Here is a 115,343-nt window from a genome sequence, read left to right on the forward strand (position 1 = left end):
CGCTAACGGTTGGTCACAAAAAACCTTGGCGAGCTTAAAAGCAGCTTAATGGCAGCATTAATGGCGCAGACTGTTTTAATTAAACGCGCTACTCATTAATTAAAGCTTGAAAGGTAATAAAAAAACCTTATATTAAGCACAAGAGATTTTTGATGTCTTGTTGATTACCGTTAAATCTTCAAAGGAGAATAACAATGAAGCGTATAGGTTTATTTTTACTGACGAACATCGCGGTGATAGCCGTTGCCATGTTAGTCATGAATTTGTTAGGCGTAGGCAATTACATGGAAGGTACCAGTTTAAATCTGGGTAACTTGTTTATGTTTGCCTTAATTTTTGGTTTTGCTGGGTCGTTTGTGTCGTTAGCCATGTCAAAGTGGATGGCCAAAATGAGCACTGGCGCCAAAGTGATTGAACAACCACGCAATGCCGATGAAACCTGGTTGCTTGAAACGGTAGCGCGTCAAGCCGCTAAAGCCGGCATTAAAACCCCAGAAGTGGCTATTTATGACTCACCAGAGCCCAATGCGTTTGCAACCGGCATGACTAAAAACAAATCGCTGGTGGCGGTGTCTACCGGTTTATTACGCAGCATGCGTCAAAACGAAGTAGAAGCGGTATTGGGTCACGAAGTAGCCCATATTGCCAATGGCGACATGGTAACCATGGCGTTGTTGCAAGGCGTTGTGAACACCTTTGTAATCTTCTTTGCCAAAATAGTGGCGTACGTGGTGGATCGCGTGATTTTGAAAAACCAAGAAGAAGGCCACAGTTGGACGTTTATTATTGTTGATATGGTTGCGCAAATTTTCTTTGGTATTTTGGCCAGCATGATTACCATGTGGTTCTCACGCAAACGTGAGTTTCATGCCGACAACGGCGGGGCGTATTTAGCCGGCAAAGAAAACATGATTGCCGCGTTAAAGCGTTTGCAAACCATGCAACCAGGTGTGTTGCCTGATCAAATGGCGGCATTTGGTATTTCGGCTGGTGGCAGTAAATTTGGTGCGTTGTTTATGTCGCATCCGCCATTAGAAGAACGTATTGCGGCGTTAGAAGCCACACCACAAAGTGCGTTAAAAGTAGCTTAATTTTTAAAAACGCATACGTTACTTAGTAACAAAAAAAGCCTCGTTAGAATAGTCTAGCGGGGCTTTTTTGTTTCTAGCGTAAAGCGGGCAATCATAGGCGGCAATACAATTAAACAGCTGTTTAAAAAGCACTAAACGCGTTTTGAATCCACAGCGGTTGGGTTTGTTGGTCTAAAAAGGTGAGTACATCAAATTGCATTTGGTGTTGAGTGTATTGAGGGTGTTTGAGTAGAAACAGTTGTGCGCATTTGATAATGCGTTGTTGTTTTGTGCGGGTAACAAACTCGGCCGGATGGCCATGTAAGGCATTTTTACGGTATTTGACCTCAAAAAACGTGAGTCGTGCATGGCCATGTGCTGTGTGATGTTCGCCAATTAAATCAATTTCACCGCCTTTACAGCGGTAGTTTTGGGCGATGATATGAATACCTTGCTGGTTTAACCATTGTTTGGCTTGCTGTTCTTTAGCAAGCCCTAGGGCTAAAAAGTTAAACACGGTTGGATAAACTTTATGCGCTCTGTGTTTATTATGTGCGTCACTGTGTTACCAGTGCTTCAATTTGCCCGGCGCTGTTGTAGGTCGCCCAAATTAAGCGCTGGCTAACCTCATTGTTTTTTAGGCGCAACCAGCCTGTTTGACCTTGGTTAAGCTGCTCTCCTAGCTGCATTTTGGACAGGTGGTTGGCCACCATATAGGCATCCCAGCCGTAGGCTTCAAATGCGCTGGTTAAGTTTTGACGGTTGATGGCCGCAGGTGCTGTTAAAAAATGTACGCCTTTTAAATCGGGGTGCGCTTCTGGGTTAGCAAAGTTTTGCGGTGCTAAGTTAATGCCGCCGTACACCGGAACTTTAAGTTCGTAGTATGCAAACATTGGCAATATGCTGGCGGCACGGGATGCGTCGTCCAATAATATAATGGCTTCTAAGTCTTGACGCGTGCGCGGAAAAAATTCAACTGAACGGCCAATGGTATTGCGTAATGTGTCGGCACGATTTTTACTGTCGGCTTGCTGAATAAACTCACCTAAAACATCGTTAAGCTTGGGTTGGTTGTCTGTGTAAACTTGCAACGTGACATGATGTTGCGCATCGCTTAACCAGGCCTGTTTAATTTCATTGGCCAATTTGGTTTGTGCCGCGCGGTCACTGGTTAATATGGCAATGCGTTTTACACCCTTTTGGTTGAGTTGTTCAATAATCTGCTGGGCTTCATTAGCGGCTTTAAAGTTAAATTGAGTAAACGGTGCTTGCCCAATGTGGTTAAGGGCAATGATGCTGGGGTCGTTAAACGTTAACATTTTAGTGACCGCTTCCTTGGTTAACGGTCCAATAATGCGTTGTGCTCCAGCCTGTTTGGCTTGACGGTATAAAGAGTCTATTTGATTGATGTTTGAGGAGTCATAAAACTCAATACGCGTATTGTCACCTGAAGCTTGTTGAGCTTTGGTAATCCCGTTGCGAATTTGCTCACTAATCGGTTGAAACTTTCCTTCAAGGGGTAAAAAAACAGCGATGTGGTCTAAGTCTTTTTGTGGGGTTAACAGCGCCATTAAATGGCCGTACAAATTATGCACATAAATGGCGTTTAAAAACTGTTGGCGCACTTTAGGCAAGTTGTTTTTGGGATTGTCGCCTTGCATGGCTTTAATTAAAACGCCCCATGCCATAACGTGCTCTTTGCTGTTTTGAGCGAGTTTATCGACACTTTGGGGTGGTATTGAGCTAAGCACACGCCACATTTGCTGTTCTATGTCGGCTTGTTGTTGGGGTGTGGCTAAGTGCCAAGTTTGGGTGTTTAGCTCAATATATTTGGGCCAATCTTTTTGTTTTTGCGCCTGTTTCATTTGGCCGGTTAGCTGGCTAATGCTTACGGGCTTGCTTTGGGGCAGGGGAAGAGCGCTAATGGTTTCGGGTGCCCGACTGTCTTGTTGGTCACGTGGAACCGGCGGCGATGCACAGCCGCTTAGATGCAGGATGACCACGCCTAAAAGCAGGTGGATAAGGTGTTTTAAACGAATAAGTGGGGTGATGAAATTCATTTTCTTATAGAATGTCGTAGTTAATCGTAGCCTAATTATATCGTAGAGACCTCTGAACGAGTGGATTGTCGGTAAAAAATGGTTAAATTAAGCGTCTTTTTATTTTACAGTGGTTTTTTAAGAGTGTTGTATGACTGAATTTTTACCCCAACCCCAACCCCAACCCGAAGCTGAGCAGTCTTTGCGCTTTGTTCAAGATAGTTTTATCGATGCGAGCGTGACAGGCACCTTGTTTATAGTGGCCACGCCCATTGGAAATTTAAACGACATTAGTACACGTGCGATTGAGACTTTGCAAAAAGTGCATTGGATTGCGGCTGAAGACACACGGCACAGTAAATCTCTGTTAAACGCATTGGGGGTTTCTACGCCCATGTTGAGTTTGCACGACCACAATGAGCAATTTCGTGCCGAACAGTTGCTAACACGTTTATTGGCCGGTGAAAATGGCGCGTTAATTTCAGACGCCGGCACCCCTCTTATTAACGACCCTGGGTTTCATTTGGTTAAGTTGCTGCGCCAACAGAAAATTAAAGTGGTGCCTATTCCCGGTGCCAGTGCGGTGATTACTGCCTTGTGCGCCGCAGGCTTGCCCACCAATCGCTTTAGTTATGAAGGGTTTTTACCCGCCAAATCGGCCAAGCGGTTGGATGTTTTAAGCGCTTTGCAAAACGACACGCGCACCTTGGTGTTTTACGAGTCGCCGCATAGAGTGTTGGATAGCTTAGCGGCCATGCGTGAGGCTTTTGGTGCGGCGCGTCAAATGGTGTCAGCGCGTGAAATGACCAAACAGTTTGAGCAGTTTGTTTCGGGCACGGTGGATGAAGTGTTGAATTACTATAATGAACACCCCGACAAAGTGCGTGGCGAATTTGTGCTGATGGTCATGGGGGCGGTGGCACAAGACGCACCAGAAGTAACCGAACAAGATGGTTTAATTAACCTAATGTTACAGCAAGCGTTGCCAGTTAAACAAATTACCGACATTGTGTCGCAATACAGTGGGCTCAAGAAAAAAGCGGTGTATAACCGGGTTTTGCAGTTAAAAGAGTTGATTTAGGCTTTTATAACGCTGCGCCTAGCGTAGATGAATTGCGTGGGTAAAAAGGTACAAGCCCGATTCTGGAAGGGCTTGTACGCATTCCTCACAATAATTGACAGATAAAAGAGGAAAAAATCAGTGCATGCGGTATTTAAATAAGCATTTTTAAATAACCAGGTACGCTGTAAAATTTTCGGTAAAAACGTTATATCCAAAAGAACATAACGAATATTAGACCAAAAAAAACACCAAATCAAGCTTTTTATAAGCTTAATGTTGGCGTTTTTTAAGTTGACCAGGCCTGGTCAAGACTAATTCAAGGCTAATTCAAGGCTAATTAAGGCGTTTTTAAAACCGATTTGCGCGGTAATCTTCAAAGGCCTGCTTAATTTCTTCAGCTGTGTTCATCACAAACGGTCCGCCTTTTACCACGGGTTGGTTCAGCGGCTCACCGCTTATCAATAAAAACCGCGCGTTGGCGCTCTGGCTGCTGATGGTGACAAGGTTGCCCGCACTGAGCACCGCCAATTGCTGTGCGTTAATGGTGTTGAGTGCGCCGGGTTTACGCACCTCACTCACCTCACCCACTTCGATACGGCCTTGATGCACATAAATAAAAGCATTGGCCGTTGCACTCAGCGACTGAGTAAGCGGTGTGCCTGCGTTAAGGTTAACGTCCAAATACGTGGGGTGAATAATGGGGTTGTCAATAACCCCTTGCGTGCCTTGTTGGGTTTGTCCGGCCACGACTTTAAGGGTTGTGCCATTGTCCCAGGTTTCTAACGGCACAGCATCCGGTGCAAACTCTTGGTAGCGCGGCGCTTGCATTTTAAGGTGGCTGGGCAAGTTTACCCACAATTGAAATCCCATTAATAAGCCATCTTGTTGTTCGGGCATTTCGGAGTGAATAATGCCGCGACCGGCGGTCATCCACTGAATACCACCGGGTTCGATCACGCCTTGATTGCCCGCGTTGTCGTGATGGCGCATGCGGCCGGCCAGTAAATAGGTTACGGTTTCAAACCCACGGTGTGGGTGGGGCGGAAAGCCACCAATGTAATCTTGCGGGCGATCGGTTCCAAACGCATCAAACATTAAAAAAGGGTCTAAATCGGGTAGGTCTGGCTGGCCAATTAACCGTGATAATTTTACGCCATCGCCGTCCGAGGTAGCCAGGCCTGAGTAAATGGCTTGAATATGCCGTGGCTGAGTTGGCTGCGTTGGCTTTGTATTGGAGGTTGTATTTTGTTGTGCATTTTGTTGTGCATTTTGTTGTGCATTTTGTTGTGCATTTTGTTGTGCATTTTGTTGTGCATCCGGTTTTAGGGCGAGGGTCATAATGCGCTCCTTATGAGTGAAACGTCGTTTTGATTGAATAAGTTAACGTTGTCATCAGTTTATACGGCTTAAATTGGTTGGTAAATGGTCATATTTTCAATTGATTGTTGCCAGCACAGCAATAAAATAGCCAAATTAATCCATCTATCATTGTTAAAAGGCGACTTAAAATGGGGCTATTTGAAGAGTTTGAGGTGTTTATTCGTGTGGTCGAAGCCGGCGGTGTGGGTAAAGCCGCCGAGCAGATGAACTTGGCTAAATCGGTGGTGAGCCGCAGGTTGGCCGATTTGGAGGTGCGTGCCCAAACAAAGTTGATTCAACGCACCACCCGAAAATCGAGTTTAACCGAGGCAGGGCGTGATTATTATGAGCGTGCTTTGCAAGTAGTGGAGCTGGTGGCGCAAATGCAACATCAAACCCAAGAAGCCCAAGCGCAATTGCAAGGGCATTTAAAATTGTCGTTACCCCTATCGTTTGGTTTGCAATATTTAACGCCATTAATGGATGAGTTTGCCAAACGTCATCCTCAGTTAAGCGTGCAGATGGATTTTTCGGATCGTCAGGTTGATTTGGTGGAAGAGGGTTTTGACTTGGCATTGCGCATAGGCGAACTTAAGGATTCAACCATTCAAGCTCGCAAAATTGTTCCCATTCATTTTGTAATGTGCGCCAGTCCCGGGTATTTAGAGCGTATGGGCAATCCAAAAAATCATGAGGCGCTTAAAGAGCATGTCGCTTTAAAGTACGCTCAAGCCGGTGGCGGAGCTTCTGGTCTAGGAGCATGGCACTTAACAGCGCCGAGCGGTGAGGCGGTGGTGTTAAATTTAGCCTCTAAAATGCAGGCCAATAACGGCAGTTTTTTAAGTGATATGGCCGTGGCCGGTCATGGAATTTTACTTTCGCCTACGTTTATAGTGGCCGATGCTTTAAGAGCGGGTCTGCTTAAGCCGGTGCTCACGGATTATAAAGTGGCGTCTGTTGAAGCGTATGCAGTGTACCCTCAAAATCGGTTTTTGGCCGCCAAAACTCGGGTGTTTATCGAGTTCTTGGTTGAGCAATTGGGCGGTAATCCTTATTGGGATAAGGACTTGTTTTAGGGCGTATGCTTAATGAGATCTTTGCACGAGTGGATGTACGGTCAAAAATGGTTAAAATTCACCTGCTTTTCGTTGGAAAACTTGCGAATAGCCAGCTATTCACTGCGTTTCCTGCCTCAATCAGGCAAATTTTCTCTCATTTTTTTCTCGCACCCCACTCGTGCAAAGGCCTCTTAATTTGTGAGCAATGATTTATTTATGGCCACTTTAAGGTCATTTAAGGCCAAGATTTTTGGCTCGCTTATCGCTTAGGTGGGGATGTTGTAAAAGTGAATAGATTAATGCGATTGCGGTGCGTTTTGTTCAAGTATTTTATGCACAACGTCCAGCAGGCTTTTGGGGGTGAAGGGCTTTTTAATCCACGCTTGAACGCCTAAATTTTTGGCGTCAATTTTTACTTGCACACCATTTTCGGCACTGAGCATAATCACCGGGGTGTTGGCGTGGTGCGTTAAGTTTTTAGTGTGTTTAATAAAGTCTAAACCCGTTTGGGCATCATGGCCTGCAGCGAGCATGTAGTCGGCAATAATTAAATTGTAAATACCTTGTTGAGCAAATTGCGAAGCTTGCGCTAAATCTTCGGCAGCATCGACGCTTAACCCCTGGCTTTCTAGTGTCATTTTAAGCAGAGAACGAATGACTTGGGAGTCATCTAAAATCAGAATTTTAGGGGGGTTGGGCATATTGACTCTTTTAATACTCTTTAATAAAGGTAAAAAGACAGTGGGCACAAAAGCTAATGCACATAAAAGCTAATGCACACAAAAACTAACGCGCACAACTTGGTCAATGCGCCTAAGCAGTATAGTGCTAAATGGGTTACAACGCGAATTTTCAAAACTGGCTTAAGTGTTCTTATGCTGTAAGTACATTAGACAGGTGGTTTACGTTGCTCAAGAATGGTTTAGTTTTAAGGCTTTTATAGAGTAAATATCGTAGCGTGTGTTGGGGCTGCTGATATGGGCGGTTGGGAGTATGTTGGTTGTTTTTAGGGGGCTTATTGGCCAATCACACTTGAGTGCAGGGGCATTTTTGGGTCGTTTAACGACTACGCGATATTGGGCAATCCGCAGAGCTGCACTGAGTAATTGTTCGCTGTCTAAGTCCGGGCCAACAAGGGTTTGCAGGGCTTTCATATCTTTTTTAGTGGCGGCGACTTTTTTCTTTTCGGGATACATAGGGTCAAGGTACACCACGTCAACGCGATTTTGTGTGGTGTGTGAATCGTTTATCAAATCGTTTTTTAAGCTGTTTAAATAGTCGGTGGCATCTATGTTGGTTAGGCTTAGGCGGTTTAAAATAGCGCATAACCCGTCCAAATCGCTCGTTGGGATGTGATGTGTGGTTTGCCCTGCATTGGTAAGCTGTTGTTTGGCGCGGGTTAACGCGTCGTTAAGCAAGGCCGCGACGATGGGCGAGCGCTCAATCATGTGGACGTTAAATCCAAGCGATGCCAAAACAAAACTGTCGCCGCCCATGCCCGCGGTTGCATCGATAATATTGGGCAGACCCGTGGCTAAGTTTCCCATGGCGCGGGCTAACGGTTGGCCTTTGCCGCCGCCAAACTGGCGGCGATGGGCTTTTTTACCGGCTAAAAAGTCAACCGAAACCGCACCGCTGTCGGGTGGTAAAAGGGCTAAATGCAATGTGGCATTGTCTTTATCAGGGTTAAGCCAATCCAGCACCATGTCGGCAGGCTGTGCTAGGTGTGAGCACAATGGAAGGTTTAAGGTTGCTTGTAAGGCGTGCGCCCATTTTGGGTGGTGCTGGTCGTTGATGGCAATAATCATAAAAATTCAGGTTTGGGCAATGTCATTAAGAGTGATAGTTTAAACTATCACGCCGATTAATGGCGGTTAAGGTTGGGTTTAAACATGCCGACTGTAAGCAGAGAAAAAGGAAGCCGTGTGTTAAAAAGAGTGGTTAAAAACATAAGAGTTACAGCGTGGTTTGTGGCGTGTCTAAGTTCGCTGTCTTTGAGTGGCTATGCGCAGGGTGTGTGGGCGGAGCAGCCGCATTGGCAGACGTTTAAGCAGTTGCAACACGCCGGCTTGCTGTTTACCGATGAAAAAGGCCGCGTCTTGCAGGCTCAGGCGGCGAATCGAGCCTTTATTCCGGCGTCCACCACCAAGTTGGTCACGGCTTATTTGGCGCTACAACATTGGGGTGCCCAACATCGTTTTAAAACCGAATTTTATCTGCAGGGTAATACGCTGTGGATAAAAGGCTATGGAGATCCTTATTTAGTGTCCGAAGAGCTGGCACACATGGCCAATCAACTTGCCGTGAAGTTGCGTGCTTTGGGTGTGGTAAAACTCAATGGGCTGCATTTAGACACCGATTATTATTCACCAGGCCTGGTCATGCCGGGTATTAGTAATACCGACAATCCTTACGATGCCATTCCATCGGTTTTAGCCGCTAATTTTAATACCATAAACATTCAAAAAAAGGCGGGTCAATTGAGCTCGGCCGAGCCACAAACCCCGTTAACGCAAAGCGGTTTGCAGGTGGCCAAAACCATTGCACGCTTTAAAGAGGGGGGAGGAACGCGCCAGCGCGTTAACTTAGGCAAAGACCCACGGTTGGCCGAGCGTTATTTTGCCGAGCAGTTAGCGTTTTTTTAACGCAAAAAGGGGTAGAGGTTGCCCCAGTGGTGCAGTGGAAAACATTGCCTTATTTAGACTCTATAGACCGTAAAGACATTAAGCCTGTGTATGCGCATTACAACAGTTTAACGTTGGCGCAAATAGTCCAGCCGATGATGCACTATTCCACTAATTTTATCGCCAATCAACTGGCGTTAAATTTAAGCGTTGAGCTCGCCGGTGCACCCGCTAGCCCGCAAAAAATAGCGCAGGTTTATCAGCAAGCGTTGCGTAAACAATTTGGTTGGCAAGACTTTACCATTGAAGAAGGGGCGGGATTGTCGCGTCAAAATCAACTGTCGCCCCAGCAGTTGATACAACTGCTTAACGCATTTAGCCCGTGGCGAGAACTGTTGCCCGAAGTGGTGCCTAATGTGTACGCTAAGTCGGGTACATTAATGGGCGTGAACGCATTGGCGGGTTATGTTAAGCAGGCCAATAATCAATGGTGGCCGTTTGTGTTTATGATTAATCAACCCGTAACCTACGCCTATCGTAATCAATTGGCACAAGAGTTAAGTCAGGTTAAATAGAAAAGACCTTCGTTATGGAGATTATGGATTGACCAGGCCTGGTCAGAACGTTTTTAGCCGACAATCGACTCGTGCAAAGGACTTGTTTTAGATTAATTTGACTTATCGTTCGCGTTTTAAGGGGCTTTAAGATACTATACGCGCCGTTAAAGTGGGTTGGACAATCGCGGGAGTTTTTAAAACTCCGGAGGAAAGTCCGGGCACCATAGAGCGCAATGCCAGCTAACGGCTGGGCGGTGAGAGCCGACGGACAGTGCAGCAGAAAATACACCGCCGATGACACGCTTGCGTGAACAGGTAAGGTTGAAATGGTGCGGTAAGAGCGCACCGCGTAACTGGCAACAGGTGCGGCAGTGAAAACCCCATTGGGTGCAAGACCAAATAGGGAAACACCGTAATAAGCTTGCTTATTACACCTTGTGGCTCGCAGGGGTTTCCGGGTAGGTTGCTTGAGGTCGGCAGTGATGTCGTATCCAGATGAATGATTGTCACTCTTTTAGAGTACAGAACCCGGCTTATAAACCCGCTTTAACTTTTTTCTTACTCTTTTATTTCTAATTTCTTACTGGTTTATCCATCCAGCGGTCTGTCCGCACATCACGTTGTTAACTTCCTAATTTTTAAGTTTTTTTTAAAATAGTAAAATTTTTTTATTTTGATTTTAATCCCTTCTTTGCATAACGTAATACACCTTATCTGTGGTTTTTAATTTAGTTAAGCACTATATATTGTGCATTGGGTTAACCAGGCCTGGTTAAAGACTCGCAAAAGTGCACACAGAATCTTGATGTTAAGTCTTAAACCTTATTTTTCTTATGGGTTGCAACCTGTTGAAAATTAACAAAAATATTTTTTAATGCTTGTGCTGTTTTTTGCATTTAAAAAGGCTGTAAGTTGTTGTCTTGTAATGAGTTTTTAGTTTTATTGAGTTGACAGTGGTGCTTAAGAGCAATATAGTGGCATCAAGTGGGGAGAAGTGGCGGAATGTGGGAGAAAAATGCTGTTTTTTAGAGGAATCAATTCAGTCAGTATCGATATTAAGGGACGCATGGCGATTCCTAAAAAGTATCGTGACGTGATAGCTCTAAGCAGCCACAACCAGTTGGTTGCCACTATTGATTTACACAGTCCTTGTTTATTAATTTACACATTAGACGAGTGGGAAATTATTGAACGCAAATTAATGGCGCTCCCCAATGTTGATCCACAAGCTCGTTTGTACCAACGATTGTTGTTAGGGCATGCGTCCGAGATGGAGATTGATTCACAAGGCCGAATCTTGTTGCCCAGCTTGCTAAGAGAACACGCCAAAATTGACAAAGAATCTATTCTGCTCGGACAAGGTAATAAGTTTGAGTTGTGGTCGCAAGAAGCTTGGGATGTTAGTCGTCCTGAAATGATTGAAAATGCAATGACCAATCAAATTTCGGATTCGCTGGCCAGCTTGAGTTTGTAAATGTTTAAAAATTGTAAAAACGATACAACACGATAGAAAACGATAAAACTGCAAAGGATTGAGTTGGGTGAATACATTGGATAATGAATCCTTAGCGAGTAACCCGGAGCACTCGGAAAATACGGCGTTTAGTCACTCTTCGGTACTCTTAACCGAATCGGTTGACGGTTTAGCGATTAAGCCCAATGGCATTTATATTGACGGTACGTTTGGACGCGGTGGTCATTCACGTCATATTCTTAATTCATTAGGTGAGAGTGGTCAGCTGTTGGCCATTGATCAAGATCCGGAAGCGATTGAGTTTGCTAAGAAAAATTTTACGGATGCCCGTTTTTCGATTCAGTACGGTAGTTTTGAAGACTTAATTGAATATTGTAGCGCGCGTAATTGGGTCGGAAAAGTGGACGGTTTACTGCTTGATTTAGGCGTATCTTCCCCTCAATTAGACGACGCTGAACGTGGGTTTAGTTTTATGCGTGAAGGGCCACTGGACATGCGAATGAACCCTCAGGCCGGATTAAGTGCCAGAGAGTGGTTGATCGAAGTGGATGAAGCAACGCTCAAGTTGGTGTTACAAAATTACGGTGAAGAACGTTTTTCTGGGCGCATTGCCCGAGAAATAAAAGAGGCCAGTGTGCTGGGAACGTTAAACACCACCACCGATTTAGCCAATTTGGTGAAACGCGTTTCACCTAAAACCGAAAAAAATAAACACCCGGCAACACGAACTTTTCAGGCAATTCGCATCGCGGTTAACCATGAATTGGATGTGTTAAAAAAGTATTAGAAGCCGCTGTAACCATTTTGGCACCCGGTGGCCGATTGTCAGTGATTAGTTTTCACTCGTTAGAAGATCGAATTGTTAAGGTTTTTATGCGTGACCAATCGATGATAAAAGATTTATTTCCCGATTCACCTATTTTAATAGAAGTAGTTGAACCGGTATTAAAACGAGTTGGGAAGCCTATTTTTCCTAGCCAAGAAGAGAGCCGGCACAATCCAAGATCGCGCAGTGCGGTGTTGAGAGTAGCCGAAAAAATTTAGTTGTGGCCTTTTAAAGGTCTCAAGTTATATCTTTAAACCCGGAGTTTAATGACCATCGCCTATTGGAAAAAAGGCCTAGTTGTGACAACGCCATATTAAAACAGCCATTTATAGAGGACCCAGCCATGAAATTTGTCGGAAAAGAAACCACGCCAGTGCGTACACCAGGCATGCCAGTGATTAAAGTAATCGGATTGGGCGGCGGTGGCGGCAATGCAGTTGAATACATGGTGCGCTCAGATGTTAAGGGCGTTGAATTTATTTGCGCCAACACCGATGCACAAGCACTGTCAAACTCTAGCGTTAAAACGTGCATTCAATTGGGTGTGAATGGTTTAGGTGCGGGTGCTGATCCAGAGCGTGGTCGCCAAGCTGCAAAAGACGACATTGATTTGGTTAAAGAACAATTAAAAGGCACTGATATGGTGTTTATTACTGCTGGAATGGGCGGTGGTACGGGAACGGGTTCGGCACCGGTTGTGGCGCAAGCGGCTCGTGAAATGGGGATTTTAACGGTAGGTGTGGTCAGCAAGCCGTTTAGTTTTGAGCGTCGCAATAAAGTTGCTGATGCAGGCATTGCCGAGCTAGCCCAGCACGTTGACTCTTTAATTACCGTACCAAACGATAAACTGTTAAAAGTATTGGGTCGTGATTTTGTTTTGGCCAAAGCCTTTGATTACGCTAACGAAGTGTTGTATGGCGCAGTGCAAGGTATCTCTGAATTGGTTACTCGTCCAGGGATGATTAACGTTGACTTTGAAGATTTACGCACAGTAATGGGCGAGCGTGGCATGGCCATGATGGGTGTAGGTCATGCAACGGGCGAAGATCGCGCTATTAAAGCGGCGCAAAAGGCCATTGCTAATCCTTTGCTTGAAGATATTTCGGTGTCAGGTGCACGTGGTTTGCTGGTGAATATTACCAGTGGTTTAGACTTTACCTTAGGTGAGTTTAACGAAGTGGGCGATGTAATTGACCAAGTAGCAGCACCGGATGCCCGCGTTATTATTGGAACATCGGTGGATGAGTCAATGACCGATTCAATTCGTGTCACCATTGTCGCCACCGGTTTGGCACCTATTGATGCAGATGCAAAAAAACCTGAACTGGTAAAGCCTGCTCTACAAGCGGTTCACACGCCTCAGCCTGAAGTATATGAAGCGGCCAGACCAGTTCAAACGCATTTTAATACAGCTCAGCATACAACACAGCACACCACGCAATTTGCAACACCGTCTTATGCTGAAGCGCCTTTAATGCAAGAACCTGAAGTGGTACGCCCTAAGATGGTGGTTAACGGCAGTGCGCATGTTGGGACTCAAAGTGCCAACTATTTGGATATTCCAGCGTTTTTACGCCGTCAAGCAGATTGATGCCTGCCTGATTTGGGGTGGTTTGTGCTTTTGTTGTAAAGACTGTCGTAAAGATACTAAGCTCTTAAAGCACCCTGAGTCAGTAAGTAAAATGAGTTTAAAATGCTAAAAAGATTTCTAAGCCCACCCACTTAAGTGATGTTAAGTGGCGTGGGCTTTTTCTGTTATTTCTGACGGGTATGGTGTTGGCCAGCATGGTGTCGATTGTGAAGGTTCAGCATGAAATTCGCACGTTAGAAAGTCAATATTATCAATCATTGCGTGCGTCTTTACAGGCCAAGGATGAATGGGGGCGTTTAATGTTAGAAAAAACGCACTTAACCTCGCCCGCTCGTGTGGAAAAAATTGCCCGAAATTCGTTGGGCATGACCACCAGTAAAACGCACTATCAAACACTTTATTTAATGCCAGACACTCAACAAATGCCTAAAGAAAAATCGAATGTTAAAAAATAATTATTGCAGTTTACTATGTTTAAGCTAAGACGCGATAACGTTGTTTTTTGGCTGATTGTTGTGGGAATGCTGCTCATTGTGGGCAGAGCATTTCATGTGCAGGTTATTAAAACTCAGTTTTTGCAAGATGAGGGCGATAAGCGCCATATTAGAACCATTGAAATTCCGGCTCCACGCGGTGAAATTTACGACCGCAACGGCTCATTATTGGCATTGAGTACACCTATGGCTTCGGTTTGGGTGGATCCTAAAGTAATGGTCGAGCATGAGTCGCAATACTTAAGATTTTTAAGGCTCATCAATAAAACCGATGCGGAACTAACCGAACTGGCAAAGCGTAATAAACATAAGCGGTTAAGTTTTGTAGATTACGCAAAAGATCGTGATACGGTGGCGGCCATTATGGCGCTTGAGTTACCGGGTATTTACACTAAACTTGAAGACATTCGCTACACCAATGGTGAGCATTCGATAGAAGTCGATAAGTCTTACCCTTCCGTGTGGGTCGATTTAAACATGATTAATCGCTATCGCTATTCGTACTCACACTTGGCAGAACTTTTGTCACAATCCAGTCAAGTTTTAGCGCAAAAAATTCGTGACAATAATCAGCGTCGTTTTATGTATTTGCAACGCTCCATCACCCCTGAGGTTGCCGCGAAAGTCGAGGATCTTAATTTGGTGGGTGTATACACTCAGGATGAGTTTAAGCGCTACTATCCTGCGGGTGAAAGCACGGCTCATTTGGTGGGGTTTACCAATATTGATGACAAAGGTATTGAAGGGATTGAGCTGGCATATGATGATTGGCTAAAGGGTTCGGCCGGTAAAAAACAGGTGGTTAAAGATCGTGCTGGCCACGTTGTCGATTTTGTGCGCGATGTAGTGCCTGCTAAACCCGGTAAATCGATGACATTGAGCATTGACCAAAATATTCAATTTTTTGCCTATCGTGCCTTAAAAGCCGCGATGATTCAGCACCAAGCGTTATCGGCCAGCTCGATTATTTTAGACGCAAAAACCGGCGAGATTTTATCGTTGGTCAACCTCCCCGGCTATAATCCTAACGATCCAAGTCAACGAACAAGCCAGTTAATGCGTAACCGTGCAGTCACCGATTTAATGGAACCTGGCTCGACCGTGAAGCCTTTTATTATTGCCAAAGCACTGGATAAAGGCGTGATTACGCCAGAGAGCCAAATTGACACATCTCCGGGATATTTTCGCGTGCAAGGACGACGTTTTAGTGATACACACAACAACGGAGTGTTAAGTCCCGAGAGCATTATTCAAAAATCAAGCAACGTGGGGGCGGCTAAAATTGCTTTAATGTTAACGCCACAAGAGCAACGTGATTTGATGGACAGCATTGGTTTTGGTCGTGACAGCGGTCTGTTTTTACCCGGTGAAAGCACCAAGGCCTTAAAGCCTATTTCGGTGTGGACACCGCTTGACCAAGCCTCGGCTTCATTTGGATATGGTTTTAACATTAACTTACTTAATTTGGCACACGCTTATTTGTTGTTGGCCAATCAGGGCAATATGATGCCGCTAAGCGCCATTAAATTAAACCAGCCACCGGTGCTTACTCCGGTAATTAAAGCCAAAGCGGCTAACGATACGTTGTTAATGATGGAAAAAGTAGTCGCTCCTGGCGGAACAGCGGTCAAAGGGCAAATTCCGGGTTACCGTGTGGCAGGAAAAACCGGTACATCGCATAAAACCAAGCGGTTGGGTGGGTATGAAGAAAACACGTATTTGTCGCAGTTTGCAGGCATAGTGCCGGTGTCTAATCCCGATATGGTAATGGTGGTGCTCATGAATGAGCCCAGTCGCGGAGTCTATTATGGCGGGGCGGTAGCCGCTCCTGTGTTTAGTCAAGTGATGCAAGAAGCGTTACGTTTGCGCAACATAGCACCGGATGCCTTGTCAGGCGAACACCGAAAGAGTAAATGACATGCCAACGTTCTCCACGCCTAGACAAAATAAATCGCTGACCCAAAGCAAAACGGTGCAGGATGTTGCGCAGTTTTGGTTGTATCGCATGGAGGGCGGGGCAGAACAAGTACATTCTGTTTTGGGTCATCTAACCGTTGATTCTCGTCAAGTAACGTGCGGCGATGTCTTTATTGCATTGCAGGGACATACGGCTCATGGATTGGATTATTTAACAGCGGTTTTAAACAAGCAACCAGGCCTGGTCATAAGTGACAGAGCTTTGTCGGATGAAGAAAATCAACGGTTAAAAACCATTGCACCGTCCACTGAGGTTTGGGTAATAGAGGGTTTGTCCCAACGTTTAGGTGACTTTGCCGATTGGTTTTATCACCACCCGAGTCAACGCATTAAGGTAGTGGGTATTACCGGTACCAATGGCAAAACATCCACGGCTTTTTACACGGCACAACTGTTGCAAAAAATGGGGCAAACGGTCGCGTTAATGGGTACGCTGGGCAATGGGTTAATGAACCAATTGCAGCCCAGTGCCAATACAACGCCCGACGCCATTAGCGTGCAGCGTTTGCTTGCACAGTTTGCAGAGCAAGGCGCGCAGTGGGTGGTGATGGAGGTGTCTTCGCACGCCTTGGTGTTGCAACGCATTCAAGCCGTGCACTTTAATACGGTGGCTTTAACGCAAGTAACCCGTGATCATTTAGATTTTCACCAAACCGAGCAAGCCTATCACGCGGCCAAAAAAATGCTGTTTACTGATTACTTGAGCCAACACAAAGTGATTAACGCAGATGATTCATTGGGCTTGCTATTAAAAGGTCAGTTTTTAGAGGCTGGACAAGAGAGTGTGTGGGCGTACGGTATTTCGAGTGCCGATGTGTCATTAGACATGCGTTGCAGTCAATTTGAGTTACAACCCCAAGGTTTACTCGTTTATTTAGGCTTGCCAGGCCAGGAACAATATGCGGTCAATATTGCGTTGATGGGCGGGTTTAACGTGCAAAACGTGCTGTGTGCATTGTCAATTTTATTGGTTAATAAATTTTCATGGACGCCATTGCGTCAAGCCTTAGCAGATTTAAGTCCGGTGTCAGGACGAATGCAGCGGGTGGCACTTCAACCAAGGGTGGTGGTCGATTTTGCCCACACTCCAGACGCATTAGAACAGTTGTTAGCGGCCGTACAAGGACACCTTGTACCTGGTCCTGTGTCAGCCAAGCCGGAAGAAGCCCCACAGTTGTGGTTGGTGTTTGGTTGTGGTGGTAATCGTGATGCGGGCAAACGGCCATTAATGGCTAAAGTAGCGCAAAAAATGGCTGATAAAATAATCATAACCAATGATAATCCACGTTTTGAATCACCTCAGGCTATTGTGGACGATATTTTACAGGGGTTTTCGGCATCGGCCGGCAACGTCCGTATTGAGTTAGATCGCCAAAAAGCCATCGAAAGTGCGTTGCAATTGGCTAACCCTAACGACGTTGTGGTTATAGCGGGCAAGGGTCATGAAACTTACCAGGACATTGAAGGCGTTAAAACGCCGTTTAGCGATGAACAAATAGTCGTCAATTTTTAGCCGCGTTGCATGCGGCGCAACCAAAAAATGCGTTGTCATGACCCACGCGAATGAATGGGTTGCAATGATGCAACGGCAACTGTTAGGCGAAAGCCATGAACAATTTTCAAACCACGGCAGGCAAGGTAACCGCATGAATAACACACCGTCAAACAATCGCATCACTAAGCAGTCTGGTGAGTTTTCTTGGTTATTAAGCGATTTAATTGAGAGTACTCAAGGCGTGCTTATGACCGGTGCGGGCTTAGATTTAGGGCAGGATTGCCCACAGTTTAATAGTGTAAGCACAGACAGTCGAACATTAGAGCCTGGTGCGTTATACATTGCGTTAGTGGGTGAGCACTTTGATGGGCATGATTTTATTCACAGTGCCGTGGCGCAGGGTGCGGCCGCGGTATTGGTTTCAACTTGGCATGCCAACTTACACATTGGTGTCCCTGCGGTACTTGTGGACGATACACGTTTGGCATTAGGGCAGTTTGCGCGTTGGCACAGATTGCAAATGCCATTAAAAAAATGCATTGCCATTACCGGAAGTAATGGTAAAACAACCACCAAAACTTGGTTAGACACTATTTTTAGCCAAGTGGGGGCTACTTTGGCCACCGAGGGCAATTTAAATAACGACTATGGCGTACCGCGCACCTTGTTAAATTTACGTCCAGAACATGAGTTTGCGATTATTGAAATGGGCGCTAACCACCGTGGCGAAATTGGTTATTTAACCCAGTTGGCTCTTCCAGACATTGCATTAATTACCAACGCATCGGCGGCTCATTTAGAGGGCTTTGGCAGTGTACAAAACGTGATTGAAACCAAAGGCCAGATTTTTTTAGGGTTAAATCAACGTCATGCCCCACATCATCTTCAAGCCAGTTTAGAGTCAAAGCACCCGCATGAAGAAGGCGTGGCGGTGATTAACACCGATTCGATGGGCTATGCTGAATGGCGAAATCTGCTTAAAACTCAGCACATTAGCCAGTGTTATAAGTTTGGTACCGATGAGCAAGCGGATGTTCAAGTATTGGACTCTGCGGTCAACGCATCTGGCATCACAGTAACCTTACAGTTTAATCACTTGTTGAGCACTGAGTTTACCCATGCATTACCGCCTAATATTCAACTTGATTTACCGGTATTGGGCGCCCACAACGCTTTAAATGCCGCAGCCTGTGTGGCTGTAGCGTTAAGTGCGGGACTAACCTGGGCGCAAATTCAACCAGGCCTGGTGAGTTTTACTGGCGTAAAAGGGCGGTTGCAAAAGACTCGTTTAACGGCTATTAAGCATTTAGACGTTGATGTGATTGATGACAGTTACAACGCCAATCCCGCATCGGTTAAGGCGGGTATTGATGCTTTGGTAAGTTTACCAGGCCTGGCTATATTGTGTTTAGGCGCAATGGGTGAGTTGGGTGAGCAAGTGCATGCGGCTCATCAAGATGTGTCTCAATATGCGAAACAACAAGGTGTTGATTACCTTTTTGTACTGGGAGCCGCCGCTAAAGAAATGCCCATGGCGTTTGGCAAGCAAAGCCAATGGTTTGAGAGCCACGAAAATATGATTGCGGCCGTTAATACTATTCTTAAAGGGGTGTCGGCATCGTCTGCTGCCGCAAACGATCTGCGACACGTTACCATTTTAGTAAAAGGATCGCGTTTGGCAAAAATGGAAAAAATTGTCCAAGGCTTAATGGCCATCGCTTAAGGGAGTAAAATCCTATTTCATCCCTTTACACCGCATTAAATTGACAGGAATTTAAGTATGCTCATTTATGTAACCGAATATTTACAACAGTATGTTTCTGGCTTTGGGGTGTTTAGTTACATTACCATGCGCGCCATTATGAGCGTGCTCACGGCATTGTTGCTGTCTTTTTTAATAGGTCCAGCCATGATTCGATGGCTTACTCGTCTAAAAGTAGGGCAAGCAATTCGTTCAGATGGTCCGCAAACTCATTTAATAAAAGCGGGCACGCCTACCATGGGCGGCACTATGATATTGTTTTCAATTGGCGTATCAGTGTTTTGTGGGGTAATTTAACCAACCATTATTTGCTGATTGTTACCTTATCAATGATGAGTTTTGGGGTGATAGGCTTTGTAGACGATTATAAAAAAGTGGTTTACAAAGACCCTAAAGGCATGCGCGCACGTACTAAATATTTATGGCAATCCATTATTGGATTGGCCACCGCATTTGCGCTGTACGCCATGGCCACGGTGCCCGCCGAAACCAATTTGCTAATCCCTTATATGAAAGATACGGTCATTCACTTGGGTGCGTGGACCATTGTTTTAAGTTACTTTGTGATTGTAGGAACTTCTAACGCTGTAAATTTAACCGACGGTTTAGACGGTTTAGCCATTATGCCCACCGTCATGATATCGGGTGCCTTAGCGGTGTTTGCGTATGTGTCTGGACACGTCTATTTTGCCAGTTATTTAAATATTCCTTATATTCCAGGCGTGGGTGAACTCACCATTTTAGCCGCCGCATTGGTCGGCGCAGGCTTGGGCTTTTTATGGTTTAATGCGCACCCCGCACAAGTGTTTATGGGCGATGTTGGTTCATTAGCCATTGGCGCCGCGTTAGGCGGTATCGCCGTAGCAGTTAAGCAAGAGTTGGTGTTGTTTATAATGGGCGGGATATTTGTAGCCGAAACGGTATCGGTTATTTTGCAAGTAGGCTCTTATAAATTACGAGGCAAACGCATTTTTTTAATGGCACCTTTGCACCATCATTACGAACAAAAAGGGTGGCCAGAATCACAAGTCATTGTGCGCTTTTGGATTATTACCATTATTTTAGTGCTTGTCGGCTTGGCCAGTTTAAAACTTCGTTAACTCACTGTGAGACCTTTGCACCAGGCAGGTACAAAGGTCTCAGAAATTAAAAAAATAAAATTAAATAAAGGTGTAAATCAAGCATGTATTTAGTGGCAGGTTTAGGAATGACCGGGCAATCGGTATTGCGTTATTTTGAAGCGCAAGGAGAAACTTGTCTGGCCTTTGATACTCGGGCTGATTTAGACATCGGCACACTCAAAAATTGTTTTCCCAGTATAGAATTTGCTGCAGGCAAATTGCCCAGCGAATGGATAGATCAATTTGAAACCATCGTATTAAGCCCCGGTATTGCACAAGCCGAGCCGTGGGTAGCCAGTTTGCGTGCCGCTGGCAAGCAGGTAATTGGCGATATTGAGCTGTTTGCTCGCGCCGTGGGCGTGCCGGTGATTGCCATAACGGGCTCTAACGGCAAAAGTACCGTGACCACCTTAACCGGTTTAGCACTTAAAGCCGCCGGTTATTCGGTGGCGGTGGGTGGCAATATTGGCGCTCCAGTGCTTGATTTATTGTTGGACGAAGTTGAATACGATATATATGTTTTAGAGTTGTCGAGTTTTCAGCTCGAAACCACCTATTCGTTGCAGACTATTGCAGCGACAGTGCTGAATATTTCTGAAGACCATATGGATCGCTACAATGAACTAGAAGATTACATTCAAGCCAAAACCAAAGTGTTTGAAAACAGTGAGCTGGCTGTATTGCCGGAAGGCTTTAGTACACAAGGCTTAATTCATCAGGCACAGATTGTTTATTTTGGCCTAGGCGAGGAGTTTGTCACCTCTTCTCAGCAGTATGGCATAACACACATAAATAACCAGGCCTGGTTTGTTTGTGGTCAAACGCCTATTGTTGCCGTAGCCTGCATGGCGCTGCAAGGCAAGCACCATCAACTTAACGCCTTGGCCATGATGGCGTTGTGCCAACCCCTTAACATCGACTTTAAATGCTTTGAAAATGTATTGTCAAACTTTAAAGGATTGGCACATCGCACACAGCTTACGGCGCGTTTTCAAGACGTCGACTGGATCAATGATTCTAAAGGCACCAACGTAGGCGCGACATTAACCGCCATTGAAAGTTTGGGCGGGCAAGCCACTGGTAAACTTATTTTACTGGCGGGTGGCGTGGGCAAAGAAGCCGATTTTTCACCCTTAAAACCGGCAATGGCACAATTTGGTAGGCATACGATTTTATTTGGACAAGACCAACAGTTATTGGCAGATGCCCTAGAAGACTTGCCCATGACCCGAGTGACTACATTAGAGCAAGCGGTCGAATTAGCAGGACAATTAGCGCAAGCCGGCGATTGTGTGTTGTTTTCGCCAGCGTGTGCAAGTTTTGATCAGTTTAAACACTACGCTCATCGCGGTGAAGTGTTTGGGCAATACGTGCAGCAGTTTATTGCCCGTTGTGAGCAAACCCTCTAATGTGGGCGCGCGCGGCAAGCACGGCTCGTCAATGGCCCATCGATTATGGGCTTTTGGCCATGTTGCTGGTGTTGATTACGCTGGGGTTGGCCATGGTATCGTCCAGCTCGGTCGCCATAGGCGAATCGCGTTTTGGGAGTGTAAACCACTACTTTAACCGTCAACTTATGTCATTGGGCTTGGCCACTATTGTGGTGTATTTAGTGTTTCAAGTGCCTTTGGCATTTTGGGAGGCGCACCGTGGAAAGCTATTTTTATTTGCTATTTTTTGCTGATATTAGTGCTGGTTTTTGGTCGAGAAATTAACGGCAGTAAGCGTTGGTTGCCTTTAGTTGTGATGAATTTTCAGCCTTCCGAGTTTATGAAACTCATTATTGTTATTTTTATGGCGGGCTATTTAGATCGCCATGCTTCAGCGGTAAAAGAAAGTTTTGAAGCGGTGTTTCGTTTGGCGTTGCCGTTTGGTCTTATGGCCATTTTATTGCTGTTAGAACCCGACTACGGCAGTACCTTGGTGATTGCAGTCATGATTACCGGCATGTTGTTGATTGCTGGCGCACCCTGGCGTTACTTTGTCTTTACGGTGTTGCCCATGGTGCTTATTTTGCTGGTGTTAGTGGCTACGTCTGAATACCGAATGGCGCGAGTTAGCAGTTTTTTGGATCCATGGCAAGACCCGTTTGGGGCGGGGTATCAATTAACTCAAGCCCTAATTGCCTCTGGGCGCGGAGAGTGGTTTGGGACTGGTTTAGGCGGCAGTATTCAAAAATTGTTGTATTTACCCGATGCGCACACCGACTTTTTGTTGTCTATTTACGGCGAAGAATTTGGCTTTATCGGCATTGTTTTTTTAGCTTTTTTATACATCGCTATTTTATGGCGTTTGTTTAGAATAGGGCGCAAAGCCATTGAGCGCGGCGTGTTTTTTGGCGGCATGATTGCCTACGGCATTGGCATTTGGATTATTTTGCAAGCAGGCATAAACATGGGCGTTAATATGGGTGCGTTTCCTACCAAAGGTTTAACGCTGCCTTTTATGAGTTATGGCGGCAGTAGTTTATTGCTGTTGTGTACCGCGTTGACCATTGTGTTTAGAGTAGATTACGAAACCCGTCGTATTCCACACGATGCAAACACCCGACCCGAACCGTTTAAAGAGAGTGTGTGATGAACCCTCCCCCTAAATATAAAATCATGATTATGGCCGGCGGCACCGGTGGGCATGTTTTTCCAGGCATTGCACTGGCGCATGCGCTGCAAAAGCAAGGCGTAGAGGTGGTTTGGTTGGGCACACAAGGTGGCATGGAAGCCGCTTGGGTTAATCAGGCTAATATTCAATTACACACTATTGCTATTAAAGGCTTAAGAGGCAACGGTGCATTAGGATGGTTAAAAGCCCCTATTCAGGTGACGCGAGCGGTGTGGGCGGCTAAGCGTATATTACGCCAACAAACCCCCGATTTGGTGTTGGGAATGGGCGGCTTTGTGTGTGGGCCTGGCGGTTTGGCGGCTAAACTCCTGGGTATTAAGCTGGTGATACATGAACAAAATGCTATTCCTGGGTTAACCAATAAATTGTTGGCGCGTCTGGCCACTCTGGTAATCACCGCATTTCAACAAAACGTCCTTAAAGGAACGAATGTTGAGTTATTGGGCAATCCCGTGCGAGCTGGATTGGAAGCGGTATCAACGGTCGAAAACACTCAGCCATGTCATTTGTTGGTGTTGGGTGGCAGTCGTGGTGCTCAGGCGTTAAATCAGATTTTACCTCAAGCATTGGCCTTAATGGCTCCCGAGCAACGTCCACACGTCACTCATCAAACCGGCGAAAAAACCTGGCAACAAACCCAACAAAACTATCAAGTGGCAGGGGTCAACGCCAGCATTGTTCCGTTTATAAGTGATATGCAAAAAGCTTACGCGCAAGCCGACATGGTGCTGTGTCGTTCGGGTGCGTTAACGGTGAGTGAATTGATGGCTTGCGCACGTCCTGCCATCATGGTGCCATACCCACATGCGGTGGACGATCATCAAACCGCCAATGCAAACGCGTTGGTGGCCATTGGCGGTGGTGAGATTATTGCTCAAGGCGACTTAACCCCTGCATTGTTGGCGCAGCGCTTATTAGAGTGGTGCGAAAACCCAAGCCAGCGCGTCGCTTCATCAATTGCCATTCGCGCCGGAGCACCCACTCAAGCCACCGAACGCATTGTTGCACGTCTTTTAACCCTGTTACAAAGCGCGTTGCCCGTACAAAAGCCATAAGTTAAAGCGTAAAGCGTTTATGGCAATATTGCCTTAAACGATAGTTGCTTAATCAATAAACGCGTAAATACCTTAAATATCACAAACATCCCACATGGCACTGAATTTGCTGTAACTCTTGCACTGTCAAAATTCCTGCAACGAGGCTGTGATGAATCACTTTCTAAAAAAACTCACCATAAAACAAAAAATGCGTTTTGGTTTTGGCGTTATCTGGTTTGTTTTAGCCATTATTACCATTCAAGCGGCCATTAATCTGTATGTAGTGCGGCTTAACGTGTCCGAAGTGGTCGAGCAAAAACAACCCTTGGCCATTGAGTCCAAAGAGTTGGCGTTTTTACTTGAAAAAAGCATGAATGCATTAAGCATGTATCTCTCTACCAACGACGAAAAACTCTTGCAACGCTATCAAGACGGTATTGAGGTAGTGCAAACGCGCATTGAAGTCATGCAACAATCGCTGGTGCAAAGTCAGTCGGGTGACGCGGCTTTGTCGCAATACGCCCAGATGTCTCAAAATTTACAGCAACTCAGTCCTTTAGTAGCGCAATTAGTTGACTTGCAAACCAGTCAGAGTAAAAAGTTTCCGGCGTTTGCTTACGTGGACACTCATATGCAAAGTATTGCACAAGCCATGCAACAAGAAATTAATCAAATGGTGCAGTCCGAGCTTAATGATTTGTCGGCCAACAGAAAAGCACTGGTGGCCGACGTGTTAGAGCTGCAAAAAAGCTGGTTTAATGTCACCAGCAGCTTACGCGGCTACATGGCGTTTAAAAGCCCTGAGATGATGGATGCCACTGAAAATTACCTGGATTTAATTGAACACATCAGTGAGCGCATTGCACAACATAAAACTGTTGAACTTACGCTTGAAGAGGCCGAAGGCATTGAGCAAGTCCAAGCACTTTACCAAACTTATCGTGAACATTATATGGTGCTTAAAAGCATTCATGAGGGCGCGCAATGGCGCCAAGACATTTGGCTAATGAAAGAGGAGATTGAACCGGTATTTAATCAGCTCGACAGCGGGTTACTGGCCATTTCAGATCAAGCTGTGCAAGAGATGACCCAGGTAAGTCAAGCCGTGGTTAATAGCAGTTTTAATAACATTGTCTTGTTGTTGGTGTTGTCGGTGCTTGGGCAAGTGGTGGGAATGATTATTTCACGTAAAGTGACTCAAGCGGTGGTAGAACCCATTACGCAAGCGGCCAACGCCATGAAAGATATTTCGGAGGGTCAGGGTGATTTGACTCGACGTTTGCCAATTAACAACCACGATGAAATGGGCGATTTAGCCCGTTACTTTAACGAGTTTATTCAAAAAATTCAGGGCATGCTAAAAGAGGTTACCAAAACTGTTGGGCAGCTTGAAAAATCGTCCAGTAAATTAATGGACATCACGCGTTCGGCCAAACAAGGAACTCAGCGGCAGTTGGACACCACGCGCCATTTATCAAACTCTATGATAGAGATGAGTTCTAAAGCCAAAAGCGTCGAAGATCATTCACATAATACATCACGCGCCACTCAGCAAGCGGCCGATCGGGTTAAAGAGGGCGGCGAAAAAGTCAATCTTACCGCCAATGAAATCCAAAAACTCTCGCAAGGCATGGAAGACATGACCGATGCAGTCACCTTATTGCGCACTGACAGCGAGATGATTGGAACGGTAGTAAGCGTGATTCGTGCTATTGCCGAGCAAACTAATTTATTGTCGTTAAACGCGGCCATAGAAGCGGCACGTGCCGGCGAACATGGCCGAGGCTTTGCAGTGGTGGCCGACGAAGTGCGCGGATTGGCGCAAAGAACTCAAGAATCTACGGTGCAAATTGAGCGCATTATAGATAAAATTCGTTCGGCTACATTGTCAACGGTAAAAGTGGTTGAATCGGGACAGGCGGCGACGCAGGCCAGTTGCCATGCCATTAGCAACACCAAGAAAACACTGCAACCGGTGGGGATTTTAATGGACGACATTAACCAAATGAGTGAGCAAATGTTTAATGCGGCGCACGCACAAAATGTTTTGGCACAGTCTATCAATCAACACATTGGTCAAATTCACGAGGTCACTGAGCAAAGTGTAGAGGGCGCGCACAAAACCGAGTTGGCCGGCCACGACCTTCAGCGTTTGGCCGATGAGTTGGAAACATTAGTACATCAATTTAAAATTTAACACTCCCTTTCTAAGCCTTGGCCAAGGTATGAATGCGGCTAAAGAACCTTATGCGGGTTTTTAGCCGATACTTCACATGCGCCGGTATTCTTTTTTTAATGCTTTAGACTATTTAATCGCATCGCTCTTGAATGAACGAGAGCTTGTTATTATTTATGCATTAAGGCTTTATCCCAAATATTATTTATTAAGATGCGCTGTTTATAAACAAGATTAACCAGGCCTGGTTATATTTTATGCGTAACTTCAATAAAACCTTCACGTAATTTTCGTTTGTTTTTCGTATTTATTATTTAATATAATCAATGTATTAATTGTTTTAGGTGGTTAACGTTTACGGTAAAACGTCACCGGTCATAAATAAAACAAATTAATCATAAAAATATTTTATCTATAAGTTTTTTAGGGTATAATCATTTCAAATTAATTAACTTTATAAAGGTATAAATAAAATGAATTTCAGAAACAAGCAAAAAGACAAAAATCGTATGGGTGGTTTTTTGAGCGTTAACCTATTATCAACCGGTGTGCCGATGGGTGTTTTAGCCATGATTTATTCGGCATTAAGTTTTACCTTCGGCAGCGCTGTGTAAGTCACTCTCCTAAAGTTACTTAATGTTTTACATTGTATTAAAAGCCTCGCAAGAGGCTTTTTTATGTCTAAACTTTAGCGAATTATTAGCGAATTATTTAGTCGCATTTCTCTATCCCTGCGAGCGCAGCGGTTTTTTGTTATGATGCTTTTATTTTTTTGCGCGGCTTTGGTAAGTCATCTACCGTGCAAAGGCCTCTCCTAATTAATAAAGTGTAGAAAACTATGTGGCACTATCCTCAAATTGACCCAGTGGCGTTGGCGTTGGGTTCGTTTCAAATTCATTGGTACGGAATTATGTACCTGTTGGCGTTTGGCCTAGGTTGGTTTTACGGTGTGCGCCGGGCGCGTAAGTTAGAACCTTGGAACAGCGAAATGGTCGGCGATTTGCTGTTTTACGTCGCCTTGGGGGTTATTTTAGGCGGTCGAATTGGCTATATTTTGTTTTACGATTTTGCTCATTACTCGCAAAACCCGTTGGACGTGCTTAAAGTCTGGCAAGGCGGCATGTCGTTTCACGGTGGATTGTTAGGGGTTACGGTGGCGATGGCGCTGTTTGCGCGTAAAATTGGCCAAAACCTGTTTCAGGTCGCCGATTTTGTCGCTCCATTGATACCCATTGGTTTGCTCACTGGGCGCATTGGTAATTTTATTAATGGCGAGCTTTGGGGCAAAGTGACCGATTCGCCCTGGGGCATGGCGGTGTACGACCCGCAAGTGCAGGCCGTGGTGATTAAATACCCCACGCAATTATTGCAGGCCTTGTTAGAGGGGTTGGTGCTGTTTATTATTTTGGCCATTTACGCTCGTAAACCCCGCCCAGCGGGCGCGATTGCCGGACTGTTTTTAGTGGGCTACGGCAGTTTTAGATTTGTGGCCGAATTTTACAGAATGCCCGATGCTCAGCTAGGCTATTTGGCATGGAATTGGTTGACCATGGGGCAAGTGTTGTCATTGCCGATGGTCTTAGTGGGTGCGGGATTAATGGTGTGGGTGTATCGCCGCCAATCAAGGCGTGCTCAAACTCAAAAGGTGGGCTAAACCATGCAAGCGTACTTAGATTTATTACAACATATTATGAACAACGGCACGCTTAAGGGCGATCGCACGGGCACGGGCACGCGCTCGGTGTTTGGCTACCAAATGCGCTTTGATTTGCAACAAGGGTTTCCGCTGGTCACCACAAAAAAACTCCACATACGTTCTATTGTGCACGAGTTGTTGTGGTTTTTAACCGGCGACACCAATATTCAATATTTAAAAGACAACGGTGTGCGCATTTGGGACGAATGGGCTACTGAGCAAGGGGATTTAGGGCCGTTGTACGGCAAGCAGTGGGTTGCCTGGCAAGCGCCCAACGGGCAAACCATCAACCAAATTGCCGAGGTGATTGAAATCCTTAAAACCAATCCCAACAGTCGACGCATGATTGTCACCGCCTGGAACCCCGCCGACTTGCCGGACGAACAACTCAGTCCGCAACAAAATGTCCACAACGGCAAAATGGCGTTGGCAACTTGTCATGCATTTTTTCAATTTTACGTGGCCAACAATAAGCTCTCTTGCCAGTTATATCAGCGCAGCGCCGACACCTTTTTGGGTGTGCCGTTTAACATTGCCAGTTACGCCTTGTTGGTGCATATGATTGCCCAGCAAACCGGTTACCAAGTGGGTGAGTTTGTCTGGACTGGCGGCGATGTGCATTTGTACAATAACACGTTAGAACAAGCGAAAACTCAATTGCAACGCACGCCATACCCATTGCCAACCCTGGTGATTAAACGTCATCCGCCCACTATTTTTGATTATTGTTTTGACGATTTTGAGATCGTGGGTTACGAGTCGCATCCTCACATTAAAGCCCAGGTGTCGGTATGAAAATTGCCCTAATTGCCGCCATGACGCATGATCGAGTCATTGGTTTAGACAACGACATGCCGTGGCATCTGCCCGACGATTTAAAATTTTTTAAAGCCACTACGCTGGGTAAGCCGGTGATTATGGGGCGAAAAACGTTTGAGTCGATTGGTTCTAAACCTTTGCCCAATCGCCTTAATATCGTGATCAGTCGTAATCCCGATTTTAAAGTGCAAGGCGTACACCTCTTTACGTCGGTAGCGTTAGCATTGCAGGACTTACCAGGCCTGGTAGATATAAGTACAAACAATTTTGAAGTCATTATTATGGGCGGTGGCCAGTTGTACGCTCAAATGCTGCCGCAAGCTGACCGCTTATATTTAACCTTAATTGACGCCAATATTAACGGCGATACTTACTTTCCCGATTGGCAGGAGAACGCTTGGCACGAAGTAGAGCGTATTCATCACCCAAAAGATGAGCGCCATGCTTTTGCGTTTGATTTTGTGACATTGCAAAAAAGGTTTTGAAGCCTTTGCCGTCAGGGGTTGAACAAGCCGAGTGCGCGTCATTTTTTAAAACCCTTAAGTGGGTTTTTTATGTAATTAAATATTAGCATTTCCTTAAATAAAGTAAGTTTATTTGGCTATATTTATATTTAATCACCAAGGTGGGCAAACTCCCCTAGAATGATTGCTCTATTAGCGGTTAGAGGCAGTTTTAAACCGGTTTTAGCGGGATTGCGCCTAGTAATTGTCGCAGTTAAAGACGATAAAAACGTAAAAAACGCGTTAAAAGGTGTAGTGATATGAGCATAAAATTCAAAATGGTACTGGGAATAGTTGGGGCTTTAGTTTTATTGTTGATCAGTAATTTGGCAACGCAGTATTTTATTAACCAAACCCATCAAACCCTTTCGGTGGTGATTGATGTTAATGGCGAAAAATTGTCGCTGTTAAATCAGCTTAAAAATGTATCGGACGCCCGCGAAATTGAATTGCTCAATATTGTCCTGCTCGAAGAAGAATCGCCAGAGTACAACGCGCAATTAGAGGCCGCTAAATTAAAGCTCACCAAAACAGCCAGCCAAGTGTTTACTATTTTTGAACAGCTTAACAAAATGCCGCTGGAAAAAGCCGAGCAAGATATCTACGACGAGCTTAGAACCAATGTATCAAGCGCTAATGCCAGTTTTGGTGGTTTTATGACCGCGGTGAATGAAGGCTTTAAAGACGAGGCTGTCGTGATTATGCGCGAAGAGTTTCGTCCCAAGTACAAAGCGTTTGCCGAGATAGTTGAACATTTTAGAGAGTATCAAATTAACCTCAATAAAGCGTCTATTGAAAACTTGTATTCTGAGCAAGAGCAAGGCGTTTTTTATTTGTGGTTTGGCTTGTTTATAACCTTATTGGTTTTTAGTACGGGGGGCGTTTTATTTGCAAGGCGTTTTTTACGTCCTATCAATGCAATGCTCGACACCATGACGCGAATTACACAAACCGGTGAGTTGAGTCACCGAGTCAGCGTGGTGGGCAACGATGAGTTGTCAATTACGGCACGAGCAATAAACTCGTTGCTAGACGACATTAGCCAGGCCACTCATGGGGTTAACGTAGTGTTAACCGACATTGCTTTAGGCAAATTTGACAGTCGAGTAGAGGGCGATTTAAAAGGCGATTTTTTACGCATGAAATCAGACGTAAACAGCTCTGTAGACCAAGTACAGTTGGTCATGGGTATTTTAGAACTTACCGCTCAAAACTTTAGAGCTGGAATTTTAGACGTGCCCAAAGACGATTCAGTCCCTTTAACGGGAAAGTTTTCGGATGTGATGTTTAGTCTAGATCGTTCGGCCATTCGTATGAAAGACACCGTTAATTCGATTGCAGATACTTTAAACAGTCTGGCCAACGGTAATTTTACGGTTCGTGCCAAAGCAGGTGCCCGCGGTGATTTTGTACCCTTAACCGATTCCCTTAACCTAACCCTAAGCGACCTTGAGCGCTTTGTAAACGAAGTGGCCGGTGTTCAAGCCGCCATCAGCAGTGGCGATTTAACTCAGTCAGTTAAGGGCATGTATTTGGGTAAAATGGCGGTGCTCAAAGACTCCTTAAACAGTTCGATTAAAAATACCGCGGTGATGGTGGCCAAGGTAGAGGCTATTACTCAGTCGGTGGTAAGCGGCGTTGAGAGTATGGCGCAAGGCAACAGTGATATTTCAGCGCGAGTACAGCAACAAGCGGCCGCGTTAGAACAGACGGCTTCGTCCATAGAAGAGGTGACCGGCAGTGTGCGTCAAAACGCTGATAATTCAGCTCAAGCCAATCAAAAAACGGTTGGCGCACAGCGTCGTTTAACCGAGGGCTTAGAAACCATGAAAATGGCCATGAGCTCAATGGAAGAAATGGCGCGTGCGAGCCAAAAAATTAATGATATTACCGCCATTATTGATGGCATCGCATTTCAGACCAACTTGTTGGCTTTAAACGCGGCGGTTGAAGCGGCGCGCGCAGGTGAGCACGGTCGAGGATTTGCAGTGGTTGCTTCTGAAGTACGTAATTTGGCGGGTAAATCAGCGCAAGCCGCCAATGAAATTAAAGGTTTAATTCAAAACAGCGTTAAAATTTCGCAAGTCAGCGGCGCGTATGTCGGGCAGACCAGTGATGCATTAAGCACCATCAATTTGGCCATGCAAGAAGTCAGCGACATGATTTCAGAAATTTCGGCTGCAAGTTCTGAGCAAACCCATGGCATTGAACAGATTAATACCGCCATTGCGACTATGGACAGCATGACGCAACACAACGCCGCCGTGGTCGAAACAGCGGCCGAAGGCAGTCGTGCGCTTTTAGGCGACGCCGATTTACTGCGCGCGCAAGTCAGTTTATTTACCATTGATGCCAATACAAAAGAGCGCATGAATAGGCTGATTCATTCAAATACGGGCATGCAATTTGAAAAAATGATTGAAGCGCACATGGCTTGGAAAGGCCGAATTAGAGCCTATGTAGAAGGCATGGACATTGGTATTAATTACGATACCGCCACCGATCATACAGCGTGTATTTTAGGCAAGTGGTTTTACAGCGATGGACAGCAGTTTATTTATTTACCGGCCATGCAGCAACTGGGCGACGAGCATATGCAAATGCATCAAGCTATTAAAGGGGTAATGGACGCAAAATTGGTAGAAGATTTGCAGTTGGTCGAAAGCGGTTTAGCCGTGGTGGATGCCCAAAGCGAAAAAGTGGTTGGGTTGTTGTATGAATTGATTGAGCAAATTGTGTAGTTTTTTACAGCACTTTTAATGCTTAGACCGATTTTGGTGTTTAAAGTGTTTAGAGTGTTTATAACAAAAAAGCCCTTTGATCAGGCCTGGTCAAAGGGCTTTTTTATGAGTTTTAATGTCTATTGAAACCTTTGCACCGTTCTGGTGTAAAGGTCTTGTTAAGGTTATTGAGGTGATTTTTTAGTCAGCAATGCTAAAAATATTAACGTGGCCATCAATACAATCGCAGGCCCTGTGGGCACGTCCCAGTAATACGATGCCAATAAACCTAATAGCACCGACACACTGCCCAATAGCATGCTCATAAATAACATTTTTTCGGGAGTCGCTGACAGCTTGCGAGCCGCGGCGGCAGGAATAATAAGCAATGAAGTGACTAATAACACGCCGACAATTTTCATTGAAAGGGCAATCATTAACGCCAGGAGCAATACAAATTGTAATTGCACCCATTTAACGGGCACGCCTTCAACCTGTGCCAAATCGGGGTTTAGGGTAAGGTTAAGCAGGTCTTGCCAGTGGCGCATGTAAAACAACGCTATAAACCCTCCCACTAGGGCAATTAAGGCTAAATCAAACGCGTTAATGCTTAAAATGTCGCCAAATAAATAGCCCATTAAATCGACCTGCACGTTGTCTTGTAAGCTAATCAGCACTAAACCTAATGCTAGGCTGCTGTGGGCTAAAATGCCTAATAACGTGTCGGCAGAAAGTTGGCGGGTTTGCCCTAAATAAAAGACACCCCAGGCAATTAACAGCGATACCACAATCACACTAAGGGTTAAATTAGTCTGAAAAAACAGCCCAATACTCACGCCCAATAACGCCGAGTGAGCCAGCGTGGCACCAAAGTACGACTGACGTTGCCACACCACAAACACGCCCAGCGGCGCCGAAATGAGTGCTACACCCAAACCGCCCAGTAACGCAAATAACATAAAATCAGCCAACATCATTGTGATTTCTCCTGGCGAGTAAGGCTAATAATAGGCAAAGGTTTAAGCGCACTACCAGGTTGAGTTGCTTTAAGCGAATGTCCGTGGGTATGGTCGCATTTTGACGGGTCGTGATGGTGTTCGTAAAACGCGATAATGTCAGTTTGCCCACCAAACAGCGCTCTAAACTCGGGCGACTGGCTAACGTCTTGCGGGTGACCCGAACAGCAAATATGTTGATTAAGGCACAATACCTGATCGGTGTTTTTCATCACGATGTGCAAGTCGTGACTGACCATTAAAATCCCGCAGCCGCGCTGGTGTCTAATTTGATTAATATACTGATACAGCTCGGTTTGCCCTTGAATATCCACCCCTTGAACCGGCTCGTCTAGCACCAATAAATCAGGCTCACGTACTAAAGCGCGTGCCAGTAAAATACGTTGCATTTCGCCCCCCGAAACCCTTTGAATCGGTTGAGTTAGTAGGTGAGCAATATTGAGTTCGCTAATGACTTGCAAAAGGGTTGTGGTATTATTGTCGGCCAAATTTTGTATGCTTTTTTTAGGGTTGTGCTTATGTGGTACGCCCAGGGTTAAAAATCGTTCAACCGTCATAGGCAGCGTAGGGTCTATTTGAATTTTTGGGGCATAAAGCCAATCTTAAGACCGCTTTTACGCACCACCTTGCCCGATGTGGGTTTTAACAGCCCCAATAAGATTTTAAGCAGGGTGGATTTTCCCGCGCCATTGGGGCCAATTAACGTCACAATTTCTTTGGAATGAATGGCCAATGAAACGTTGTTAAGCACTTCTGTTGAGCCAAATTGATGGCTAATTTGGCTGACTTCAATGAGCGGTTTGCGGGGGGCGTTAACCATAAAATGGGTTTTCCTAAAAATCAAAGCGTGGTGTGCGAAGGGTATTTGCCCCTGTATTTTGCAGGCTATTTTAGCGTTATCTGTGACATTACGAGTAGGAGTTTTACCAGTGATAAAAAAGTGATGAATTTAAGCGTGAGTGCGTGGTTTAGCATTGTGGTCTTGAGTGCGCTGCATACTGCGCACACGGTGCAGGCGGCGAATGTGGTGGTGTCTATTCCTCCGTTGGCAGGTTTAATTGCGCCTTTATTGGGTGAGAACGATCAACTGCATGTGCTGTTGCAACCTGGGGTGTCGCCGCATGGTTTCCAGTTAAAACCGTCTCATTTAAAGCAGTTAACGCAGGCCGATTTAATTGTCGCCGTAGGCTCACCCGTTGATCAGTGGATGCATAAAGCCAGTAATGCTCAAACGGCAGTGCGCCTTAATATGCTAGAGCTCCCAGGCTTAGAGAAACTGCCCTTACGCCAGGGTGGCTTGTGGGAGTCGCACCGAGCAAAAGACACGCCTAAAAATCAACACGATCATGACCATGAGCATGAAAGTAACATGGCTTACGACGGTCATTTATGGATGTCATGGACTAACGCCGTGTTATTGGTTAACGCGGTCAGCGCGCAATTGCAGCGCGCTAATCCAACAGAGGTGACGGCCATACAACAACGCACCCAGGCCTGGTTAACGCGTTTAAACGCCAGTCAAACCCATATTGCAGGGCAACTTAAGCCGTTTACTCACCACGGGTTTTTAGTGCTGCATGATGCGTTTCAATATTTTGAACACCAATTTGGTTTAAAGGGCATGGGGTCTATTCGCCTTAATCCCGAGTTGCCGCCCAGTTTAAAACGCATTGATACGCTCAGAGAAAAAATTAAAACGGGTCAAGTACGTTGCATTTTTAAAGAGCCGCAGTTTCCTGAAAAAAATGTCTTAGCCGTGGTGCAAGGTTTGTCGGTCAATATAGGTCAACTTGATCCAATGGGGTCGGTGTATGTCTTTGAATACGCACAGCGCAACCCAAATGAGTCTAAACGCGATTACGTAAACTACGACGTGATGATGCAGGGTTTGGCCGATGCTTTTAGTCAATGTTTGACGCAGTAGCCATCGTGAAATCGTTAAGTTTAACGCCATTAAACATCGCTATAGTGGGTTTGCCGGGGGCTGGAAAATCACGTGTTCTAGCCAGTCTTAGCCAGCACTCATTAACGACCAGGCCTGGTCAATCGTGTGAAATAAATGTCTTTTTGCCCGATTTAGATTCCGCTATGACAGCGCAAATTTGGCAGGTATGGTGTGTTGTCGACGTGCGCAAACCTTTGCTGACGGGTCGCGACGTTTATGTAGAGCAAGCGTTGCACGACTTATTACGCCAAGCACATGGTGTGGTGTTGACGTTTTTAGAACAGGCCGATTTAACTCAGCAGGCCTGGTGGAACCATTGGTTAAAACATCATTACCCGCATTTACCCGTCGTGCGCTGGTTAAATCAACAGTTTACCCCCCAATGGCCAGGATTTGAACTCGATGCAGTCAACAGCGTAATAAATGTGCCTCTGCCGGGGGCTTGGCAGCGTTTTGAGTTTGATTTGGGGCGGGTCTGTTTAGACCATTTGTTAATGGGTTTGGACGCATCCAAAAGCAATTTAGACATGGCTATTTGGCGGGTGCACGGAGTGCTTAATACGCTGGAATATCAAAATGCCGTGGCGGTAGAGGGTACGCCCACGCTGTTACAAAGCTTTGCGGCAGAGGCCAATTTGGCATACGCACCTGGGCAATTGGTTATTGAAGGTTTTCATCTTGACCAGGCCTGGTTAACGCAAATTGTCATGGCCGCAACGTAAAATAAACTTAGAGCAAGTTGCAGCAACTTTGGCACAAAGATAGACTTTTTATGAATAACCTACTAAAATACTCTGAAATTCAATTTAGGTGAATCCGTTCATGTTGCAAACAGCCCAGCACACGCCACTGCCATCCGAGACCGCGCAATATCAAGAAATTGATGACTTGCTCAGTCGTAATAAACATTACAAAGAAGGCTTTGTCACCACCACCAAGGTAGACACCTTTGACAAAGGGCTTACCGAAGAGGTAGTGCGCGCTATTTCGGCCAAAAAGAACGAGCCGCAATGGATGCTGGATTTTAGGCTTAAAGCCTTTGCGCATTGGTTAACGCTTGAAGAACCGCATTGGGCCAAAGCCAAGTACACGCCGTTAGACTATCAAGATTACAGTTACTATTCGGCTCCCGCCTGCGGCAACTGCGCCGGCCATTGCGATGCTGACGGTATCCAGCAAGGCATTGACCCCGAAGTGGCCAAAGCGTTTGCCGATTTGGGCGTGCCGATTATGGGCGAAAACGCCAATGTGGCCGTAGACGCTATTTTTGATTCTATTTCGGTCTCCACCAACAAACGCGAAGACTTGGCTGAATTGGGTATTATTTTTTGCTCGTTTACCGAAGCGGTACAAGACTATCCCGAACTGGTGCAAAAATACATGGGCACGGTGGTGCCTTATCACGATAATTATTTTGCCACGCTTAACTCGGCGGTGGCCTCGGACGGTACTTTTGTGTACATTCCGCCCAATGTACGTTGCCCGATTGATTTATCGACCTATTTTAGAATAAACGAAGCCAAAACCGGTCAGTTTGAGCGCACCATTTTGGTGGCCGACAAAGGCAGTTACGTCAGTTATTTAGAAGGCTGTTCGGCACCTGTGCGCGACACCTATCAATTGCACGCCGCTGTGGTCGAAGTTATTGTGATGGACGACGCCGAAGTTAAGTATTCCACCGTGCAAAACTGGTATCCGGGCGACGACGAATGCACCGGCGGCATTTTAAACTTTGTGACCAAGCGCGGTATTTGCGAAGGTAAAAACGCCAAGTTATCATGGACGCAAGCGGAAACTGGCTCGGCCATTACCTGGAAATACCCCAGTTGCATTTTAAAAGGCGATAATTCCATTGGAGAGTTTTATTCGGTGGCACTGACCAATCGCCGTCAGCAAGCCGATACGGGCACTAAGATGATTCACATTGGTAAAAATACGCGCAGCACCATTATTTCAAAAGGCCTGTCGGCGGGGCGCAGTGACAACACTTATCGCGGTATGGTAAAAATATTGCCCAGTGCCGAAGGTGCGCGCAACTACACGCAGTGCGATTCGATGTTAATTGGCGACCAATGTGGGGCGCATACGTTTCCGTACATTGAAGTTGAAAACGCTTCCGCGCAGGTCGAGCACGAAGCCACGACTTCGCGCATTGGCGAGGATCAGTTGTTTTATTGCAAACAGCGCGGCATCAGCGAGCAAGACGCCATTTCGATGATTGTGAATGGCTTTTGCAAAGAGGTGTTTAGCGAGTTGCCGTTGGAATTTGCCCAAGAAGCCGAAGAGTTGTTGGCCATTAGCCTAGAAGGTTCCGTAGGTTAACAATACGTTAATTTTACGTTCACCAGGCCTGGTCAATCCGGTTTTTACACGGCAAGTGCGTACTGTAAAACACCACCCAATCCTTAATTTAAGACTAAAAAAAGAACTTCACTTATGCTATTAAACGTAGAAAATCTTCAAGCACAAATTGACGACAAACTCATTCTTAAAGGTTTAAATCTTCAGGTAAACCCCGGAGAAGTTCACGCCATTATGGGGCCAAACGGCGCGGGCAAAAGCACCTTGGCCAATGTATTGGCGGGTCGTGACGACTATGAAGTTGTGGGCGGCAAGGTCGTGTTTAACGGCGAAGACCTGTTGGACATGGCGCCCGAAGACCGTGCGCGCAAAGGCGTGTTTTTGGCGTTTCAATATCCGGTCGAAATTCCGGGTGTTAGCAATAAACTGTTTATGCAAACCGCTTTAAACGCCGTGCGTGCCGAACAAGGCTTGCCCGCACTGGACATGTTTGACTTTGACGAATACGCGCAGGCTAAAATTGACCTACTGGACATGAAGGCCGATTTGCTGGAACGCTCGGTGAATGTCGGTTTTTCGGGTGGCGAAAAGAAGCGTAACGACATTTTTCAGATGGCGTTGCTTGAGCCCAAATTGTGCATTTTAGATGAAACCGATTCGGGTCTAGACATTGACGCATTGCGCGTGGTCGCCAATGGCGTAAACGCCTTAAGGTCGCCCGAGCGTAGTTTTATTGTGGTCACGCATTATCAACGTTTGTTGGACTACATTAAGCCCGATTTTGTGCATGTTTTGGTCAATGGAAAAATTGTCAAATCCGGTGGTTTTGAGTTGGTGCATGCCCTAGAAGAGCATGGTTACGACGAATTAATTTCGCAACACGGAGCGTAGTCCTTTGGCGCAGAGTCTTGAAATCACAGCGCCGTCCAGCACGGCGCGTAAAATGTCCCCGGTCGCTCGGCAAGCAGTAGCGCATTATGTCGGGTTGTCGCAAACTTTAAATCAACAGCAGGACAGCTCCAGCGTGCAAACGGCGCGCGCGCATGCGCAAGGCATCTTGGCAAACGCAGGCTTTCCCACGCAACGCGATGAGGCTTGGCAGTACACTAAACTCACTGAATTTGTAAAAACCCATTTTACAATGGCCGGCGCCAGTCACATTACCGAACAAGATGTGCAAAAATTTATGCCGCCTTACCCAGTGACCAAATTGGTGTTTGTTGACGGATGGTTTAGCGAACGCTTTTCGGATGATTTGGTTGATTTGCCGCGTGGCGTTACCATTGAAACCATGCGCGACGCCGAAAGCATCTCGGGCGGCGCGGCAGCGTTGTTTAACCACCAAAGGGCGTTTGACGTTGAACCTTTTGCGGTGTTAAACACCGCGTTGTTGGCCGATGGCTATTACTTGCAAGTGGCGCGCCATACCTGTTTAGAGCAACCTATTTTTGTGTTGTACTTGCAGACTCGGCACGACCAAATAGCCAATGTTCGCAATCGCGTTATTATTGAAGAAAACGCGCAAATAACCCTGGTTGAACACTATGCGTCACTCAATACCGACGCTTTAGCCACGGTTAGCGGTTGCACCAATGTGGTGAATGAATTAACCCTGGGCGAGTCGGCGCAATGTCATCAGGTGATTGTGCAAACCCAAAATCACAGCAGCTACTATTTTAATAATCAGTTTATTTATCAAGCCGCCAAAAGCCAGTTTTTTGGTTTTTACGCAGGCCTGGGCAGTGTGACTTCGCGCCACCAAAACCATTTGTGGATGAACGGCGAGCGCGTAGAAAGTTCGCAAAACAGTGCGTGCATTGGGCGGGCAGGGCAAACGGTGGACAGTCGCACCGACACTCAACACAACCAAACGTGGGGCACCAGCCGTCAACTGCATAAATTTGTGTTGGACGACACCGCGATTGGGGTATTTGATGGCATGATTAAAGTCGATCGATTGGCGCAAAAAACCGACGGTCAAATGGACAATAAAAATTTGTTGCTGTCCAATGCCGCCAAAATGGATTCTAAGCCAAAACTTGAAATTTATGCCGACGACGTCAAATGTTCGCACGGCTCGGCCACGGGGCAAATTAACCCAGAGCAAATTTTTTATTTGCAGGCGCGCGGTATTGCACGTGCTCAAGCGGTTCATATGATTACCCAAGCATTTTTGATGGAGCCAGCCGAGGCCATTGTGCACGCTGGCGTACGTCATTGGGTTATGGATTGGTTAACCAAAACGCTTAACGATTCTAACGCTTAACGATTTAAGGGGGTAATGGATGCAAACATCGCTTAAAAACAGTCCCGATTTTAGCCAGATTCGCGCGCAGTTTCCCATTTTGCAACAAACCGAAAATGGCCAGCCATTGGTGTACTTGGATAACGGCGCGACCGCGCAAAAACCGTTGTCGGTGATTGAGGCGATGGACACTTATTACCGCACACAAAACGCCAATGTACATCGTGGCGTGTACGGTTTAAGTGAGCGTGCCACCGAGTTGTACGAAGGCGCACGCGAAACCGTGCGCCAGTTTTTAAACGCGCAATCGACCAAAGAAATTATTTTTGTGCGCGGCACTACCGAGGCCATTAATTTGGTGGCCTTTAGTTGGGCGCGCGCCAACTTAACGCGTGATGATGAAATTATTGTAACCGAAATGGAGCATCACTCTAATATTGTGCCGTGGCAGTTGTTGCGTGATCAGCTGGGCATTAAATTGTCGGTGTTGCGCATGAATCATTTGGGCGAAATTTGCCTAGAGGCCTTAAAAGGCATGGTGAGTGCTAAGACAAAGTTGCTGGCGGTCACCCAAATGTCGAACGCTTTGGGAACTATTAATCCTGTCAAAGAGATGGTACGCATTGCCCATTCGGTCGGCGCCAAAGTCTTAGTCGATGGCGCGCAAGCCACGCCACACATGGCGGTGGATGTACACGATTTGGATTGTGATTTTTATGCGCTGTCTGGGCATAAAATGTACGGCCCGACGGGCATTGGTGTGTTGTACGCCAAACAAGCGTTGTTAGAAGCCATGCCACCTTATCAGGCTGGGGGCGACATGATTTATTCGGTGACCTTTGAAAAAACCGAATACAACGTGTTGCCTTATAAATTTGAAGCCGGAACGCCGCACATTGCCGGTGCAATTGGCCTGGCGGCCGCCATTCGTTTTATTGAATCGATTGGTTTAGAGCACATTGCGGCGCACGAAGCCGATTTATTGGCTTACGCCACCGCCGAGCTTAAAAAAATTGACGGTCTGCGCATTATTGGCGAGGCCAAGCACAAAGGTGGCGTGGTGTCGTTTGTAATCGAAGGGGTGCACCCACACGACATGGCGACCTTAATGGATCAAGAAGGCATTGCGTTGCGCGCCAGTCACCATTGCGCTATGCCGGTTATGCAACATTTTAACGTGCCGGCCACCATTCGTGCCTCGTTTGGGGTGTACAACAATCACGCCGACATTGATCGTTTGGTGGCGGCTATTTTAGAAGCCAAATCGATGTTGCTTTAACGGTTGTTTTAACTGTCTCTATAAACTACGAGCATTGACCAGGCCTGGTCAATGCTAAAGTCGTTGTAAACCATCATCAATCAGCACTAAAACAGCAAGCGTTTATTCAAGTTATCATGCCGTTATGGCATTTTCTTCTGTGTCTTTATCGAATATTTTAGCGCCGGTTTATGCAAAGCGTTGTATCATATCGCCCATTCAAAATAATAGAAATAAAGCGTTTTTAATGAAAGAACAGGTCAAGCAGATTCATTTTGTAGGAATTGGCGGGGTCGGCATGGCCGGCATTGCCGAAGTGTGTTTAAACCTTGGGTATGTGGTGAGTGGTTCGGACTTAAAACACAACCCAACCGTGGCGCGATTAGAGTCCTTGGGGGCGTTGATTCAGCTGGGGCACGATGCACTGCATGTGCTTAATACCGATGTGGTAGTGGTGTCTACCGCCATTGGCGCGGGCAATCCCGAGGTAAATTGGGCGCGTGAAGCACGCGTGCCGGTGATTCCGCGTGCCGAAATGCTGGCCGAGTTAATGCGCATGCGTTTTGGCATTGCCATTGCGGGCACGCACGGCAAAACCACCACCACCAGTTTAACGGCGGCGGTTTTAACTCAAGGCGGGGTCGATCCTACGTTTGTGATTGGTGGCAAGCTTAATCAAGTGGGCGCCAATGCGCGGTTGGGTTCGGGTCGCTATTTAGTGGCCGAAGCCGATGAATCCGACGCCTCTTTTTTACACCTGTCGCCTATGATGTCGGTAGTCACCAATATTGACGAAGACCACATGGAAACCTACCATGGTGACTATTTAAATCTTGAAAACACCTTTATTGAGTTTATTCATCGTCTGCCTTTTTACGGCTTGGCGATTGTCTGTGTGGACGACCCTAATATTCAAGCCATTTTGCCTAAATTGTCGCGACGGGTCGAAACCTATGGGTTTTCAGAGCAAGCCGACGTGCGCGCCATTAATGTGCAGGCGCACGGTTTGCAAATGCGTTTTCAGGTGTTGGTGGGGCGTGAAAAAAGTTTTGATGTGGTGTTAAACACGCCAGGTCGCCACAATGTGCTGAACGCGTTAGCGGCCATTTCGATTGGCTTAAAACTCGACATTGCCGTGGCCGACATTGTGCAGGCTTTGCATGAGTTTGGCGGGGTAGGGCGGCGGTTTGAAGTGTATGCGCAGCGTTTTATTGGGGGTCATACGGTCACGTTAGTGGACGATTACGGTCACCATCCAACCGAGCTCACCGCCACCATCGCCACGGCCAAAGAGGCGTTTGTCAAAAAACGAGTGGTGTTGGTGTTTCAGCCGCATCGCTACACGCGCACCCGTGATTTATTTGACGAGTTTGTTAACGCACTGTTGGCACCCGATTTGGTGATTTTAATGGACGTGTATTCAGCGGGCGAAACCAGTTTGCCAATGTTTGATTCCAAAGCCCTCTTGCAAGCCATGCGGGTGCGGGGCAAGCAAGCTATTTACGCCGAAAGCGTTGAGCAATTAAATGAAATTGCCAGCGATGTGTTGCAAGACGACGACGTGCTGTTGGTTATGGGCGCGGGCGACATTGGCTTAGTGTCAAAGCAGTGGATGGCGCTGGACGCCGCCCACAAACTCTAAGAGACTTTCGCGCCTCACTCGTGCAAAGGTCTCTAAACATAAGTCGGGTATTACAGGACAGTTTGAAAATGAATTTTGGAAAAGTAGCCGTATTAATGGGTGGCACCGCCGCCGAACGTGATGTGTCATTACGCAGTGGAGTGGCCGTTACGGCCGCATTAATCGCCGCAGGTATTGATGCTACCGCTGTGGATGTCACCTCGCTAAACGACTTGCAAGCGGTGGCACAGCATTACGATCGCGCCTTTATTGCCCTGCATGGCCGTTGGGGTGAAGACGGTGTGGTGCAAGCCATTTTGACCGATTTAGGCGTGCCGTTTACCGGCAGTGGCATGGCGGCATCGGCCTTGGCGATGGACAAATTACGCACCAAGTGGATTTGGTTGGGTGCGGGGTTGCCTACACCAGAATTTGTCTGGGTCTCGGCCACGCGACCGCTTAATCTTGCGACCTTTGCCATCCCGTTTCCGGTGATTGTTAAGCCGTGCCATGAAGGTTCGAGTATCGGCATGCGCAAAGTCAATAATGTGACCGATTTGGCCGAAGCGGTCGCGTTTGCCCAGCAGTTTGACAGCGAAGTATTGATTGAACGCTGGATTACTGGCAAAGAGTACACCGCCGGTGTCTTGGGTAAAGAGGCTTTACCGCTAATTCGTTTACAAACCACCCACGATTTTTACGATTTTGACGCCAAATATAAATCCAACGACACTCAATACATTTGCCCATGTGGGTTAGAGCCTGCCATTGAAGCCAATATTAAGGCGATGGTGTTGCAAGCGTTTGATGTGTTGGGTGCTAAAGGTTGGGGGCGGGTCGATTTGATGATAGATGAAAACAACCAGGCCTGGTTAATTGAACTAAATTCGGTGCCCGGCATGACCGATCACAGTTTGGTGCCCATGGCCGCTAAAGCCTCGGGTCGAACCTTTGAAACCTTGGTGCGTGAAATTTTACATTCATCGTGTTTGCAATAATGTACCCTGATACTCTGAAGAGTGGGTTGTTGTTATGAAAAAAAGTATACGAATCGTTAGGGCATTGCTGATTGTGCTGGTGTTAAGCGCCATTGGCTGGCTGGTGGCGCAAAACAGTTCGTTGCTGTTTAAACCCGTTAAAACCTATCAAATTAGCACGCCACTCGTTAATGTAAAAGAACACGATATTGATGCGGTGATGCAGCCTTATTTAGGATTGTCTTTTTGGGGGCTTAATTTGGACTTGATTCAGGCCGAATTAACGCGCCTAGATTGGGTCGCGCACGCGACTGTTAAGCGCAGTTGGCCTGATAGAGTGTATGTATTAATTGAAGAGCAAAAGCCAGTCGCACGTTGGGGAGCCGCCGGTTTGGTAAATGATTCGGGCACGGTGTTTTATCCAAGAGACATGAGTTTGTTTGCTGATTTTGTGTTGCTGGATGGGCCGCTGGATAAGTCAGTCGAAATGCTGTTGTACCTAGTAAAATATCAATCTATCTTAAACACACTAGGGTTTACGGTTGCTGCATTAAAGCGCCAAGTGGACGGAGTTTGGCGTGTGCAATTATTAAATGGCCCCGAGCTGGTACTGGACGCCAACCAAAGCGAAGCGAGTATTCAGCGTTTTATTAGAGCCTATCCTAAGCTGTCGCCCGAACTTAGAAAGTCAGCAAGTGTTTATGATTTACGTTATAGTAACGGGTTTATTGTCGGTAACGGGCAGTAATAAAAGTAAAAGAGATGTACTTTGAGTACCTTAAGGTCTCATTTTCTAAGAAATTTTTGACGCCATAGAGCTTAAAATCCTTAAGTAAAGGTTCTATAAACACGTATGCAAAAATTTCTTTAAGTCGTTGGTTTAGTTTAAAAGGTAAAAAAGCATGGCGCGTAAACAGCAAGCTTCAAACACGGTAGTCGGTTTGGATATTGGAACCTCAAAAATTGCGGCAATCATTGGCAAAATTAGGCCAGACGGTGAAATTGAAGTCGTCGGAATGGGCTCGCATCCCTCACGCGGTCTTAAAAAAGGCGTGGTGGTCAATATCGATTCAACGGTCGAATCTATTCAGCGCGCCATTGATGAGGCCGAACGCATGTCGGGTTACACCGCACAAAACGTTTATGTAGGTATTGCTGGCAGTCATGTTAAAAGTTTTAACTCCAACGGCATGGTCGCAATTCGCAATCAAGACGTGCAAGCCGATGACATAGCGCGCGTTATGGACGCCGCGCAAACCATCGCGATACCAGGCGATCAGCGCGTACTGCATATATTGTCGCAAGAGTACATTATCGACAATCAAGGGGGGATTCGTGAGCCCATTGGTATGTCGGGCGTTCGTTTAGAAGCTAAAGTTCACATGGTGACGGGCTCAGTCAGTGCGGCGCAAAACATTATTAAATGTGTAGAGCGTTGTGGTTTGGGTGTGGCCGACATTATTTTAGAGCAATTGGCCTCCAGTGAAGCGGTGCTCTCAGAAGATGAAAAAGAGTTGGGCGTTTGTCTAGTGGATATTGGCGGCGGCACAACGGATATTGCGGTGTTTCACAATGGCGCAATTCGCCATACAGCCGTTATTTCGGTAGCCGGTGATCAAGTCACCAACGACATCGCAGTGGCATTACGCACCCCAACGCAAGCGGCCGAAGAAATTAAACGTAAATACGCCTGTGCCTTGCAACAGTTAATTAATAAAGACGAAGAGATTGAAGTTCCTAGCGTGGGCGATCGTCCTGCACGGTGTTTGTCACGCCGCACCTTGGTTGAGGTCATTGAGCCGCGTTTTGAAGAGTTATTTCAGTTGATTCAGTCCGAGTTGCGCAGCTCAGGCTTTGAAGATGTTTTGGCCGCCGGCATTGTTTTAACCGGTGGCAGTTCCTTAATAGAAGGCGCGGTAGAGTTGGCCGAAGAGGTTTTTCATATGCCGGTTCGCTTGGGTTACCCGCAAGGTGTGGTCGGCCTAAAAGACGAGGTAAACAGCCCTGCATACGCTACCACCGTAGGGTTGCTTATGTACGCCAAAGAGCACATGGGTGAAATTGTGTTTGATGAGCCTGAAAAACCTGCAAAACCCGGAAGAAAAGCCAATCTTCCGAGCGCGGGTAGTGTATTAGAACGGATGAAAAACTGGTTTAAATCGAGTTTTTAAGTTTCGCTTAATTCGTCAATAGGGCGTTTAAAGCACAAACCACTTTTGAAATAAGTGTGAAATTAGCCTGGGCAAGTAAAAGCCCCCAAAATTCTGTGAGCTTGAATTGAATCAGAGAACCTTAGCAAATCCTATTAAAGCCCGTGGTGTTGGATTGCACACTGGCCATGAATCCATTATGACCTTGCGTCCTGCACCGGTAAACACAGGCATTATTTTTAGACGCATTGATCGTAATCCGCCATTAGAGTTTAAAGTTTCCCCCAATATTGTGGGCGAAACGATGCTGTGCACCACCATTGTGGCTCATCAAGATGGCGATAAAGTTAAAATTGCTACCATAGAACACCTTATGTCAGCTTTGGCAGGCATTGGTATTGATAATGTCTACATTGACATTACCTCAGACGAAGTGCCCATTATGGATGGCAGTTCGTCGCATTTCATATTTTTGCTGCAATCGGCGGGCGTACAAATACAGGACGCACCTAAAATGTTTGTGCGAATTTTAAAAGAAGTCGCGGTCGAAAATGACAAAGGTGGTTACGCTAGATTTAAGCCTTTCGCGGGGTTTAGACTTAATTTTTCTATTGAGTTTGACCACCCAGCATTTCAAGAAACCGCTGAAAAAATGACCTTGGATTTTTCCTCAACATCGTATTTTAAAGAAGTCAGTCGTGCGCGCACGTTTGGCTTTATGAAAGACATGGAAATGCTACGAGCGCGTAATCTTGGTTTGGGTGCGAGTCTAAAAAACGCCATTGGTTTGGACGATGATGGTGTAATGAATGTAGAAGGTTTACGTGACAAAGACGAATTTGTGCGCCACAAGATTTTAGACGCCGTAGGCGATTTGTACATGATTGGCGCACCTATTTTAGGTGAGTTTACAGCGCATAAATCAGGGCATGCCCTTAATAATCAATTGTTGCGTGCCTTGCTTGCGCAACCTGATGCTTATGAGTTGGTGTCGTTTAAAGACGCAAAGCCACCCATTCAATATGGCAGCAGTAAAGTATTGCTTTAATTTGATGCGTATTCATATTCAATGAGCCTTGAGAGCTTTGCCCGTGCATTCATTGGTGCAAAGACCTTATTAAATGTGCCGCTTAGTTTAGGTTTGGTTTGACCAGGCCTGGTTAAGCGGCATTTTTGTGCATTGCACTTTTGTATTTTAATGCCGTGTTTTATGGCGCGTGTTTTGTCTTATCGGTGGCAGGTTGAGCGCGTTGGCTTAGTTTTAATAACGCCATTTTTAAGCCCTGAGAATCGGTATTGCGTGCTATGAGTTGCATGGTTTGTGCGTCTGTATCGCTCGGAAAACTGCTGGTTTTAGGCACTTTTATTGGAGTTTGTGATTTAGGAAAGATGTGTATTTTAACCCTGGTTAACGCCAAATGTGGAAAGTGCGTTTTATAGACGTTTAATACAGTATCTTCAAAAAATCGCAACTGCGTTGCCCAGATGCTTTCATCAATTTGCAAAATTAACGTGCTCTGCTCAAAGCCCACGCCAATCAAATGTGCTTGCAGTTCAGGGGGCAATTGGGCTTGCCCCACTGACAACAGTGCCTGAAACAATTGCGCCTCTTGCAACAAATGGTTTAGAGCGCCACCAGATTGATTTAATAACGGTTTGAGCATGATAATAACCGGTTATGTGTTAGAATATTGCCCATTTTACAGCATCTAAGCCGCCCTAATGTGGCCTATTCTTTTAGAACTTTTTGAACTTTTAGACCTTGAGACCTTTGCATGAGTGGATATACACTCGTGCAAAGGTCTCTTTAAATCGGAAAACACTTTACATGGCTTTTAATCTCTTTAAAAAAATCTTCGGCAGTCGTAACGAACGTATGCTAAAGGAATATCGCAAAACAGCCCAGCAGGTCAATGAGTTAGAAGCTGAATTTTCTCAGTTATCGGACGAGCAAATTCAGCTTAAAACCGACGAGTTTAAAACAAGATTGCAAGCGGGCGCTACGCTAGACGATATTTTGCCCGAAGCGTTTGCAGTGGTAAGAGAAGCCGGTAAAAGAGTATTTGGAATGCGTCATTACGACGTGCAAATGATGGGTGGTATAGCCTTACATCAAGGTAAAATTGCCGAGATGCGTACTGGCGAAGGTAAAACGCTGGTAGCTACCTTGCCGGTATATTTAAACGCCTTGTTGGGCAAGGGCGTTCACGTCATTACCGTCAACGATTATCTGGCCAAGCGTGATGCGCAGTGGATGGGACAGCTGTTTGAGTTTTTAAACTTATCTACTGGTGTGATTTTAAGTGGCCAGTCGCAGCAAGAAAAGCAAATGGCGTATTCGATGGACGTGACTTACGGCACCAACAACGAATTTGGGTTTGATTATTTACGCGATAACATGGCTATCTTTTCGGCCGAAAAAGTCATGCGTGGCCAACACTTTGCGGTAGTGGATGAGGTCGACTCAATTTTAATTGACGAGGCACGTACGCCTTTAATTATTTCGGGACCTGCTGAAGATAAGGCCGAAATTTACAAAAAAATTAACCCACTAATCGTGCATTTAGAGCAAGGTCAAGAAGACCTTGAAACCAAGAGTTCGAGTGGCGATTTCACCATTGACGAAAAATCCAAGCAGGTTTACCTAACCGACCAAGGACACGGCAAGGTTGAAGAGTTGTTGATTGAACAAGGCTTTTTTGAAGAGGGTGAAAGCCTATACGATGCCACCAATATTGGTTTGATGATTCACGTTAACGCCGCTTTGCGCGCAAACTTACTGTTTGAAAAAGACCGTGATTACATTGTTGAAAACAATCAGGTGGTCATTATTGACGAATTTACCGGTCGAAAAATGGACGGTCGCCGTTGGAGCGATGGCTTGCACCAAGCCATTGAGGCTAAAGAAGGCGTTAAGGTTCAGCAAGAGAGTCAAACCTTTGCCTCGATTACCTTTCAAAATTATTTCAGACAGTATAAAAAACTTGCCGGTATGACCGGAACCGCCGACACCGAAGCGGGGGAGTTTTTATCAACCTACAATTTAGAAGTGGTGGTGATTCCGCCTAATAAAATTCCAGAGCGTAAAGACTTAGCCGATTTGGTGTTTTTGGACATGGAAGGAAAATTTGCGGCCATTGTCGAAGACATTCGTGAAACCACAAAATCATTGCAACCCGTGTTAGTGGGTACAGCTTCGATTGACATGTCTGAACTGCTGTCGCGATTGCTGACCACCGAGGGCATTACCCATAACGTCTTAAACGCCAAACAGCATGAAAGGGAAGCCTATATTATTGCCAACGCTGGTTTGCCAGGCGCGGTCACCATTGCAACTAACATGGCCGGTCGTGGTACGGATATTGTTTTGGGCGGTAATCTTGAAATGGAAATCGCGGCGTTAGAAAACCCAACGCCCGAGCAGATTGCACAAGTTAAAACCGATTGGCAAGCCCGCCACAATGCGGTGCTTAGTTACGGTGGTTTAAAAGTGATTGGTTCAGAACGCCACGAATCACGTCGCATTGACAACCAGTTACGTGGACGTTCTGGTCGCCAAGGTGATGCAGGTTTAACCCGTTTTTATCTGTCGCTAGACGATGATTTAATGCGTCGTTTTGCCTCAGAAAAAGTTAAGTCAATGATGAAGCGTTTGGGAATGACTTCAAACGAAGCCATTGAGCACAGCATGGTCACCAAGTCGATTGAGCGCGCGCAAAAGCAAGTGGAGCGTATGCATCAAGATGAGCGTGCCAATTTGTTAAAGTTTGACAACATTGCAAACGAACAGCGCAAAGTAGTTTACTCGCAACGTAACGAGTTAATGGAAGCCGACGATGTAACCGATACGTTAGATGCCTTGCGCGAACAAGTGGTTGAGCAAATGGTGGCGACGTATGTGCCCAAAGGTTCATTAGAAGAGCAGTGGGATATTGCCGGCTTAACCCTGGCGTTGCAAGAAGATTTGGGTGCGGCATTAAGTATCCAGGCCTGGTTAGAAGACAATAAAAACTTGTATGAAGAAAAATTGGTTGAAAAAATCATTGCTGAGCTAGAGGCTTTATACAAAGCTAAAATGGCTGTGGTTGACCCGCAAACCCGCCACCACTTTGAAAAAGAAGTGTTGCTGCGCACGATGGATAAGCAATGGCGTGAGCATTTAGCCGAAATGGATTATTTACGTCGCGGGATTCACCTGCGTGGTTACGCGCAAAAAGATCCGTTTCAGGAATACCGTCGCGAGTCGTCTGAGATGTTTAAAAACTTTTTAAACGAAGTGATGTTTGAAACCGTTAAAGTACTGTCTTTGGTGCAAATTGAAGGGCCTAAAGACGTTGATGACTACGATGAACAATTGGCGGCCAGTCGTCCCCAGCAGTTGGAAGCTACGCATCCGGCCGCGCAAGGTATAAGCGATGCCATGCGTCAACCAGACCCAGTCATGCCAACAGAGGATGATTTGGAGATGGACGCAGACAGCACCTTTAAACGCGATGTCCCCAAGGTTGGACGTAACGATCCATGCTCATGCGGTTCGGGCAAAAAATACAAACATTGTTGCGGTAAGCTAAGTTGAGATAGGTTTGAGTAGAGTTGAATAAAGTTGAATAAAGTTGAATTTGCACAAGACGTGAATGCCATTTTTATGGGTGAATTCATTCCTGCAAAGGTTTCTTTTTGTATTTTTATGTTATAAAAACCCAATTTAATTCTTTTTATGTTGGGTTTTTTGCTTTCTTTATTAATGCATTTTTAATGCTTGTTAACATAGGATTTTACGATGAGCGGTTTAAACATAACACTTCACCCCATTGCTGGCGTGTATTTGGGTACTACCAGTGCGGCCATTAAAAAGCCTGGTAAAATTGATTTGGTGGTGATTGAATTGATTCCTGGTGCGCTTACCGCCGCAACGTTTACTCAAAATGCCTTTTGCGCCGCACCGGTGACCTTGGCCAAACAAAATTTAACCCACGCTATGCCACGCGCGCTGCTTATTAACAGTGGCAACGCCAATGCAGGCACTGGCGCGCAAGGTATGTTAGACGCCCAGCAATGTTGTGCTTGGGTAGCGCAAGAGTTGGGGTGCAGTCCCGAAGAAGTGTTGCCGTTTTCGACTGGCGTGATTGGTCAAAACTTACCAATGGAACGTTTTCAGGCAGGGATTCCAAATGCAATAGCCAATGTGAACATCACTGGCTGGGAAAATGCATGCTTAGGCATTATGACCACCGACTTAGTGCCTAAAGCCGTCAGTCGTGTGGTTGACGTAGACGGCCATTCGGTGACTTTAACCGGAATTTCAAAAGGCTCTGGAATGATTCATCCTAACATGGCGACGATGTTAGGATTTGCCGCGACGGACGCTAAAATTACCCAGGCCTGTTTGCATCAAGCGTTGTTGGATGCGGTTAAAGTTTCGTTTAACCGCATTACAGTCGATGGCGATACCTCAACCAACGATGCCTGTACTTTAACAGCGACTCAACAGGCAGACATGCCAGTAATTGATTCGGTTAACTCTAAAGCCTATCAAGACTTTGCCCAAGCGGTTAAAGAGATGATGACCGAACTGGCGCAAATGATTGTGCGCGATGGTGAGGGCGCAACTAAATTTGTGACCGTGGACGTGCAAGGTGGTGCGTCAGAAGAAGAGTGCTTAAAAGTAGCACACGCTGTGGCGTTGTCGCCGTTGGTTAAAACGGCGTTGTTTGCATCTGACCCAAACTGGGGGCGTATTTTAGCTGCGGTGGGGCGTGCTGGTGTCGATCAATTAAATGTGGATACGCTTAAAATTTATTTGGGCGATGTCTGCATTGTCGAAAACGGCGGTCGCGCGGCTAACTACACTGAAGAGCAAGGTCAGGCGGTGATGAGCCAAACCGACATTCCGATTACCATTCAGTTAAACCGTGGTAACGCACACGAAACCGTTTGGACAACCGATTTTTCATACGATTACGTTAAAATTAACGCAGAGTATCGTTCATAAAACGTTCATACATAAAGTGACCAGGCCTGGTTAAACGCTAACCAGTCGCTTTAAAGCAAAAAAGCCCAAACAGATTATTCTGCTTGGGCTTTTTGTATTTTTGCTTTACGCATGTTAACAAGTAAAAAAATAAAAAGTTAAAAGGGTTATAACACCGCAATCACCCGGTGGTTACAACCAATTTAGCCAACACTTCACAGAGTCGGGCATTTTCGGCGTCCGTTCCGATGGTGATGCGCACGTATTGGTCTATGCGCGGCAGTTTAAAATAACGCACAATAATCGATTCATCGCGTAATTGTTGGGTGAGGGTTGCTGCATCGACTTTGGGGTGGGTGGCAAACACAAAGTTGGCGGCCGACGGAATAACGTTAAAGCCCAAGTCTTGCATAAACTGAGTAAGTTGCTCGCGCGTGTCTATGATTTTTTGGCAGGTGGTTTCAAAATACGGCTGATCTTCAAACGCGCCAATAGCCGCGGCCATGGCGAGTTTGTCCAATGGGTAAGAGTTAAAGCTGTTTTTAACACGCTCCAGTGCCTCAATGAGTGTGGCATGTCCCAAGGCAAAACCAACGCGCATTCCAGCCAGCGAGCGCGATTTAGACAAGGTTTGCACCACCAATAAGTTGGGGTATTGGTCAATTAAAACGGCCGCACTTTGGCCGCCAAAATCAATGTAAGCCTCGTCCACTACCACCACTTGATTTGGGTGGTTTTTTAGCAAGCGTTTGATGGCTTCTAATTCCAAGACTCGTCCCGTAGGTGCATTTGGATTGGGGAATATAATCGCGCCGCACTCCTGATTGTAGTCATCAACGTCAATAGCAAACGCTTCATTGAGAGCCACAGTTCGGTAATCAACCTGATATAAGCCACAATATACCGGGTAAAAGCTGTAGGTGATGTCCGGAAACAACAGCGGCTTGTCGTGTTTAAGCAGGGCTTGAAAAACATGCGCTAATACTTCATCCGAGCCGTTGCCGACAAAAACATTGTGTGACGTAAGGTTAAAATGTTTGGCAAGCGTGCTTTTAAGCGCATCGGCATTTGGGTCTGGATAGAGTGTTAGCAGATTGTTGGTGGCCTGCCTAATCGCTTCTAGCGCCTTGGGGGACGGCGGATACGGGTTTTCGTTGGTGTTGAGTTTAACCAAATTAGCCATTTTGGGCTGTTCGCCCGGAACATAGGGGGTTAACTCGTGAACAATTTTGCTCCAGAACTGGCTCATCGCTTGGCATCCCTTTAAAAAATGAAAAACTATTTTACCGTAAAATAACCAGGCCTGGTTAGTTTGAATGTGGGTAAACGTGTCATAAAATAGCTGTAAAAAACATAAATATTAAGGAGTATGGCATGAACCATCAAACCGAATTGAATCCAGCGTTAAACAACGAAATTGCGATTGCCGTCGGCGTGTTAATTCGCGGTTCGCAAGTGTGCCTGAGTGTGCGCCAATCGCATCAAACACACGCCGATCACTGGGAGTTTCCGGGTGGAAAAGTGCACGCTAATGAAACCATTGAACAAGCGTTGGTGCGTGAGTTTAACGAAGAGCTGGCGATTGAAACCAGGGGTTGGCAACCTTTGATTGAAATTCCGTGGGCGTACGATGCGTTACGCGTGCGGTTGCATGTGTACCAGACCGAGGACTTTTCTGGCGAACCGATGGGCAATGAAGGGCAAGCCGTGGCGTGGTGTGAACGCAGTGAGCTTAAAAGCAGAAAATTTCCGGCGGCCAATAAGGGGATTGTCAGTGCGTTAACCTTGGCCGATCACCTGATGATCAGCGGTGCGTTTGACGATGAATCCGATGCTTTGAAGCGACTGCAACAGGCGTGCGAGGCGGGTGTGCGTTTTTGTCAGTTACGCGCTAAACATTTGCCGCAGGCCGACTTTGTGACCTTGGCGAATAGAGCAATTGATTTGGTGCATGGTTATGGCGGCAAAATTTTGCTGAACGCCGACCCGGCTATTTTAGCCTTGTGCCCGATGGCCGATGGGGTTCAATTGGCGTCGAATGCGCTTGAAAAATTTACCCAACGTCCTATTGCGGACGATAAATGGCTGGGGGCTTCAACCCACAATGTAAGCCAAATGCAACACGCCTTGGCGTTGGGAGCGGATTTTATCTTACTTTCACCCATCAAGCCAACGCGCTCTCACCCCGATATGCAGGGCATTGGCTGGTCGGCGTTTGCGCAAGCTGTGCGGGAAATTCCTGTGCCAGTTTACGCTTTGGGCGGTATGCAACCGACCGACATTGACCAGGCAAAGTCTTTAGGCGGGCAAGGTATTGCCGCCATATCTGGGTTTTGGCCAGGGTAAATTTAGGGCATCTTTAGCGCATCTTTAGGCTATTTGTCGGCAGGCGACTCGTGTGACGACGAATTTTGAGAATGCATTTCAGCTGCTAAATGCGTAATTTGCGTTTCAAGTTCGGTCAAGCTGCCGTTATTGGCAATGACACGATGTGCCATGTTTAAGCGGGTAGCGCGATCGGTTTGTTGTTGCAGAATTTTTTAACGTCACTTTCACAACTGTGATCTCGCTGAACGACACGGCTGGTTTGCTGCTCTGGACTGGCATCGACCACCCAAATTTCATCGAGAAATTCACGCCAATCACGCCAATCATCAGGCCTGGTCAAATCATTTTGCAGGGTTTCAGCTAACAATGGAATGGCGACTAAAATAAACGCGGGCGGTTGTGGTGAGTTTATTAATTGAGCGACTTGTCGCTGGGTTTCGGCCTTAATTAGCGGGTGTAATATCGCTTCTAATTGTTGCTTTGCCAGCGCATTGTTAAAAATGAGTTGGCGTAATTTAGCGCGATCAAGGGTTTGGTCTGGTTGCAAAATGCCTGCGCCAAACGTCTTAATAATAGCCTTAAGCCCAGGGCTGTTGGGGCATACGACCTGTCTTGCTATCGCATCGGTGTCAACGGTAGGAATGCCATGTTGGGCAAATAATTGACTTACGGTCGATTTTCCCGAGCCAATGCCGCCGGTAAGGCCAATAATTTTAGGTGTGTTCACAGTCAAATCACATGTTAATTGGGTGCAATGGCTGCATCAAGATTTGTTGGCTTAGCAGGCTTAGAATGCTTAAAAGGCTCAATAATTTGAGCTATTGATATCAGCGGAGGGCTAAGCGTTTGGTCAGGTTTACCCAGTAAATAGCCTTGTACATGCGTGGCGCCAGCCTTTTTGGCGAGCTCAAGCATGGCGTAATCCTCAATGCCTTCCATTACCAACTCGTAATCCGAGCGACGCACCATGTCTGCGGTACTGGCAATAATGTTGCGAGTTTTGTCATCGCCAGATAAGGCGCGGGTCATAGAAATATCAAATTTAATAATGTCTACCGGCATATTCGCCAAGTAACGAATGGACGAATAACCACTGCCAAAGTCGTCTAGCGCAATTAAAAATCCCTGGCTTCGCAAGGTACTTAAGACTTCTTGGGCGTATTCCATGTGGTCGATAAGAATGTTTTCGGTGATTTCAATTACAATTTTATGCAGCGCCAAAAAGGGAATAAAGGGCTTAAATAAATCAATAAAAAATGGTTGTAATAGAGTTTTACCCGAGATGTTGACCGAAACGCCCGTGTTTTGTGAGATTACCCCACTTTGTAGAGCTTGTAAAATTTGATGAATGACTTGAGTGTCTATTTCAACCTCTAAACGGCGACGCGTGACTACTGCAAAAATATCGTTGGGATAAATAAGAACGTCGCTATTGGGTTGGCGTATGCGAATGAGGGACTCGTAATAAATTTTTCCATCCATAACACTGCAAATAGGTTGATAGTGCATAACAATGTTGTGGCCTGTATGAATGGCATCTACCACGGCATTAACCACCACATTAGACACCATGCCGTGGGCTTCTTGGTCAAGCGTGTGGTGGTAAAACTGGATTTTATGTTGCTGTGATTGTTTGGCTTTATACATCGCAATGTCGGCTTGGCGTGGCAGGCTAGACAACACGTGCTGGTCTACGGCTCCGTCGCTTGAGTTAACTGTACTGATGCCAATGCTGTATGAGAGTTTTTCTTTAATGCCAATAGAGTAAAAGTTGGCTTCGTTAAGAGCATTTAAGCATTGGGTGGCTATAGCCAAAGTTTCGTCGGCTGATTTGTCTTGAGTAATTACCGCAAACTCATCGCCCCCAATACGGTAGACCGAACAATCAATTGGTAAAGACTGTTGAATGGTGCTGGCAGTAATGCAAATGACTTCATCGCCAATTTCATGACCGTAGGTGTCATTGAGCGCCTTAAAAAAGTCGCAATCAAACAGTATAAATGCAATGTTTACTGGATGAGAGGCGTAGTGGGTCAAAATGTCGTGCCAAGCTTCGTCAAACGCACGGCGGTTGTATATGTTGGTGAGCGCATCGCGACGAGCCTGATCCCAGACTAACAAGTTTTGCTGATCTAGCGCATGCTGAGTGTGTTGTAAGTCACGGTGGTAAGTGTGCAAAGAGTGCTTTAGGTCTTCAAATTCTTGCAGTAAAAATGTGTTAGTGGGCGCTGTGTGGGTTTCGCTGGGGTGTGTTTTTAATCTCTGTAAGTAAGCCGAAAGCACTTGCAAAGGCTTATTAATCATGTGGTTAAAAATAAATAAAAACATTGTTGCGGCTATTAACAAGAGCAGAGCTGACTCGGTTAAAAAGGTTTCAATTAACTGCCATAAATGATCGCTTACTGGATTGGACACCGGAAAAAATTGTGTGTATTGCAAAATGGTTGACAATGGTACTTGCCCGTCACCATTAAAATGCAAACTGCTTTTATTGGTAAAGTAAAACGTGTTGTCGCTAAGCAGCGTGGGCAAAAGGTCTATTGAAATGCCTACGTAACCTAATATTTTTTGGGTACTGCGCTCGTAAATGGGTTCAAACACATTTAGGTGGGTTTCTGCATTGGGTTTAAACACCACCGTAGGCGTGGTGTCTTTAATGTGCAGCGGCAAAGTCAGGTGCGATTGACTGTTAGGGGAGGCCGGAGTGAGCAAACGTCGCTCTGCTGTATACAACTCCAGTTGGTCGTAATGGGGTTTAAAGTAACCACTCTCTTTTAAGCGCTCATCGTGCCAATAAAAGTAGTAGCTCGAATCGTGAAACTGTTGGTGAACCTCGTCCCAGTCAGCAATGGCTTTGAGTTCTTGATTAATTTTATGAGTGGTAAAAGACAAGGCGGCTTTAACTTCTTGCTCGGCGGCGATTTGAGCTTGCTCTAACACGGTGTGCTGAATTTTTTACCTTCTGAAAAAAACGAATAGTTCACCAACACTAATAAGGCAATGCTTAGCGTTAAGAAAATAAAAAATATACCTTGATAGGGCGGATAAAAAAAGTTTTTTCATGAGATTTTATTCACCTTAAACCACTCGTTAAGTATCCAGTTTGCTCATGTCTTTTATTATTCAAGCGCGTTAAGGATTTCAACAATTCGCTCTTGTAATGTAAATTCATATTCGCTCGAAAAAAAGTGGTTGGCACCTTCTACAACGGTTAGCTTAGTGCCGGTTTTTTCAAGCAGGGTTAACCAATCGCGTCCTGTGCTTTGGTAACGCTTATCAGCGCCGCCCATAATAGTGTAGCTAGGAATGGTTAGATTGGTTAAGCGTTCTAAAATGTAAGCTCGGTCAAGTTTCATATACGATAAAAAGCTTTCAGGAGTGGCGAAATAGTTGTTTTTACAAAATAAAAAACTGTATTTTTGAGGGGCTGGTTTTGCCTGTTTTAGGGCGTTTTGAGCAAAGACAATCTCGTTTTCCATTGAGCCAAGCTCTTCACCGTTAAGGTAAAATAGACTGGTAAACACCGCCGCCGCAATGTTAAGTTGTGGCTGAGTGTGCAACATTTCTAGTAGTTCTTGACTGCCACTGGAATGCCCTAATACGACTACTTTTTTATGCCCTTGTTCATTAAGCCACTTAACCCATTGTGCGACTTCTAAAACGTCTTTTTCTAAAGTATGGGTATGGATTGAATTGCATTTTACCGAGCTTTTGCGTTGAGAAATGTCCAGCGTGAGCGTTGGGCTTAAGGTGGTATAGCCTTCATCGTGCAGTGCCGTAGCCATAGCCACAACGGTATGAAATTGATTGGTGGTTAAAAATCCGTGCAAAATTAACACAGCAGGCTTTTCGGCCTCACCCAAAAGATAGTGCGCTTCGGCCTTAATGTTAGAGGGCGTAATGGGTAAAATAATGTCTTGCGCTAAACTCTGACTGGCAGGTACGCCACACAATCCAAGCGCTAATAGGCTTATTGACAACAATTGATTCCACTTCATTCAATACCTTCTTTGACATTAATTTTTACATGGGTTGTGCATGAGTTGCGTGTTGATTAACCGTTTGGTTACGACAAATTTTTACAAGACTATCAAATATACATCAATGGGTAAAGTTGTTCGTATGTTTATTGCATATAAAGTCTGTTAAAGGTACGTAAGCACACGGTTAATTCAACTCATTCTAAAAAAATGTTGACCAGGCCTGGTCATGATGCGCTGTAAAATCGTGCATTCAAAACGTGTTAATCGTTAAAATACGGTTCAATATTGGTTAATTTAAAGAGTAAACCCTATGTGCGGTATTTGTGGTGAGATTTATTTTAACGGCCAAACAGCGTCTAAAGCACGTTTAGAGCCTATGCTAAAAGCACTTGAAAAGCGCGGTCCCGACGACGGTGGCATTTGGCTACACGGTCAAGTGGGGTTTGGGCATCGGCGTTTGGCCATTATTGATTTAAGCGCAGGCGGCCATCAGCCGATGTTGGACGGCGAGCTTACCTTGGTGTTTAACGGCTGTATTTACAATTATGTGGCGTTAAAACACGAGCTTGAAGCGCTGGGTCAGGTGTTTAAGTCGCATTCTGATACCGAGGTATTGTTAAAAGCCTATCGCCAATGGGGGATGGAGTGTGTAAGCCGGTTTGAAGGCATGTTTGCGTTTGCCATTTGGGACGACGATCAACAACAACTGTTAATAGCCCGCGACCGCATGGGCATTAAACCTTTGTATTACGCGGTGGTCGACGGTGGTGTGCGGTTTGCCTCAAACACCCAAGCGTTGCTAACGGCCAACGACATTGATACCTCAATTGATCCGATTGGTTTGCATCATCAACTGACTTTGCACGCTGTGATACCTGCGCCGCACACCATATTAAACGGCATTAAAAAACTTGAGCCGGCGCATTGGATGATTATTAACCCCGATGGCCAAATCTATAAAAAGCAATATTGGTATTTAGAAGCGCAACATCCTAGCAAAATGGCCGACGGTTCGGCAGTTCCTAATACTGACCAGGCCTGGTTAGACGTGATTCATCGCGCTTTAAAAGAGGCCGTACACAAACGTTTAACGGCCGCTGACGTGCCGGTGGGTGTGTTGTTGTCGGGCGGATTAGATTCAAGCTTGCTGGTGGCCTTGTTGGCCGAGGCGGGGGTGAAAAACATCAAAACCTTTTCGATTGGCTTTGAAGACGCGCCAGAAGAAAAAGGCAATGAATTTGAATTTTCGGATTTGGTGGTGGAGCGTTATCAAACCGACCATAAAAAATATCTGATTTCCAATCAAGACGTGTTGCCGCGCTTGCACGAATCGGTCAAAGCCATGTCCGAACCCATGGTGGGCCAAGACGCGATCGCCTTTTATTTGCTGTCCGAAAAAGTGGCTCAAGACGTAAAAGTCGTTATGTCCGGGCAAGGGGCTGACGAAGTGTTTGCCGGTTATTCTTGGTACCCTAAAATGGCGCAAGCCGGCCAAAATATTGCCCCCAACGACAGTGACGCGGCCGTGGCGGCGTTTGCACCTTTTTACTTTGACCGCAGTCATCAAGAGTGGCTCGACACGGTGTCGCCCCAGTATCACGTGGACGATGTAACCTCGCGCTACATTGGCGATCGCTTAACCGAAGCCGGTGCAGACACGTTTTTAGACCAAGTATTGCGCTTAGATGTGACCACGTTAATTGTCGACGACCCTGTAAAACGCGTCGACAACATGACCATGGCGTGGGGATTAGAAGCGCGGGTGCCGTTTTTAGACCATGCCTTAGTTGAGCTGGTGATGGCCTCACCCGATGCACTTAAGCTTAAGCAAGACGGTAAATACATTTTAAAAGCAATTGCCCGCGGTTTAGTGCCCGATGCCATCATTGACCGTCCTAAAGTGGCGTTTCCCATGCCGGCGCTTAAATACGTGCGCGGCGAATTTTATGAGTTTATGAAAGCGTTGCTCATGTCGCCGGCCGCTCAGGCGCGCGGTATTTTTAACGCGGATGCCTTGCAGAACTTATTAGACAACCCCGAAGCGCCTAGCAGTTTTACCGCCATTCAGGGCAGCAAATTATGGCATGCGGCGCTGTTGGAGTTTTGGTTGCAAACGCATGTGGATAAAACGCTTTAAGCCTGTAACAAAAAAATTCTATGATTTTGGTGCATAACCCAGTAAAATGGTCGGAAATAAATTGTGTGACAATTTGATGAAAATTGACAAAAAATTGACTAAAAAAGGATTTTAAACATGGAAAACGCAAGCAATCAAGACCCTGTAATTAAAGAAACCTTAGAACGAATTCACAGTCAAGTGACCAACAATCCGGTAGTGTTGTACATGAAAGGCACGCCGCAAATGCCATCGTGTGGTTTTTCAAGCCGCGCGTCGCAAGCCTTGGCTGAAACCGGTGAAAAGTTTGCGTTTGTTAATATTTTGGCCGATGCAACCATTTTTGAACACTTGCCAAAATACCAAGATTGGCCGACCTTTCCGCAATTGTACATTGGCGGCGAGTTGCAAGGCGGGTGCGACATTACGTTAGAATTGGCCGAGTCGGGTGAGTTAAAGCGTCTGATGGCTGAGGCGAATGCTTAAGCGATTTTAAGCCTTAAAAAGCGAATCATTTGACCAGACCTGGTGGTTTTAAATAACGCATTAAGAGACCTTTGCACGAGTGAGGCGCGAAAGAAAAATGAGGAAAAACTTGCCTGATTGCGGCGGAAAACGCAGTGAATAGCGGGCTATTCGCAAGTTTTTCAACAAAAATTAGGTGAATTTTAACCATTTTTATTCGTGCATTCACTCGTGCAAAGGTCTCATTAAGTATGTATTAAGTGTGAATTAAGCAAAGCAGGCAATAAAAAAGCATCTTACGATGCTTTTTTTACGTCTGTAAAAAATAAAGCTAGTTAACCAGGCCTGGTGGTATTGGTTTTAGGGGTACTGGCTATAACGCAAACAAAACCCACGTCATTGCGGGTTTGACCCGCAATCTATAGATAAGTACAGCGCACGTGGAAGATGCCGTGTCGTGGCACGGCATGACGAAACAGGCAACTTGACCAGGCCTGGTGGTATTGGTTTTAGGGGTATTGGCTATAACGCAAACAAAACCCACGTCATTGCGGGCTTGACCCGCAATCTATAGATAAGTACAGCGCACGTAGAAGATGCCGTGTCGTGGCACGGCATGACGAGTCAGGCAAGTTGACCAGGCCTGGTCAACTAGGTTTATTAAACTTATTAATCATCAAAACGTTCCAGTAAAATCGGAAACTGATTCACAATCGTACAAAAAAGGTCGGCGGTTTTTTCGGTGTCGTACACGGCGCTGTGTGCTTGGCTGTTGTCCCATTCTAAACCGGCTTTAACCACCGCTTTGGCCAGTACTGTTTGACCATAGACTAAGCCGGCCAGCGATACGGTATCAAAGGTGCTAAATTCGTGAAATGGCGATTTAACATGACAACGCTCGGCGGCTTTTTTAACAAAGTTTAAATCAAAAAATGCGTTATGCCCCACCAAAATCGCTCGTGTGCAGCCGGTGACTTTTAAGTGGTGATTGATGGGTGCAAACAACTCTTTTAACGCCTCTTTTTCGCTTACGGCTTCTCTAAAAGGGTGAAAGGGGTCGTCCATGCCAATAAATTTAAGGGCGCTGGGTTCAAGGTTAGAGCCGGCAAAGGGTAAAATGTTTTTGTCAAACGTGGCGCTGCGTACCAAACGGCCTGCGGCGTTCATTTCTAGGGTAACCACCGCCATTTCCAGTAACGCATCTTTGTCGGCATTAAATCCGCCGGTTTCAACATCGACCACAACGGGCAAGAATCCGCGAAAACGGTCTTTCATTTTTTTACTTTGTTCATAATTTAACTTTAGCGGTCATTTGACAGCGATTTGGTCAAGACTTTAGATTGTCGTTGAAAGTTGTAAAGAGATTGTTTTTGTTCGGGCAGTTGGTCAATGGTGCTTAACATAAAACCGTGTTCTATAAACCAGTGATGGGTGTGGGTGGTGAGTAAAAAGAGTTTTTTAAGATGTTGATGTTGAGCATTTTGCTCAATGGCGTTAAGCAACTCTTCGCCCAACTCTTGGCCTTGATAATTGGGGTGAATGGCCAAACAGGCCAGTTCACCGCTTAAGTCGGCGTGCGGGTAGAGGGCGGCACAGCCAATGATGTGCTGGTCGCGCTCAATGATCATAAAGTTGGCAATTTCTAGCTCAAGACGTTCGCGCGAACGCTTGACTAACACACCTTGTTGTTCAAGCGGCGTAATCAGTTCTAAGATGCCCACAACGTCTTCAATATTGGCCATGCGTACCTGATGATAGCGGTCGCTAAAAATAAGTGTGCCTGAGCCATCGCGGGTAAACAGCTCTAATAAAATGGCGCTGGGAGTTTGTTCGTCCATTAAATGCACGCGTTTAACGCGGTTATTGGTGACCGAAATTTGCGTTAAAAAGTCAATTTGCTCGGCATCGGTTGATTGAGAAATGGCGTGCCTTAATTGTGGAATGCTTAATTGTTTGGGCAGGCCTGCTAACTGTTGCGGTGAGGCAAACACCATTAACTTATCGGCCTGAATGCTGTTGGCCACGGCACAAGCCTGCTCAAGGGTGTTTAGGTTAAACACCTCACCGGTTAACGAATACGCCAGCGGGGTTAACAGGGCAACTTGTTCAGCGTTTAAACACGCCGAAATCGCCTGATGGTTCATTTTACGCAATCGACCGGTATGCTGAAAGTCGATGCCATCAATCACGCCCTTAGGTTGAGCAATCACCCAATTGCCAGAGGTCACCGTTAAAGGCACGGGCTGCGAGTTATTGGCACGGGTAAACGCCGCTTCGAGTTGACTGCGCACCACGCCAATGGTTTGCTGAAATATGGGCAACATCTCGCTGGTGGTGATTCTAAATTGGTGGTGGTGATCAAAGGGCATATTGGCCAGGCGCATGGCGTGGTCAATTTGCGCCGACGCGCCCATTACCAACACCATTTTAATGCCTAGGTTGTCGAGCAAGGCAATGTCTTGCGCCAGTTGGTGCAAGTTGCTGGGCACCATAATAAGCTCACCTGGAATGTAAATAACACAGGTTTTGCCGCGATGCTGCTCAATGTAGCCAGACGACTGGCGCAAGGTATTAATAAAATCTAATTCAGATTGATTCATAGATGTGCGAAAATAGGTCAATTATTAAATATGCCAACCAGTATACCAGTCTGATTGAACAAAATTAAACACTCGTTTGTGCAGTGCTTAATGGATTGTCAATTTGATTGCATTAAAAGGAGTTTTAAATGCCGCAATATCGTTCAAAAACCAGTACGCATGGCCGCAACATGGCAGGAGCACGTGCATTATGGCGCGCCACAGGCATGACCACAGAAGATTTTGGCAAACCCATCATTGCCATTGCCAACTCGTTTACCCAGTTTGTACCGGGACATGTGCATTTAAAAGACATGGGGCAACTGGTTGCGCGCATTATTGAAGAAGCCGGCGGGGTGGCAAAAGAGTTTAACACCATCGCAGTGGACGACGGAATTGCCATGGGGCACGACGGTATGTTGTACTCGTTGCCATCGCGCGATTTAATTGCCGATTCGGTTGAATACATGGTTAATGCCCATTGTGCAGACGCGTTAGTGTGTATTTCAAACTGCGATAAAATCACCCCTGGAATGATGATGGCTGCGATGCGCTTAAACATCCCGACTATTTTTGTCACCGGCGGCCCGATGGAATCCGGTAAAACCGTGTTGGGTGGATTGGGTATTAAACTTGATTTAGTTGACGCAATGGTTATGGCCGCCGACGCCAAACAAAGCGACGCTGACGTGGATGAAGTAGAGCGTTCGGCCTGCCCAACGTGCGGCTCGTGTTCTGGCATGTTTACCGCCAACTCGATGAACTGCTTGGCCGAAGCCTTAGGCATTGCTTTGCCGGGCAATGGTACTACTTTGGCCACACACGCTGACCGCAAACATTTGTTTGAAGAAGCGGGGCGCAGAATAGTTGAAATCACCAAACAATATTACGAGCAAGACGACGATTCGGTTTTACCGCGCTCGATTGCGACCTATGAAGCCTTTGAAAACGCCATGGTGTTAGACGTAGCCATGGGCGGCTCGACCAACACCGTATTGCATTTGTTAGCGATTGCTCACGAAGCCGAAGTGAACTTTACGATGGCCGACATGGACCATATCTCGCGTCGTGTTCCTTGCTTAGTTAAAGTAGCGCCTAACTCAAAAGAATATCACATGGAAGACGTGCATCGTGCTGGCGGCATTATGCGTATTTTGGGTGAGTTGGAGCGCGGTGGATTAATTAACACCGACGTACCGACGGTGCATTCATCCAGTATGGGTGCGGCACTTGAGTTATGGGACATTCGCCGCACGGACGATGCGGCGGTGCATCATTTCTTTAAAGCCGCGCCAGGTAACGTGCGTACGGTTGTGGCCTTTAGCCAAAACAAGCGCTGGAAAGACGTGGACATTGACCCAGTCAAAGGGTGTGTTCGTGATGTTGAACACGCCTACACCAAAGAAGGTGGTTTGGCTGTGTTGTACGGCAACATCGCCTTGGACGGTTGCATTGTAAAAACCGCTGGGGTTGACGAAGAGCTGTTTAAATTCAGCGGCGCGGCGCGCATTTTTGAAAGCCAAGATTCGGCTGTAGCCGGAATTTTAGCCGGTGAAGTGTTGGCCGGTGAAGTGGTTGTTATTCGTTACGAAGGACCAAAAGGCGGGCCGGGCATGCAAGAGATGCTGTATCCCACCAGTTACATCAAATCAATGGGTTTAGGCAAAGCGTGCGCGCTGTTAACCGATGGTCGTTTCTCGGGTGGAACATCAGGCCTGTCGATTGGTCACGTATCACCCGAAGCGGCAGAAGGTGGTAATATTGGGTTAGTTGAGCAAGGCGATTTAATCGAAATTGACATTCCAAATCGCACCATTCGCGTTGTCCTAAGCGATGAACAGTTAGCAGAGCGTCGTCAAGCGATGGTGTCAAAAGGGCGTAATGCCTGGAAGCCCAAGGAAGTGCGTCCACGTAAAGTCAGTCCTGCGTTGCGTGCTTATGCGGCAATGACTACCAGTGCCGCGTTTGGTGCGGTGCGTAACGTTGAACAAATCGAACACCGTTAATTTTTATTATTTTCTATTTTTTCTAAAGGAAAAAAGATGTTTGCAGATAAGTTAAACCAAGCACAGCGCCAAGTCGTGTTCGATTTGGCGGCTAATATTGCTGCCGCCGACCACAATATTTCCGAAGAAGAGATTCAATACCTAAAAGAGTTTAGTGAACTTTATGGCTTAAAGTACGATTTGGACAAGGCGGATATTAATTTTGATGATGCGTTGGTGGTACTCAACACTAAGCAGGCCAAAATTATTACCTTGCAAGAACTCATTAAAATTTCATACAAAGACGGACATTTTGGCAAGCAAGAACAAGATAAGGTTTTTTTAATTGCCCAAAAGATGGGTTTAAACGATCCAGAGCTTTTTATGCGCGTAGAGCGTTGGGTGCGTCAAGGATTTGATTGGTTGTACGAAGGTGAGCAAATGCTCGAAGATTAGAATGTATGTGCATGCTAGGCGCGTTAAAAATTGTTAAAAACAGTTAAACACGCAAAGATTTGTTAAGTACGCTTAATGTTTAAAACCAGCTAACGCTGGTTTTTTTTGGTTTAACTTTTTTATAATTTTACAAATGGCAGGCCGCACAGATTAAAAATGGCAAGAGTGCATAACGCGCAGATACAAACAAAAAATCCAGCAAAGCTGGATTTAAAGTTAAAACCTTGATGTAAAATTTAAACTTAAAACTTATTTTCTATAACCAGGACCATTAATCTCTAGGCCGTTAGATACATAAGCTTGAAAAAACTCTAAGTTTTTATACTGATCACTTTGTGCTTCAAAAGGTTCAGCACGCATGTTTTCATGACACCCTAAATAACGGTGGTGTAATGTAGTTAGCTTTTGCGCGCCAGCTCTAAACACTGGAAAATGCGATGTATGCCCAATATTGGGTGACAAGGTATCTGCACGAGCATTACGTCCAGCATTGTATGTATGGCATTTTGCACAAGATAAACCAAATTGGCCCGTTGGAGTAATGTAGCTTTTGCGACCATCTTCATAGGCCTTACGAGCACCTTCACTTTCAATTTTAACGTCAATTTTAGCGCCACGAGCCTGGTAAGCTAAATAACCACTCACGTTGGCAATGTCGCCTTCTTTAAGTTTGTATGGCTTCAGGCCAGCATCTGTTCTGCATTTGTTTATAGAAGATTCAAGTGTGACCACTTTTTGAGTGGCTTCATCAAACATTGGATATTTTGGGCGGATTTTTGTCACATCTGTTCCAAAACATTTTTCAAATACCGCTTTATCGGCAGTGTAAAGTTGCTCACCTGAGTCAATTGCGTCTAAATATGGAGGGAACTCTTCAGCGGCTTCCCATTGAGCCATTGCGTCGGCTGAATAAATGTATGCGCCATTAACATAAGCATCCATGGCTATTTTTGGATTTTTAGCTTTGAAGAAATCGACCATCTGTTGGCGATCGGTTTCTGGGTCAATTGCGGCTGCTAATGTAGCGGTAGCGCCGAAAGTTACACCTAGTGTTAAGGTGATTGCCAGTGTCTTTTTCATTTCAATCCTCCGTCCGAGAGCTCTGTATTTTTCTAATTATTATTATTTTTGCTTTGTACTATGACTACGTCATAAAATTTAAACACCAACCGGTAAGGTTGGTGTTTATAAAACTAAATCAATTAAACCTTAATTGTTTCAGTTCCAGTGTCGCCAGCGTTGTCAGTCATAGAAACTACAACTTCATCGCCTGCGTTTGCTTTAACTTTAACAGCCATGTATGGGTTGGTAGAAACCGCGCCAGACCACTGAGAAGTAATAGCTTCAACACCATTAACCTTAATAGAAACCATGTTGATATAAAGAGCTGGATATGGAGTTCCAGTTTTTTGGTTCATACGAAGACCAGATTCCATTGGGTGCTTAATTAACGCTTTAACTTCAGCAACGCCGTTTTCTGCTTTGCCACGCATTCTGATTTGAATTGCCATGGTATTTCCTTTTATTAATTCTTAATCGTTGTACAAAATAAAATAAGCTTTGGTTTAAGGGCGAATTATCCGCCACATCCACCAATAGTTACTTTAACTTCTTGTTCAGCTTTAAGTAGCTTGCCGCCCGCTTTAACAACTGCGACAACGTTCATGGTTTGACCCATTTTGATGCGCGTTGAAACGAAACCAACACCTGCTGCACCAAACGTATATTCACATACCATTGGCTGTGGGTTTTTGCTTGCAAGAATAGAGATTGACTCAACACCAGTAATACCAGAAGCATCAACTTCTACAGGTGTTACGGCACCGTTTTCTGCGATAGCAGGAGCTTTTAATTTAACATCTGCAGAGGCAGTTGCACCAGCAGATCCGTAAACGCTGGTTAAAGCGTCGTCAGTTGTTTTAGCGTCAAATGCTTTTTTGTTCCAATCAGCTGCTAATACGGTGCTAGGTGTAAGTAAACCAGCGTTTACAGCGATTGCTGCTGCGCCAGTTGCAAGGGTGCCTTTAAGAAAAGATCTACGTTTCATAAGGATATAAACTCCCGGTTAAGGTTAGAGAAAAGTTACAGCGTGTAAATGTAATCAACAATTTTGTTGATTTCATCGTCAGTTAAAATGCCGTGTTGTCCAAACGCGGGCATCATACTGTTAGGAACAGAAGACTGCGCCCATATTTTATCGTACAGCTTTTGTTTATCAGGGTAACGTAATTTCATTGCAACAATGGCAGGACCAATGTTTCCAGGTTGTGCGCCGTCAGCAACCATGTGACAGGCTAAACAGTTGCCTTTTGAATTTGCAATCGTTAACTGTTTACCGTCCATAGGCTTAGCTGCTGGTTTAGCGGCTGCTGCTGCAGGTTTGGCTGGCTCTTGAGCGTGAGCTGCAAAAGGCACTGAAATAACCGCTGTTGATAGAACTAATGCTGACATTAGTTGCTTCATTTTAGAATTAAACATTCTACTCCTCCTAAAAGTGTCTTTCGACTTTCCCATTACTTAGGCTGGGATTTTTATTTTTGAACAAGGTGTTTGTTCTTGTTGACCTAGCTTACTCACTTAAAGACCAAACGCAAGTATTTTGAAGGTTTATCCTTATAGTATTATTTAATTAAAACCAAATAAATTTTTATGACTATTGGGCGTTAATCATCTTTATCAATGTTTTTCAATGAGTTGGCATTTTCAGCTTCAAATTTAAAAATTTGGTTGTTAAGCCATGTGTTTTCAGGGTTGTTGTGTTTGGCGGTTTCTTTTTTAGCTTGGCTAAGTAAATAAACGGTGCGCCTTAGGTTGCCAATTTTGGCCTGTGCCAAGGCAGAATAATAGTATGCATAGTTGTATTTTTGTTGTTGTTGATAGAGTTGCACTAGTTTTTCATAGGTTAAAAATCCATATGCGTTATTTTGTATATGGTTAAGCATAGTTTGTATGGCTAATGTCGTTTGTTGGTTTTGAATTAATAGGTCAGTGTATCGAATCATAGACGCTAGATTTTGGGGATGTAGTTCGTGCATGTATTGCCCCAATGCGATGTGTTTGGCTAACTCTTTTGTATACAAAGTGGGTTTTTTAACGATGCTTTCAAATAATAAATTTGCATACAGCGGTTGTTGAGGTTGAGCGTACGCTAAGGTAATAATGCAGTCGGTATGGTCTTTGTCTTTTTGCTCATTATATAACGCTAGTTGTTGGAGTGTTTTTTGGTAGCAAGCCAGATCGCTGTTCGGTAACGCTGTATTTTTGTTGAGCACAGCTTGAGCCAGGCGTGCTTGAATGATTTTTAAATGATAGTTTGGTGCAGGTGCAATAAAGGGCGGTAAAGTTTCGGCGCGATTTTGAGCTTGCGCTAATCGACCCGCAGTAACTGGGTGCGTTCTTAAAATTTCGGGCATAGAGAAGGCGTTAAATTGACTGGCCTTGTCTAAGCGACCAAAAAAGTCGCCCATAGCGTGCGGGTTGTAGCCGGCTTTGTGTAAAAATCCAATACCATGTTGATCGGCTTCAGTTTCGTGTTGGCGTGAGTTTTTTAGTTGTTGTTCTATGTTTAAACCCATGCCACCCATTAACGTGGCCATTCCCGCGCTGGGGTCGTGCATGCCGATTAATACGGCGGCTATTAATGAGGCAATGCTGCCTAGATTTCCTGTGCTGTTTTGGTATTCGTAGCGGCGCGATAAATGGCGTTGGGTTACGTGCGCAATTTCATGCGCGATGACCGAGGCGAGTTCATCCTCGCTTTCTACGGCTATAATTAGCCCAGTATGGATGCCAATAACTCCGTTTGGGCCCGCAAAGGCGTTAATTTCGGGATTGTCTATTACGTAAAAAGAAAAGTGTCGATTGTCGCCAATTACGCCGGTAATTTTATGACCAATGCGCCTAATGTAATCGACCACTTCGGGGTCGTAATTAAGTGTGTATTGGGTGTGTAATGCCGTGGTAAAAGCATCTCCCAGTTTTTTTTCAGTGGCTTGATCGTATTCAATTAAGTCTGGCGCGCCTAAGTCGGGTAAATTGGCTGCATGTATATTAAAAGACGCACAACCAAGGGCCATAATGACCACGGTGATAAAATGCTTAAATTTTAAATAAGGTTTATGGGCGGTTAAGTTTGAATGAGTGTCTTTCATGGCTGTCTTTTTTAGGTTTAATCGTTTGAGTAGGCATGATACCAACGCAACTTGAAGTATCATAATGTTCATTTTAAGTTAAAGGTCTCTATTAAAGTAGGAAACGCTATGTTTGTTTTAGATGTTACTCATCAGCCTTGTCCCATGCCCATTATTAAATTAAAAAACATTTAGCGCACAATCCATCGGTGGAATTGTCGTTTTGGCTTGACGTGTTGGACGCGGGTGCACTTAAAGATATTCCCGCGTTTTGTCAGCAGCAAAAATTAGAGTGTGAGCTAGTGCAAACCCAGCCGGTTATTCGATTTAAAGTCTCAAGAAAGGCCGCGCTATGTCTTTAACTTTAGCAAAAGACGCGCCCAGTCAATTTAGTTTAATTCAGACCAAGGGTACGTTAGATTGGGCGTATCCTGGTTTTATTTTGGCCAGTACCGCTGCGGCGATGGATAAAGACGTTGAGTTGTTTTTTACTTTTTATGGTTTGCAGTGCATTTTAAAGCAGACGCAGCATCTTAAAATATCACCATTGGGCAATCCGGCAATGGTTATAAAAAGCCCTAAAGGTCCTGATTGGTTTAAAAGAATGGACTGGAATAAAATGCTACCAGGCCTGGTCTGGGGCTTGCCAGGAGCGTCAAGTTTGGCCACTTGGGGATTTAAGCAGCAACTTTTGGCACAGGGACAAGTGCCCTTAGAAGAGCTTCGTGAGCTGTGCCTAGAGTTGGGGGTTAAATTTACGGCATGTCAAATGTCGGTCGATTTAATGGGGTATGATTCCACTGACTTTATGCACGGGGTTGACTTTGCAGGAGCGGCTACTTATTTTGCGAACACGCCTAATACGCAAAGCCTATTGATTTAAAGTTGATTTAAAAGTGTGAGGCTAATAACTCTGAAGGGTCTAATATAACTTGCTAGAATAGAACTAATAATTAAAGACAATGAGTAATCTTACTTTTAAGAGGTGTTATGAAATCATTTGAACGAGGCATTTATTTACTGCCTAATTTAATGACCACAGCGGCGTTATTTGCTGGGTTTTATGCGGTTATTGCCGGTATTCAGGGTAATTTTGAGGCGGGTGCAATCGCTATTTTTGTGGCTATGGTGCTTGATGGTTTGGACGGGCGGATTGCACGCATGACCAATTCGTGCAGTAAGTTTGGGGCAGAGTACGACAGTTTGTCAGACATGATTTCATTTGGACTAGCACCCGCCTTGCTGGTTTATCAGTGGGCATTGCACGATTTTGACAAGCTTGGCTGGTTGGTAGCCTTTGTGTACACCGTGGCCGCGGCGCTTAGATTGGCGCGTTTTAATACCCAAGTGGGCGTGGCCGACAAACGCTATTTTCAAGGTTTGCCCAGCCCAGCGGCGGCGGCGCTGATTGCCGGATTAATTTGGATGGCTGAAACTAATCATTTAAGCACGGGTTTTGAGCCAATGGTGGCGTTAGTATTGACGTTGTTTGCTGGAATAATGATGGTCAGTAACAGCCGTTTTAGCTCGTTTAAAGAGTTAAATTTAAAAGGTAAAGTGCCTTTTATGACGTTGCTGTTGGTGGTGCTGGTGTTGGTGGTTATTACTCTAAAGCCTGCCATGATTTTGTTTTTAATATTTTTAGCTTACGCCGTTTCAGGCCCTATATTAACCTTAATCACATTAAAGAAAAGCCGAGCGTTAAGACGTCAAAATCGAGAGTACGCCAGCAAATCGTCCATGACAGAATCGTCTGCTAAAACGTCTGCTGAAGCGTCTACTGAAACGTCTACTGAAACGTCTACTGAAACGTCAGTACAGGCGGATCAGGGCAACCAAAAAAACGATTAATAAATTGAGGCCTTTGCAGGGAAAACGCACGAATAAAAATGAGCAAATTTTAATCGTTTTTATCCGTCCCGTACCCTGCATAAAGCCTCGCAACTATTTAAAAGCACGTATAAAACAAAGAGAACAGCATGAAAGATCATCTAATTATATTTGATACGACTTTGCGTGACGGTGAACAAAGTCCCGGCGCATCCATGACCAAAGAAGAGAAAATTCGTATTGCCAAGCAGTTAGAGAAGTTGCAGGTTGACGTTATTGAAGCAGGCTTTCCTGCGGCCAGCAGCGGAGACTTTGAATCGGTTCACGCCGTGGCCAGTGTGGTAAAAGACAGTATTGTGTGCGGGTTAGCGCGCGCCATCGAAAACGATATTGTTAAAGCGGGAGAAGCTATTAAGCCGGCTAACGCAGGGCGAATTCACACCTTTATTGCCACGTCACCCATTCACATGGAAAAGAAATTGCGTATGACCCCCGACGAGGTGGTCGAAAGAGCAGTTTGGGCGATAAAGCGAGCGCGTGACTTTACCGACGATGTTGAGTTTTCGCCCGAAGACGCAGGTCGTTCTGATGTAGATTTTTTATGCCGCGTGATTGAAGCGGCCATAAATGCCGGCGCAACCACCATTAATATTCCCGATACGGTTGGATACAATGTTCCGCATCAGTTTGGTTTGTTATTTAAAGAGCTAATTGAGCGCATTCCTAATTCGGACAAAGCTATTTTTTCGGCGCATTGTCATAACGATTTAGGTTTGGCAGTAGCCAATTCATTGGCGGCGGTAAGAAATGGAGCGCGTCAGATAGAGTGCACTATTAATGGCTTGGGTGAGCGCGCTGGCAATACGGCCTTAGAAGAGGTGGTGATGGCCATTAAAACGCGTCAAGATATTTTTGATGTGGACACGCGTATTAATACTCGCGAAATTTTGGCGGCATCGCGTTTGGTGTCGAGCATTACTGGTTTTGCGGTACAACCTAATAAGGCCATTGTGGGTGCTAATGCGTTTGCACACGAGTCGGGGATTCATCAAGATGGTGTGTTAAAACATCGTGAAACTTATGAAATTATGCGTGCCGAAGACGTTGGCTGGAGCACCAATAAAATGGTGTTGGGCAAACATTCGGGGCGTAATGCGTTTAAAACTCGTTTAGAAGAGTTAGGCATTGAGTTTGAAACCGAGCAAGAGTTAAATGAGGCGTTTGTTCGGTTTAAGGAATTGGCCGACCGTAAGCATGAAATTTATGATGAAGATTTGCAGTCGTTAGTAACCGATAATAACGCGCAGCGCGTTGAAAACGAAACGTATCGCCTGGTGTCTTTAAAGGCGTCAACCGAAACTGGCGAAAGCCCCCGCGCCGAAGTCACCTTGTGGATTAAGGGCAATGAAGCGAGTGCTTTGTCTTTTGGCGGCGGATTGGTGGATGCAACCTTTAAAGCCATTGAGTCTTTAGTTAATTCGGGTGCGACATTGGAGTTGTATTCGGTTAGCAACGTCACCAATGGCACCGATTCTCTGGGCGAAACATCGGTTCGTTTAGAAAAAGGTGGGCGCATTGTTAACGGTCAGGGGGCGGATACCGACATTGTAATGGCGTCGGCTAAAGCCTATATTAATGCGTTAAATAAGTTGCTGGGTATTTCGGCCAAGGCTCACCCGCAAGCGCATTTATAAGCCTATTGACCTTGTTAACCCTGTATTAACCCAACGCTGTTAGAAAGGGAAAAGTAAGGCTTTTATAAACCCTAAAACCCGTTTTGTAACGGGTTTTTTATTGAAAGATGGTATGGCACAAATGCCCAATTCACTGCAAGTATTTCAACAATTAGGCGGCGTTGTTTGGGTCACCAGACCTGGTTATATGGCATCGCCGTCAACACCTTTTGCAGAGCCGCTTACTGCGTCTTTGCCATTGGTTGAGCCCGTTAAAGAGCCTAAAGATTTAGAGCTTACCAGCATTGTGCTGTTTGGCGCAGGGTTGGACGCACTTTGGCAGGATGAAAGTGCGCTGGGATGGCAGTTATGGCAAAACATTATGTTGGCGTTTGGATGGGATGACACGCAAATTGTCTTTTTTGATACGGCGCATTTGGTTTCAGAAGAGATGATGTTTTCTACCGTTGAAGAGGTTATTAGTCTAGGCGTTGAATGGGTGCTTACCATGGATGAGTTGCATGAAGTAAACGAGTCGTTGTCTGAGGGTGTTGCGGTGGTGAGCGTCCCCAGTATTGATGACATGTTGGGTGATGCACGAGCTAAACAACTTTTTTACACCACCGTGCGCGGTTTAATTTAACAACAATATTTAGCGATGTCAGTAACGATGAAAATACCTCAATCCATAACGACGTTAGAAAGTAAGTCTGAGCTTAAGAATAATGTTAACTGTACCTTTAGTTACATTAGGGTGATGCAAGAGGCCGATTTGGATTGGGTGTTGGCGGTTGAGAATAACGCCTATGATTTTCCGTGGAGTCGCCAAGGCTTTGAAAACAGTTTAGATCAAGGGCTTAACTATGTCTTTTGCACACTGGATCATACCCGTTTAGGTTATTGTTGTATGTTGCCGGTGTTAGATGAAGTCGATGTGCTTAACATTTGCATTGTGCCACAGTTTCAGGGAACAGGGGTGGCTAAGCAAGCCATGCAAAAAGTGCTGGATTCTTTGGCGTTAGCCGATTACAAAGTGGTGTTTTTAGAAGTGCGTGAGTCAAACGAGCCGGCGTTAAAGCTGTATTCTGGTTTGGGGTTTAATAAAAACGGCGTTCGTCATAATTACTACAAAGCCTGGGTTTGGGATGAAGATGTGTGTGATTTAATAGAAGGAAAAGAAGACGCGATTTTAATGTTGCGTTCATTGCAAAGGGTGTAAGGTCGTTACAAACAGGTGTAAAACAAAAACAGTGATTAACCAGGCCTGGTTAATGTATTACGACATCTTTACCAGGCCTGGTTATTAAAAATTAATTTAGATTAATCTCTAATTAAATCTTTAACTTAATGAGACCTTTGCACGAATGGGGTACGAGAAAAAAATGTGGAAAAATTTACCTGATTGAGGCGGGAAACGCAGTGAATAGCTGGCTATTCACAAGTTTTCCAACGAAAAGCAGGGGAATTTTAACCATTTTTGGCCGTATATCCATTCGTGCAAAGGTCTCTTAATCTCTATCTTAATTTCTGAGTTCAACCGGAACGGTTCTAGAAATAACCTGCGCCATTTCTTTGTAAAGCTTGGGATTGGCGGCCAAGATATTACCGCTTTGCAAATAGTTTTCGCCGCCTTTAAAATCGGTCACCAATCCGCCCGCTTCTTGAATAAGCAACGCGCCCGCGGCCATGTCCCACTGTTTTAAATTAAACTCCCAAAAGCCATCAACACGGCCACAAGCCACATACGCTAAATCTAACGCAGCCGAACCCGCACGGCGAACGCCTGCGGTGGTGAGCATAAACTCCTTTAAACTGGCCATGTAGCTGTCAATGTAACTAAAGTCATGATAAGGAAAGCCGGTCGCCAACAGTGAGTTGGTTAACGTTTTTTGTTGGCTAATGCGCAGGCGGCGGTTGTTTAAAAACGCTCCGCCACCACGAGTGGCGCTAAACATCTCATCGCGTACCGGGTCAAAAATTGCCGCGTGCTGCAGCTTGCCTTTTTCACGCACGGCAATGGACACACAGAACTGCGGAAATTGGTGTAAAAAGTTAGTTGTGCCGTCTAAAGGGTCAATAATCCATTCAATATCGGACTTTTTGTTTTTTAAGGTGAGCTTGCCACTCTCTTCGGCCAAAATATGGTGGTCTGGGTAATATTTACGAATGGTTTGGATAATGGTGTTTTCGGCCTCTTTATCCACCTCACTCACATAATCATTTTTACCTTTTTGCTCAATGTTTAATTGGTCGATTCGGTCGAGGTGGTGCATAATGTTTCCGCCCGCCGAACGCGCCGCAAGGGTTGCAATATTGAGAAGTGGGTGCATGGTGAGTTCCTATAAGTTTACAGATGGATAGGTTTGGCTTAAGCCGGTAACGCTCAAGAATCGTTGGCAACGCGCAAGACTAGGCTTGCACCGCAAACGTTCCAAACAATTTGAATGGCGTGAATTATAACGGAAAAAAACAATGTTAGAAGATTATAGTCAGCATCCGCAATTAGCAAAAATTAGAATTGTCTTAATTGAAACCTCGCACCCCGGCAATATTGGTGCGGTGGCGCGTGCCATGAAAAATATGGGCTTAAGCCAGTTGGTGTTGGTCAACCCTAAAGAGTTCCCCAGTCAAGTGGCTTCTGCACGCGCTTCAAGTGCAAGTGATCTATTAGATCAGGCTACCGTGGTGGAGAGTTTAGACGATGCATTGGTAGGCACCACCTTGGTGGTGGGGGCAAGCGCACGATTGCGCAAAGTAGCTTGGCCGCAATTGAGTGTGCGTGAAACGGCCAGTTTAACGTTGCAAACCACGTTAAACAGTGAGGTTGCCCTGGTGTTTGGGCGTGAAGACTCTGGGCTAAGCAACGCCGAAATGGACAAGTGTCATTATTTAGCCCATATTCCAACCAACCCGCATTACAGTTCACTTAATTTAAGTGCCGCAGTGCAAATTTTTGCCTATGAATGTTTAATGGCGTCGCCCATTAAAGCCGGTGATAACGTGAACGCCGAGGTTTTATCTAAAAATGTGGTTGCGCAAACACGACAAGGGTATGTGCATGATTTGGCCAGTAGCGACCAGCTAGAAGGGTTTTACACGCATTTGCACCAGGCATTGCAAGACATTAAGTTTTTGGATCCGCAAAAAAATGCACGCTTTATGCGCCGTATGCGCCGTATTTTTAATCGCACACAACTTGATATTAAAGAGGTGGATATTTTAAGGGGTATTTTAACCGCCGCCCAGCGCCAAGCAAATCCTCAAACTCACGCTCAGGCATTGTCTAGCCCTGCTGAAGATAACACGGATAAGGAGTGATGATGTTTAAGCGATTAAGATCTGACATTCAGTGTGTGTTTGAACGTGATCCAGCGGCGCGAAATACATTTGAAGTCTTAACCACTTACCCAGGCTTGCACGCTATATTAGGGTATCGCATGAGCCACGCGCTCTGGAATTGGAATCTAAAATGGTTAGCACGTTGGCTATCAACCTTGTTTAGATGGCTTACGGGTGTAGAGATTCACCCAGCGGCTAAAATTGGTGAGCGTTTGTTTATTGACCATGGTATGGGTGTGGTAATAGGCGAAACCGCCGAAATTGGCAATGATTGCACGTTGTACCACGGAGTTACGCTGGGCGGAACCTCATGGCAAAAAGGCAAGCGTCATCCCACCTTGGGTAACGGCGTGGTGGTTGGCGCGGGCGCAAAAGTCTTGGGACCAATCTATATTGGTGACGATGCTCGGGTTGGGTCTAACGCGGTAGTGCTTAAAGCCGTGCCCGCGGGCAAAACGGTGGTGGGTATTCCTGGGCGTATCGTGAATGAAAAAGACATTGATGCAGAAAAGCGTCGCGCTAAAATGGCCGAAAAAATGGGGTTTGATGCCTATGGTATGAGTCAGGAAATGGCCGATCCAGTTGAAAAAGCAATTTACAGCTTGCTTGACCACATTCAAGTGCAAGACGAAAAGCTCGAAAAAATGGCTAAGATTCTAGCGGATATGGGCGCTGAAAAAATTGAAATGACATTGCCCAATTTAGAGGATGCCGTGCTTGAACCTAATGACCCTATTCAGGCGGCGCATTTAAAAACCCATGTTAGCAATCTGTAAGCATTGACCAGGCCTGGTTAACTTAGTTTTAAGTTTGGTTTTTGATGAGCGTGGATAGAATAGAATAATACTTGAGTTATTTACTAGGTTATTATAGTATTAGTCACATTAATGTATCAATAAGCGGAATTTCAAACCATGAAGTTAACTTCTAAAGGGCGTTACGCCGTCACGGCTATGATTGACATTGCTCTAAATCAAGACAAAGGGCCAACGACCTTGGCTCTAATTTCAGAAAGGCAGGGCATATCGTTATCGTATCTAGAGCAGTTGTTTGCTAAGTTAAAAAAATCAGACTTGGTTTCGAGTGCGCGCGGGCCTGGCGGTGGCTATAGGTTAAGTAGGGCGGCCATGGATATTTCGGTCAGTCTTATTATTCGCGCGGTAGATGAATCGGTTGATGCACGAAAATGCGGCGGTAAATCCAATTGTCATGGCGGTGAAGAGTGCTTGTCGCACGAGTTGTGGACCGACTTAAGCGCAATGATAGACCAGTTTTTAAATAAAATAACCTTGCAAGACCTAATGGACAGAAAACAATCAGCTTGTTTAAAAGAGATTTCATTTCATTAGTTTTAGGCCTGTGACAAATAAGGTGCGACCGAAAAGTGCAGTAAATCGTTGGTTATCGCTAGGGTTTATAACAAACAAAAAGTCTAATTCTAACCATTGCTAATTGCACTTGTGCAAAGGTTTTATTTTAAATAGTTAAGGAGTCATTATGGCCGTTACGTTAACTGAATCAGCCTCAAATCGAGTTAAAAAAATGCTCGTTAAACGCGGTCACGGACTGGGTTTAAGAGTGTCCACCAAAGTGAGTGGTTGTGCTGGATTTTCATATGTAGTCGATTACGCCGACATCGTAACGCCTGACGATGCGGTGTTTGAAAGTTTTGGTACTCAAGTGGTTGTGGACGCCAAAAGCTTGGCCAACATTGATGGTATGGAAATTGATTATGTACAAGAAAGTTTGCTGAACGAAGGGTTTGATTTTAAAAACCCTAAAGTAAAAGACAGCTGTGGTTGTGGCGAGTCTTTTACCGTTTAAGCAAGCCCATCACGTTTAGAGTGACCAAAGCCCAAACCCCAGACTAACCCTCTGGGGTTTTGTTTTTCTGCAGGTTTGTTTAATTGTTGCTAAAATACGCCAACTTGATTTTTATAGGAAAATTCTCATGGAACGCACCTTTTCAATGATAAAGCCCGATGCGGTTAGTCGTAATTTAACAGGCGCTATTTTGCAACGTCTAGAAGCCAATGGTTTGCGCGTTATTGCGTCTAAAATGTTGCATCTAACGCGCAGCCAAGCCGAAGGCTTTTATGCCGAGCACAAAGGGCGAGAGTTTTATGAGCCGCTGGTGGAATTTATGATTTCAGCCCCATTAATCGTGCAAGTGTTAGAAGGCGAAAATGCCATAGCCAAAAATCGTCAAATTATGGGCGTTACCGATCCAGCCAAGGCGGCAGCGGGCACTATTCGTGCCGATTTTGCTGAGTCGGTGCGATGTAATTCAGTGCACGGTTCCGATTCACCTGAAAGTGCGGCGCGTGAAATAACCTATTTTTTCAGCCAAATTGAACTGTGTGAAAGAGCCTAATGGATGTGAATAACGTGATTGAAGCAGGCTTGGATGCGCCGCACCCTGTGGTTGCTAAAGTTGACTTGTTGGGTATGGATCGTGCGGCGATGGAAGCGTATTTTACGCAAATTGGTGAAAAGCCCTTTCGCGCCAGTCAAGTAATGAAGTGGATTCATCAATTTGGTGTGAGCGAGTTTGATGAGATGACCAATCTTAGCAAGGCCTTGCGTGACAAGCTCAAGCAGTTGGCTTGGGTGCGAACACCCAAAATTGTCGCTGAACAATATTCCGAGGACGGCACCATTAAATGGTTGCTGGAAGTAGATAATCATAATTCGATTGAAACGGTGTTTATTCCTGAAAAAAATCGCGGTACTTTGTGTATTTCATCGCAAGTTGGCTGTGCTTTAGAGTGCACGTTTTGCTCAACTGGCCAACAAGGATTTAATCGCAACCTAGAAAATTGGGAGATTATTGCCCAAATGTGGGTGGCCAATAAAGCGTTGGGTTGTAAGCCTAAAGAAGAGCGCCGTATTTCAAATGTGGTGTTTATGGGCATGGGTGAGCCGTTGTTAAATGTAACGCATACGTTTCCAGTGGCGCGCATTTTAATGGACGATTACGCCTATGGCTTGTCAAAGCGGCGTGTTACCATCAGTACCGCAGGGGTGGTGCCGGCGATTGATAAAATTAAGGATGAAGTCGATGTGAGTTTGGCGATTTCATTGCACGCACCTAACAATGCCTTGCGCGATGTGTTGGTGCCTATTAATCAAAAATATCCATTAGAAGTTTTAATGCCTAGCTTGTATCGCTATGTGGAAGGTGGGCACAGTAAAAAACACGTTACCATCGAGTATGTGATGCTTGACGGTGTAAATGACCGAATAGAACACGCGCATGAGTTAGCCATTTTGTTGGGTGACTTGCCTTGCAAAGTAAATATGATTCCATTTAATCCTTTTCCTAATAGCGACTACAAACGTTCGTCTAACAACGCAATACATCGTTTTAAAGACATTTTAGAAGCTGCAGGGCTGCAAGTAACGGTGCGTAAAACTCGGGGTGAAGACATTGATGCGGCGTGCGGTCAGCTTGCCGGAAAAGTGGCCGACCGAACCAAGCGTACGTTACACCGCGTTCATTTTGAACCTAGGCCCTTGACTTAAAATTCTGGATGTAAAACCGAGTATATTGAGATAAATATGAGCAATCAAGAGTGCATGACAATGCAACCTTTAAATGAAATTTTGCAAAATGCGCGTATTGAGCGCGGCCTGACGATTGAGGCGGTAGCACAGCAACTTAATTTATCGTTAGAGCAAGTGGCGCAAATGGAGTCTGATACGATTCAACCGGCTTTAATCAGTCCATTTGAGCGCGGTTATATTCGCAATTATGCCGCTCTGTTAGACATTGATAAGTCGGTGTACGAGCCGTATTTTCCAGATGTTATTGCGGTAAGCAGTGAGTTACTTTCAACCAAACGATTTAATTATCCGGCTAAAAAAGTGTTAATTGGGTCTAAGCTGTTTAAGGGGATACTGTGGTTGGCTTTTCTGTTAGGTCTTTTGTGGATAGGGATGACCTATTGGCCAGGCCTGGTAGAGGTTGAACAAGCCGTAGACGCGTTACAGGTGCACGAATTTTTGCCGCTTAAGAGTGAGTAGTGCGTTCGGCTGACACCTGTGCAATAGTCGTGCAAAGGTCTCTTGACGCATTTAAAATCTATCAAAAACAAAATTTAAAGAGTGTGTTTTTTTATGGCCGAACAAATTTCAGCAATCCGTGGCATGAACGATATTTTTGGCACGGATGCTCAAGCATTTGATTATGTAATTAATACTGCGCAAAGTACTTTAGCGCAATACGGCTACCAGTCGATTCGATTGCCATTGGTAGAAAAAACCGAGTTATTTGCACGTTCAATTGGCGAAGTAACCGATATTGTCGAAAAAGAGATGTACACTTTTAACGACCGTAATAATGAAAGTTTAACCCTGCGCCCAGAAGGCACGGCAGGGTGCGTGCGTGCAGTGGTGCAAAATGGGTTAGCGCATAATCAAGTGCAAAAACTGTTTTATAGCGGTCCCATGTTTCGTTACGAACGTCCGCAAAAAGGACGCTATCGTCAGTTTCATCAATTTGGGGTAGAAGTGTTTGGACTTTCTAGTGCTGACATTGATGCTGAATTGATTGTGCTTTCGGCACGCTTGTGGGAAAAGTTAGGCTTAGACACGTTAGAATTGCAAATTAATTCATTGGGCAGCCAAGCGGCCAGACAAGTTTATCGTGAGTTGTTAGTAAATTACTTAAGTCAATTTATTGCGCAGTTAGATGAAGACAGTTTAAGACGATTGCACACCAATCCTTTACGTATTTTAGACAGTAAAAATCCTGATTTACGAGCCATTATTGACGGTGCTCCAAAACTGCTCGAGCATTTGGATGATGAGTCGAGCACGCATTTTGAACAGTTAAAAACGCACTTAGACGATTTAGGCATTGAATATGTGGTTAATCCAAACTTAGTGCGTGGTTTAGATTATTATAATCGCACTGTTTTTGAATGGGTCACCACTGAGTTGGGTGCGCAAGGTACGGTGTGCGCTGGTGGACGTTACGATGGTTTGGTTGAACAAATCGGTGGCAAACCAACCCCAGCAGTGGGTTTTGCTATGGGCATTGAACGTTTAACAGCGTTATTAATGGACAAGCAATTAGTGCCAGCGCAAGCCACGCCTGATGTTTACATGGTGCTGGTCGGTCAAGATGTAGAACGACCAGGCCTGGTCATGGCTGAAATGTTACGCGATGCTTTGCCAACGCTTAATGTTCAGATGAATTGCGGTGGCGGGAGCTTTAAAAGTCAATTTAAAAAAGCCGATAAATCGGGTGCAATGTTTGCGGTTGTGCTGGGCGAACAAGAAGTTGCAAAGCAACGCGCTATTGTAAAATCATTGCGTATTGAGGCCGAACAGCAAAGTGTTGGCTGGAGTGAGTTGGCGGGGTATTTAAACACCCAGTTTAATTTGAGTTAAATAAAATTATATTAACTCCTGTTAAGGTTAAGCCAAGTCATTAGAACAAAATTTTAATTTATGTAAAAAATAGGTCAAATATGAGTCGTTACGATACAGAAGAAGAACAAATTGATGTTATTAAAACGTGGTGGAAGAAAAATGGAACTTGGCTTCTCAGCTCTATTTTAGTGATTGCCGTCGCATTTTCGGGTTGGCGTTATTGGTCAAATTCTCAAATGGCGCAAGCGGTCAACGCATCGGCTTTATTTGAAGTGTTGCAAGCTAATTTACAGCAAGGAACCTTTGGAGAGGTGTCGCGTGAGGCCTTAAAATTAGTACAAGAACAGCCCGAAAGCCCATATGCGGCTGCTGCGGCGTTAATGTATGCCAAGTTTAGCTTTGATAATGGCGATATGGACAGTGCCAAATCCAATTTACTGTGGGTTGCAGAGCATGCGCAAGATACAACATTACAATCGTTAGCCTATTTACGTTTGGCAAGAATCCAGGCCGATCAAAAAGCATTTAGTGATGCACAAGCCACACTAGACGCAGTGGCTAAAATGAATTTGCCCACCGCACAAAAATCACTATACGATTTTGTGACAGGTCAAATTGCTTTATCTCAGGGTAAAACAGAACAGGCCTATCAATCTTTTGACAGCGTGGTAAAAAATAGTGACTCTGACAAGAGCTTGCAAGGTTTGGCGCAAATTCAGCTTGATGATTTGTCACAGTAACGCGTTTTTAACAAAAAAAGGTTGGATATTGCAATGACTGTACGTTTTATCACGGTACTTTTAGCAACGGTGTTATTGACGGCCTGTTCGTCACCCAAAATTGTCAAACAAGAGACCGTTCTATCGCCTCTTGAGTCGGCTTTAACGTTAGACCGAAATTGGCAGGTTAAGCTTAAAGGTTTGCCTAACAAAGATGCTGAGGGGTTGTTTTTCTCACAAGACGACGAGCGGGTGTTTATTGCTTTAACTACGGGTCATTTGACAGCCTTTAAAAAAGACAATACCAGTCGCTGGACTGATCAAGTTATTTGGACAACTCAGTTTTCGGAAGGTATTTTGTCGGGTCCTACTCGAGTGGACGATCGTTTGATTGTAGGCACCGACAAAGGCAATGTTATGGCGCTTTCAGCGGATGACGGCCATATTATTTGGCAAACCGAATTGTCGAGTGAAGTGCTTAGTTTGCCGGTTATTGCCGAACGTAAAATATTTACCCGCACAGTAGACGGTCGCTTGTATGCATTGGATTTGGCAAGCGGCAAAATAATATGGACATTTGAACATCAAATTCCCAGCTTGTCTTTGCGCGGTGCCCCTGCGGTGGTCTATGAAGACGGTAAGTTGTTTGTGGGATGGGAAAGTGGCATGGTGCAAGCGTTTACGGCTAAATCGGGTGATTTATTGTGGGAAGCCCGCGTGGCTGTGCCCAAAGGTCGCACTGATTTAGAACGCGTAGTAGACGTGCAATCAAGTTTAGTCTTTACACAAGGTCGTTTATTTGTCATGGGCTTTCATGGCAAGCTAGCCTCTATTAACCCAGAGAACGGTAACTTTTACTTTATAAAAGAGTTGTCAGGTTATCGTGACTTTGTGGCCGACGATTCAGCACTTTATGTGGTGGATGATGAAGATGTTATTCAAGCATTTGATTTAGGCAGTGGGGTTTCTTTGTGGAAACAAGCCGCGCTAAAAAATCGTACAGTAGGTGATTTGGTGTTTTTTAATGATCTGTTATTGGCCACCGACGATTGGGGTTATGTGCATTTTATTAATAAAGTACAAGGCACAGAATACGCTCGGGTAAAGCACAGCAATGAATACGGTGATGGCAATTATATTTTGCGTGTTTTTGTTCAGGACAACCGTCTTTACTTACTGGATGAAGAAGGGGTGATTACCAGTTATCAAGTTCGTCCTTCTACTTTAGCTCAGTTTAAAGCTGAGTTGGCACAGCAAGAACAGGCATCAAAAGAACACGCGTCGCAAAATAAAACCGCTATAGAAGCAGGTTTAAACACACAAGGTAAAACCGTTAATGAGTAAACCTGTTATTGCCTTAGTTGGCCGCCCCAATGTGGGTAAGTCCACTTTATTTAATCGCTTAACGCGTTCACGCGATGCGATTGTGGCCGATTATCCAGGGTTAACCCGTGACCGCCAATATGGTACGGGTCGTGTCGGGCATTCACCGTATATTGTAGTGGACACCGGCGGCCTAAGTGGCGTGGCAGAAGGGATTGATCCCTTAATGGCCGGACAAGTAAAGGCCGCTTTAGAAGAAGCTGATGCCATTTTGTTTTTGGTGGACGGACGCCAAGGGATTGTGCCAGGCGATGAACTCATTGCTAAGTACATTCGTATGTTTGATAAACCTGTGCAAGTGGTGGTGAACAAAACTGAAGGTCATGAGCACACGACCGCTACCGCTGACTTTTTTGTATTGGGCTTGGGAGAGCCCGTGGCCATTTCATCGGCGCACGGTGATAATGTCGCTAATTGTATAGATGATGTGCTGGATCGTTTGCCGCTTAAGGATAAGGACGATGGCTTGGCATTAGACGCGCATCCTGGCATTCGCGTAGCGGTTATTGGTCGACCTAATGTGGGTAAATCAACGCTTATTAATCGCATGATAGGTGAAGAACGCGTGGTGGCTTTTGATATGCCAGGTACTACACGCGACAGTATTTTTGTGCCGTTTGTGCGTGATGGTCAGGATTACACGTTGATTGATACTGCCGGGGTTCGTCGACGCAAGAACATTTCTGAAAAAATTGAAAAATTTAGCATTGTCAAAGCCATTGAAGCGATGGAAGATTCGCACGTAGTTATTTTAGTGATTGATGGTTCGGAAGGGTTAACCGATCAAGACTTAACGCTATTAGGTTTGGCGATTGAGTCAGGTCGAGGCTTGGTGTTAGCAGTCAATAAATGGGATAACTTAAGCGCCGATCAGCGTCAAAAAGTAAAACATGAACTTAGTTATCGCCTGTCGTTTGTAGAATACGCCAAACAGCACTTGATTTCGGCATTACACGGTACGGGCGTGGGAGATTTGTTTGACACAGTCAATGCAGTTCATATGGCGGCGTTTAAGCGGGTTTCAACCTCTGACCTTAATCGCGTACTTGAACAGGCCGTATTAGAACATCAACCGCCCTTAATTTCTGGACGTCGCGTTAAGCTTCGTTACGCTCATTTGGGTGGTTTAAACCCACCAAGGGTCATTGTGCATGGCACGCAGGTCGATAAATTACCTCAAGCGTACACCAAATATTTAGTGAATGTGTTTCGCAAAGCCTTTAAATGGGTGGGTACGCCTGTGAGTGTAGAATATCGTGCGGCGAGCAACCCTTTTGAAGGCCGCAAAAATAAATTTTCAAGCAGCTATGCCAAACGTTCAGAAGGCCCGTCTTTTGAACCCAAGAAAAAGAAAAAACAAGCTAAACGTCGATGAGCCAAGCGCTTATAATAAAAAGCTAATATACTCATCCAGCTTAATAGACAGGTTTAACCGTGTCATTTAAGAACATAATTCAGGCCTTAATTGGCCTTTATTATTTGTGGCGTAAGCAAAATCGTCTGCAAGAGTGCAATGCAAACAGTAAAATAGTTTTCCTAATTTTATTCAAATAAACAGAGCAATAAGCTAAAAGTGAGCCTAGCATGAGTCCTAAACCGGCCAAACGTATTCGCGAAATTCCGTACAACTATACCTCTTTTTCAGATAAAGAAATTGTGCTGAGATTTTTGGGTGCATCGTGTTGGCAAACGATTGAGGCATTACGTAAAACCCGAAATACGGGGCGTTCTGCGCGCATGCTGTTTGAAGTGCTGGGCGACATGTGGGTGGTGACTCGTAACCCCTACATTCAGGGCGATTTAATCGATAATCCTAAGCGTCGAGGCGCCTTAATTGACGCGTTGCACCACCGGTTAAAAAATGTTGAAACTCGCTTAAATGGTAACACTCAAGCCGAAGAGTTACTGGTGGCGGTGCGCGAAGCGGTGGTGCAGTTTACAAACTGGTTTCCTGAACAAGTAGCCATGCGCAGCAACGTGCTTAAAAAGTTAAGAAGAGTCACGCGCGACGATAATATTAATTTTAGCGGCCTGGCCAGAGTATCGCATGCTACCGATGCAACCGATTGGCGGGTAGAGTTGCCATTGGTGGTGCTTACGCCCGACACCGAACAAGAAATTGTTGAAATGGTTGCCAGTTGCATCGAACTGGGTTTAACCATTATTCCGCGTGGCGGCGGCACAGGTTACACCGGTGGTGCGATTCCATTGCATCAAAATACGGCGGTCATTAACACCGAAAAACTAGAGTATCTAGGCCTGGTTGAACACGTTGAGTTGCCGCAAATTGGTAAAGTGCCCACCATTAAAACCGGTGCAGGTGTGGTGACGCGTAGGGTTTCAGAACAAGCTGAACGCTTTGGGTATGTGTTTGCGGTTGACCCCACCTCGCAAGATGCCTCGACTATTGGCGGCAATATTTCGATGAATGCGGGCGGTAAAAAAGCCGTATTGTGGGGCACAACACTGGACAATTTAGCCTCATGGCGCATGGTAACTCCCGACGCTAAATGGCTAGAAGTTGAGCGGGTTAATCACAATCTTGGCAAGCTTCAAGACCAGGCCATGGTGCTGTTTGACATTAAACGTTTTGAAAAAGACGGGCAAACTCAAATTGGCGACACCGAACGCTTAAGCATTCCCGGCACGTCGTTTAGGCAGGCAGGCCTGGGTAAAGACGTGACCGATAAGTTTTTAAGCGGTTTACCGGGAATTCAAAAAGAAGGGTGTGATGGGCTTATTACTTCGTCGCGCTTTATTGTGCATCGCATGCCCAGCCATACCCGCACGGTTTGTTTAGAGTTTTTTGGTACCGATTTAAGCTTGGCGGTACCCGCCATTGTTGAGATTTTAGATTACGTTGAGTCTAAGAAAAAAGAGGGAATTTTAATAGCCGGTCTAGAGCATTTAGACGAACGCTACATTAAAGCGGTTAAATACAACACCAAAGCCACGCGCAAAGAGTTGCCCAAGATGTTGTTGTTAGCCGACATTTGTGGCGAGAACGGCTTTGAAGTGGCCAAAACCTGCACCGAAATTGTCGAGCTGGCCAATAAGCGCAATGCCGAAGGTTTTATTGCCGTTAGCGATGAGGCACGTAAACGTTTTTGGTTAGACCGTTCGCGTACGGCAGCGATTTCTTCGCACACCAACGCATTTAAAATTAACGAAGACGTGGTGATTCCGCTCGATAAGCTCAATGAATACAACATTGAGATTGAAAAAATTAACATCGAAATGTCGATAAAAAATAAACTCGATATTTTAAACGCCTACATTGAGTACTTTGAAGGTGATATTCCCGAGTTTAGCCAAGAAGATGATTTTGAAGACATCTCAGGACCTTCAAGCTATTTTAAAGGCAAAGTAGCCGATACATTAGAGCATTTTAAAACGGTCAAAACACGTTGGTTGGATAAGCTGGAACGCTTAAATGCGCCCATTAATCAGTTTTTGGACTTGTTACCGCTTGACGCTCAGGCTTTTGTAAAGGAAGGCGATACGCTCGCCAGTCTATTTTTACGCCGTGAAGCTCGATTATCTTATCGTACCGAGGTAAAGCAATATTTAAAACAGACCTTTTTAGGCCATGATTTTGAAGCATTGCATAAAAAACTGGATGCCATTCACGCCGAGCTTCGCAGTGCACGTTTGTTTGTGGCACTGCACATGCACGCCGGCGACGGCAATATTCACACCAATATTCCGGTTCATTCGGGCAATTATGAGATGGTGCAATTGGCCGAATCGGTGGTGGATCGCATTATGGACATTGCCAAGCAGTTGGGTGGGGTGATTTCGGGTGAGCACGGTATAGGGCTAACCAAGTTTCAGTATTTAGAAACCTCTAAAATCGAAGCGTTTGTGGCCTACAAAAACCAAGTTGACCCGCAAGGACATTTTAACAAAGGCAAGCTTATGCCCGGTTCAGGCCTGGATAATGCCTATACGCCTTCGCTAAGTTTGGTGAATCAAGAAGCTATTATTCTAGAAGCCAGTGAGCTTGATCAACTTAATAACGACATAAAAGATTGTTTGCGTTGTGGTAAATGTAAGCCGGTGTGCCAAACACATATTCCTCGAGCCAATTTACTGTATTCACCCCGTGACAAAATCTTGGCCACAGGACAGGTCATTGAAGCCTTTTTGTACGAAGAGCAAACTCGCCGTGGGATTTCATTGCAACATTTTGATGCTATGAACGATGTGGCCGAGCACTGCACAACGTGTCACAAGTGCGCCACACCTTGTCCTGTGGACATTGACTTTGGTGATGTGTCGATTCGTATGCGTAATATTTTAACCAAAATGGGCAAAAAACGCTTTTCGATTACCACCAAGATGGCGTTGTTTTTCTTAAACACCAAAAATCCGTTTGCCATTAAGTTACTGCGTAAAACCATGATTGGTTGGAGTGCGGTGGGTATTACGTTAGCCAATCGTGCTTTAGGGCTTTTTGGTTTAACAGGAAAAACCTCGGACATTCCTGCGCAAAGTACCCGGATTGCCCCCGTGCAACAACAAGTGATTAACTTTGTGCGAAAACCCTTAAATACCGGGCCAAATCAGGCTACTACGCGAGCGTTATTGGGCTTGGAAGAGGCTAATATGGTGCCGATTATTGGCGACCCTAAAAAAGTCACCGAAGAGTCGGATGCGGTATTTTATTTTCCGGGTTGTGGATCAGAGCGACTGTTTAGCGATATTGGTTTAGCCACCATTGCTATGTTGTATGAGTCGGGCGCACAAACTATTTTGCCCCCAGGCTATTTGTGTTGTGGTTATCCGCAAACCGCCGCAGGGCAGGCCGATAAAGGCGCGCAAATTACCGCTGAAAACCGTGCCTTGTTTCATCGAGTTGCTAACACGCTCAACTATTTAGACATTAAAACGGTTTTGGTGTCGTGCGGAACCTGTATGGATCAACTGCTAAAATACGAGTTTGAACGTATTTTTCCGGGTTGTCGTTTATTGGATATTCACGAGTATTTGCAAGAAAAAGGCATGACGTTAAACAACGCTACGGGTGTTAAATATTTGTATCACGCACCATGCCACGACCCCATGAAAAAGCAAAACGGCACGCAAGTGGTAAAAGATTTGCTTAAAACCGAAGAAGTGTTGTTGTCGGATCGTTGTTGCAGTGAGGCTGGAACTTTAGCAACGGCCAGGCCTGATATTGCAACCCAATTACGTTTTAGAAAAGGGTTGGAGCTTAAAAAAGGCATTGAGGCGTTAACCGGAACGGATCATGTGGTTAAAAAAGACGAGGTTAAGTTATTAACCTCTTGTCCGGCGTGTCAGCAAGGCTTAAATCGCTATGAATCAGAAACCGGTTTAAAAACCGATTACATTGTGGTTGAGTTGGCTAAAAATCTGTTGGGTGACCACTGGCAAAAAGACTTTAGCGACAAGTTAAAAGTCGAAGGCGTTGAAAAAGTCTTGTTGTAAGTGGGTTAAGTTATGTTATAAACAAAAAAGGCGCTTATTAAAAGCGCCTTTTTTGTATGCGAATAAATTGTAAATAACCAGGCCTGGTTGTTTAAGCCTTTTACACTTTTAAGGTTTTAAATTTAAGGTTTTATTTAGCTTGCTGTGCTGCGTAAAAATTAGCCAAGTCGGTAATCTCTTGATCCGTTAGACCTTTTGCAAATGGCGCCATGGTTGCATTTTTGCGAACACCATCACGAAAGTCTTTTAACTGACTGGCCGTGTAACTGGCGTGTTGACCTGCTAACTTAGGAAAGTTTGGCACAACGCTGTTGCCATCGGCACCATGACAACCTATGCAGGTGCTGGCTTTAGCTGGGGCTTCTAACGCATAAGCAGAGGCAGAAAATAATAGCGTTGCGGCCACTGAAGCGATCATTAATTTTTTCATAAAAGTTCTCTTTTGCATCGTTTGTAAACAAAGTTTTATTTAAAGCCAAGTTGACGTTGAAATCAAGTACTACTCTGGATTTATACGGCATTTAGACCTGTCTTAATCGGCAAAAAAAAACCGCCCCTAAAGGCGGTCTTTTAACAATCGCTCTAAATTATAGAGAAGCTGTGTAAGCGGCGATGTTAGCGATGTCGGCGTCAGAAAGACCAGCCGCCATTGGTGCCATCATAGAAGTCATAGGACCTACTTGTTCACCAGCTTTGTACTTATTTAACTTAGCAACGGTTTCAGCTGCAGGGGCACCTGCAAGTTTTGGACCTACTCCGCCTTCACCAGCGGCACCGTGACAACCAATGCAAGTAGCGTAAGCTGTTGCACCAGCAGCGGCATCACCAGCTTGCGCTGCTGCACCAAAAGAAACTAAACCAGCCGCAGCTAAAGCAATTAACGTGTTTTTCATGTTGTACTCTCCTAAAGCACTAAAAAAAGTCGGGATTAACCCTAGATGCAATTACAAACTAAAAGGTTGCGTTAGTCAAGATTTAAGGGTGGAGCAATGTTTAAAATAACTTAAATAGTCTGAATTAATCCATGAGAATGGTTGGGTATATTGGATAGAATAGTGTCAATCTTTGATAAATATTTTATTTATGATTATTTGGGCGTGTTTTTGGCTTTTTTTTAATGATTTTAAAACGGGTGGAAGTGTTATGTTCAAAATGGTGTTGCTGATATTGGTGTTAACCGTTGCCAGTTGGCTGGTGTTAAAGTTAATTTCTAAACCGATGCACATTGGTTTGGTGTTATTGTTTTGGATTGCGGTGGTCTTTGGGTCAGCTGGATTATTGTATGGTTTTTCGGTGTGGCAAGCGGGGTTGTGACCACTTACCAGACAGTTTATTCAGGATTAGCGGTGTTAGCCAACGCTAAGGCTTGGGCTTTAAACTCTTCTAATAAACGTTGAAAACTTTGGTACCGACTTAAGGCAATGTCATCGTTTTCGACGGCTGTTTTAATGGCGCAGTGCGGCTCTATAGAGTGGGTACAGTTGTTGTATTTACATTGTCCTAAAAACGGTGCAAAGTCTGGATAATAACGTTCAAGCTCGCTTAAAGAACAAGGGTTTGGACTAAATTGCCGTACACCGGGTGAGTCAATTAAATTGCCGCTATAGCGTGATGTGCCGTCAATGCTGGGTAAGTGGTACAAAATGCTGTTGGTGGTGGTGTGCTTGCCCAAGCCAGTAGACGCTGAAAGTTCGTTTACTCGAATGGCCAAGTCTGGAATCAGCGCGTTAATAAGTGAGGATTTTCCAGCCCCTGATGGCCCAACAAACACGGTGTTTTTGGCTTCCATAAATTCACGCAGTTCATCCAAACCTTCTTTAGAGACGGTTGAGGCCGTGAGCAATTCAATGCCCATTTCATCGTAGGGATGCAATACTTCGGCAATACTTTCCCAATCTTCGTCGGTGTGCAGTAAATCGACTTTGTTGATGATGATAATCACCGGAATGTCCAGTTGCATGGCGGCGACCAAGTAGCGGTCAATCATGTCGGGGTGAATTCCGGGTGCAACGGGGGCGACCACACCAATAAAGTCAATGTTGGCGGCCACCATTCGGGTTTGCCCTCTAAATCCTGGGCGACTGAGTTCATGCGCGCGCGGTAACACGCTGACCACTACGCCGGTGTGTGCCTCAACATCGGTTTGCCAAATAACATTGTCGCCGGCCACTAATTTGCCTAGATGTTGACGAATGGCGCATGTGTAGCGTTCGCCGTTTTCACTTTCGACTAACACGCGTTTTCCAAAGCTGGTAATGACCAGGCCTGGTTGTTTGTCGCCTAGTTGGTTTTCTAATGACGTGGCTGGTAAGGTAACGGAGTCAGCCGGATTTTTGGCGGTTAACTTGGTCTCTTGATTGGGCGTGTGGGCGTGCAGATTTTTATCTGAAACACGGCGTTTTTGTTGTTGGGTTAACCGGCGTTTTGTCATAGTTTATTCAAGCAGTTGATTGATTTTGGCGGCCATAATCATATCGTTTTGGGTTAACCCTTCGGCGACATGAGTGGTGAGGCTTACGGTGCAGTGATTGTAGTCAAAACAAATGTTAGGGTGGTGATCTTCTTTGTTGGCCAACCATGTTACTGCGTTTACAAACGCGATGGTTTGGGGGTAGTTTTTAAAGGTAAACTTTTTAGAGATGGAGGCGTAATTTAACGGCGCATCCCAACCAGGCAGTTGGCTAAGGTGGCTTTCAATGGCCGGAATAATCATGGGCTTTTGGCCTTTTTGCATCTCTTGGCAGTGTTGCGCCAAGAGGTCTTGTAAAAATGGGTTAATGTGGGTCATGCGCTGTTCTCCGTATTGGGCATGGGTGGCAGTGAATTTAAATAATCAATGCGAATTTTAGCCGGTGGGTGACTGTCGTGATACGCCGAATAGCCTGGGTCTGGCGTTAAGGTGCTGGCGTTGTCGCGGTACATTTTAAGCAACGCCGACACCAAATGCGATGCACCTACGTGTTGCGCGGCAAACGCATCGGCTTCAAATTCGTGTTTACGACTTTTACGTGCGCTAAGAGGCCCCATAAAAAAGAATAAAACAGGTACGGCGGTCATAAACAACAGCAGTGCAGCGGCTGGGGTTTGTGTGGTCATGCCTAAACCAGAGTAAAACAACGGCAGTTGAATTAACCAGCCCAATAAGGCCAGGCCTGCTAGGCTTAACACAGTGCCTTCTAATAAGCGTTTGCGAATATGCCCGTGTTTAAAATGTCCTAGTTCGTGCGCCAGCACCGCTTCGACTTCGTCGGGGCTGAGTTTTTCGAGCAAGGTATCAAAAAACACGATGCGTTTGTTTTTGCCCATGCCGGTAAAGTACGCGTTACCGTGCCCCGAGCGTGACGAGCCGTCCATAACAAAAATCCCATTCGATTCAAACCCTGTGCGCTCAAGCAAGGCTTCGATGCGCTGTTTCATTTCGCCGTCGGCAAGTGGGGTAAATTTGTTGAAAAGGGGCGCAATCCACTTTGGGTACGCCCATAATAAAATCAACTGAAACGCCATCCAAAAAACCCAAGTATAAAACCACCAGGCCTGGTCAATGTAGGCGCTCATAATGGTTAACACCACCCAAATAAGCGGCAAACCCAGTGCCAACATAAGCGCCCACTGCTTGAGTAAATCGCTGATAAATTTAGCGGGTGTGGTTTTGTTAAAGCCAAATTGTGCTTCAGTTTTAAACGTGCTCATGATGCTAAACGGCAGATGCAACAGCGATAAAAACCACAAGGTAAACAGCAAAAACGCCGTGTCGCGCCAAATGGGTTCAAGCCCGCTGTTAAGCCACAGGTTGTATAAGTCCTGAAAACCACCGCCTAAGGTCATAAACACCAAAATGGCGGCGTCGTAAAATAGACCCAAACGGCTCAACTGCAATTTAGCACGGCTGTAATCGGCGGCTTTTTGGTGAGCTTCTAGGTTCACCATGCTGGCAAATTCATTAGGAACTTGCGCACGATGCGCGCCAATGTAAAATTGATTTTTAATGTTTAACCATAACTCAATCAGTAAATTTAAAATTAAGGCGGTTAAAAATAGCGGGGTAATCCAGTTCATATCATCCAGTTTATAGCGGTAAGTTTTGTTGAGTTATTGTCGTCATACAATGGGTGTGTTGCGTTAATATAGCCCTGTATTGTAAGTTAAAAGGGAAACTGATATGAAGTCTGATAATAATTTAATTTGGATTGATTTAGAGATGACGGGCTTAGAGCCTAAAACTCATCGAATTATTGAAATTGCCACCGTGGTAACCGACAGCAATTTAAATGTGTTGGCACAAGGTCCGGTGATTGCTATCGCCACGGCTCAAGCCGACCTAGACGCTATGGACGACTGGTGCACCACGCATCATGGGCAGTCGGGTTTAACGGCTCGAGTGCAACAAAGTGGTGTGAGTATGTTAGAAGCTCAACAACAAACCATCACATTTTTGGGGCAGTATGTTGACTCGGGTAAATCGCCTATGTGTGGCAACAGCATCTGTCAAGACCGGCGTTTTATGGTTGAGCAAATGCCAGAGTTAGAGGCGTTTTTTCATTACCGTAACTTAGACGTAAGCACGCTTAAAGAGTTAGCCAAACGCTGGGCGCCCAATGTGTTTGCATCGCACACCAAAAGTGATACGCATTTGGCTATGAACGACATTATGGAGTCGATTAGTGAGTTGCAACACTATCGTAGCCATTTGTTTCAATCTTAAGCCGTGGTTTAAACATGCACAGAGGCCTTAAAACAGCTAAAAAACAGCTAAAAAAGAACCTCTTACAGTTCTAAATAGGCGTTAAATCCTATATAATTGCACGTTTTCTCACATAGTTTTATGTGACGATTTTGTTAAAATTACGCTAAGTTGCGCTGGGTTTTGGTTAGGTAATGGTTAAATAATGATTAAACATTATTAAACATGACACAACCCCGAGCATACTTTAAGCCTTAATAAAGAGGACCGATGTTGTGGAAATGACTGGTGCCCAAATCCTAGTAAACTATCTCGAGGATGAAGGGGTAGAGCACATATGGGGTTATCCTGGTGGGGCGGTATTGCCCATTTACGATGCCCTAGATACAGACGCTAAAAAATTAAGCCATATTTTGGTGCGTCACGAACAGGCGGCTGTGCATGCAGCCGATGGTTATGCGCGCTCTACAGGTAAACCAGGAGTGGTTCTTGTTACGTCGGGTCCCGGTGCCACCAATGCGGTGACCGGAATTGCGACGGCTTATATGGATTCAATTCCCATGGTATGCATTACCGGTCAAGTGCCTACGGCGATGATCGGTTTGGATGCGTTTCAGGAGATTGATACCGTTGGCATAACAAGACCTATCGTAAAACACAACTTCTTAGTCAAGAATGTCGATGACCTTGCTATTACGCTCAAAAAAGCATTTTACTTAGCAACAACTGGCCGACCTGGCCCCGTTGTGGTCGACATTCCTAAAGATGTCCAAACCGCCAAAAGCTTTTATGTATATCCGCAAGAAGTTGAAATGCGCTCCTATCTACCTGTAACGAAGGGCCATAGCGGACAAATTAAAAAAGCCGTAGAGATGATGCTCTCGGCAAAACGTCCAATTTTGTACACGGGCGGTGGCGTTATATTGGGCGATGCGTCGCCCGAGCTAACTACGCTTACGCATAAATTGGGTTTTCCAATTGTGCAGACATTAATGGGATTAGGCGCTTTTCCAGCGTCAGACAAACAAGCTTTAGGCATGTTAGGAATGCACGGTACTTACGAGGCTAATCTGTCGATGCACCACAGCGATTTAATTATTGCCATTGGTTCACGTTTTGATGATCGCGTCACCGGCAATCTAGAAAAGTTTTGTCCAGATGCTAAAATCATTCATGTCGACATAGACCCCGCGTCTATTTCTAAAAACGTCTTGGTTGACATTCCTATTGTGGGGCCGGTTAAGCAAGTGTTAACCGAAATGAACGCCATTTTGGAAAAAACTACGCAAAAATCGGACGCGCAAGCGTTGGCGCAGTGGTGGGAACAAATTGAAGCCTGGCGTGCCACGCAATGTTTACGGTATGACACAACAGGTTCAAAAATTAAGCCTCAAGCCGCCATGCAAGCCGTATGGCGCGTGACTAATGGCGACGCTTACGTGTCGTCTGACGTAGGTCAACACCAAATGTTTGCCGCACAATATTACCCGTTTGACAAACCACGTCGTTGGTTAAATTCGGGCGGTTTGGGTACTATGGGCTTTGGTTTACCGGCGGCCATGGGCGCTAAATTAGCGTTTCCTAACGAAACCGTAATTTGCGTAACCGGCGAAGGGTCTATTCAGATGAACATTCAAGAACTGTCAACCTGTTTACAATATGGGTTTGCGGTCAAAATCATCTGCTTAAACAACGGTTTCTTAGGCATGGTTAGACAATGGCAAGAGTTTTTCTACGAGCGCCGTTACTCTATGTCGTACATGGATTCTTTGCCCGACTTTGTTAAGTTGGCTGAAGCGTACGGCCATGTAGGCGTGCGCATTGAAGACCCTAAAACCATGGAAGCGCAACTGGCTGAGGTGTTTTCGGACAAGTACAAAGACCGCTTAGTGTTTGTTGACATCCTTACCGATCAACAAGAAAACGTGTACCCGATGATTCCGGCCGGTGCCGGGCTCAACGAAATGATTTTGGTGTAGGTGAAGACTATGAAACATATTATTTCTATGCTAATGGAAAACGAATCGGGCGCATTGTCACGTGTGGCAGGACTGTTTTCGGCGCGTGGCTACAACATTCACGCGCTTACCGTTGCACCGACCGAAGACGATTCGTTGTCGCGTTTAACCTTAGTCACCAGTGGAACAGCGGCGCAAGTTGAACAAATTGTGAAGCACTTAAACCGTTTAGTGGACGTGGTAAAAGTCTTGGACTTAACCGAAGGCTCGCACATTCAACGTGAACTGATGTTAATTAAACTGTCGGCCACTGGCGACATGCGTGAAGAATATAAGCGTTTAGCGGATATTTTTAGAGGCGACATCATTGACGTCACGGCCACCACGTACACGGTACAAATGGTGGGCGAATCTAAAAAGCTCGATGCCTTTATTGACGCCATTGACCACGGTTTAATCTTAGAAACCATTCGTTCGGGCACGTTGGGCATTATGCGCGGCGAAAAGTGCTTGCACGTTTAGTCCCTAGCACATTACTGACAAAAGTATTATTAACACATAATTATTAACCATTAAGAGTGGCCAACGGCAAGTAGCCACTTTGTCTATTTAAGGAAAAAACAATGCACGTTTATTACGATAAAGATTGCGATCTATCCATTATTCGCGGTAAAAAAGTCGCCATCATTGGTTTTGGTTCGCAAGGTCATGCCCACGCATGCAACCTGCAAGATTCAGGCGTTGATGTTACAGTCGGCCTGCGCGCAGGTTCTTCTTCAATCAAAAAAGCACAGGGTTACGGCCTAAAAACTGCTGACGTACCGACCGCAGTAGCGGGTGCTGACGTGGTCATGATTTTAACGCCAGACGAGTTTCAATCGGTACTGTACAAAGAAGAGATTGAGCCTAACATCAAGCAAGGCGCGGTATTAGCGTTTGCACACGGTTTTGCCATCATTTACAACCAAGTTCAGCCACGTAAAGATTTAGACGTCATTATGATTGCGCCTAAAGCACCGGGTCACACCGTACGTTCTGAATTTGTACGTGGCGGCGGGGTTCCTGACCTAATTGCTATTGAGCAAGATGCGTCTGGAAACGCAAAAGCCATCGCACTGGCGTACGCGTCTGGAGTGGGCGGTGGACGTACCGGTATTATCGAAACAACGTTCCGTGAAGAGTGCGAAACTGATCTGTTTGGTGAACAAGCGGTATTGTGCGGTGGTGCGGTTGAACTGGTTAAAGCTGGTTTTGACACCTTGGTTGAAGCAGGCTACGAGCCAGAAATGGCGTACTTTGAATGCTTGCACGAACTTAAGTTGATTGTTGACTTAATGTTTGAAGGCGGCATTGCCAACATGAACTACTCTATTTCTAACAATGCAGAGTACGGCGAATACGTAACAGGTCCAAAAGTGATTAACGCCGAATCACGTGAAGCGATGCGTCAAGCCCTTAAAAACATTCAAACGGGTGAATACGCCAAGCAATTTATTCTTGAAGGCCAGTCAAACTACCCGTCAATGACCGCCGCACGTCGTCTAAACGCCGAGCACGGAATTGAAGTAGTGGGCAAAAAACTTCGTGGCATGATGCCATGGATTGCGGCCAACAAGATTGTTGACCAAGAAAAGAACTAAGAACTTTATACAAGGGTAGTGTATACCCGCGTTTAAGCGCTTACTTAAAACCCACGCAAGTGGGTTTTTTTATGCCTTGCGATTTATAAAATGTTTAACCAGGCCTGGTCAGTTTGGTTTTTGTGTTTGACCAGGCCTGGTTAGTTTGATTTTACAGGATGATGTTGCTGTGTGATTTAGTTGGGGAGTTTGTTTAAGATTTTGGCTTTAAACACAAAGCTGCCAAAGGGAATGAGCGATGCGATAAAACCAATGATGGTTTGTAAGAAGGTGATTTGTTTTACTCTAAACGCGTTTAATAACAGTAAGTTAAAGACAATAAATAATATGCCGTGGATGGGGCCGATGATTTGAACTAACTCGGGAAAACCCAGCATGCGCTTTACGGGTACGGCAATTAGCAGCAGTAAGATGAGCGAGGTGCCTTCGAGCAACGAAAGCAGTTTTAGATTTTTCATAGGTTTTCCATGTGGTTGTGTGCGCTGTGACGCAGTTTAAAATTACGTTTATAAAAAAACCTTGCTCAGTGTAAAACTGAGCAAGGTGTCGGCGGGGCAGTAATACAGCGTTGTGCCCAGTTAATTTAGTGAGTTTAAAGTAACCAAGCCTGGTCGGTTTAAATTAAACAGCCACCTGAGTGAGTGTACTTAACCACCACAGTAATGCAATGGAACCAAAGGTTAAAATAAATCCCCAAGCAATGGCTTTTAGTCCGGTCATAGCATTCTCCTATCGAGTTCTAACTAACGTGGCGTAATACAGTGCAAGGGCTTGCACTTCGGCGTCGGTTAAGTCGTGGGTAAATTGTGACATGCCTTTGTTAACGTCGTTATGACGCTGTTGGTCTTGATAGGCCTGCATGGTGCGCACAAAATATTCGGGCACTTGTCCCGAAATGGCCGGGGTAATGCCTATGCCTTCACCGTGCGCGCCGTGACACGATGCACACGGTGTAATCATACGTGAGGCGTCCCCTTTGCGCACCAGTTTATCAATGTGCATGTCCACAGGTTCTGTCTTAGCGTTGGCATCACCCCATACCGTGGCGGGGTTAGCAGCGTAAAATTCGGCCACGTCGCTAATTTGTTGCGGGGTTAACGCTTGGGCAATTTTAACCATAATCTCGGCTTGGCCAAAGTTTTCCCAGCGACGACCGTCTTGGTAGTCGAGCATCATTTTGGTGGTGTAGGCCACGGTTTGGCCGTTTAAGGAGGCGTAGTTGCGCGAGGGCGATTCGCCGTGTTCACCATGACAAGAACTGCACATCATTTGATTGTGTACCTCTTTGCCGCGTATTGCGTCTCCGGCGGGCATGGCTTTTAAGGTGTTTTCGAGTGCAAAGTTGCTCCATGGATGCGCGTGGGGTTTTTCACCGTGCCCAGCCATGGCGGCGCTGTTAAACAGGCCTGAGCTGATTAAGACGCTCGCTAATAGGGTTTGTTTTAACATGGTTTGAATCCTCACCTTTATTAAGAGAATACGTCTTTAACGAATTCACGTTGCCAGTTTTTTTGATACACGGCTTCTAAAATGGGTTGTGCGGCTTTGTCGGTAATTTCGGATACGCCAGCCGATTTGCCTTTGGGCTGAATTAAGCCATCCCGTACCTCGTAAATGGCGGCAATGGATACACCGTAGTTTTGTCCCGCCAAGCTGTAACAGACGTTGGAATAAATAGCGGTGCCCGGCGCATCGCCTTTTAGGGTGTCGGCAATGGCTTGCGCGCACACTTTGGCTTGCGAGTTGGCCGAATAGCCTGATTTGGGCATGGCGTCGGCAATGCTGCTGTCGCCCAACACATAGACTTCTTTGTGCAAAGACGATTCCATGGTGTTGCGCTCGATAGGACACCAGCCTGAGGCGTTGGTTAAGCCCAGGTTTTGCGCCAATGCGCCTGCACGTTGGTTGGGAATGATGTTGATTAAATCGGCTTTGTATACGCCTCCGTCGGTTTCAACGCTCATGTTTTTAGCGTCCAAACGCACCACGCGACCGCCATCCGAACCCGATACCCATTCAATCAGCGCGTTGTCTGATTTGTAACCGTATAAACGTTCCCAGGCTTTTTTAAACGGTACATCTTTGGTAAAGCTGTCTTTGGGGTCAAGCACAATCAGTTTGGCGGTTGGGTTGTGCAGTTTAAAGTGTTCGGCAAAAAACGATGCGCGCTCGTAAGGCCCAGGTGGGCAGCGAAACGGATTTTGTGGCGTGGCAATAATAGCGGTGCCGCCTTGTGGCAGTGCCAATAATTGCTCTCTTAACTTAAGGGTTTGCGAGCCAGCTTTGTAGGCGTGCGGAAAATCACCTTCAGCCATCTCAGCCGTGTACCCTTCGTAATCTTCAAATTTGAAATCAATTCCGGGCGACACCACCAATTTGTCGTAACGTATGGATTGACCTTTGGCCGTGCGAACGGTTTTTTGATCAAAATCGGCACCAACAACGGTGTCTATAATGACGTTGACGTTGTATTTAGATTTAATGGTGTCTAGGTTAAATGTGAGTTCGTCCAAGGTGTGCATGCCAATAATCACATCGTTACTGCGTAAGCAGGTGATGTATTCTGGGTATTGCTCAATAATGGTGATTTTTACGTCCGGGTCGGCAAAGCGTAAATATTTGGCAAAGGTCGCTCCGCCAACACCGCCGCCCAACACCACAACGTGTGCAGCGCTTTTAGCAAAGGCTTGTTTGCTGGCACCAAAAATACCAGAACCGGCTACCGCCACTGCACCAAAGACTTTAATGAGGTCACGACGGGTGATTTTTTGATTGAATGTTTTGTGTTCAAGTTGACTCATTTTGGTTCTCCAGTCGACTTTGTGGCATCTGAGGTTGCGTTTAAAGCAGCCGCTTGCGCCGCATTGGCTTCGGTTAAGCTGGTGTTTTCCCATTGTTTAAGCGGTTGTTTTACAAACCATTGCGCCATGGCATCAATTTCGGCGTCGGTAAAACCACGCGCAACGCGATCCATAATGACCGCAGGGCGCGTGCCTTCACGGTAAGCCAGCATGGCTTGGGTAAATTGTTCAACCGGCATACCGGCGAGGGGCGGCATGGCTTCTAAAAACTCTTGACCGTTGGTGCCGTGACACGGCGCACATTGCCACGCCATGGCCTCACCGGTGGCCATCGGGTTTTGAGCTTCGGCGTGCACCACGCCACTGCTTAGCGTGCAGCTAAGCGCAAGGGTGGTAAATAAGGTGTTGTGTAATTTCATCATCGTATCCTTTATTGAGCCCAAACCCAGAAACCAACGGCAAAGAATTGAATAACCCAAAGAGCCATTATCCAAATTACCACCGTTCCCATTTTGTCAACCGTGGCGCTGGGGGTGTACACGCCGACGGTTTGTCCAGCTTTCCATGCAATGGTTAGGTAGTAGGCAAGCGTACCGCCGCCCACAATGGCAAAGGTTAAGAAAAACAGTCCGGTTGAATACCAGTCCATGACTATTTGTAGTCCATAAAGTTGTAGTTAAAGAAGTCGTTTAAAATGCCATAACGCAGCATTTCACGGCTAATGGCGACCACCAATCCAATGACCAACGCCATAGGCAATGCCATGTAGCTGCAAAACTTGGCTTCACCTTTTAAGCGAATCTGCGCCCAAACGGCATAAGAAATGACTGCAACACCACCCGCTATGCCCCAAAAAGAGGTGGCAAAGTCACCAGCGGTTTGGGGTAGGGTCATCATCCACGCTACGTACAATAAGGCTGAGATGACTGAACCGACTTTAATCCAAGTTTTTCCTAGGTTTGCCGCCCAGCTTAAGTAGGCCTGGTCGGCGTCGGCTCTAACCATTTTAAAGCGACGGTATGTCACCAACATGGCTCCGGCGACCGGAACTGCCATGCTGATAAAGAACGCAAAGCGCCATAGGTTGTAGGCATGCAAGGTTGAGCCAGAATAATCTAGGCTGTTGTTTTGCATGTACCAGGTTTTCCATAGCTCTGGGTGCAACATTTGCGAGGTTAAGCTGTGCATAATAAAACCCACTACCAGCATTAACGCCAAGCTTAAAATCATCGACCAACGTGATTTTGGCGTAAGGGTTTTGTCTTTGTTTTTACTGTTTTGAAAGTAGTAAAAGTACATAGCCCAGTAAGCCAAAATTAAGATGACAATAAATCCAATTACCCATTTTGCAGACAGTACGTTTGATGTGTACCAGTGTGGGTCGTACACCACTTGTACAAACAGTAATGGGGCAACGCCGACCACAATGGCTACGGAGACAGACACTTTAGCAATTTCAAGCATCGCCGCGGCCAGTCTGCGCCAATAGGGGTTGTTGCTAAATGAGCCAAAAATAGTAATGGCCGATGTGCCTAACATGAGTTGTACAAATAGAATGTGTAAGGCAAAGGTAAGCACCCCTAAGCCTACAAATATAATGGGGTAGGTGGGCACGCCTGCGGGGTTACGCAGGGCGTACATCATCTGGGTGACTTCTGCAATTTGTGCGGCATCCATTATTTGTTCTCCTGTAAAGAGGGTAGCAGAGCAACGTTATCGTCGGCAACGGTTTTAACCAGCGCACGTTCACGATCGGCAATTTCACTTTGAATCGCTGCGGTAACTGCCGGTTGTCCACCTTGTTTGTTTAGCACCAAGTAAGCTGATATGGATTGCACTTCGCTTTCAATCATCGGCATTTTAGGCATGTAGGCAATGTTGCCAGTGGTAAGGACACCGCGAACATAGCTTTCCATGCGCTCTTGCGTAATGTCTTGCGGAAAGTAGCGATGCAGCGGACGAATCCCGGTTTCGCTGGGCGAATGGCAGTTTGAGCAATAGGTCATGGCGATAAACTCTCCGGCTTGAATCTGATTGCCGGCGTTCACTTCTTTTAAGTGGTCAGGGGTAAACGGATGCGCTTTTAAAATGCCCACTTTTTCAATAATAGGCAACTGCGATTTAATGTCCATACCCGGCACATCACGACCAATAACTTGGTTTGAATAGACGTATTGACCTGCTACCCAAGGTTTACGCATGGATTCACGTGCGGTTTCTTCTGGCCATAAACCGGCCACCAAAAAAGTGACGGTCATAAAGCCGGCAAAACCCGCTACCAGCAGTTTGGGTTGCAGCATGGTAATAATAAAATAAGACAGTGTACCGGCCAATACAATCAGAATGCTGGGGCCAAAATAGTCGGGCAGACGGTTTTCCATTACCAACAACGCTTGGCTAGGCACCGAGGTTAAATACCATTGAAACAGTGCAGCACCCACAAGGGTTGAAATAATTCCCAACCAACCCAATTTACGGGTCATCTCTTTTTTAAAGGCGGGGTCTTTAATGCTGGCCACCACAATGCCGCCGACAATCGCGGTCATGGTAAACATAAAGGCCATGCGCATACCGGTTTGAATAAAGGTGTTGGTACCATAAAAACCGTTTAAGTAGCCGCCATCTTCAAACCAAGCCTCTTTGCCGGGCATCATCATAAACGACAAAATACCCACAATAATGATCATGGTGGCCAACGAAGCTGCACCAAAAATAACGGAGATTTTCATGTGGGTTTTTTTGTCTACTTTGCCTACCAAGTAGACAATCATGTAAACCCCAACCACCTCAATGACAAAGAACACCCATTCGGTCGCCCATTTCCACACAAACGAGTGAATGAGTGCGCCAATGCCATTAGGGCTGGCCACGGTGGTCGAATACCAAATACCCGGGCCAGTTATAGAGCCGGCGACATAAGTAAAGACCATTAAAAATAGTCCGTATTTTTTAACAAAGTCTAATAAATCGTCGCGGTCTTCTTTGTAGGCGCGATGCGATAAATAGGCAAATAACAATGCCGCACCCACAGAGGTGTGCGAGGCCAGTACGTGAAACGTGGCAATAATTCCGACCACCCAGCCAGAACCCACGCCGGGTTCGTACCAAGTAGGATAGAGGCTTATTAAGTCCATGAGAATTTCCTTACTATAAGTATTGTTTATGTAGCATAAGTTAAACTTATGTTTGACGATATTTTAGGGAATTGCATTAGAAATGGTATTTAAAAAATTTTATTGATGGGGCTATAGTAAAACTTATGAGTGCAAAAATTTTACGATAATCTATTTAAATGCGTAATATAACGCACACAATAGACGTTGATTATGAAGAAATGATGAATTAACCAGGCCTGGCTGATTTAAAACAAGGGTTTTTAGGCTTTTTTGTGGAGTTTGCAGAGTATTGAAATAACCTTGAGCGGTTTGTCTGCGGTGGTTTTAGTGATAAATCGTGGGTTAATACAGCGGTTTAACGTTTATAAATAGAGACGTTAAACCGTAATGTTGCGACAGTGACTGCCGTGATTACCCTAATTACAACATGGCGGGCGTTGTTAAAACGTAAACTTGGGTTTGGCGTGCGCATTCACCAAAGGGGTTAAATCGGTTTCAAATAAAAACTCAGTTTCCCATTCGCTTTCGCTAATACGGGTAATTAATTGCGCGCTCATGGCAGGCGCTTGACCTACTACAACCGCTAAACGACCACCCAAATTTAGTTTTTCTTTGTAGGTTTGCGGTACCGCGTCAACCGAGCCGGTGAGCACAATCACGTCGTACATTTGCTCATCTGGCCAATCAAGACTGCCATCGCCTTCTTTAAATTCAATATTTTTAAAGCTGGTTAAGCGATTTTTAACAATGGCTTGTAAATCGGGGTACAGCTCAACCGTGGTAACGTGCTGGCCTAAACTGGCCATTAACGCGGTTAAGTAGCCGCTGCCGGTGCCAATTTCGAGCACGTTGTCTTGGCTGTCTATGTCCAGCGCTTGCAGTAACCGCGCTTCTACTTTGGGCGACATCATGCTTTGGCCATGCGCTAAAGGCAGTTCAATGTCGGCGTAAGCCAACGCCTCGTTACATTCTTCTACAAACAAATGGCGGGGCAAGTCCATTAGTAAATCCAAAATCTTAGGGTCAAGTACATCCCATGGACGAATTTGTTGTTCTACCATGAAAAAACGCGCTTGCTCTAAATTCATAAAAAGTTCCTTAAAATGAGGTTTGGATAAAAGTTGGATAAAAGCGGATTGTGACAAGTGTGGCTTTCAAACACGTTATTATATCCAAAATTAATAGCAAGGCTAACCCGAATTTGTTAAGCCTGGGCGATAACCCCCAAAATGACGCATAAACTCTGCATAAACAACCTATAAAAAAGGGGCATTAAATTGAACGCATTAACCCAATGGCTTAACACGCACATTGCCCCCGATAAGCAAGGTGAGTTTGCTCATGTAACGCAATGCCAAGCGATTCCTCAGGCCTTTGAAGACAGTACGCACAGCCTTTGGGCGCTTTACAGCCAGTCGTTAAATAAAGCTTATGTGTTAAAACTGTGCCGAGCGCAAGATTTAAAAAATTCGGTTTTTTGGAACGGCATGCATGGCTTATTTGGGCTAAATTTACCCCAACAGTTGGCAACTTTTAAGCACACTTATAAAGACATGGCGCGCTGGGGTTTGCTGAAAGTTCCGGTGTTGCACGCTTGCGGTAATGAACAAGCGCCTTTTGCCGGGTTTTTGCTAACCGAACGCATGCAAGGCAACGCGCTGCAAGCGCATCACGTCACAGCGCTTATGGTTGAGCAGTTGGCGCAGCATTTAGCGCAGTTGCATTTGCACACTCAGCGGAATTTTGGGGCGTTACATTTAGCCAATAACCAGGATGACAACGATAGCAAGGATAATAATGCGCTGGCCTGGCCTGGTCAGTTGTTTAATACCGTGCAAAACTTGCTAAGTGACGATGCGCAAGAACGTGCTGTGTGGTTGGCATTGCAAGCCAATTTGGCGCAGTTAAATGAATCGGTTTTTGTGCCGCTAATGGTGGATTTACGTTGGGATCAGTTTTTACAGCAAAACGGCCAGTTAACAGGCCTGGTTGATTTGGATGCGATGGTGTGGGCACCCAAAACCCTAGAGCTGGTGATGCTGGAATACCTGCTTACCCCTGCGCACGCTAAGGTGTTTATGCAGCACTACGGCCAAGTACACGATGTGCCCAATTTACAAAAGGTAAGGGGGTTGTATCGGTTTTTGCTGTACAAAATGCAGGTGTTAGGCTCGTGCAATTTACACGATTGGATGGCGCACCCGCACGTATTTGAGGTGTTTGATGCGTTTGACGTGCATGAGTGAGGTGGGTTGCGTGCTTGCAACGACGGCGGGTTAATTGGTTTTGGAGTGTTTTTTGTAGAGGTTTTTCCAATGCAAATAACCGTACACGGCCAACGCTAAATAAACGCTAAACATCACAATAGTAACGTAGTAACCGGTTTGCCAATACAGTGCAATGGCGGCCGAATCAATTATTATCCAATATAACCAGTTTTCGAGTACTTTACGCGCCATTAACACGGTGTTCATTACAGAGAATACCGTAACGGTGGCGTCTAAATAAGGCAAACGCACGTTTTCAAATGTGGCTAAATACCCACCAATCCCCACGCTTAACAGCACGCCCACACATACAAACGCAACATGAAACGGCCACGAGCGGGTTGAAATAACCAAGTTTGTTTGCGCAGGGGGTGATTGAAGCGATGTGACCGACGCTTGCGGTAATGGTGAATTTGCCGTGCGGGGTTTATGACCGCGCCAAATAATAAAACCGTACACCGCCATAATAAGGTAATACGCGTTAAGCAACGCTTGCATTGGCAGCAGGCCTGACCAAAACAGCCAGGTGTAAATCGCCGTGCTAATAAACGCCGCCGGCCAACACCAAATGGATTCTTTGGCGGCTAGAATAACGTACAGAATCCCCAAGCCTGCGGCCAACCATTCCCAGCCAGATTGCGCGGCAAGAGTGGCTAGTAAGTTGTTAAATACGCCATCAGTTGCAAGCATCAATTACGGCTTTTTCGCGGTCTGTGCCAATCAGTTTTATCACAAACACCGTTTGAGGTATCTGTTCTAAAACACTCAAAATCTCTGCATTAAGCGTGGTCATTACATCCACATAGTTACCATAAATATGGGTAGACATACTGTTGCGCTGCACGCTCACCAAAGGGTGACTTTCTAAACGGTCAATAAACGCAATAATGGGTTGGCAATATTGCTCTGTAAGCGGGTACATACTGATGTCGACAGAAATTTTCATAGATTTTCTCGTTTATATATTGAGTGGTTTGTTTGCGGTAAGCACATGTTAAAAGTACACGCGAGCCGTAACACCGACTTGCCTTGGGTCGCCTAGGCGATTGTATTCAGAAGGGTTAGTATAGGGCGCATTAAAGTCAAAATAAAAACCGCGGGTTGCGTAGGTTTCGTCAGTAAGGTTTTTGCCCCATACGTATACTTCGTAGTCTTTGGTTTCATAGCCTAAGCGTGCATTAATTAAGCGATAGGCATCCGATTGAATATTGTGGGTATTGTCAAAATAAAAACTATCAACACCTGTTACATCGGCTTGGGCAAAGTAACCTAATGCGTGGCGGTATTTTGCACCTACGTTAAGTTGATAGCTTGGCGCATGCGCCGCCTCACGGCCGCTAATGGTAAACCCTGAGTTTAGAGGAGTTCCGTTAACTTGAGTTTGCATTAAGCCTAAGCTACCAAACACCGTAAGCGAACGGTGCGCTCGCCATGAAAAATCACCTTCTAAGCCATAGCTGTTTGCGGAGTCAAAGTTTTCGGTGTAAAAAACATAATTGGTAAACGAAGATGGGTCATAGGTATAACCGTCCAGCTGTGGATTGCTTCTGTCCATGTAAAATGCGGTAATATTGGTTTTTAAGCCTAATGAGGCAAAGTCTGATTTTAAGCCCAGTTCATAGTTGAGTAACGTTTCTGCATCAAAGCGTAGATATTCATTTGATGTGCCAGACGGTTGGCCGGGATTGAAGCCGCCGGCTTTATAGCCGCGAGTGATGCCGGTAAACGCAGTATGGGTGGCGTTGTATTTATAACTGTAACTTACGTTTGCGCCCCATAAGGTTTCTTCAGGGGTGTAATTTTCGTTGTTGCTGTTGCTAAATTGACTGGTGTTTTGTTCAATCCGCAACCCGCCTGTTAAAGTGGCTTTGGGGGTCATTGCATAGTCTAACTGCCCAAAACCAGCGACTTTTTGCAAGCTAAACTCACTGCTTGATGTGGCGTAATACTCAGTATCGTTGGTTTCTTCAAGGTTTGAGCCATAAACGCCCATCAGCCAGTCGGTCGATTGTTTAAATAGTCGTGACGATTCGGTAGAGGTAAGCCTGATTTCTTGGCTTACGGTGCGTCGCATTTTGTCGTTGCGGTATGCACCGATTGAATCGGCTGTCCAGTCATCATCGTAACTGTACACCATGTCCGAGTTTGCCAAGCTGGTTTTGCTGGTAAGAACGTAATCGGGGTTGGCAGTGGACACGACTTTTACCGAGCCAGCGTTAGACAATTGAGTGTCTTTTCCGGGTTCGTTTGATAGAGTGGTAAAGCTGTTATCGCGTGCAAAGGCGTCGTAGCCATTGTTTAAATCGGCGTGAATCAGCGACACATCCACTAACGTATTTGGGTTTGGCGTTAAACGAAATTTGGCGCGCACATTAAGTTCGTCACGGCCGTTGGTGTCGGTTTTGTCTAACGTGTCGTTGGTTCTAAAACCGTCACTGCCGTGTTTAAATACCGAAATTCGGTATTGCGGAGCACCCTCTTTAGCGCTAAATGGTCCGCTGGTGACTAGGCCAAATTCTTTTAAATTGTCTTGTCCCAGGGTAAGTTCGGCCATGCCTTCTTCATGGGCGGTAGGGTCGTTGGTTTGAATGTTAACCAGCCCGCCAATGGCACTTTGGCCGTAACGGGTGTTTTGCGGGCCGCGTAAAACTTCGACTTGTTTAACGTCAAAAAGATTGCCGGTCATGCCAATGCCGCTAAAATCGATGTCGTCTATGGCAAAACCCACGCTGCTGTTGGGCGCGCCGGTGTATTCATCGCGTTCGCCCATGCCTCTAATTTGAATGTGACGCGCTCGTGAGCTTTGACCTGAATAGTTGACGTTGGGGGTTTTTAATAACACGTCATCAAAATGCGTTGCACCTTGGTCTTGCAGGTCGGTTTGGGTGTAAACACTCACCGAAGCAGGCATGTCTTGTTGTGCAGTTTCGCGCAGGTCGGCACTTACGGTTACTTGGGGCAGTTGTTCTGCGGCGTAAAGTGGCGTGGCAAGTGCGCTTATAAAAACGCTGGTAGAGACGCTGGCAAGCGCTAGGCTAAGAGAGCTGAGTTTGGGGCGATGTGTTGGCATGGTGGTTCCTTTTAATAAATAAAAGGACAGGTGCGCGCAACACAGGCAAAATGAGCAAAAGGGACGGTTTATAATCGTTAATATTATTAGAGCAATATTCAACGGTTACGCATGACGTTAATGCACGTTTGATGATGAGCGTTAGCCTGTCCCTACGCCAGTATGATCTGGATCAGGTTCATAGGGTTTTTCAGTGTACTGAAATCTCAGGCCATCGTATCTTGATACTAAGCCGCCCCTAGGCGTTGTAAATTTTGCATTATTCTATCGTATTGCCCGGCCAGTTTTCATTTAAAATTAACTGCTTGGTCAAAAAGTCTTGTTGTTACGCAGCAATTTAATGAGTTAAATTAAGTGAGTAATTAGAGTAAATACTTATGATAGACATCGCCCTTAAAACAGATATTGCGCAGCCTTTGGTGGGTAAGGCCATTTTAGAGCGGTTAAAGGATTTGGACGATTTACCGCATTTTCCAGACGCATTGGTTAAGCTCGAATACGCGTTAACCCACGATACTGAATTAAAAATACAAGACGTCGTTCATCTGATTGCGTTAGACCCGCGATTGGCGGCCGGTTTAATTGGCATGGTAAACACCGCTAAATATTCTATGGGCACGCAAATCAGTGATTTGTCCGAAGCCATTGTGCGCATTGGCATAAAAGACGTGCGAGTGATGGCGCACGCCGTAAACTACAAAACCAGTTTTAAAAGTAAGCCGCCGTTTAGCGAGGCGCATTTCTTAAAGCACGCTATGTTGTCGGCGTTTATGGCGCAAGCTTTGGCTAATGCATTGCATCTTAACGCCGGTGAGGCCTTTTTGGCCGGGCTTATGCACGATATTGGCATCTATCTAATGGCGGTTGAGAATCGGCCAGCGTATTTAGATGTTATTAAGCAGGCCGATTTTGATGTGGCTAAATTGCTGGCCGCCGAAACCGAGTTTTTTGGTGTGCAACACCCCATTTTAAGTGCGCGGTTGTTGCAACAGTGGAAGTTTCCCAAAGCTATTATTGTTGGGGTGGCGTTTCATCATGCGCCGCACAAAGCCCCAGACGAATTTAAAGCGTACGCGTATTTAACCTTTTTAGCCGAGCAAGCGGTTTTTAGGCTGGGTTTTGATAACGGAGTGGTCGATTTATCGCCCGAAGACCGTGCCAATCCAACTCAAACGTTATTAGCAGCGCTGGCGTACGTGGGGTTAAGTCTTGAACAATATGACCAACTGATTGAACGCGCACAATCCGAAGCGCAAGCCCTTGAAATGGCTTAAATAACCTTTGACCAGGCCTGGTCAAGTATCGAACCTTAATAAGTAATGTTTATATAGCGTCAAGAACGGTTAAATCATTAACCGTTCTAAATTAGAAAATGCTAAAATACCTAGCTAAATTTTAAGTGCGTTCGCGTCCCCTAGAACAATACAGAACATCAAAGAGAAGACATTCATGCCTATTATTACCCTGCCAGACGGTTCGACAAAATCTTTTGAACACCCTGTTTCAGTCATGCAAGTAGCACAAAGCATCGGCACGGGATTGGCAAAAGCCACGGTGGCAGGGCGTGTTAACGGCCAGCTTAAAGACGCCAGTGATGTGATTGAAAGCGATGCGTCCGTAGAGCTTATTACCATGAAAGACGCCGATGGCGTGCATATTATGCGCCACTCATGCGCGCACCTTTTAGGTCACGCGCTTAAGCAGCTGTATCCAAACATTAAAATGGCCATTGGGCCGGTGATTGAAAACGGTTTTTACTACGATATCGACATGGAAGAAAAATCGCCCCTGACGATTTAGCCAGTATTCAGGCACGCATGGAGGCTTTGGCCAAAACCAAGTACGACGTGGTTAAACAAATGACCCCGCGCGCAGAAGCCATTCAAATTTTTAAAGACCGTGGTGAAGACTATAAATTAGAACTTATAGACGGTTTAAGCGAAGAAACCCAATTTGGTTTTTACCATCATCAAGAATACATTGACATGTGTGTAGGCCCGCATCTGCCTAATATGGGTTTTATTAAAGCCTTTAAGCTCACACACGTAGCCGGTGCTTACTGGCGCGGTAGCTCAGACAATAAAATGTTACAGCGCATTTACGGAGTGGCGTTTGTCGACAAGCCCGCACTGCAAGACTATTTGGTGATGATGGAAGAAGCCGAAAAACGCGATCACCGCAAACTGGGTAAAACTTTAGATTTATTTCACCTTGAAGACTTAGCGCCGGGAATGGCCTTTTGGCACCCTAAAGGCACTACGTTGTATCGTGTGGTGGAAGAGTACATGCGTGGTCAATTGGTGGCCAACGATTACGAAGAGATTCGCACCCCGTATATTTTAGACCGCTCTTTATGGGAAAAATCGGGGCATTGGGACAAGTTTAAAAACAACATGTTTACCACCGAAACCGACAATCGTGATTACGCGGTAAAGCCCATGAATTGCCCAGGTCACATTCAAGTGTACAACCGCCATTTGCACAGTTACCGCGACTTGCCAGTGCGCATTGCTGAGTTTGGTACGGTTCACCGTAACGAGCCTTCTGGCACGTTGCACGGCTTAATGCGTGTGCGTTCGTTTACCCAAGACGACGCGCATATTTTTTGTACTGAACAGCAAATTAAACAAGAAGTGCAGGCGTGTATCGACCTAGTCTTTGAAACCTACGCCGACTTTGGGTTTGACAATATTGCGGTTAAGTTTTCAACCCGTCCAGAGCAACGCGTAGGGTCTGACGACGTTTGGGATTTAGCCGAAAGCGCGCTCGAAGCCACGCTAAAAGACGCTGGTTTAGACTACGATTTACAACCCGGTGAAGGGGCGTTTTACGGACCTAAAATTGAGTTTCAACTTAAAGACTGTATTGGACGAGTGTGGCAGTGCGGCACCATTCAATTAGACTTCTCTATGACGCAAGCCGAACGCTTAAACGCGGTGTACATTGGCAAAGATAATGAAAAGCATCATCCCGTAATGATTCACCGTGCTATTTTGGGTTCGTTGGAGCGTTTTGTAGGGATTTTAGTTGAGCATTACGAAGGCAAGTTTCCGACTTGGTTAGCCCCAATCCAGTTGGTAATTGCGCCAATTTCTGAATCACACAAAGAATATGTGATCGAAATCAGCAAAAAACTGAAAAAACAGGGGTTTAGAGTCGAATCGGACTTGAGAAATGAGAAGGTTGGGTTTAAAATCCGCGAACACACAATGCAGCGCGTTCCGTACATTTTGGTTGTAGGCGATCAAGAAGTGGCGGATGGAACACTCAACGTTCGTGCGCGTGGCGGTGAAAACCTAGGCAGCCTTAATGTTCAGCAGGTGATTGACATGCTCAACGCCGACATTGCTAACCTAGGTCGTGCAACTCAAACTAACTAATTTTTTAATCATTATTTAAGAAAATGTTTTATAAAACGGTTGAGTTACACAGATCACCAAAGAATTTTTTATAACTGGAGGATATTGCTATCGCAATTAAAAGAGGCCGTGGAAGACCACAGCAACCTGAAGCACCCAAAGATAACATCAATGAAGCCATTAGCGCATCAGAAGTTCGTTTAACGGACGCTCAGGGTCAGCAAGCCGGTATAGTTCCACTTAAAGAGGCGTTAGAAGCCGCGAGAGAAGCCGGGTTAGATTTAGTTGAGATTTCTTCTAAATCCACGCCTCCAGTCTGTAAGATTATGGATTATGGTAAATACCTTTACCAGCAACAGAAAAAACAGCACGAAGCTAAGAAAAATCAAAAGCAAGTGCAAGTAAAAGAAGTTAAATTTCGCCCAGGAACTGAGGAGGGAGATTATCAGGTCAAACTACGCAACCTGCTGAAATTCCTAAATAACGGTGATCGCGTCAAGGTAACCATTTGGTTCCGTGGTCGTGAAATCACCCATAAGGAACTGGGAATGAAGATGTTGGAACGTATTCGTGAGGACATTCAAGACGTTGCCGTCGTTGAACAGATGCCGAAAATGGAAGGCCGCTCATTACAAATGATGGTCGCCCCAACAAAAAAAGGTAAATAATTTAATTTTTTAATTTTATAAAAATTAAGTTTTTACCAACACAACAGTCGGGGCTTGGTTTAAAGCTAACGCTTTAGCCAAGTTTCTGGTGCAGCTACCTCAGTGCTGTTCGTTGTACCCGAAAGGCAATGATGTTTTATTTGTTGCCATTTTAAAAAAGAAGTGACCTTTTAATAGGATTCACTAAATGCGGAGTTTCATTCAATGCCAAAGATGAAAACAAACAGCAGTGCTGCAAAGCGCTTCAAAAAAACTGGCTCAGGTCGTTTCAAGTGTAAACAATCTCACCTACGTCATATTTTGACCAAAAAATCTTCTAAGCGTAAACGTCAGTTGCGTTCAGGAAGTATGATTCATGATCATGATGTGGCGATGGTTCGCCGTATGTTACCGTACGCGTAAGGAGAGATTAGAAAATGGCAAGAGTTAAAAGAGGTGTCGTTGCTCGACGCAGACACAATAAAGTATTAAAAGCCGCCAAAGGTTACTACGGCGCACGCAGCAAGGTTTTCCGTGTTGCTAAACAAGCCGTTATTAAAGCAGGTCAGTATGCCTACCGTGACCGTCGCACTAAAAAGCGTCAGTTCCGTCGTCTATGGATTGCGCGTATTAACGCTGCAGCTCGTATGAATCAAATGACATACAGCCGTTTTATTGATGGCTTAAACAAAGCCGGTATCGCGATTGACCGTAAGGTTCTATCGGATATTGCAATTCACGATGCCGTAGCGTTTAGCGCCATTGCAGAAAAAGCGAAAGCCGCTTTAGTGTAATTGCTGTGTTGTTTTGGTAAGCGGCTTTGGCCGTTTACAACCATTAGGGGGCTTAGGTCCCCTATTTTTTTTGTTAAGAATTGGATATTAAAGAGAGTAGGTCGGCGCGCCTACTTTGTTTAATATCCATTTGGTATCGATTTGAGGCCGTTACGCATGCAAGAACAACTGCAAAAAATTATTGCTCAAGCACAAGATGCCGTTGCATCGGTGACTGAGTTGGTTAAACTCGATGAAATTCGCGTTCAGTACCTTGGTAAAAAGGGCGAACTGACCGACATGATGAAAATGTTGGGCAAGCTTTCCGATGAAGAACGTCCTAAAGCCGGACAGATTATTAACGACGCTAAACAGGCTGTGCAGGGACTTTTAAACGCTAAAAAGCATGCACTGGACAATGAAAAACTCGCCAAACAATTGGCCGAAGAGACCATTGACGTCACTCTGCCAGGCCGAGGCGTGGACGTGGGCAGTTTGCACCCCGTTACTCGCACCTTACATCGCATTGAAACCTTGTTTTCAAAAGCGGGTTTTGATATTGAAACCGGCCCCGAAATTGAAGATGATTGGCATAATTTTGAAGCTTTAAACATTCCAGAAACTCATCCAGCGCGCGCCATGCACGACACGTTTTACATAAACGAAACCACGGTATTACGCACGCACACGTCGGGTGTGCAAATTAGAACCATGGAAAACAAACAGCCGCCTATGCGCATTATTGCGCCTGGTCGCGTCTATCGTTGCGATTCGGATCAAACGCATACACCCATGTTTCACCAGGTAGAAGGGTTGATTATTGAGAAAAACGCCAGTTTTGCGCAATTACGTGCTTTATTAATTGAATTTTTACGTCAATTTTTTGAGGACGATAATCTTAAAACCCGTTTTAGACCGTCCTATTTTCCGTTTACCGAGCCTTCGGCCGAAGTGGATATTGCCACCGATTTATTTGGTGACGGCCGTTGGATAGAGGTTTTGGGTTGCGGCATGGTGCACCCTGATGTGTTAAAAAATGTGGGCATTGATCCGGAGGAGTACACCGGTTTAGCCTTTGGTTTGGGCGTGGAGCGTTTGGCGATGCTGCGCTATAACGTAAAAGATTTACGCCAATTCTTTGAAAATGATTTACGTTTTTTAAAGCAATTTAACTAACCAGGCCTGGTGAGAATACATTATGAAATTAAGTGAACATTGGTTAAGAGAGTGGGTTAATCCGGATTGGGACAGCCACACGTTATCAGAAGAATTAAGTTTGGCTGGCCTAGAAGTAGATGGTTTAGAACCTGTGGCCGGTGCGTTTACCCACGTGGTGGTCGGGCAGGTTTTGGCGGTAGAAAAACACCCCGATGCGGATAAGTTAAACGTCACTCAGGTGGACGTGGGCGCCGATGAGCCCGTGCAAATTGTCTGTGGCGCTAAAAACGTTGTGGTCGGCATGAAAGCGTGTTGCGCCATGGTTGGGGCGGTGTTGCCTGGAGATTTTCAAATTAAAAAGGCTAAGTTACGCGGCGTTCCGTCTAATGGAATGCTGTGTGGTGCAAGCGAGTTAGGTTTGCCCGACGACGGCGTAGACGGTTTGCACGTTTTGCCGGCAGACGCGCCCATTGGTTTGGATGTTCGCGAGTAT

The 115,343-nt window shown here is 45.5% G+C and carries 104 protein-coding genes, 1 other RNA gene, 4 pseudogenes and 1 riboswitch (1 of these 110 cut by a window edge); of the genes and pseudogenes, 71 read left to right on the plus strand and 38 right to left on the minus strand.

The genetic code is table 11. From position 1 onward, the window contains the following. The first annotated feature begins 194 nt into the window (after positions 1-194). Positions 195-1,091 (plus strand): protease HtpX, encoded by an 897-nt coding sequence (htpX, locus tag EP181_RS02295; protein WP_127470222.1) that lies wholly within the window; start codon positions 195-197, stop codon positions 1,089-1,091. Positions 1,092-1,212: 121 nt separating this feature from the next. Here htpX and EP181_RS02300 read toward each other — a convergent pair whose 3' ends face one another. Both EP181_RS02300 and EP181_RS02305 read right to left on the minus strand, forming a co-directional pair. Continuing rightward, positions 1,213-1,587: a YraN family protein gene (locus EP181_RS02300; protein ID WP_127470223.1), complete on the minus strand. Its 375-nt coding sequence runs from the start codon at positions 1,585-1,587 to the stop codon at positions 1,213-1,215. A gap of 40 nt (positions 1,588-1,627) precedes the next feature. Further along, positions 1,628-3,130: a penicillin-binding protein activator gene (locus tag EP181_RS02305; protein WP_127470224.1), complete on the minus strand. Its 1,503-nt coding sequence runs from the start codon at positions 3,128-3,130 to the stop codon at positions 1,628-1,630. Positions 3,131-3,260: 130 nt separating this feature from the next. Between EP181_RS02305 and rsmI the strand changes: the two genes are divergently transcribed. Further along, positions 3,261-4,190, plus strand: a complete 930-nt coding sequence (gene rsmI / locus EP181_RS02310) for a 16S rRNA (cytidine(1402)-2'-O)-methyltransferase (RefSeq protein WP_127470225.1) — start codon at positions 3,261-3,263, stop codon at positions 4,188-4,190. A gap of 330 nt (positions 4,191-4,520) precedes the next feature. On the opposite strand, the gene EP181_RS02315 is transcribed toward rsmI, so the two are convergent. Further along, the gene (locus EP181_RS02315; RefSeq protein WP_127470226.1) at positions 4,521-5,510 is read right to left on the minus strand and encodes a pirin family protein; all 990 of its coding nucleotides are present in this window, start codon (positions 5,508-5,510) and stop codon (positions 4,521-4,523) included. A 170-nt stretch (positions 5,511-5,680) separates the two neighbouring features. Between EP181_RS02315 and EP181_RS02320 the strand changes: the two genes are divergently transcribed. Further along, a complete protein-coding gene (locus EP181_RS02320) occupies positions 5,681-6,607 on the plus strand; it encodes a LysR family transcriptional regulator (protein ID WP_127470227.1) in 927 nt (308 codons plus the stop codon). 278 nt (positions 6,608-6,885) lie between these two features. On the opposite strand, the gene EP181_RS02325 is transcribed toward EP181_RS02320, so the two are convergent. After that, a complete protein-coding gene (locus tag EP181_RS02325; RefSeq protein WP_127470228.1) occupies positions 6,886-7,290 on the minus strand; it encodes a response regulator in 405 nt (134 codons plus the stop codon). Positions 7,291-7,500: 210 nt separating this feature from the next. After that, positions 7,501-8,397, minus strand: coding sequence for a class I SAM-dependent methyltransferase (locus EP181_RS02330; RefSeq protein ID WP_127470229.1), 897 nt, complete (start codon positions 8,395-8,397; stop codon positions 7,501-7,503). Between the two features lie 117 nt (positions 8,398-8,514). Between EP181_RS02330 and EP181_RS02335 the strand changes: the two genes are divergently transcribed. The 20 genes and pseudogenes from EP181_RS02335 (at position 8,515) to EP181_RS02425 (ending at position 32,101) form a co-directional block, all read left to right on the plus strand. Continuing rightward, positions 8,515-9,234 carry a D-alanyl-D-alanine carboxypeptidase gene (locus EP181_RS02335; protein WP_172959668.1) on the plus strand — a complete coding sequence of 240 codons (720 nt, stop codon included), beginning with the start codon at positions 8,515-8,517 and terminating at the stop codon, positions 9,232-9,234. A gap of 29 nt (positions 9,235-9,263) precedes the next feature. After that, positions 9,264-9,788: a D-alanyl-D-alanine carboxypeptidase gene (locus tag EP181_RS02340; RefSeq protein ID WP_172959669.1), complete on the plus strand. Its 525-nt coding sequence runs from the start codon at positions 9,264-9,266 to the stop codon at positions 9,786-9,788. A gap of 148 nt (positions 9,789-9,936) precedes the next feature. Beyond that, an RNA gene (gene rnpB / locus EP181_RS02345) (RNase P RNA component class A) lies at positions 9,937-10,322 on the plus strand. 463 nt (positions 10,323-10,785) lie between these two features. Beyond that, positions 10,786-11,244, plus strand: a complete 459-nt coding sequence (gene mraZ, locus EP181_RS02350) for a division/cell wall cluster transcriptional repressor MraZ (protein ID WP_127470232.1) — start codon at positions 10,786-10,788, stop codon at positions 11,242-11,244. Positions 11,245-11,320: 76 nt separating this feature from the next. Continuing rightward, positions 11,321-12,288: pseudogene (gene rsmH, locus EP181_RS02355) on the plus strand (16S rRNA (cytosine(1402)-N(4))-methyltransferase RsmH). 125 nt (positions 12,289-12,413) lie between these two features. Further along, positions 12,414-13,661, plus strand: a complete 1,248-nt coding sequence (gene ftsZ / locus EP181_RS02360) for a cell division protein FtsZ (RefSeq protein ID WP_127470233.1) — start codon at positions 12,414-12,416, stop codon at positions 13,659-13,661. Positions 13,662-13,774: 113 nt separating this feature from the next. Continuing rightward, complete coding sequence (gene ftsL / locus EP181_RS02365; protein WP_127470234.1) at positions 13,775-14,116, plus strand: cell division protein FtsL; 342 nt, start codon at positions 13,775-13,777, stop codon at positions 14,114-14,116. Between the two features lie 15 nt (positions 14,117-14,131). After that, the gene (locus EP181_RS02370; protein WP_127470235.1) at positions 14,132-16,072 is read left to right on the plus strand and encodes a peptidoglycan D,D-transpeptidase FtsI family protein; all 1,941 of its coding nucleotides are present in this window, start codon (positions 14,132-14,134) and stop codon (positions 16,070-16,072) included. A gap of 1 nt (position 16,073) precedes the next feature. Then, positions 16,074-17,645: a UDP-N-acetylmuramoyl-L-alanyl-D-glutamate--2,6-diaminopimelate ligase gene (locus EP181_RS02375; protein ID WP_172959670.1), complete on the plus strand. Its 1,572-nt coding sequence runs from the start codon at positions 16,074-16,076 to the stop codon at positions 17,643-17,645. Positions 17,646-17,778: 133 nt separating this feature from the next. Beyond that, positions 17,779-19,350, plus strand: coding sequence for a UDP-N-acetylmuramoyl-tripeptide--D-alanyl-D-alanine ligase (locus EP181_RS02380; protein ID WP_232023485.1), 1,572 nt, complete (start codon positions 17,779-17,781; stop codon positions 19,348-19,350). 57 nt (positions 19,351-19,407) lie between these two features. Beyond that, positions 19,408-20,489 (plus strand): annotated as a pseudogene (mraY, locus tag EP181_RS02385) (phospho-N-acetylmuramoyl-pentapeptide-transferase). 83 nt (positions 20,490-20,572) lie between these two features. Next, entirely contained in the window at positions 20,573-21,919 is a 1,347-nt protein-coding gene (gene murD, locus EP181_RS02390; protein WP_127470238.1) for a UDP-N-acetylmuramoyl-L-alanine--D-glutamate ligase, read from the plus strand. Between the two features lie 92 nt (positions 21,920-22,011). Next, a pseudogene (ftsW, locus tag EP181_RS02395) lies at positions 22,012-23,087 on the plus strand (putative lipid II flippase FtsW). After that, on the plus strand, positions 23,087-24,184 hold the full coding sequence (gene murG / locus EP181_RS02400) for an undecaprenyldiphospho-muramoylpentapeptide beta-N-acetylglucosaminyltransferase (RefSeq protein ID WP_127470239.1): 1,098 nt from the start codon (positions 23,087-23,089) through the stop codon (positions 24,182-24,184). Before ftsW ends, murG begins: the two are co-directional and overlap by 1 nt. Before the next feature lie 151 nt (positions 24,185-24,335). Next, positions 24,336-26,363, plus strand: a complete 2,028-nt coding sequence (locus tag EP181_RS11835; RefSeq protein ID WP_127470240.1) for a methyl-accepting chemotaxis protein — start codon at positions 24,336-24,338, stop codon at positions 26,361-26,363. 452 nt (positions 26,364-26,815) lie between these two features. After that, the gene (locus EP181_RS11865) at positions 26,816-26,956 is read left to right on the plus strand and encodes a hypothetical protein (RefSeq protein ID WP_172959671.1); all 141 of its coding nucleotides are present in this window, start codon (positions 26,816-26,818) and stop codon (positions 26,954-26,956) included. Positions 26,957-27,180: 224 nt separating this feature from the next. Beyond that, a complete protein-coding gene (lgt, locus tag EP181_RS02410; protein WP_127470241.1) occupies positions 27,181-27,996 on the plus strand; it encodes a prolipoprotein diacylglyceryl transferase in 816 nt (271 codons plus the stop codon). A gap of 3 nt (positions 27,997-27,999) precedes the next feature. Continuing rightward, positions 28,000-28,833: a thymidylate synthase gene (locus EP181_RS02415; RefSeq protein WP_127470242.1), complete on the plus strand. Its 834-nt coding sequence runs from the start codon at positions 28,000-28,002 to the stop codon at positions 28,831-28,833. After that, positions 28,830-29,342 carry a type 3 dihydrofolate reductase gene (folA, locus tag EP181_RS02420; RefSeq protein WP_127470243.1) on the plus strand — a complete coding sequence of 171 codons (513 nt, stop codon included), beginning with the start codon at positions 28,830-28,832 and terminating at the stop codon, positions 29,340-29,342. The genes EP181_RS02415 and folA overlap by 4 nt, the downstream gene beginning before the upstream one ends. A 278-nt stretch (positions 29,343-29,620) precedes the next feature. After that, on the plus strand, positions 29,621-32,101 hold the full coding sequence (locus EP181_RS02425; protein ID WP_127470244.1) for a methyl-accepting chemotaxis protein: 2,481 nt from the start codon (positions 29,621-29,623) through the stop codon (positions 32,099-32,101). Positions 32,102-32,265: 164 nt separating this feature from the next. Here the strand turns inward: EP181_RS02425 and EP181_RS02430 are convergent, their stop codons facing one another. From EP181_RS02430 to EP181_RS12600, 3 genes are read right to left on the minus strand one after another with little or no spacing between them, the layout of a single operon-like run. Beyond that, on the minus strand, positions 32,266-33,057 hold the full coding sequence (locus tag EP181_RS02430; RefSeq protein WP_338064739.1) for a metal ABC transporter permease: 792 nt from the start codon (positions 33,055-33,057) through the stop codon (positions 32,266-32,268). Further along, entirely contained in the window at positions 33,054-33,653 is a 600-nt protein-coding gene (locus tag EP181_RS02435) for an ATP-binding cassette domain-containing protein (RefSeq protein ID WP_269471145.1), read from the minus strand. The genes EP181_RS02430 and EP181_RS02435 overlap by 4 nt, the downstream gene beginning before the upstream one ends. A 14-nt stretch (positions 33,654-33,667) precedes the next feature. Then, positions 33,668-33,916 (minus strand): ATP-binding cassette domain-containing protein, encoded by a 249-nt coding sequence (locus tag EP181_RS12600; RefSeq protein ID WP_269471146.1) that lies wholly within the window; start codon positions 33,914-33,916, stop codon positions 33,668-33,670. Between the two features lie 3 nt (positions 33,917-33,919). On the opposite strand from EP181_RS12600, the gene EP181_RS02440 reads away from it, so the two are divergent. From EP181_RS02440 to lpxC, 11 genes are all read left to right on the plus strand, one after another. Then, positions 33,920-35,020, plus strand: coding sequence for a zinc ABC transporter substrate-binding protein (locus tag EP181_RS02440; RefSeq protein ID WP_172959672.1), 1,101 nt, complete (start codon positions 33,920-33,922; stop codon positions 35,018-35,020). After that, positions 35,005-35,763 (plus strand): ATP-binding protein, encoded by a 759-nt coding sequence (locus tag EP181_RS02445; protein WP_127470246.1) that lies wholly within the window; start codon positions 35,005-35,007, stop codon positions 35,761-35,763. Before EP181_RS02440 ends, EP181_RS02445 begins: the two co-directional genes overlap by 16 nt. A gap of 100 nt (positions 35,764-35,863) precedes the next feature. Next, positions 35,864-37,363, plus strand: coding sequence for a Fe-S cluster assembly protein SufB (sufB, locus tag EP181_RS02450; protein ID WP_127470247.1), 1,500 nt, complete (start codon positions 35,864-35,866; stop codon positions 37,361-37,363). 114 nt (positions 37,364-37,477) lie between these two features. Next, positions 37,478-38,233, plus strand: coding sequence for a Fe-S cluster assembly ATPase SufC (gene sufC, locus EP181_RS02455; RefSeq protein WP_127470248.1), 756 nt, complete (start codon positions 37,478-37,480; stop codon positions 38,231-38,233). A 52-nt stretch (positions 38,234-38,285) separates the two neighbouring features. Next, the gene (sufD, locus tag EP181_RS02460) at positions 38,286-39,608 is read left to right on the plus strand and encodes a Fe-S cluster assembly protein SufD (protein ID WP_127470249.1); all 1,323 of its coding nucleotides are present in this window, start codon (positions 38,286-38,288) and stop codon (positions 39,606-39,608) included. A gap of 19 nt (positions 39,609-39,627) precedes the next feature. Beyond that, positions 39,628-40,866: an aminotransferase class V-fold PLP-dependent enzyme gene (locus EP181_RS02465; RefSeq protein ID WP_127470250.1), complete on the plus strand. Its 1,239-nt coding sequence runs from the start codon at positions 39,628-39,630 to the stop codon at positions 40,864-40,866. Positions 40,867-41,092: 226 nt separating this feature from the next. Then, complete coding sequence (gene murC, locus EP181_RS02475; protein ID WP_127470251.1) at positions 41,093-42,487, plus strand: UDP-N-acetylmuramate--L-alanine ligase; 1,395 nt, start codon at positions 41,093-41,095, stop codon at positions 42,485-42,487. A gap of 68 nt (positions 42,488-42,555) precedes the next feature. Further along, positions 42,556-43,464, plus strand: coding sequence for a D-alanine--D-alanine ligase (locus EP181_RS02480; RefSeq protein ID WP_127470252.1), 909 nt, complete (start codon positions 42,556-42,558; stop codon positions 43,462-43,464). A gap of 34 nt (positions 43,465-43,498) precedes the next feature. After that, entirely contained in the window at positions 43,499-44,191 is a 693-nt protein-coding gene (locus EP181_RS02485) for a cell division protein FtsQ/DivIB (protein ID WP_127470253.1), read from the plus strand. Between the two features lie 154 nt (positions 44,192-44,345). After that, complete coding sequence (gene ftsA / locus EP181_RS02490; protein WP_127470254.1) at positions 44,346-45,614, plus strand: cell division protein FtsA; 1,269 nt, start codon at positions 44,346-44,348, stop codon at positions 45,612-45,614. A gap of 106 nt (positions 45,615-45,720) precedes the next feature. Further along, positions 45,721-46,641, plus strand: a complete 921-nt coding sequence (gene lpxC, locus EP181_RS02495) for a UDP-3-O-acyl-N-acetylglucosamine deacetylase (RefSeq protein ID WP_127470255.1) — start codon at positions 45,721-45,723, stop codon at positions 46,639-46,641. A gap of 160 nt (positions 46,642-46,801) precedes the next feature. Here lpxC and EP181_RS02500 read toward each other — a convergent pair whose 3' ends face one another. Continuing rightward, complete coding sequence (locus EP181_RS02500; protein ID WP_127470256.1) at positions 46,802-47,257, minus strand: DciA family protein; 456 nt, start codon at positions 47,255-47,257, stop codon at positions 46,802-46,804. Positions 47,258-47,421: 164 nt separating this feature from the next. Here EP181_RS02500 and secA point away from each other — a divergent pair, with 164 nt between their 5' ends. Together secA and argJ are read left to right on the plus strand one after the other, a co-directional pair. Then, on the plus strand, positions 47,422-50,169 hold the full coding sequence (secA, locus tag EP181_RS02505; protein ID WP_127470257.1) for a preprotein translocase subunit SecA: 2,748 nt from the start codon (positions 47,422-47,424) through the stop codon (positions 50,167-50,169). Between the two features lie 204 nt (positions 50,170-50,373). Continuing rightward, positions 50,374-51,585 carry a bifunctional glutamate N-acetyltransferase/amino-acid acetyltransferase ArgJ gene (gene argJ / locus EP181_RS02510; protein WP_127470258.1) on the plus strand — a complete coding sequence of 404 codons (1,212 nt, stop codon included), beginning with the start codon at positions 50,374-50,376 and terminating at the stop codon, positions 51,583-51,585. Between the two features lie 160 nt (positions 51,586-51,745). Here argJ and hisC read toward each other — a convergent pair whose 3' ends face one another. Beyond that, on the minus strand, positions 51,746-52,813 hold the full coding sequence (hisC, locus tag EP181_RS02515) for a histidinol-phosphate transaminase (RefSeq protein ID WP_127470259.1): 1,068 nt from the start codon (positions 52,811-52,813) through the stop codon (positions 51,746-51,748). Positions 52,814-52,938: 125 nt separating this feature from the next. Here hisC and EP181_RS02520 point away from each other — a divergent pair, with 125 nt between their 5' ends. After that, positions 52,939-53,910, plus strand: coding sequence for a Nudix family hydrolase (locus EP181_RS02520; protein ID WP_127470260.1), 972 nt, complete (start codon positions 52,939-52,941; stop codon positions 53,908-53,910). Positions 53,911-53,939: 29 nt separating this feature from the next. Here EP181_RS02520 and EP181_RS12605 read toward each other — a convergent pair whose 3' ends face one another. The 4 genes from EP181_RS12605 to EP181_RS02535 all read right to left on the minus strand — a co-directional run bounded on the left by EP181_RS12605 (position 53,940) and on the right by EP181_RS02535 (position 57,890). Continuing rightward, complete coding sequence (locus EP181_RS12605) at positions 53,940-54,062, minus strand: hypothetical protein (protein ID WP_269471147.1); 123 nt, start codon at positions 54,060-54,062, stop codon at positions 53,940-53,942. Positions 54,063-54,064: 2 nt separating this feature from the next. After that, positions 54,065-54,619, minus strand: a complete 555-nt coding sequence (gene coaE, locus EP181_RS02525) for a dephospho-CoA kinase (RefSeq protein ID WP_197723390.1) — start codon at positions 54,617-54,619, stop codon at positions 54,065-54,067. 14 nt (positions 54,620-54,633) lie between these two features. Further along, positions 54,634-56,832 (minus strand): bifunctional diguanylate cyclase/phosphodiesterase, encoded by a 2,199-nt coding sequence (locus EP181_RS02530; RefSeq protein WP_127470261.1) that lies wholly within the window; start codon positions 56,830-56,832, stop codon positions 54,634-54,636. 179 nt (positions 56,833-57,011) lie between these two features. Next, a complete protein-coding gene (locus EP181_RS02535; RefSeq protein ID WP_127470262.1) occupies positions 57,012-57,890 on the minus strand; it encodes an alpha/beta hydrolase in 879 nt (292 codons plus the stop codon). 295 nt (positions 57,891-58,185) lie between these two features. Between EP181_RS02535 and EP181_RS02540 the strand changes: the two genes are divergently transcribed. Together EP181_RS02540 and grxD are read left to right on the plus strand one after the other, a co-directional pair. Then, positions 58,186-60,012, plus strand: coding sequence for an N-acetylglutaminylglutamine amidotransferase (locus tag EP181_RS02540; RefSeq protein ID WP_127470263.1), 1,827 nt, complete (start codon positions 58,186-58,188; stop codon positions 60,010-60,012). Between the two features lie 117 nt (positions 60,013-60,129). Then, positions 60,130-60,477, plus strand: coding sequence for a Grx4 family monothiol glutaredoxin (grxD, locus tag EP181_RS02545; protein ID WP_127470264.1), 348 nt, complete (start codon positions 60,130-60,132; stop codon positions 60,475-60,477). A 648-nt stretch (positions 60,478-61,125) separates the two neighbouring features. Here the strand turns inward: grxD and rnt are convergent. Beyond that, positions 61,126-61,731, minus strand: a complete 606-nt coding sequence (rnt, locus tag EP181_RS02550; protein ID WP_127470265.1) for a ribonuclease T — start codon at positions 61,729-61,731, stop codon at positions 61,126-61,128. 26 nt (positions 61,732-61,757) lie between these two features. Continuing rightward, the gene (argA, locus tag EP181_RS02555; RefSeq protein WP_127470266.1) at positions 61,758-63,056 is read right to left on the minus strand and encodes an amino-acid N-acetyltransferase; all 1,299 of its coding nucleotides are present in this window, start codon (positions 63,054-63,056) and stop codon (positions 61,758-61,760) included. A 128-nt stretch (positions 63,057-63,184) separates the two neighbouring features. On the opposite strand from argA, the gene ilvD reads away from it, so the two are divergent. Both ilvD and EP181_RS02565 read left to right on the plus strand, forming a co-directional pair. After that, the gene (gene ilvD / locus EP181_RS02560; protein WP_127470267.1) at positions 63,185-65,041 is read left to right on the plus strand and encodes a dihydroxy-acid dehydratase; all 1,857 of its coding nucleotides are present in this window, start codon (positions 63,185-63,187) and stop codon (positions 65,039-65,041) included. Between the two features lie 36 nt (positions 65,042-65,077). Next, positions 65,078-65,476: a tellurite resistance TerB family protein gene (locus EP181_RS02565; protein WP_127470268.1), complete on the plus strand. Its 399-nt coding sequence runs from the start codon at positions 65,078-65,080 to the stop codon at positions 65,474-65,476. Between the two features lie 249 nt (positions 65,477-65,725). Here EP181_RS02565 and soxA read toward each other — a convergent pair whose 3' ends face one another. The 5 genes from soxA to EP181_RS02590 form a co-directional block, all read right to left on the minus strand. After that, positions 65,726-66,556, minus strand: coding sequence for a sulfur oxidation c-type cytochrome SoxA (soxA, locus tag EP181_RS02570; protein WP_127470269.1), 831 nt, complete (start codon positions 66,554-66,556; stop codon positions 65,726-65,728). 122 nt (positions 66,557-66,678) lie between these two features. After that, positions 66,679-66,987 carry a thiosulfate oxidation carrier complex protein SoxZ gene (soxZ, locus tag EP181_RS02575; RefSeq protein WP_127470270.1) on the minus strand — a complete coding sequence of 103 codons (309 nt, stop codon included), beginning with the start codon at positions 66,985-66,987 and terminating at the stop codon, positions 66,679-66,681. A gap of 65 nt (positions 66,988-67,052) precedes the next feature. Further along, a complete protein-coding gene (soxY, locus tag EP181_RS02580; protein ID WP_127470271.1) occupies positions 67,053-67,523 on the minus strand; it encodes a thiosulfate oxidation carrier protein SoxY in 471 nt (156 codons plus the stop codon). A 35-nt stretch (positions 67,524-67,558) separates the two neighbouring features. Continuing rightward, a complete protein-coding gene (gene soxX, locus EP181_RS02585) occupies positions 67,559-67,954 on the minus strand; it encodes a sulfur oxidation c-type cytochrome SoxX (RefSeq protein ID WP_127470272.1) in 396 nt (131 codons plus the stop codon). Between the two features lie 185 nt (positions 67,955-68,139). After that, on the minus strand, positions 68,140-69,627 hold the full coding sequence (locus EP181_RS02590; protein WP_172959673.1) for a M48 family metallopeptidase: 1,488 nt from the start codon (positions 69,625-69,627) through the stop codon (positions 68,140-68,142). A 331-nt stretch (positions 69,628-69,958) separates the two neighbouring features. Here EP181_RS02590 and EP181_RS02595 point away from each other — a divergent pair, with 331 nt between their 5' ends. The 5 genes from EP181_RS02595 to rimI all read left to right on the plus strand — a co-directional run bounded on the left by EP181_RS02595 (position 69,959) and on the right by rimI (position 74,328). Next, positions 69,959-70,489, plus strand: coding sequence for a DsrE/DsrF/DrsH-like family protein (locus EP181_RS02595; protein WP_127470274.1), 531 nt, complete (start codon positions 69,959-69,961; stop codon positions 70,487-70,489). 107 nt (positions 70,490-70,596) lie between these two features. Then, the gene (gene pssA / locus EP181_RS02600) at positions 70,597-71,457 is read left to right on the plus strand and encodes a CDP-diacylglycerol--serine O-phosphatidyltransferase (RefSeq protein WP_127470275.1); all 861 of its coding nucleotides are present in this window, start codon (positions 70,597-70,599) and stop codon (positions 71,455-71,457) included. A gap of 128 nt (positions 71,458-71,585) precedes the next feature. Continuing rightward, positions 71,586-73,130 (plus strand): 2-isopropylmalate synthase, encoded by a 1,545-nt coding sequence (locus EP181_RS02605; protein WP_127470276.1) that lies wholly within the window; start codon positions 71,586-71,588, stop codon positions 73,128-73,130. A gap of 100 nt (positions 73,131-73,230) precedes the next feature. Next, positions 73,231-73,752, plus strand: coding sequence for a hypothetical protein (locus EP181_RS02610; RefSeq protein ID WP_172959674.1), 522 nt, complete (start codon positions 73,231-73,233; stop codon positions 73,750-73,752). Positions 73,753-73,779: 27 nt separating this feature from the next. Beyond that, positions 73,780-74,328 (plus strand): ribosomal protein S18-alanine N-acetyltransferase, encoded by a 549-nt coding sequence (gene rimI, locus EP181_RS02615; protein ID WP_172959675.1) that lies wholly within the window; start codon positions 73,780-73,782, stop codon positions 74,326-74,328. A gap of 301 nt (positions 74,329-74,629) precedes the next feature. On the opposite strand, the gene EP181_RS02620 is transcribed toward rimI, so the two are convergent. Next, positions 74,630-75,439 carry an inositol monophosphatase family protein gene (locus EP181_RS02620; RefSeq protein ID WP_127470279.1) on the minus strand — a complete coding sequence of 270 codons (810 nt, stop codon included), beginning with the start codon at positions 75,437-75,439 and terminating at the stop codon, positions 74,630-74,632. 142 nt (positions 75,440-75,581) lie between these two features. Here EP181_RS02620 and EP181_RS02625 point away from each other — a divergent pair, with 142 nt between their 5' ends. The 12 genes from EP181_RS02625 (at position 75,582) to EP181_RS02680 (ending at position 89,380) form a co-directional block, all read left to right on the plus strand. Continuing rightward, the gene (locus tag EP181_RS02625; protein ID WP_127470280.1) at positions 75,582-76,427 is read left to right on the plus strand and encodes an RNA methyltransferase; all 846 of its coding nucleotides are present in this window, start codon (positions 75,582-75,584) and stop codon (positions 76,425-76,427) included. A gap of 2 nt (positions 76,428-76,429) precedes the next feature. Further along, on the plus strand, positions 76,430-77,224 hold the full coding sequence (gene cysE, locus EP181_RS02630) for a serine O-acetyltransferase (protein ID WP_127470281.1): 795 nt from the start codon (positions 76,430-76,432) through the stop codon (positions 77,222-77,224). 138 nt (positions 77,225-77,362) lie between these two features. After that, positions 77,363-77,797 (plus strand): Rrf2 family transcriptional regulator, encoded by a 435-nt coding sequence (locus EP181_RS02635; protein WP_127470282.1) that lies wholly within the window; start codon positions 77,363-77,365, stop codon positions 77,795-77,797. A 148-nt stretch (positions 77,798-77,945) separates the two neighbouring features. Further along, a complete protein-coding gene (locus EP181_RS02640) occupies positions 77,946-78,272 on the plus strand; it encodes a HesB/IscA family protein (RefSeq protein ID WP_127470283.1) in 327 nt (108 codons plus the stop codon). A 127-nt stretch (positions 78,273-78,399) separates the two neighbouring features. After that, positions 78,400-78,822 (plus strand): nucleoside-diphosphate kinase, encoded by a 423-nt coding sequence (gene ndk, locus EP181_RS02645; RefSeq protein WP_420824410.1) that lies wholly within the window; start codon positions 78,400-78,402, stop codon positions 78,820-78,822. Continuing rightward, on the plus strand, positions 78,822-79,973 hold the full coding sequence (rlmN, locus tag EP181_RS02650; RefSeq protein WP_127470285.1) for a dual-specificity RNA methyltransferase RlmN: 1,152 nt from the start codon (positions 78,822-78,824) through the stop codon (positions 79,971-79,973). Before ndk ends, rlmN begins: the two co-directional genes overlap by 1 nt. Positions 79,974-80,009: 36 nt before the next feature. Next, positions 80,010-80,474, plus strand: coding sequence for a helix-turn-helix domain-containing protein (locus tag EP181_RS02655; protein WP_127470286.1), 465 nt, complete (start codon positions 80,010-80,012; stop codon positions 80,472-80,474). 93 nt (positions 80,475-80,567) lie between these two features. Further along, complete coding sequence (gene hisS / locus EP181_RS02660; RefSeq protein WP_127470287.1) at positions 80,568-81,845, plus strand: histidine--tRNA ligase; 1,278 nt, start codon at positions 80,568-80,570, stop codon at positions 81,843-81,845. An 80-nt stretch (positions 81,846-81,925) separates the two neighbouring features. Beyond that, complete coding sequence (locus tag EP181_RS02665; RefSeq protein ID WP_127470288.1) at positions 81,926-82,567, plus strand: YfgM family protein; 642 nt, start codon at positions 81,926-81,928, stop codon at positions 82,565-82,567. Positions 82,568-82,600: 33 nt separating this feature from the next. Then, positions 82,601-83,890, plus strand: coding sequence for an outer membrane protein assembly factor BamB (bamB, locus tag EP181_RS02670; RefSeq protein ID WP_127470289.1), 1,290 nt, complete (start codon positions 82,601-82,603; stop codon positions 83,888-83,890). Beyond that, positions 83,883-85,304 carry a ribosome biogenesis GTPase Der gene (gene der, locus EP181_RS02675; RefSeq protein WP_127470290.1) on the plus strand — a complete coding sequence of 474 codons (1,422 nt, stop codon included), beginning with the start codon at positions 83,883-83,885 and terminating at the stop codon, positions 85,302-85,304. The genes bamB and der overlap by 8 nt, the downstream gene beginning before the upstream one ends. Positions 85,305-85,513: 209 nt before the next feature. After that, complete coding sequence (locus tag EP181_RS02680; protein ID WP_127470291.1) at positions 85,514-89,380, plus strand: DUF3683 domain-containing protein; 3,867 nt, start codon at positions 85,514-85,516, stop codon at positions 89,378-89,380. Between the two features lie 130 nt (positions 89,381-89,510). Here EP181_RS02680 and EP181_RS02685 read toward each other — a convergent pair whose 3' ends face one another. Continuing rightward, entirely contained in the window at positions 89,511-89,810 is a 300-nt protein-coding gene (locus EP181_RS02685; RefSeq protein ID WP_127470292.1) for a c-type cytochrome, read from the minus strand. A gap of 157 nt (positions 89,811-89,967) precedes the next feature. Continuing rightward, positions 89,968-90,273 carry a c-type cytochrome gene (locus tag EP181_RS02690; RefSeq protein ID WP_127470293.1) on the minus strand — a complete coding sequence of 102 codons (306 nt, stop codon included), beginning with the start codon at positions 90,271-90,273 and terminating at the stop codon, positions 89,968-89,970. A 250-nt stretch (positions 90,274-90,523) separates the two neighbouring features. On the opposite strand from EP181_RS02690, the gene EP181_RS11870 reads away from it, so the two are divergent. Next, the gene (locus EP181_RS11870) at positions 90,524-90,694 is read left to right on the plus strand and encodes a hypothetical protein (protein ID WP_172959676.1); all 171 of its coding nucleotides are present in this window, start codon (positions 90,524-90,526) and stop codon (positions 90,692-90,694) included. Between the two features lie 16 nt (positions 90,695-90,710). Here EP181_RS11870 and rsgA read toward each other — a convergent pair whose 3' ends face one another. From rsgA to EP181_RS02705, 3 genes are read right to left on the minus strand one after another with little or no spacing between them, the layout of a single operon-like run. Next, entirely contained in the window at positions 90,711-91,811 is a 1,101-nt protein-coding gene (gene rsgA / locus EP181_RS02695) for a ribosome small subunit-dependent GTPase A (protein ID WP_127470294.1), read from the minus strand. Between the two features lie 3 nt (positions 91,812-91,814). Continuing rightward, entirely contained in the window at positions 91,815-92,168 is a 354-nt protein-coding gene (locus EP181_RS02700) for a 4a-hydroxytetrahydrobiopterin dehydratase (protein WP_127470295.1), read from the minus strand. Then, a complete protein-coding gene (locus EP181_RS02705; protein WP_127470296.1) occupies positions 92,165-93,436 on the minus strand; it encodes a M48 family metallopeptidase in 1,272 nt (423 codons plus the stop codon). Before EP181_RS02705 ends, EP181_RS02700 begins: the two co-directional genes overlap by 4 nt. Positions 93,437-93,539: 103 nt before the next feature. Here EP181_RS02705 and orn point away from each other — a divergent pair, with 103 nt between their 5' ends. From orn to ilvC, 4 genes are all read left to right on the plus strand, one after another. Then, the gene (orn, locus tag EP181_RS02710) at positions 93,540-94,082 is read left to right on the plus strand and encodes an oligoribonuclease (protein ID WP_127470297.1); all 543 of its coding nucleotides are present in this window, start codon (positions 93,540-93,542) and stop codon (positions 94,080-94,082) included. Positions 94,083-94,336: 254 nt separating this feature from the next. Further along, positions 94,337-96,040, plus strand: a complete 1,704-nt coding sequence (locus EP181_RS02715; protein WP_127470298.1) for an acetolactate synthase 3 large subunit — start codon at positions 94,337-94,339, stop codon at positions 96,038-96,040. A gap of 9 nt (positions 96,041-96,049) precedes the next feature. Beyond that, positions 96,050-96,541, plus strand: coding sequence for an acetolactate synthase small subunit (gene ilvN / locus EP181_RS02720; RefSeq protein WP_127470299.1), 492 nt, complete (start codon positions 96,050-96,052; stop codon positions 96,539-96,541). 101 nt (positions 96,542-96,642) lie between these two features. Beyond that, positions 96,643-97,659, plus strand: a complete 1,017-nt coding sequence (ilvC, locus tag EP181_RS02725) for a ketol-acid reductoisomerase (RefSeq protein WP_127470300.1) — start codon at positions 96,643-96,645, stop codon at positions 97,657-97,659. A 176-nt stretch (positions 97,660-97,835) separates the two neighbouring features. Here ilvC and EP181_RS02730 read toward each other — a convergent pair whose 3' ends face one another. The 8 genes from EP181_RS02730 to EP181_RS02760 form a co-directional block, all read right to left on the minus strand. Next, on the minus strand, positions 97,836-98,117 hold the full coding sequence (locus EP181_RS02730) for a DUF3817 domain-containing protein (protein WP_127470301.1): 282 nt from the start codon (positions 98,115-98,117) through the stop codon (positions 97,836-97,838). 271 nt (positions 98,118-98,388) lie between these two features. Further along, positions 98,389-99,108 (minus strand): c-type cytochrome, encoded by a 720-nt coding sequence (locus EP181_RS02735; protein WP_127470302.1) that lies wholly within the window; start codon positions 99,106-99,108, stop codon positions 98,389-98,391. A gap of 20 nt (positions 99,109-99,128) precedes the next feature. Next, complete coding sequence (locus EP181_RS02740) at positions 99,129-100,460, minus strand: NAD(P)/FAD-dependent oxidoreductase (RefSeq protein WP_127470303.1); 1,332 nt, start codon at positions 100,458-100,460, stop codon at positions 99,129-99,131. Continuing rightward, on the minus strand, positions 100,457-100,879 hold the full coding sequence (locus EP181_RS02745) for a c-type cytochrome (protein ID WP_127470304.1): 423 nt from the start codon (positions 100,877-100,879) through the stop codon (positions 100,457-100,459). The genes EP181_RS02740 and EP181_RS02745 overlap by 4 nt, the downstream gene beginning before the upstream one ends. Before the next feature lie 11 nt (positions 100,880-100,890). After that, on the minus strand, positions 100,891-101,109 hold the full coding sequence (locus EP181_RS12180) for a hypothetical protein (protein WP_232023486.1): 219 nt from the start codon (positions 101,107-101,109) through the stop codon (positions 100,891-100,893). A gap of 2 nt (positions 101,110-101,111) precedes the next feature. Continuing rightward, positions 101,112-102,137 carry a hypothetical protein gene (locus EP181_RS02750; protein ID WP_232023487.1) on the minus strand — a complete coding sequence of 342 codons (1,026 nt, stop codon included), beginning with the start codon at positions 102,135-102,137 and terminating at the stop codon, positions 101,112-101,114. Next, on the minus strand, positions 102,137-103,594 hold the full coding sequence (locus EP181_RS02755) for a cytochrome c (protein ID WP_127470305.1): 1,458 nt from the start codon (positions 103,592-103,594) through the stop codon (positions 102,137-102,139). The genes EP181_RS02750 and EP181_RS02755 overlap by 1 nt, the downstream gene beginning before the upstream one ends. A gap of 422 nt (positions 103,595-104,016) precedes the next feature. Further along, positions 104,017-104,664, minus strand: a complete 648-nt coding sequence (locus EP181_RS02760; protein WP_127470306.1) for a protein-L-isoaspartate O-methyltransferase family protein — start codon at positions 104,662-104,664, stop codon at positions 104,017-104,019. Between the two features lie 189 nt (positions 104,665-104,853). Here EP181_RS02760 and EP181_RS02765 point away from each other — a divergent pair, with 189 nt between their 5' ends. Further along, entirely contained in the window at positions 104,854-105,822 is a 969-nt protein-coding gene (locus EP181_RS02765; protein ID WP_127470307.1) for a phosphotransferase, read from the plus strand. Between the two features lie 30 nt (positions 105,823-105,852). On the opposite strand, the gene pnuC is transcribed toward EP181_RS02765, so the two are convergent. From pnuC to EP181_RS02780, 3 genes are read right to left on the minus strand one after another with little or no spacing between them, the layout of a single operon-like run. Then, a complete protein-coding gene (gene pnuC, locus EP181_RS02770; protein WP_127470308.1) occupies positions 105,853-106,533 on the minus strand; it encodes a nicotinamide riboside transporter PnuC in 681 nt (226 codons plus the stop codon). After that, positions 106,520-106,789 carry a hypothetical protein gene (locus EP181_RS02775; RefSeq protein WP_127470309.1) on the minus strand — a complete coding sequence of 90 codons (270 nt, stop codon included), beginning with the start codon at positions 106,787-106,789 and terminating at the stop codon, positions 106,520-106,522. Before EP181_RS02775 ends, pnuC begins: the two co-directional genes overlap by 14 nt. 48 nt (positions 106,790-106,837) lie before the next feature. Continuing rightward, the gene (locus tag EP181_RS02780; RefSeq protein WP_127470310.1) at positions 106,838-108,913 is read right to left on the minus strand and encodes a TonB-dependent receptor; all 2,076 of its coding nucleotides are present in this window, start codon (positions 108,911-108,913) and stop codon (positions 106,838-106,840) included. A gap of 131 nt (positions 108,914-109,044) precedes the next feature. Further along, a riboswitch (TPP riboswitch) is annotated at positions 109,045-109,163 on the minus strand. A gap of 127 nt (positions 109,164-109,290) precedes the next feature. Between EP181_RS02780 and EP181_RS02785 the strand changes: the two genes are divergently transcribed. The 7 genes and pseudogenes from EP181_RS02785 to pheT form a co-directional block, all read left to right on the plus strand. Next, positions 109,291-110,187 carry an HDOD domain-containing protein gene (locus EP181_RS02785; RefSeq protein ID WP_127470311.1) on the plus strand — a complete coding sequence of 299 codons (897 nt, stop codon included), beginning with the start codon at positions 109,291-109,293 and terminating at the stop codon, positions 110,185-110,187. Positions 110,188-110,362: 175 nt separating this feature from the next. Continuing rightward, positions 110,363-112,293: pseudogene (gene thrS, locus EP181_RS02790) on the plus strand (threonine--tRNA ligase). Between the two features lie 95 nt (positions 112,294-112,388). Continuing rightward, positions 112,389-112,940 (plus strand): translation initiation factor IF-3, encoded by a 552-nt coding sequence (infC, locus tag EP181_RS02795; protein WP_197723406.1) that lies wholly within the window; start codon positions 112,389-112,391, stop codon positions 112,938-112,940. Between the two features lie 204 nt (positions 112,941-113,144). Next, a complete protein-coding gene (gene rpmI, locus EP181_RS02800; protein ID WP_127470313.1) occupies positions 113,145-113,342 on the plus strand; it encodes a 50S ribosomal protein L35 in 198 nt (65 codons plus the stop codon). A gap of 14 nt (positions 113,343-113,356) precedes the next feature. Beyond that, positions 113,357-113,713 carry a 50S ribosomal protein L20 gene (gene rplT / locus EP181_RS02805; protein WP_127470314.1) on the plus strand — a complete coding sequence of 119 codons (357 nt, stop codon included), beginning with the start codon at positions 113,357-113,359 and terminating at the stop codon, positions 113,711-113,713. A gap of 156 nt (positions 113,714-113,869) precedes the next feature. Continuing rightward, on the plus strand, positions 113,870-114,868 hold the full coding sequence (gene pheS / locus EP181_RS02810; RefSeq protein ID WP_127470315.1) for a phenylalanine--tRNA ligase subunit alpha: 999 nt from the start codon (positions 113,870-113,872) through the stop codon (positions 114,866-114,868). Between the two features lie 22 nt (positions 114,869-114,890). Next, a protein-coding gene (gene pheT / locus EP181_RS02815; protein WP_127470316.1) for a phenylalanine--tRNA ligase subunit beta crosses the window boundary here: on the plus strand, positions 114,891-115,343 show its 5' portion. Its footprint extends 1,938 nt past the window's final position; the window shows 453 of its 2,391 coding nt (coding positions 1-453); it begins with the start codon at positions 114,891-114,893; the stop codon falls past the right edge of the window.

The sequence above is a fragment of the Thiomicrorhabdus aquaedulcis genome (assembly GCF_004001325.1).
Taxonomy (GTDB): Bacteria; Pseudomonadota; Gammaproteobacteria; order Thiomicrospirales; family Thiomicrospiraceae; genus Thiomicrorhabdus; species Thiomicrorhabdus aquaedulcis.

What these genes read in the sequence shown, in the direction of transcription:
- htpX (WP_127470222.1), top strand. Translation starts at nt 195, where the DNA reads ATGAAGCGTATAGGTTTATTTTTACTGACGAACATCGCGGTGATAGCC.
- EP181_RS02305 (WP_127470224.1), bottom strand. Translation starts at nt 3,130, where the DNA reads ATGAATTTCATCACCCCACTTATTCGTTTAAAACACCTTATCCACCTG.
- rsmI (WP_127470225.1), top strand. Translation starts at nt 3,261, where the DNA reads ATGACTGAATTTTTACCCCAACCCCAACCCCAACCCGAAGCTGAGCAG.
- EP181_RS02315 (WP_127470226.1), bottom strand. Translation starts at nt 5,510, where the DNA reads ATGACCCTCGCCCTAAAACCGGATGCACAACAAAATGCACAACAAAAT.
- EP181_RS02320 (WP_127470227.1), top strand. Translation starts at nt 5,681, where the DNA reads ATGGGGCTATTTGAAGAGTTTGAGGTGTTTATTCGTGTGGTCGAAGCC.
- EP181_RS02325 (WP_127470228.1), bottom strand. Translation starts at nt 7,290, where the DNA reads ATGCCCAACCCCCCTAAAATTCTGATTTTAGATGACTCCCAAGTCATT.
- EP181_RS02330 (WP_127470229.1), bottom strand. Translation starts at nt 8,397, where the DNA reads ATGATTATTGCCATCAACGACCAGCACCACCCAAAATGGGCGCACGCC.
- mraZ (WP_127470232.1), top strand. Translation starts at nt 10,786, where the DNA reads ATGCTGTTTTTTAGAGGAATCAATTCAGTCAGTATCGATATTAAGGGA.
- ftsZ (WP_127470233.1), top strand. Translation starts at nt 12,414, where the DNA reads ATGAAATTTGTCGGAAAAGAAACCACGCCAGTGCGTACACCAGGCATG.
- EP181_RS02370 (WP_127470235.1), top strand. Translation starts at nt 14,132, where the DNA reads ATGTTTAAGCTAAGACGCGATAACGTTGTTTTTTGGCTGATTGTTGTG.
- EP181_RS02375 (WP_172959670.1), top strand. Translation starts at nt 16,074, where the DNA reads ATGCCAACGTTCTCCACGCCTAGACAAAATAAATCGCTGACCCAAAGC.
- EP181_RS02380 (WP_232023485.1), top strand. Translation starts at nt 17,779, where the DNA reads ATGAATAACACACCGTCAAACAATCGCATCACTAAGCAGTCTGGTGAG.
- murD (WP_127470238.1), top strand. Translation starts at nt 20,573, where the DNA reads ATGTATTTAGTGGCAGGTTTAGGAATGACCGGGCAATCGGTATTGCGT.
- murG (WP_127470239.1), top strand. Translation starts at nt 23,087, where the DNA reads ATGAACCCTCCCCCTAAATATAAAATCATGATTATGGCCGGCGGCACC.
- EP181_RS11835 (WP_127470240.1), top strand. Translation starts at nt 24,336, where the DNA reads ATGAATCACTTTCTAAAAAAACTCACCATAAAACAAAAAATGCGTTTT.
- EP181_RS11865 (WP_172959671.1), top strand. Translation starts at nt 26,816, where the DNA reads ATGAATTTCAGAAACAAGCAAAAAGACAAAAATCGTATGGGTGGTTTT.
- lgt (WP_127470241.1), top strand. Translation starts at nt 27,181, where the DNA reads ATGTGGCACTATCCTCAAATTGACCCAGTGGCGTTGGCGTTGGGTTCG.
- EP181_RS02415 (WP_127470242.1), top strand. Translation starts at nt 28,000, where the DNA reads ATGCAAGCGTACTTAGATTTATTACAACATATTATGAACAACGGCACG.
- folA (WP_127470243.1), top strand. Translation starts at nt 28,830, where the DNA reads ATGAAAATTGCCCTAATTGCCGCCATGACGCATGATCGAGTCATTGGT.
- EP181_RS02425 (WP_127470244.1), top strand. Translation starts at nt 29,621, where the DNA reads ATGAGCATAAAATTCAAAATGGTACTGGGAATAGTTGGGGCTTTAGTT.
- EP181_RS02430 (WP_338064739.1), bottom strand. Translation starts at nt 33,057, where the DNA reads ATGATGTTGGCTGATTTTATGTTATTTGCGTTACTGGGCGGTTTGGGT.
- EP181_RS02435 (WP_269471145.1), bottom strand. Translation starts at nt 33,653, where the DNA reads ATGACGGTTGAACGATTTTTAACCCTGGGCGTACCACATAAGCACAAC.
- EP181_RS12600 (WP_269471146.1), bottom strand. Translation starts at nt 33,916, where the DNA reads ATGGTTAACGCCCCCCGCAAACCGCTCATTGAAGTCAGCCAAATTAGC.
- EP181_RS02440 (WP_172959672.1), top strand. Translation starts at nt 33,920, where the DNA reads ATGGGTTTTCCTAAAAATCAAAGCGTGGTGTGCGAAGGGTATTTGCCC.
- EP181_RS02445 (WP_127470246.1), top strand. Translation starts at nt 35,005, where the DNA reads ATGTTTGACGCAGTAGCCATCGTGAAATCGTTAAGTTTAACGCCATTA.
- sufB (WP_127470247.1), top strand. Translation starts at nt 35,864, where the DNA reads ATGTTGCAAACAGCCCAGCACACGCCACTGCCATCCGAGACCGCGCAA.
- sufC (WP_127470248.1), top strand. Translation starts at nt 37,478, where the DNA reads ATGCTATTAAACGTAGAAAATCTTCAAGCACAAATTGACGACAAACTC.
- sufD (WP_127470249.1), top strand. Translation starts at nt 38,286, where the DNA reads ATGTCCCCGGTCGCTCGGCAAGCAGTAGCGCATTATGTCGGGTTGTCG.
- EP181_RS02465 (WP_127470250.1), top strand. Translation starts at nt 39,628, where the DNA reads ATGCAAACATCGCTTAAAAACAGTCCCGATTTTAGCCAGATTCGCGCG.
- murC (WP_127470251.1), top strand. Translation starts at nt 41,093, where the DNA reads ATGAAAGAACAGGTCAAGCAGATTCATTTTGTAGGAATTGGCGGGGTC.
- EP181_RS02480 (WP_127470252.1), top strand. Translation starts at nt 42,556, where the DNA reads ATGAATTTTGGAAAAGTAGCCGTATTAATGGGTGGCACCGCCGCCGAA.
- EP181_RS02485 (WP_127470253.1), top strand. Translation starts at nt 43,499, where the DNA reads ATGAAAAAAAGTATACGAATCGTTAGGGCATTGCTGATTGTGCTGGTG.
- ftsA (WP_127470254.1), top strand. Translation starts at nt 44,346, where the DNA reads ATGGCGCGTAAACAGCAAGCTTCAAACACGGTAGTCGGTTTGGATATT.
- EP181_RS02500 (WP_127470256.1), bottom strand. Translation starts at nt 47,257, where the DNA reads ATGCTCAAACCGTTATTAAATCAATCTGGTGGCGCTCTAAACCATTTG.
- secA (WP_127470257.1), top strand. Translation starts at nt 47,422, where the DNA reads ATGGCTTTTAATCTCTTTAAAAAAATCTTCGGCAGTCGTAACGAACGT.
- argJ (WP_127470258.1), top strand. Translation starts at nt 50,374, where the DNA reads ATGAGCGGTTTAAACATAACACTTCACCCCATTGCTGGCGTGTATTTG.
- hisC (WP_127470259.1), bottom strand. Translation starts at nt 52,813, where the DNA reads ATGAGCCAGTTCTGGAGCAAAATTGTTCACGAGTTAACCCCCTATGTT.
- EP181_RS02520 (WP_127470260.1), top strand. Translation starts at nt 52,939, where the DNA reads ATGAACCATCAAACCGAATTGAATCCAGCGTTAAACAACGAAATTGCG.
- EP181_RS12605 (WP_269471147.1), bottom strand. Translation starts at nt 54,062, where the DNA reads ATGGCACATCGTGTCATTGCCAATAACGGCAGCTTGACCGAACTTGAA.
- EP181_RS02535 (WP_127470262.1), bottom strand. Translation starts at nt 57,890, where the DNA reads ATGAAGTGGAATCAATTGTTGTCAATAAGCCTATTAGCGCTTGGATTG.
- EP181_RS02540 (WP_127470263.1), top strand. Translation starts at nt 58,186, where the DNA reads ATGTGCGGTATTTGTGGTGAGATTTATTTTAACGGCCAAACAGCGTCT.
- grxD (WP_127470264.1), top strand. Translation starts at nt 60,130, where the DNA reads ATGGAAAACGCAAGCAATCAAGACCCTGTAATTAAAGAAACCTTAGAA.
- rnt (WP_127470265.1), bottom strand. Translation starts at nt 61,731, where the DNA reads ATGAAAGACCGTTTTCGCGGATTCTTGCCCGTTGTGGTCGATGTTGAA.
- argA (WP_127470266.1), bottom strand. Translation starts at nt 63,056, where the DNA reads ATGAATCAATCTGAATTAGATTTTATTAATACCTTGCGCCAGTCGTCT.
- ilvD (WP_127470267.1), top strand. Translation starts at nt 63,185, where the DNA reads ATGCCGCAATATCGTTCAAAAACCAGTACGCATGGCCGCAACATGGCA.
- EP181_RS02565 (WP_127470268.1), top strand. Translation starts at nt 65,078, where the DNA reads ATGTTTGCAGATAAGTTAAACCAAGCACAGCGCCAAGTCGTGTTCGAT.
- soxA (WP_127470269.1), bottom strand. Translation starts at nt 66,556, where the DNA reads ATGAAAAAGACACTGGCAATCACCTTAACACTAGGTGTAACTTTCGGC.
- soxZ (WP_127470270.1), bottom strand. Translation starts at nt 66,987, where the DNA reads ATGGCAATTCAAATCAGAATGCGTGGCAAAGCAGAAAACGGCGTTGCT.
- soxY (WP_127470271.1), bottom strand. Translation starts at nt 67,523, where the DNA reads ATGAAACGTAGATCTTTTCTTAAAGGCACCCTTGCAACTGGCGCAGCA.
- soxX (WP_127470272.1), bottom strand. Translation starts at nt 67,954, where the DNA reads ATGTTTAATTCTAAAATGAAGCAACTAATGTCAGCATTAGTTCTATCA.
- EP181_RS02590 (WP_172959673.1), bottom strand. Translation starts at nt 69,627, where the DNA reads ATGAAAGACACTCATTCAAACTTAACCGCCCATAAACCTTATTTAAAA.
- EP181_RS02595 (WP_127470274.1), top strand. Translation starts at nt 69,959, where the DNA reads ATGTCTTTAACTTTAGCAAAAGACGCGCCCAGTCAATTTAGTTTAATT.
- pssA (WP_127470275.1), top strand. Translation starts at nt 70,597, where the DNA reads ATGAAATCATTTGAACGAGGCATTTATTTACTGCCTAATTTAATGACC.
- EP181_RS02605 (WP_127470276.1), top strand. Translation starts at nt 71,586, where the DNA reads ATGAAAGATCATCTAATTATATTTGATACGACTTTGCGTGACGGTGAA.
- rimI (WP_172959675.1), top strand. Translation starts at nt 73,780, where the DNA reads ATGAAAATACCTCAATCCATAACGACGTTAGAAAGTAAGTCTGAGCTT.
- EP181_RS02620 (WP_127470279.1), bottom strand. Translation starts at nt 75,439, where the DNA reads ATGCACCCACTTCTCAATATTGCAACCCTTGCGGCGCGTTCGGCGGGC.
- EP181_RS02625 (WP_127470280.1), top strand. Translation starts at nt 75,582, where the DNA reads ATGTTAGAAGATTATAGTCAGCATCCGCAATTAGCAAAAATTAGAATT.
- cysE (WP_127470281.1), top strand. Translation starts at nt 76,430, where the DNA reads ATGTTTAAGCGATTAAGATCTGACATTCAGTGTGTGTTTGAACGTGAT.
- EP181_RS02635 (WP_127470282.1), top strand. Translation starts at nt 77,363, where the DNA reads ATGAAGTTAACTTCTAAAGGGCGTTACGCCGTCACGGCTATGATTGAC.
- EP181_RS02640 (WP_127470283.1), top strand. Translation starts at nt 77,946, where the DNA reads ATGGCCGTTACGTTAACTGAATCAGCCTCAAATCGAGTTAAAAAAATG.
- ndk (WP_420824410.1), top strand. Translation starts at nt 78,400, where the DNA reads ATGGAACGCACCTTTTCAATGATAAAGCCCGATGCGGTTAGTCGTAAT.
- rlmN (WP_127470285.1), top strand. Translation starts at nt 78,822, where the DNA reads ATGGATGTGAATAACGTGATTGAAGCAGGCTTGGATGCGCCGCACCCT.
- EP181_RS02655 (WP_127470286.1), top strand. Translation starts at nt 80,010, where the DNA reads ATGAGCAATCAAGAGTGCATGACAATGCAACCTTTAAATGAAATTTTG.
- hisS (WP_127470287.1), top strand. Translation starts at nt 80,568, where the DNA reads ATGGCCGAACAAATTTCAGCAATCCGTGGCATGAACGATATTTTTGGC.
- EP181_RS02665 (WP_127470288.1), top strand. Translation starts at nt 81,926, where the DNA reads ATGAGTCGTTACGATACAGAAGAAGAACAAATTGATGTTATTAAAACG.
- bamB (WP_127470289.1), top strand. Translation starts at nt 82,601, where the DNA reads ATGACTGTACGTTTTATCACGGTACTTTTAGCAACGGTGTTATTGACG.
- der (WP_127470290.1), top strand. Translation starts at nt 83,883, where the DNA reads ATGAGTAAACCTGTTATTGCCTTAGTTGGCCGCCCCAATGTGGGTAAG.
- EP181_RS02680 (WP_127470291.1), top strand. Translation starts at nt 85,514, where the DNA reads ATGAGTCCTAAACCGGCCAAACGTATTCGCGAAATTCCGTACAACTAT.
- EP181_RS02685 (WP_127470292.1), bottom strand. Translation starts at nt 89,810, where the DNA reads ATGAAAAAATTAATGATCGCTTCAGTGGCCGCAACGCTATTATTTTCT.
- EP181_RS02690 (WP_127470293.1), bottom strand. Translation starts at nt 90,273, where the DNA reads ATGAAAAACACGTTAATTGCTTTAGCTGCGGCTGGTTTAGTTTCTTTT.
- EP181_RS11870 (WP_172959676.1), top strand. Translation starts at nt 90,524, where the DNA reads ATGTTCAAAATGGTGTTGCTGATATTGGTGTTAACCGTTGCCAGTTGG.
- rsgA (WP_127470294.1), bottom strand. Translation starts at nt 91,811, where the DNA reads ATGACAAAACGCCGGTTAACCCAACAACAAAAACGCCGTGTTTCAGAT.
- EP181_RS02700 (WP_127470295.1), bottom strand. Translation starts at nt 92,168, where the DNA reads ATGACCCACATTAACCCATTTTTACAAGACCTCTTGGCGCAACACTGC.
- EP181_RS02705 (WP_127470296.1), bottom strand. Translation starts at nt 93,436, where the DNA reads ATGAACTGGATTACCCCGCTATTTTTAACCGCCTTAATTTTAAATTTA.
- orn (WP_127470297.1), top strand. Translation starts at nt 93,540, where the DNA reads ATGAAGTCTGATAATAATTTAATTTGGATTGATTTAGAGATGACGGGC.
- ilvN (WP_127470299.1), top strand. Translation starts at nt 96,050, where the DNA reads ATGAAACATATTATTTCTATGCTAATGGAAAACGAATCGGGCGCATTG.
- ilvC (WP_127470300.1), top strand. Translation starts at nt 96,643, where the DNA reads ATGCACGTTTATTACGATAAAGATTGCGATCTATCCATTATTCGCGGT.
- EP181_RS02730 (WP_127470301.1), bottom strand. Translation starts at nt 98,117, where the DNA reads ATGAAAAATCTAAAACTGCTTTCGTTGCTCGAAGGCACCTCGCTCATC.
- EP181_RS02735 (WP_127470302.1), bottom strand. Translation starts at nt 99,108, where the DNA reads ATGTTAAAACAAACCCTATTAGCGAGCGTCTTAATCAGCTCAGGCCTG.
- EP181_RS02740 (WP_127470303.1), bottom strand. Translation starts at nt 100,460, where the DNA reads ATGAGTCAACTTGAACACAAAACATTCAATCAAAAAATCACCCGTCGT.
- EP181_RS02745 (WP_127470304.1), bottom strand. Translation starts at nt 100,879, where the DNA reads ATGAAATTACACAACACCTTATTTACCACCCTTGCGCTTAGCTGCACG.
- EP181_RS12180 (WP_232023486.1), bottom strand. Translation starts at nt 101,109, where the DNA reads ATGGACTGGTATTCAACCGGACTGTTTTTCTTAACCTTTGCCATTGTG.
- EP181_RS02750 (WP_232023487.1), bottom strand. Translation starts at nt 102,137, where the DNA reads ATGGATGCCGCACAAATTGCAGAAGTCACCCAGATGATGTACGCCCTG.
- EP181_RS02755 (WP_127470305.1), bottom strand. Translation starts at nt 103,594, where the DNA reads ATGGACTTAATAAGCCTCTATCCTACTTGGTACGAACCCGGCGTGGGT.
- EP181_RS02760 (WP_127470306.1), bottom strand. Translation starts at nt 104,664, where the DNA reads ATGAATTTAGAGCAAGCGCGTTTTTTCATGGTAGAACAACAAATTCGT.
- pnuC (WP_127470308.1), bottom strand. Translation starts at nt 106,533, where the DNA reads ATGCTTGCAACTGATGGCGTATTTAACAACTTACTAGCCACTCTTGCC.
- EP181_RS02775 (WP_127470309.1), bottom strand. Translation starts at nt 106,789, where the DNA reads ATGAAAATTTCTGTCGACATCAGTATGTACCCGCTTACAGAGCAATAT.
- EP181_RS02780 (WP_127470310.1), bottom strand. Translation starts at nt 108,913, where the DNA reads ATGCCAACACATCGCCCCAAACTCAGCTCTCTTAGCCTAGCGCTTGCC.
- EP181_RS02785 (WP_127470311.1), top strand. Translation starts at nt 109,291, where the DNA reads ATGATAGACATCGCCCTTAAAACAGATATTGCGCAGCCTTTGGTGGGT.
- rpmI (WP_127470313.1), top strand. Translation starts at nt 113,145, where the DNA reads ATGCCAAAGATGAAAACAAACAGCAGTGCTGCAAAGCGCTTCAAAAAA.
- rplT (WP_127470314.1), top strand. Translation starts at nt 113,357, where the DNA reads ATGGCAAGAGTTAAAAGAGGTGTCGTTGCTCGACGCAGACACAATAAA.
- pheS (WP_127470315.1), top strand. Translation starts at nt 113,870, where the DNA reads ATGCAAGAACAACTGCAAAAAATTATTGCTCAAGCACAAGATGCCGTT.